The following is a 115,343-nucleotide window of genomic DNA, read 5'->3' as shown; positions in this document are numbered from 1 at the left end:
ATTGGCATAGGAATTCAATGCTTTGACACTAACGATCTTGGCAGGCACCTTTTTATGGTTCAAATAAGGTATTTCAACCGTTACGACAGCACCTTTTTGCAATTTTCCGATCTGATTTTCAGGCAGTGTAAATCTAAAATAAGTAGAACGATCAAGGTATCCATTAACAATTGGATAGCCAGCCATCGCCAGTTCACCAACTTTTAGATTTATTGTCTCAATGCTCATATCCTGCGGTGCAATCACGTATTTCTCCTGTGCAGCAACATTAACCTCAGACACAGCTCCAAGCGCTCTTTCCTTTTGCCCCAATGCCATCACTTGTTGTTCTTGTCGGGCACCAGCCCTAGCTTCGGCCATTTCTGCCTGTGCAGCAAGATATTGGTTTTTAGCACCTTGATACTTTGCATAAGTCTCATCATACTTTTGCTGAGGGATCAGACTATCCTGCAATAGTGCCTCAAGTCTTCCGATTGATTTCCTCGCAAACTCGTATTGCTCTTTCAGACCATCTACCTTTGCCTGCAGTTGAACCAGCTGCCCTTTGGTAGCACCTTTGACAGCCATATTATATTGCGCATCAGCAGACTGTAGTGCCCCTTTCGCCTGTTCTTCCTTTGCGTCCACTTCAGGAATGCTCAAAATAGCCAAAGTATCACCAGCATGTACAAAATCCCCCTCTGCAACAAAGATCTTCGCAATTTTACCAGGTACTTTTGTAACCACGGTCACTTGTTCGCGCTCCACTTTTCCCTCAATAGGCTTTTCTTTCACTTGATTTGTACAGGAAACAAAAATAGACACGGCTAATATCCCATATAAATTTTTCATGTTACTCATGTATAGTTTGTAATAATTTTCCAGATGTGTGTAATAATTCAACTGCAGCATTTCGTTGTTGCAAAACGTTGTTAAAATAGCCCAAATTGACCTTATACCAGTCGTTTTCGGCAGCCAACAATTCTGTCACATCAATCAATCCCGCCTGATATTGCTTTACGGCCATAGATAAGTTGTTTTCAGCAACCTTCAGTTGTTGTTCACCCACTTTCAGCTTTTGATTTCCCGTGCTATAGCTAACGCTATTTTTACGCAATAACAGATTTAGCTTTTCCTCCGTATCTTCCTTTTTTGTAGTATTAATGGTTTGATCAAGTTTGACCTGTTTGATCTTGTTATGATGCTCACCACCTGTATAAAGATCCCATTTTACTCCGAGTCCAACCAAGAGATTTGGGCTCCCCTTAATAGAATTTAGTGGAAGATTGACTGTTCCCAATAACGGTTGGTCTTTTACACTCAATTTTGAATTGAATACATTTAAGTAGTTTGCCGATCCAAAGGCAAAAACTGCTGGAAGGGCACCTCCTTTTTCCTTTTTGTATAGGTATTCATAAGCCTTTGATGAAGCCTCCAAGGCCTTAAGTTCTGATCGTTGTTCTACATCATTCGGGATCTCCGATAGAAATATCGGTTTTAAACCATAATGAATTCCACTGACTTCCTGAAAAGAGACACCAGATTCCTGTTGAATTTTTTGACAGAGGAGATCCCGATTTCCAGCTACCTCAACTTTCTTCTCCTCCAGTTCAAGCAGAGCCAGTTTGAGTTTATCACGATCATAAGGAATAGCCAATCCGTGTTGAATTGCTTTATTGACTTTTTCTTGTTCTTTTTTTAATCTTTTCTCCGAATCGACAATAAGTTTATCGACTTCGTCCAGAAGCATGAGCTGATCAAAAGAAGCGATAATATCTTTTGACAACGTCTCACGGCTTGCAGATTCTAAATATTGTTGTGCAACGGCCTTCTCTTTTAAGGCCTTTATTCCATTAGGTATTTGTAATCCTGAAAAGATAATTTGTTTCACCGAAACACCTGCATATGCCGCTTGTCCATGCATGCTAAATCCAGTCGCCCCCTCAAAAAGCCCCAAATTCAAGAGCGGAACATTCACGGTAGGAATATCCACACTACCGTTGCTATGCACATATCCGTATAGTCCCAAGGCCGATACATGTGGTAGTCTGTTCGCTTTTACACCCTCCGCCTCCAACCGTGCTTTGTCAACTTCATATGCCTTTAGTTTTAATTCCTTATTTGTTTGGAAGGCCTTTTGAATAATATCTTTTACCGATGGGTCGACCAGCGACTGCGCATGCAGCTTATTTAAACACACAACCGATACAAAGGCAAACAACCCTATGCATAGTTTCTTATTCATCATATGATTCATTTATTCTTTAAAAAATAGGGCAACAACCGTTCTTCTGTTTAACAGCAAATAATAAAGTATGTTTTACCACATGCTATTTTTTCCAAGATAAGAAAAAAAGTATAGCCCATATATGACTCAAATTCTCCTTTTTGATTTTTCCAGCTCAATTATCCGGCAATAAGAGAATCCGTTATTAATTTTCATTTTGTTAATTAATAAGTTATCTTTGGAGAACGAATTGAAATTTTGGTAATGAAGCCTACCTCTTTATTCGATAATAATAAAAAGAAGTTTTTACCCTAATCCGCTTTTGCCTCCACGCAGAAAACTATGTTGCTTACTGATACACATACACACATTTACTACCACGCCGGTACCAATAAACTGCAAGAACACCTACAACGTTGTTTAGACAACCATATAGAAAGACTATTTTTACCTAACGTAAATAGTGCTTCTATCAAACCTGTATTCGATACGGTTGCGGCTTACCCGGAACACTGTTTTCCTATGCTAGGACTACATCCCTGTGATGTTAAGGAAAACTATATAGACGAATTAAACAACATCCAAAAGAGCTTGGAGAACAACAAAGTCCATGCCATAGGTGAAATTGGATTAGATCTTTATTGGGATAAAAGCACCCTTGAAATTCAAAAAGATGCTTTTCGAACACAAGTGCAATGGGCTAAGGACCTTAATTTACCCATCGACATTCATTGCCGAGAAGCCTTCACTGAATTATTCGAGTTGCTGGAAGAACTTCATGACGAAAAGTTGTTTGGCATACTTCATTGCTTCACCGGGACATTGGAGCAAGCTCACCATGCCATTGACTTAGGTTTTGCGCTTGGTATAGGTGGTGTTGTCACCTTTAAAAAGGCAGGATTGGACAACGTCGTCAAAGAGATCGACTTAAAACATATCGTATTGGAGACAGACTCCCCTTACCTTGCCCCTGTCCCCTACCGTGGCAAAGAAAACGAAAGCAGCTATCTAGTCTATATTGCTCAAAAAGTAGCCGATCTACATGCGATGTCCATTGAGCAGGTGGCAGAAATTACAACAGCAAATTCAAAACGTATTTTTGGTATATAATCTATAGAATCCCATGCACAATATTTTTATTATCTACACTGGCGGAACCATTGGAATGGTCAAAGACGAAACAGGCACTTTTGTTCCCTTCGATTTTGAGCTGATCAAACGTAATCTTCCTGATTTAAGCCGTCTGGATTATAAATTGACCGTACACTCTTTCGAACCGATCATCGATTCTTCCAACATGAAGCCAGAGATCTGGATAGAAATGGCCCAGATCATCAAGGATAATTATGCCAACTATGATGGCTTTGTTATTCTACATGGTTCGGATACAATGGCATTCACAGCTTCTGTATTGAGTTTTATGTTAGAGGGGCTTCAAAAGCCAGTAATCCTTTCTGGTTCACAATTGCCTATTGGAGAAATCCGTACCGATGCGCGCGAGAATATGATGACGGCATTGGAAATTGCTTCCGCAAAACAAGATGGTGTTTCCATTATCCAAGAAGTATGTATCCTTTTTGATAACAAGTTATTCCGTGGAAATCGCTCTTTCAAATATAATTCAGCTAAATTTGAAGCATTTAGATCGCCAAATTACCCCGTACTCGTAGAGGCTGGCATCCACCTTAAATACAATACGGATGCATTATTGAATAACATTGATAAAGAATTTATCCTACATACCAAGTTAGACAACCGGGTTGCTGTATTGAAACTTTTTCCGGGAATATCTGCACAGACAATCAAGTCTGTTCTTGATTCGGATGTAAGATCTATTGTGATGGAGACTTTCGGATCTGGAAATACCACTACGGACAGCTGGTTTCTGGATTTATTAAAAGGAGCTATAGAACAAGGAAAGAATATCCTTAATATTTCACAATGCAAGGTTGGCTCGGTCGAATTGGGGAGATATGAAACCTCACAAGGCCTGAAAGCCATTGGTGTATTGAATGGATATGACCTTACATTTGAAGCTGCAGTCACCAAGTTAATGTATCTTCAGGGCGAACTCGAAGATCAAAAAGAAGTTGCCTACTGGGCCGAAAAAGATATTCGTGGAGAATTGACTGTTAATGATTAGAAAAAAGTAACAAAACCTTCATCCTTTCACAAGCATCAACTGCCATGAAAATTGACGGAAGGCTCTTTCTGGACAATAAGCCGAACGTAGCGAGTTCATTGATACCTTAAAGAAAAAATACGAATCAATAAAAACTGAAAATTCAGAAAAAAAGCTGCGTAAAAATCAAGAAAAAAGGATCATAGACTGTGTAGATTAGCTTAGGCTGACAAACCCAGTATCTCTGATCCTTATTCTTTACATTATAATCCTTTATCTACTGCAACCAAGACTTCAGCCACCACAAAATTACTACCCCCCACAAAAATCAGGTCGCCATTTTCATAAGCAGCTTTAGCAGCCACAAAAGCTTCTTGTACTGAGGAGTAGTCTCTACCATGCAAATCAAATACCACAGCCTCCTCACGGAGCAAATCCGAAGGCATTGCTCTTGGCATATCCGGTGCTGAGAAATAATAAATAGCGTCTTTGGGTAGATAGGGTAACATGTGCGATAGATCTTTATCCCGCATAGCACCAATGACAAAGTGTAATTTGTTATAGGTTGTGCTGTTCAGATTTTTTATAACCTCATGAATTCCATCTTCATTGTGTCCCGTATCACAGATTATAAAAGGATCTTTGGATAACTGTTGCCAACGCCCCTGAATACCTGTAGTAGATTGCACTTTTTTCAACGCTTCATGCACGTGAAGGCGACTGATTTGAAATCCTTGCTTACGTAATTCGTCGACCGCCAAAAGAACACCAGCAAGGTTCTTCACCTGATATGACCCTTTGAGGTCAAGTTGATAAAGTTCTTCAGCACCATTTCCATCATTAGCTTCAATACGCAGGTAATCCTGATCAACACTTAGCATCTTGGTCTGATAAACCTGGGAAGCAAATCGGATAGGTGCCTGTTCTACATGGGCTTTATCCAAGAATACAGATGCTGTTTCAGCAGCATATTCAGAAATCACCACCGGTGTGTTTCTTTTAATAATACCTGCTTTCTCACTAGCAATCTCAGCTAATGTATTTCCAAGCATATTCATGTGGTCAAAACCGATATTGGTGATTACAGACAGTAATGGCTGGATAATATTCGTGCTGTCCAATCGTCCACCGAGTCCTACTTCAATAACAGCAATATCGACTTTGCTTTTCTCAAAATAATCAAAAGCCATCGCTACTGTGATTTCAAAAAAAGAAGGATTTACCTCCTCTATCAAAGCCTTATGTGTTTGAACAAAATCCGTAACAAACTCCTGCTCACACATCACACCATTGACCCGGATACGTTCTCTGAAATCCAGTAAATGTGGTGAAGTATAGAGACCGGTCTTATAGCCTGCCTCGCTCAATATAGCCGCAAGCATATGGGAAGTAGATCCCTTTCCATTAGTACCGGCAATATGTAAGGTTTTGAATTTTTGCTGCGGGTTGTCCAGCGCGTTGCAAAGTTTGATGGTATTGTCAAGGTCTTTTTTGAAGGCCGAGGCGCCATCCCTTGTAAACATAGGTAATCGAGTATATAAATACTCGATTACCTCCTTATAAGCATTCATCTGAATGATTTTTATCTTAATCTAAAATTGAATACAATCCGCCCTGTTTGGGTATCAGGGGCATTAGGCAATTGATTTAGTCGCGCCCCTCTGACGGCACGTTCACATTTCTCCAACAAAGAAGGATCTGTGATCGTCGTACCTTTTACACCTGCACGAGCATACGTAATAACACCCTGCTTATTCACTCTGAATTCCACAGCAACCTTTCCAGCCTGTTGGCCATTATCGTCAATGCTTGGTCGTTGTGTAAAACTACGGTTCTCAATGGACAACATCATGTTGCCATTGCCGGATCCTCCTTCACCATAATTACTGGCCAAAGGATCCCCTAGTTTAGAACCCTGATTTCCGGGTGTTGTACCTGTACCATCACCAGCGCCCTTACCATTATTTTTATTCCCTTTGAAAAGCGCTTTTGCATTTGCCTGTGGCGCCACTGCTTTTGTTTCTTTGGTCGTTTCAGGCGCCTTTGACACCACCTTCTTTTCTGTTTTTGTTACAGCAGGTGCCTCTTCCATATCCTGCGTGACGACTGCCTTTTCAGCAACTTGTTGTGTTGGCGTTGGCGTTGGGGTCTCCACAGGATCTATACGATCTGGACGCTCATTATTTGCGTTAGGATCCACAGAAGGTTCCTCCACACTCATATAATCATCCCCCATTCCTTCAGGAGAGGTACCATAGTTGACGATCATACCGCCCATACCATACTCATCCGGTGCTTGCGCTTTAAAGACCACAAAGAAACCAATCAACAGCAGCGATGCCATGACCAATGTAGATATCCCCAAGGCCTTGGGGAAATTATTTTCTTCATGTTGAAGATGATATCTCATTGTATAAATCTCCTATATTAACATATGAGCAATAAACTTTGAAAAAGTTTAATTGTTCCTACTTATCTTTTTTTGGTTCCGTTGCCAAGACTACCTTCACTTTCAGACGATTGGCTACATCCATAACAGAAATGACATTTTGGATAGGAACAGTATTATCGACGTAAAGCATAATCGTCAATTCTTCTCCACTAGCCATTTGCGACTGGATAGCCGCCTCCAACCCTTCTACAGGAACCGGATTTTTATCAATGAAATAGCCCAATTCCTTTGTGATAGATACTGTAAGTGTCTTTTTCGCAACAGATTGTTCACCTGCACTCGACTTTGGCAACAATAGCTTGACCACTTGCGGATTCGAAACCGCCGATGCCAACAGGAAAAACAACATCAGGAAAAACATGATGTCGTTTAACGCTGAAGTATGGACTTCGGCAGATGGTTTATTTTTTCTACTTCGTAAGTTCATTATCTTCCTGGTTCATCCAATAAATCAATAAATTCTACTGCATCGGTTTCCATACGTAAAATCAATCGTTCAACCATCATATTTAAGATATGATAGCCTAAATAAGCCAAGATACCGACAGCAAGACCTGAAGCTGAAGACACCATTTTCACATATAGACCACCGGATACGGATGCGATGTCGATACCACCCGCCAATTCTACCTCATGGAAAATCCTGATTACCCCAAAGATAGTACCAACGAAACCAAGCATTGGTGCGATACCCGCGATAATACCAAGGATATTGATGTTTTTCTCCAATTTGGCAACTTCTAATTTACCAACGTTTTCAATCGCACCTTCAATATCTTTGATAGGTCTACCTACACGTAATAGGCCCTTCTGCAACATACGTCCTAAGGCCGAGTTACTGGAACGACATACAGCCAAAGCTGAGTCTAAATTTCCCGACAATACATTTGCTTTAACTTGAGACATCAAACTATTATCGTATTTGGCTGCTCTGCGAATAGTCAGATAGCGTTCAAAAAAGATAACCAATCCAATAAAGAACAGTAATAGGATTGGAACCATTATCCATCCCCCTTTGATCATCATATCGATCAAACTCATGTTTTCTGTACTAGCAGCAGCAGGTAATGGTTGTTGCGCAGCTTGATTAAACGTATCTACAGCAGCCCTTGCTGTATCTTGCACTAATGACATAATTATTAATAGTTTTATATAGTTTCTATAATGTTTCTACCCAAGCACCTTCAATTTTTTTCTCTACAGATTTTTGAGCGAGGTCGGCCTCCGCTTTTGTCATGTAGGTATTCAAGATGATTTTCTTTCTATTCTTTTTAAACTTCCCTTCCACAGCACGCGCAGTCTTATAACCTAGTGCCCGAAGACGTTTTGCCTCCTCCTCTGCCTGTGCCATTGTACGCGCAGAACCAATAACGAGTTGGTACTTTGGCTGTGCAACAGGAATAGATTCTTTGATAACTGGATCTGCCTGCAAAACCGGAGTTTTTTCAGTGGCCTTCTTTCCAGCAGTTAAAGCAGTACCTTTTAATGAATCAGGAGCCATTCTCGCTAGAGAATCCGCTTTCTTTAAACTGTCCGCCACGAATGTGTTGGACATTGTATCATTGATCGGTAAATTATTTTTCTGAACAATTGTATCACCAACAGGTTTTAAGGCCGGTTGTGTCCCACCAAACAGTGAATTTTTCAGTCCCGGATTTGTATATAAGACACCCACTGCAATCATAACCAATACAATGGCCGCTGTTATCCAATACCAGATTGCATTCGAATTGCGCGGTTCCTCCTCATAAATATTAGGAGCATAAGTAGAATTTGCAGCAGCAATAGCACCAACTTCTTTTTCCGCGATTTTTTCCTCTTCAGCAACTTCCTGATTATCGTTTTGGTCAATCGGTGTCGAAACAGCTACAGTATCTAAAAGTTCAGCTTCAACCCTGGCTTCCTCTTCCAAGGTATTTTCCGCTAGGGTATCCTCCTCCACGATCGGAGCGATAGGTTCGACCAATTCGGCGACGGATTCAGTCGGTGTAAAATTATCATCATTTTCTAAATCCAGTGGCTCGCGCTGTTCGTTTGCTGTTTCCTCTTCGCCTTTAACGTTGTTGCCAACGACAGCATTGGGCTCATTAACCAATTCTTCAGTAGGTTCTGACACTAGAGCTTCATCCGATTCAGCAAGTCCATGTTCATCCTCCCGTACTGGAATAACCGTTTCAATTTCAGGACCGACCAGATTAACAACAGGCTGAAAATTAAAGCCAGATAAATCTAAAGGCTTAAATACCAAACTTGAGCCATAGCTAATCAATAGACCAAGATCATCCAGCTTTACCTGACCAAATTGCCCTAAGTCATTCCTTAACGAGCCGACGGTATCGTCCAGAATTTGCTGCGCCTGCCCCAAACTTAAGTTTTCCTGTTGTTGAATATAATGCACGATATTGAATCCATGTTGTGCAGAATAGTCCAGTTCGACATAGGATATAGGTGGCAAAAACACATTATTCTGTTTATCAAATTGAGCTGGAGAATGAATTCTTTTGAACACACCTATTCCGGGCACGTATACTTCCGCATAGCGTCTTAATAAACTATTGATGTTTTTGCCTAGATTCATTGTTCTATGATTTAAAATGCAAATTTATAATCTTAATTCGTTAAAACGAATAATTAAGACCACCAATTACATTGAATCCCAATCTTGGGTAATACATGTAACGCTGATATTCCTTTCCAAAGATATTATTTGCTTTCACGAAAACACCAAATTGTTTTTTAATTCGGTATTCAGCACCAGCATTTAAATCCGCAAAGGAAGCAATGGTAACCTTATGACCACTATCTGCTACGCGGCTACCATCGGTATTATAATTGTAGACATACGCATAAGTATTGCCTTGGCTAGAAAGCTCTGCATCCACAAAGAATTTATCCGAGATATTGAAACGTGCATTGGCTTGCAACCTAAATTTAGGTAAGCCCCATGCCTCTTCTTCATCGCTCAGATTATAGTCGTCAATAAATACTTTACCGCCTAGATTAACCAATTGTGATAGGCGTACATTAATCTCCCCTTCTAATCCCATATGCTTAGCTTTATTGATCTGACCATCATAGACCACATCAAAAGCCCAAGGAATATAACCATCCTGGCCATTGCCGAATGCACTATTTTTAAACAAAGGCAGTCCTTCGATCTGCTTGTAAAATACCTTTACTTTATAACCAAATGTCGCACCAGCATTCCCTTTTAAACCACCATATACATTCAATTTTTCAATGGAGTTGGCAATTTTAACGTTTGGTGCCAAATAAGGGTTTTCCTTCGCAAAGTTACGGAATGAACCCTGTCTCACATTCCCGTTAACACCGGCAAATAAAGAGATATACTCTGGAGCCAAAGAAAAATCAGCTTCCACCGATGGGAAAACATTGAAACGGGATTCGTCACCAAATTCCGAAGTCAGGTTGGCTCCCAAAGTTACGTTATAGTTATCTCCTTTAAATCGAATGTATGGATTGATCAAAAACAAATTATTTTTCACATTCGCTGTGTCATTTTCGTTTTTGACATCGTTCATGGTCACGCTCACATTGGCTCCGACATTGAAAGCACTCATGCGTTTATTCAAATATCCCGATAGGGCAAAGGAATTTTCCTTCGCTTTATAAGCATCCTTGAATAGGTAACCATCTACTTTTGCAGAGTAGCTCACAGATTGCTCATTCTTCGGATCAACATTACTTGCCAGCTCACCATTTAAATAAATATCAGTAAATGTTTGTTTGTCTGGTGATGTATTCAATAATGTTGTCCCTGGTTGGTCGAAAGTTTGACCATAGAAATTCGTACCATATCGATTGTATCCGATTGTTCCTTTTACAGTCACGGCATCCAATACACGACGTCCAAAAATACCAACATCCTGGGTGCTGAATTTCTGTCCATCAATATTCCCTTTTTGGCTTAGGTGTTTTGCAAATAACCCAAAACGTGTATTTTCAAACTGCTCGGAAGCTAAATAAGCTTCACCTAAAATGGTATTATAGTTACCTACACCAAATTTGACATAGTTACTGCTGTGTTCAAAAGGTTGTGCAAATGGTATTTCCTGCACGTTCAATTGTTTCAGACCTGTATTGATATCTAATTTCTTATCAATAATATTACCATAGTTTAATTTTGGCTGATATTCCCGTTTGTTGGTCATATCAGGACTACGACGGATTTTTACAGCATCTGCAAGAATCGGTTTGTAATCACGAACAACATCAAAAGAATCAATAGTGACCGGTTTTTCAGGATCGTTCTTCTTGCCTGTTTCTTGTGCAAAAGAATTCAATCCCACGCCCATCAAAAGCGCTGCTAAGGTATATTTCTTCACATTTCTATTTTGCAACTTCTTCATTGTATCCTATTTCTTTTTGTTGTTCAATTTATTTAGACGCTCTTTTGCAGCAGGCAAAATATCATCTTTCGCATCGTAATTATCCACAATTGATTCAAGTGTTGCTTTCGCCTGGAATGCATCGCCTTTACCAGCGTAAGCATCTGCCATTGTGATAAAGCTTTTTGCCACCCAATATTCATAAGAAGAGAAATTGTCAGACAAGTCCATTGCCGTTTTGATACAAGCATCGTATTGTTTGTTCTCTAATTGAATGACAGCAACATTGTATTTCGCTTCAGCACCAAATACGGTACGGCTCTTCAAAGCGGCTAAGCTAAACTCTTTCATAGCCTCCGTTTTTTTGTTCTGCTTGACATAACATTTACCAGCATATAAAAACGCATTTGCAATCTCCTCTTCAGAAGATTTCTCGTAGTTTTTCACTGCGTTGGTATAGTTCAATGCTTCTTTATAATCACCGATTTCATAATAAGAAACCATCAGGTTATTGATCGCGAAACCGTAATTAGATTTATATTCAGAAGTCAGCTCAAGTTTTTTCAACAGCTGTGTAGCTTCATTATATTTCTTTTGTTTCAAATATAGATTAGAGACCGAAATCAATGTACGCTCCGTATATGGTGAGGTCCAGTCATTCAAGATAATATTATAATCATGCAACGCGTCTTCTGTATGACCTAAAGCCGCATTACTTTCTGCACGAACAAAACGTGCATATTTCTCTTGATTTGGTTTAGGGAATTTATCGAAATAAGCATTTACCGCCTCCACAGCGCCTTGGTAATTGCCACGGGAGAATAAGGTTGTTGCTGTCGAGAATGTGCGTGAATCTTGTTCCGATTTTGAAAGATCGCCCAAGTTGGTTCCTGTTGCGTATTTGATATATCCAGTCGCATCCCCTTTATCCAGATAGATATTCTCGATCGAGCGCATGGCCTGTCTTGCTTCGTCTGTAGATGCATATTGGTCAACGACACGTTGGAATGTCGCTAGAGCAGCATCATTATTATCCTGGTTATATTGAACCAAACCAATTGTTACCAAAGCACGTGGCACATAACTGCTTCGTGGGTATTTTTCCACCATCGATTGAAGTCCAGAAATTGCCTGATCGCTTTCACCCATCAAGAAACGAGTATAAGGAATTTCAAAAGCAATATCATCCGCATAATTCGAGTTCGGGAATTGTGCTATGACAGCATTCAACGTAGAAATCTTACCATTATTATCTCCCTGCAATCCCTGGATAACACCACGTTGGAACAAGGCATAATCTTGGCTTGGTGCTTTTGAAGAAATCAGCTTATTATATTCCGTCAAGGCTCTACCATAGTTTTTTGAAGAGAAATAAGAGTCACCCAAACGCGCGATCGCATCATTACGGGTATTGATCTCTAAACCTTTTGAACCACCTGAGGCCAAGAAACGTTCAAAATAATTCGCTGCTGTATTGTAGTTTCCATTACGGAAAGCGGCATAGGCTAAAGCATAATTTGCGTAACCGTACACATCCGTTTTATTCGCACCTGGCAAACGTAAGAACTTATTGAAGTTCGTTACTGCTTCACCATATTTACGCACCTCATACATCGCTTCGGCTTTCCAATAGGTAGCCAAAGCATAGATTTCTTCATCATAACGGTGCTGTTCAGAACGAATAAACAAAGAAATTGCATTTTCAAAAGCACGCTCGTTATAAAACTCCAAACCTCTATAGTACGTTACTTTTTGGTAAGCAGCATTCGCTTCTTTGCCGCGTTTTGGAATAGACTCCAGAATATCGACCGCCTCACGGTAATTTTTCGTACTTAACAAGACTTCTGCCAATAGGGTTTTTGCTTCCTCCTGACGTTTCGATTTTGGATAAGTTTTCAGATATTCCTGTGTAGAAGCCAGAGCAACTTGGTGGAACTCCAATTCGTAAGAAAGCTTTGCGTAGTTGAACAAACCTTCTTCTTTCATTGCTGGATCAAAGTCCAGTTTCGATGCTCTAAAGAAGGCATTACGTGCGGACTGTTTGTTCCCTTTTTTCAAGAAGCTATCCCCCAGGGTAATCATAGCCGATTGGTAATAAGCATCAGGCTCGGTCATTTTCTCCAGCTCCGTAATCGCCTTATCGTAATCCTTTAATTTATAAGCGATATAACCGATCTGATAACTATCCTGGTTATTCTGAGTCTTGCCTTGATCTTGCGCCTGGAATTTATCGTAATAATCTTTTGATGTTTTTAGATCACCTTTAATAAAGTAAGTTGCGGCGATAATACGAAACATCTCGGTCTCATTTTCCTGCTTGGTGCGCGATAAGATCGGCAATGCATAGTCCAATACATCATCGTAGCGTTTATCCAGGAAATATAGCGCAGTAATGTAGTAAGGATAACTGTTTTCAAATTGTTTGGAACCATTCAAACGCTCAAATTCATTTAAAGCAGTTTTGTACTCTGCATCTAAATAACATAAATACGCATAGTAGTAGATTGATGCTTCCTGAAATTCAGTTTTCTGATCTTTCAATCCCTCAAATAATGGTTTTGCTGTCTTATAATCTTTTGTCATAAAAGAAGCATAACCTAATTTAAAGCGATATTCTACATTCTCTTTACCAGCAAGGTTTTTACTATCGATCTTTGTAAACCATTCAATCGCTTTCACATAATCTTTTTTGGCATAATATGATTTACCGATCTGAAAATAAGCAGCTTTAGAATTGGCACTAACAGGAAAATCTTGAATATATTTTAGGAAACGATTTTCGGCATTTGACTCCCCCAATTCCAGGGCACAAACAGCTTGGTAATACCGTACATTTTCCTTTAATAAAGATAGCTCCTCCGTCTCATCCAATTGTAGATTGGATTTCGTCCGTAAGGCCTCAACACGATCAAATTGCGCTGACGCAGAACCAAATTTCCCGCGTTCATACAATTCCATTCCTGTCTTGTAAGCCTTGTTGATTTGTTGCCATTCTGTCTGTTGCGCTAATGCTGGCGTCGCCATAACGGTTAGTGCAACTCCCACCTGGTAAATCTTCTTATACATAATATGTGAAACCTTAATATGTTATTTATCTGCAAATGTAAATGAATCTCCTTTCAAACCCTGATAAATTTGCCCTGAAATATAAATTTATCGCCTCCTCCGCCGCTATTTAAAGCTTTAAGATCAGTCAAAATTTATTAAAAATCAGTTCAAATCTCTGCAATCCTGGGAGATAGTTTTATTCATTTTACTAAATTATACTTTAATTGAGCTATTTTACACAAAAGTTATTAACATCTGTGAATAATCCAGTATTATAACGGAAATTTTGCACAAAAAATATGCCCGACCAAAAATAAAGTCAGGCATAATATTGTTGATTGAAGAATCATTCGATTTGGTTATCCCACATCGATGACTCCGCCTTATCGGTTCCGCTATTGAAATACCAATTAACCGCGTTGTCCAGCCAACAGGTACAATACTGCCATGCGGACAGCAACTCCATTTTCCACCTGATCTAAGATAATGGAATGCTCACTATCGGCTACATCCGAAGTAATTTCCACCCCCCGGTTAATTGGCCCGGGGTGCATAATTGTAATGGGTTTTTCCAAGGAATCCAAAATTTCCTTGTTTAAGCCATATAACATGGAGTATTCTCTTAGTGAGGGAAAATAGGCAATATCTTGTCGCTCCAATTGGATACGTAGCATATTTGCAACATCGCACCAATTCAATGCTTTTCTCAAATCGTGCTCAACCTTTACACCCAAAGAATTGATATGCTTTGGAATAAGGGTGGTCGGTCCACAGACCATAACTTCTGCACCCTGCTTTTGAAGACACAGAATATTAGATAGCGCAACCCTTGAATGCGTAATATCACCAATAATAGCAACTTTACGTCCGGCAACATCTCCAAAGCGCTCGCGGATGGAAAAAGAGTCCAACAAAGCTTGTGTAGGGTGCTCATGTGCTCCATCGCCGGCATTCACAATTTGAGCATCGACATGTTTACTTAAAAACACACCAGCCCCAGCGTAAGGATGACGCATCACGATCATATCAACCTTCATGGCGAGGATATTATTGACTGTATCGATCAATGTCTCCCCTTTACTCACAGATGAAGATGAAGCTGCGAAATTAACAATATCTGCAGATAGTCTTTTTTCAGCAAGTTCGAAAGAAAGCCGCGTACGCGTTGAGTTTTCAAAAAACACATTGGCTATGGTGATATCGCGTAAAGAAGGCACCTTTTTGATTGGTCTATTTAATACTTCTTTGAAATTACTCGCGGTATCCAGAATCAATTGGATATCTTTCTCATTTAGATCTTTGATTCCCAATAAATGGCGAGTACTTAATTGTTCTACTGCAGATGACATTTTATAGTATATTCAAGTATTTACTAATCATTTTTTAATTGAACGGTTCGTTCTCAAAGGTCAATTAGAACCTTCAGCTGTTTTTACGGAACTGGCTCCTAATCATTACTCGAAGTTTTTTTCTCCGTGACCAGGATAATGCTATCCTGATCGTCAGATTCCTTCCAATTCACAATCACTTTCTGTGAATCTATAGAATCAACTTGTATTCCAATATAATCGGGTTGAATCGGAATCTGTCTAGAGAATCGACGATCCACTAAAACAAGCAGTTCAATTCTTCTTGCCCTTCCAAATGCCTGTACAGCATCCATCGCCGCCCGAATGGTACGTCCTGTCCACAAGACATCATCAATAAAAATGACATCTTTACCTTCTACAATAAAATTGATATTTGTGCTATTTGCTAACAACGGACCAGCATTACCTTTTGTACGGAAATCATCGCGGTAAAATGTAATATCCAGGTCACCGACCAAGATCGGTTTTTCGATCATGCGTTCAAGTTCTTTGACAATACGTTTAGCTAAGAAAGTTCCTCTTGGTTGAATACCTATGACGACAGCATTTGAAAAATCACCGTGATTCTCAATCAATTGACGACATAGTCTTTGAATGGTGATTTGAAATTTTGGTCCGTCTAATAAAATCGACTGTTTCATTATGGGAATGTTTGAGCAAAGCTACACTTTTTTTGATAAAAAACATGGCTTATACGCCAATTAATTTCAATATTTCAATTCTCCACAGGAGAATTAATAAGCACTAAAGCAACATGCCATTAGCGCGATTGAGCGACTCTACAGACATCCCTTCCAGAACAATCCCGCCTCTTTCCGCTATAGACTTATTTATTGATTTTCTTTAACTACCCTAAGAAAAAAAAGAACGTCCTCTCAGGCGTCACTAGCATATAGGTCCTATTAATAGCACCCTCTTTTAATCATTCTTTTTATTGCCTCGTGCAAAATAATATACAGGCAATCCAATCAATACCAATATAAAACCTGGCCAGGTATACTGTGGTTTATAGATAATGAGTAGTACACAAAATACGGTACCAATCAGGAGATAGATAATCGGTGTAAAGGGGAATAAAAATGTCTTATACGAACGTTCGATTTCAGGCTTTCGAACACGTTGAATAATAACTCCTAATACTGTAATCATATAGAATATCACAATAACGAAAGAGATCATATCCAACAGATTACCATATTGACCGCTTAAACAAAGTAAGGAAGCCCATATTCCCTGCAACCATAGCGATCGAGCTGGCACATCAAATTTGTTGTTGGGAATAGCCTGTTTTAGGAATAAGCCATCTTTGGCCATCGTCTGAAAAACCCGCGCTCCTGACAGCGCAAGACCATTGACACAGCCAAACGTTGATATCATCACCAAGATGGCCATTGCAATCGTACCGGTATGCCCCAGCATCTTTTCAGCTGCTGCAATAGCCACGCGGTCATTCGTCGCAAAAGCGATCTCTTCGCGGCTCAATGCAGAAAGATAAATGTAATTACAACAGATATACAAAATCATAACAAGACTGGTTCCAATGACAAGCGCACGAACCACATTGCGCTGCGGATTCACAATCTCGCCAGATACAAAAGTGACGTTCTCCCAGGCAACACTACTAAATACTGAACCGACCATAGCTGCGGCCAAGGCCCCCATTAAAGCACCGCCGGAAATCCCCGTCCAGCCCTCACCTTTCAAATTTTGAAAAGCATCCCAGCTATAAGCCATATTTTCCGAAAAATGATTCTCCTTAATGAGAAACAAGCCTCCTATGATCAATAAAACCAATGCAATAATCTTTGCTGATGTAAAGAAAGACTGTACCGACTTACCACTTTTTATTCCGCGGGTATTGATATACGTCAACAAGAGAATCACGCCCATAGCCAACACCTGTATCCAGGTAATCTTAAACTCTCCACGTTGAAATATTGGTGCAGCATCATTCAATTGGGGGATTAAGTAAGCCGTAAACTTCCCAAAGGCAACGGCAACCGCTGCGATTGTGCCAGTCTGTATAACAGTAAATAAACTCCAACCATATAAAAAACCTATCGGTTTCCCGAAAACTTCCGTGAGATATGTGTACTGTCCACCTGCTTTGGGATACATCGAAGAGAGCTCACCATAGCAAATCGCGGCCGCCACCGTAGCAACCGCCGTCAACAACCATACGATTGCCAACCAGTATCCTGAGCCCAGTTGCCGCATCATATCACTCGACACAATAAAGATCCCACTTCCGATCATCGAGCCCATGACCAGCATAATCGCATCCCACAATTTCAGTTGACGTTTCATCATAATATCAGGTTGGTTTTATGCCGTTAAGCTAAGAAAAAATAATCAAAAAAAGAGCTGTCCTTTTTATATGCTTTTCAAAATTAAATTTTGAGCAACATACAAAAAGGACAGCTCCTTATATAAATAGGGTTTGAACGATTATTCTACACCATATTGTTGTTTATACGATTTCTCCAGCTCCGTCACTTGTTGTAGCAGCTGCTTCTCCGAAGTCGATGCCAGAATGCTCTTATATGCACCCAAAGCACGCAGTGCTGTTCCGATATTTGAATATTCCAGTTCCGCTTTCGTTTGTGCAATATCCTGATACCAACGCATATTTTGTGTCATAAATTTCAGATTGCGATTGACAATCTCATTTGCACGTTTATTTTCACCGGTTTCATACAGGACGTTAATGATTGGAATATAGCCCAAAATATCACGCATCAAGTACACACGTTTTGGCATTTTCTCATATGTCTCAACAGCTATTTTACGCGCTTCATCTTTATGGCCTTCCATCATTAACTGTGTTGCCGTTCCACCCATCACTGTATTGGTGATCATGGTGATCATTCGATAGGATTCAGGGTCTAAATAAGAGGCATTCGCCATGTTACCCCATTGATATTTCGTAGTAATATCTTTAAATGCAGATTGTGTATCCACCAAGGTTCCCTCTGCTCCTGCAGGAGTTGCAATAGGCATCAAACGTAAGGCAAAACCTTCTTGTACCAAATATTTATCCAATCCAAGATAGTTGTCATTTGGAACAGTCGCAGCAAAATAAATCGGACGTTTCCAGTTATTGTTCAACAAAACGTTTAGGATTGACAATTCCGCTCTGGACACATAATTTCTGTTGTAAGTCCAGCTCATCGTATCCACAATAGATTCCTGCCATGCTTTTGGAACCACATTATTTTGCAACACAGCCTCTTTGTTTATGGGAAGGCTAAAGTTTTTGGTTGGCAAAAAGTTCTCAAATTTACCACCACGCAATTCTAATTTATTTTTCTGATCATCAGACAACAAGATCTGCATCACTAGATCAAGATCTACATGGCCTGGTACTTTCATATCTTGATAATATAGTACCTCACGAACACCTTTTTTGAACTTTTCGTTATCAATATTGATCGGTAAGCCATCTGCCTGATTTACCTTTTGTTTCATCTGACGCATATACCAATCAGAACTCAAAAGACTCAAGTTCACCACCCGTACATCTGGACGATAATTTTCAACTTCCTGTACGTACCACAGCGGATAAGTATCGTTATCACCATAGGTAAACAAGATCGCATTGGGTGCACATGAAGCCAAGTAGTTTTTCGCCAAATCACGTGCTGTTGTTTTCTCTGAACGATCATGATCATCCCAGTTTTGAAAACCCAGTAACACCGGAGCACCTAATAAACAAGCACCTGTGGCTATACCTGCTGCCATCTTACCATCAACTTTTTTGCTTAAATAATCCGCAATAGCGAATACTCCCAAACCGATCCATATTGCAAAGGCGTAGAATGAACCTGCATAGGCATAATCACGTTCACGTGGTTGAAGTGGACTTTGATTCAAGTACAATACAATCGCTAGACCGGTAAAGAAGAATAATAAGCCCACGATTCCGGCATCACGTTGTCTTTTACCAAAATGCCAGAATGCACCGATCAAACCAATGATCAAAGGCAAGAAATAGTATTTATTATTTGAAGGATCAGTTTTCAATGAGTCAGGAATAGCATTCTGTCCACCCACATGCATCTGGTCAACAGGTTTAGCCCCTGAGATCCAGTTCCCCTCTGTGAAGGAGCCCTGTCCTTGTTGGTCATTTTGACGACCGGCAAAGTTCCAAAGAAAATAACGACCGTACATGTGTCCGATCTGATAGCTAAAGAAGAACTTTAAGTTATCCCCAAATGTAGGAGACTGACCCTCTGGGATCTTTAGATAATCACGATAATAATCAATATGACCTTGGTCTCTTGAACTATAAACACGAGGGAAGAACATCGTCTTATCATATTTATAATCCATACCGTTCTCTACTTTCGTGTATTTATCCTTGTCTTTTCTATAGGTATAAGTCGGTGTAGCATCCACTACCTGTGCATCAAATGTAGGTCCGTTTAAAAGCGGTTCACTCGCATATTGTTCACGGCCCAAATAACTCACGAAAGAAAAAGCATTATCCGGATCACTATTATTTAAGGTAGGATTTGCTTTGGCACGTACCATGATCATTGCAAAGGAACTATAACCGAAGACAATAAATGCTGTACTGATCAAGATCAGGTTCAACATCGGTTTTACTTTTTTGATCGAGTACCAAACAGCATAAACAAAAAGAGCAATTACCAATATAAAAAACAGATTAAATCCGGATCCGAAACCCATGCCTAGACTATTTACAAAGAATAGGTCAAAATATGCGGCAGCTTTAACCGTATATTGGATGATACCCCATAAAATTAGGGCCAGCACAACCACACCGATCAAGAATGCTTTGGTTGCCCCTGAAGAAGTTACTGTTTTTGAGCGTTTAAAATAAATTACCAAAGCTATAGCAGGGATCACAAGTAAGTTCAATAAGTGAACCCCAATTGATAGTCCCATCACATAGGCTATAAAGATCAACCAACGGTCAGAACCAGCCTCATCTGCATGGTTTTCCCATTTTAATATCCCCCAAAATACAACAGCTGTACAAAGCGAAGACATCGCATATACCTCAGATTCAACCGCGGAAAACCAAAATGTATCCGTGAATGCATAAGCCAATGCACCGACAGCACCTGAACCGAATATTTTGATCAAGTCAGCTGAAGTATAGGACTCGCCGACTCCTTTTGCAACGACCTTCTTTGCTAGCGCTGTGATCGTCCAGAACAAAAACAAAATAGTCAGACCACTACATACAGCAGACCCCACATTCATCCAAAAAGCGATCCGTGTTACATCACCTCCAGCAAGATTCGAGAAGATGTTTTGAATCATTAAGAATAAAGGTGCCCCTGGCTGGTGCACAATTTGAAGTTTAAAGGCTGAGGCGATAAACTCACCGCAGTCCCACCAACTCGTCGATCGTTCGGCAGTCATGACATATGCTACTGTTGCAATGAGCGCACATATCCATCCTAAAAGATTGTTGATTTTAGTATAGTTCATAAAATGATAACTGTAAAAAGTATTATAATACGGCTCGAAAATAAGGATAAGTTAATAAGAAATGAACTTTATTCTGATTTTTTAACACATATTGATTGAAAAAATTTCATTATGCGATGCAATATTGGCTGTAAAGAAAGCATGGCAATAGGTATCCATGAGTATGATCAGACCAATAGCTGTACAAAAAAGCCGCAAGCATGAAGTAAATTTTAGGGCAAAACAAAAATTATTTATTTGAAAATCAAGCCCAATGCACTTTACAGTACATTTTTATTTGCAGAAATAAGAATAGTCCGTATATTTGCATCATCAAATGTGAACGACATCATCACGATAACGAACACTTTGAATTGTTTGTCCGATAGTATAAGGGTAGTACAACAGTTTTTGGTTCTGTTTGTCTTGGTTCGAATCCAGGTCGGACAACAAACAATAGAAAAGGCTTGCAATCGCAAGCCTTTTCTGCGTTATATGCAAGGCTTATTTTTTATAAAAGGTTTAGATTTTTTTTAAATTTGAATTTTGATTTTTAAAACAAATCTCTATCTTTGCGTCGTCAAAAAGAAAAAGACGGAAACGTTGATTTCTGAAAGACATTGTCCGATAGTATAAGGGTAGTACAACAGTTTTTGGTTCTGTTTGTCTTGGTTCGAATCCAGGTCGGACAACTTTTAAAGTTAAGAGTATATGGATTGTGCAAACAATCCATTTTTTTTAATGTTTAACTTTAAAAAATATTAGGGAATAAAAATATTGAATAAACGACAATACAATAACCCAACATAAATATACAAAACCATGCCTTTGCAATTCAACACGGTTAAATTATTTGCAGGTTCTGGCACTACAGAACTAGCCGAAAAAATCGCACAATCTTACGGGAAACCTCTAGGAGACAAAACATTATCGCGTTTTAGCGACGGTGAGATTCAACCATTCTACAATGAATCTGTTCGTGGAGCCGATGTATTTATCATCCAATCTACCAACCAACCTACCGACAATCTTTTTGAATTATTGTTGATGACTGATGCTGCAAAGAGAGCCTCAGCGCACTACATCACTGCAGTTGTCCCTTATTTCGGTTTCGCAAGACAAGATCGAAAAGACAAACCAAGAGTTGCTATTGGCGCGAAAATGATTGCCAATCTTTTGACTGCAGCCGGAATTCACCGTATCATGACGATGGATTTACACGCTGCACAGATCCAAGGATTTTTCGATATCCCTGTTGATCACCTAGATGGCTCCATTATTTTTGTTCCTTACATCAAATCCTTAAAACTTCCAAACTTGACAATTGCTTCACCTGATATGGGTGGATCGTACAGAGCGCGTACTTTTGCTAAATTCTTCAATGCAGAAGTTATCATCTGTGACAAACGTCGTAAACGTGCAAATGAAATCGAGTCGATGTCTATCATTGGGGATGTAACGGGTCAAGATGTTGTATTGATCGACGATATCTGCGATACTGCAGGTACACTTTCGAAAGCAGCTGCTTTGATCATGGAGAATGGTGCAAGATCTGTAAGAGCGGTTTGTACGCATGCGGTGTTATCAGGCAAAGCCTATGAAACAATTGAAAATTCAGTATTGTCAGAAATGATCGTGACAGACACCATTCAATTGGATCCGGAAAAAGCAAAACAATCAACAAAAATAAAAGTGTTGTCTACAGCTGATTTGTTCGCAAAAGCAATCACTAGCGTCAACCAACATACATCTATCTCAGATTTATTTGACGTTGAATAGTCTTTTTTAGTATAGCGTATTGAGATATTAGTATTTAGACTCTGATATGGTAAGCCTACGGCTGAAATACTGGAGTCTTTTTTAGTATAGCGTATTGAGATATGAGTATTTAGACTCTAGTATAGTAAGCCTACGGCTGAAATACTGGAGTCTTTTTTAGTATAGCGTATTGAGATATGAGTATTTAGACTCTAGTATGGTAAGCCTACGGCTAGACAGCTTGTTTTTTTATTCTTGTCCCGCACAATAGCTATCCCTCCTCAAAATAAATATAAGAACTGTTCATCGCGTTATCCCCAGATTTCTTTCAAGTCAGCAACTTACAAAATAGCATGAGGGATCTTAGTCCCTCAATATCAGCAGCTATTTTTTTGATAATACCAAAAATTAAACTATCTTTGCACCTCAAAATTTATAAAAAATTAAAAGATGAAATCAATTGCTATTAGCGGTTCTGTAAGACAGAACGTAGGGAAAAGAGATGCGAAAGAGTTACGTTACCAAGGTTTAGTACCAGCAGTACTTTACGGAGGTAAAGAACAAACTGCTCTTGCTGTATCCGCAGCTGATTTGAAACCAGTTCTTTACACTGCTGACGTTGTAATCGTAGAATTAAACGTTGACGGTCAAACAAAAAGAGCTATCGTTCAAGACGCACAATTCCACCCATTAACTGATGTAGTTACTCACGTTGACTTTTTAGAATTATTTGATGATAAAGAAGTATCATTAAATATTCCTATCAAATTAACAGGAACATCTCCAGGTGTTAAAATGGGGGGTAAATTAGTTCAAAAATTACGTAATTTACGCGTAAAAGCAGTACCTGCTAACTTACCACAAGAAATTGAAGTACCAATGGAATCATTAGAAGTTGGTAAATCATACCGTGTGGCTCAAGTTCAATTGGAAAATGCAAAAGTATTGAACAACTCTGACGATACAATCGTTTCAGTTATCATGTCTCGTGCATTGCGTCAAGCTGAACAAGAAGCAGCGAAAGCAGCTAAAGGTGGTAAAAAATAATCTGAACAAGATTTTCTATACTACAGAAAGCACCGAAATTCGGTGCTTTTTTGTTTATTAAATTTTTATTTTTGCAACATGAATTATCTTATCGTTGGATTGGGCAATATCGGCAGTGAATACGCCGACACACGACATAACATTGGCTTTATGGTTGCAGACGAATTGGTCAAACAGGCCGGTGCAAGCTTTTCTTTATTGAAATTGGCATACTACAGTGAATTTAAACAGAGAGGGCACAATGTAACCGTCATCAAACCGACAACCTACATGAACCTCAGTGGCAAAGCGGTCAATTATTATATGCAGCAATGTAAAGTGCCTATTCAAAATGTATTGGTGATTGTTGATGACCTCGCGATTCCATTTGGTTCTCTACGCATGAAGCCTAAAGGCAGCAGCGCTGGCCACAATGGGCTTAAATCCATCGAACAGCTTTGTGGTGGACAGGTATACCCGCGTCTACGCTTTGGCATCGGAGATAATTACCCCAAAGGTAGACAGGTTGACTATGTCCTTGGCCCTTTTGACAAAGAAGAACAAGCTGAACTACCTGCTTTAATCGATCATTCTGTCAAAATGATCCAAAGTTTTGTCAATATCGGCATCGAGCTGACCATGACAAATCTGAATACAAAATAAAAGGGACTAAGGTCCCTTTTATTTTATTACACCAAAATATTACGCTTATTAGCCCTTCCCCTTCGCAGCTTCAGCACGTTTTCTTTCGGCATCAAGCTCAGTCTTGATTACGCTATTAATCTTTCCTTCCAAACTTTCGGCCTTATCATCTGTTTCTTTTAATTGAGCCGCTTTCTTCGTGGTGATGATAATTACACCATTTCCTCCCGCTGCTCCATACAAAGCTGTTGCACTTTGATTTTTAAGCACCTCCACAGACGCAATATCCGAAGCTTTCAAATCATTTATATCTATCGAGTGGATCTGACCATCCACAACAAATAATGGCGTTCCCGATGATCCACGAATTCGAATTCCATTTTTACCTCCTACAGGGGCAAAATTCAGCCCGTCCGCCATTCCTTTTGCATCAAATGTAGTCGATTTGCTTTGACTCCCATCTGTTTTGGATTTCCCTTCGAAAGTTATGGTTTTAGCCTCCTGTCTATCATCATTTTTTTTGTAATAAAGAACCGGGAGAGTCTCGTCTACTTTATTTTCAGATTTGAGTCCCTTAGCAGCTTTGCTGATTTTATCCGGATTTTCCCTTGCCCAACTTTTTGTGGTAATTAATACAACACCATACTCAGCCTCCTGACCATATTTTTCAACCGCAGAGGCCCCCTTCAACACTGTTATATTCTCTATATCGTCCGATTTGAGATCGCTTAGTAGCTCCTGATCTGCCTTTTTGCCATCAATAAAATACACCGCATCGCTTGGCTTATTATTTCTAAACTTAATCCCAATCGTCTTACCTCTCAGTTCAGTCACTTTTTTACCAATATTCGCCCCTTCCTTTAATTTCAGCTCAATCACGCCATCTTTCCCAGCATCCCCATATTTATTCACAGCAGCTGGCCCTTCCAACACCGTCATTGACGCAATTGAGTTTGGGTCAAAATCATTTACATTAAAGCCTGGATTTTGAAGAACACCATCGACAAAATACCGCATTTTTGTCTGCGCGATATCTTGTTTTTGTTGCTTCTCAACTGAATTGGCTAAAATTGCGCCTCTAGAGATATCGATCGCTAGTTTGGTTTTATATTTAATTAGGGCATTATCATTAGAAAACCAATATTTTGATAGTTTTCTTTCAGGATAAGCCAAAAAGTCCGCTTTAGAAACGAGCTTATTGTCAATAAAGTACTTTAGATCTTTAGAAAAATCGATATCCGATCTGCTGATTTTTTTAAAATCGCTGGCTTGGTTAGCTTTTACGCTATGAAGGGTATCAATCTTAATCTCATTCGATCCAAAAGCTTCTTTCAATAACTTTCCCGCTTCGCCAACCATCTTCACTGACAAAGTGGAATCCCGCTGTTGATCGTCCAATTTAAGAAGCGTAGTTTCATTAGCCTTCTCAACAACTCCCTCTATGCTACCCTCCGCTTTGCTTACGGTAAATGCTGCACCCGTCAGTAAGAATACTGGCAAAAGGAAGGCATATTTACTCAGTTCTATGTTGGATGACCTTTTCTTATTCATCATCATAATGCGACGTTTTAATAGTTTAAAATTAAATTGATTGCTCAACCCTATTGAAGTGCCCTTTTTGGACACATTCAACAGGCTATACTGGTACGTCTGTTTGTCAATTCCTTTATTGAGCACCTGTTGATCAGTCAGAAACTCCAAATTTTGGCGAATGGCCCTGCGCATGAACCAGACGAAAGGATTGTACCAACAACACACCAATATCATTTCAAACAATAAAATATCCAAGCTGTGAAGGCCTTTCACATGAATATCCTCATGCTTAAAAATATCTTTCAGTTCAGCATCCATATGCTGCCCTTTATTGACATAAATCTTATTTAAAAACGAAAATGGAACAATAGGAATAAACACATTCCGAAAAAAATATGTTTTCCATTGATCCGCAGTGGAATGAAAATGAATCCTCAATAGGCTCAATAACTGAAATAGGAACTTCAACAATAACAACACTGCCCCCAAAATAAACACCATCTCCACCAATCCCGCCAATGTAAGCTTTTCTTGAACCTCCGGATCCTCAATATAAAATGAAATCTGCTCACCGACCAACCCCATGTCTAACCCGCGCTGTACAAACAATGATTTTAAATCCAAAAAAGGGTAAATAAAAGCAAATAATCCGCCTATTAAAAAATAGCCTCTATTTAATGAATAGAATGTCAAACCCTTCAATAGCCCTACATACCCCATGTAGATTATGCTCAACAACAGATTGACTTGTATGATATAGGTCAGTAGATTTTCCATCGTATTAAGATTTGTTGTTTTTGATCATATCCATGATCTCCTTAAGTTCGCCCTCAGTCAGCTTTTCCTCTTTCACGAAAAAAGAAACCATCTCTTTGTAAGAATTCTTGAAATAATCACCCACAAAAGAATTCATAAACTTGGCTTTATAATCCTGCTCACTGACCATAGGCTCATAACGTTTTGCATTAGCATAACGCACAGCTTTCACAAAGTCCTTACGCTCCAAATTCTTTACTGTCGAGGCCAGTGTCGTATAAGGCATTTTCTCCCCCTTGACATTATCTAAGATCTCTTTAATAAAACCTCCATTTAGGCTCCAGATAGATTGCATTGCCTGCTCTTCTTGTGCTGTTAACTTTTCCATGTCTTAATCTTTCTTTACTATTCTTTCACTAATCTACGAATAATTCGTAAATACCAAAAATATATTTTTATTTATCATGTAACCCATCTAAGCGGATCATAGGCCAAATATTCTTTGTAACATTACAATCGCTATCATTTCTCGACGTATTTAAAATCAGTCCCATCGAATATAAGTTGACTGGCCGAAAATTTGCTATTCCTTATTTTTTATTTATAACTTTCATCTGTAGATCATATTCTTCCAATACACAAATTCCATCTTGGTAGAAATGAAATTTTAAACAGCGGTAATTCAAAACAAATACAACAAGATAAATGGCCAAAAGCATCAAAGCGATCAAATGTCCTCATTGTGGCAGCATAAAAGTCAGCACAATACGCCCCGACTATTACAAATGTGACAGTTGTGGAACGGAGTTTTTCTTAGATAGCGATGATATCAATATCAATCACAATTACAACTATCCGCGCAATAACCCGGATCAGTATAAACCAATACGTATCGTATTATTTGCTGTTGTAGGCTTTATTGCCCTCATGTTTTTAATCGGAGCCTTAAGTGCCATTTTTTCTAAAAAACCTGAACCGAATTATTCGACCTATAGTTCGTCCAACACTGCCGACAAAAAAGAAGAAGCCATTACTCTGGAATGGAATTATGCCTCAAACGAATTATTTTTAGATAAAAACAATATTCCCCATATTGTCTTGGTGGGCAATGTCCGGAATTCAAAAGCAAGATTTGACGAAGGCAAAGACAATAAAGTCTATATCGGATTATTTGACCCTAAAACGGGTAAAAAGGAATGGATAAAACAATTGATGGATACTCCCGTCGAATTATCGAGTAGCGACGTTAAATTACAGGTCTTTGAAGACCAAAACCTGTACATCATCATCAAATCCAAGTATATCTATCAATTGGACAGAAATAACCTAACCTACAAAAGTGTTCTTGAAAATTATGTCAAAGATGCACCGTCACTCAGCACGGGCATTGCCAAAGTTGAATTTAAATACGAAGATTATGGATCTTCCTATCAAATTATAAACAATGAAGGGCAAAATCTTGCCTATTACCCTTTAATCAATAAATCTATACCGGATAAGCAACTTTACGATGAAAGAAGGAAGAAACTTCCCAATCCGACAACAAAAACTGAGTTCACTTTTTCAAGTAAATCCAGTTATTACCCCCAGGAAAAAATTCAGTTAATCCAATACAGTTACCAATATCAATATGGATTTCCCAAAGATAGTCCGCGCTTTTCCTGGGATAAAGATTATGGCGGATCAGGCATTTTTACCGACCGCGATCCTTACAAAAAGGTACTGATCAATCCTTGGCAATTTAAAGGAGCCCGTCTGATTAGCTTTAAAGATTTCACACCGGGAAGGCTCTATTTTCAGCCTGTCGTGCTTGCTCAGAATGACAAAACACTTTTGATTGCATACAAACCAACACCTGCGGAAGATGATCCTTTACAAATACAACTATTGGATATTTCTACTGGTGCTATACAGAAAACAATCAGCACAGAACTTAAATCCATTTATGGAAATGGCTCCCTGCTCAAAGATGGTTTTATTGTCAAAGGTTCAAGCGACTATTACTATTTTGATAATAGCGGAAAACAAATTAATAAATTCGAAGGGTATAATCCCAAATTCGACTCATTAAATTAAATATTATGGGACTATTCAATCTTTTTAACAACCAACTATCAGAGGTCATTGAGTGGAAAAATCAAGACCCCCGTGTATTATGGTATAAATTTCCTTCTGAAAGAAATGAAATTAAAAATTCCAGTAAACTTATTCTTGCCCCAGGGCAGGGCTGTATCCTTGTTTATGAGGGAAAAGGTGAAAGCCTACTCACAGAGGCAGGTACCTATAATTTAAAAACGGATAATCACCCTTTCTTTACAACCCTGGCAAGGTTGAGACAAAATTTTGAGTCTGAACACAAGCTGTATATTTACTTCTTTCGTACTGCAGCTATTGTCAATCAGTCTTGGGGAACAGGAAATCCAATAAAATACATTGACCCACAATATAATCTTCCGGTGGAAATAGGCTTGAATGGTACTTTTTCTTACATCATTAAAGAACCCGTACATTTCTATAAAAACATCGTTGCCAATCAAAACACAGTCAGCACAGCGGCGATTCAGGATGTTATCAACAATCGGATTCCGCAACAGATTGTCGCGCAGATTGCCCAGAAGAAATTGGGTTATAATGAAATTGATAGCCAACTCCCTGTTCTGTCTAATGACATAAAAGTGGCTGTCGAACAGGATTTTAAAGATCTCGGATTAGAAATTACAGATTTCAAAATATTAGGAACCCAGTTTGATGCGAACACACAACGTAGAATTGGTGAAATTGCTGATTTGACGACGCAAAATCAGGCCGCACAGCAGGCAGGTTTGAGCTATGTGGAATTGGAAAAATTACGTGCGCTCCGAGATGCCGCCAAAAATGAAGGTGGCCTGGCCGGCATTGGTGCACAACTGGGTGTTGGCATGGAGCTGGGCAAGCAATTTGATCTTCAAAAAGAAGAGATCAAAGGCAATATACAAGAAGAAGGTGATTTTGTCGAAAAACTGCAAAAACTACAATTACTGTTACGTGAAAACATCATTACACAGGACGAATTCGACACACTCAAAAAACAGATTCTTAACAAAATATAACCCATCATGAAATACATCTTTGGTATATTATTCACCTTGGTTATCCTATTTGTGGCCACCTATTTTCTATTAGGCCTCTGGGGTATCCATTTCCTGGATGCTGAAAATTTCAGCAAGATCCTATGGACAACAGGTATACTTACCCTTACATCTATTATTTTGGTATGCTTCGTTATTTTACCTTTTTTTGGTTCGGGCAAAAACGGCAAATATGAGGATAAAGGCAAAGTCGCCCAGCGAAAAATAGATTAACGTTTTAGGTATAATAAGATAGTGTTAAATTTGAATAAACTATTTGCTTATTTGAGTAAATAGTTATTCAATATTATCCAAAATGACGCAATGATGTCATTTAAATTCCAAAAGAACTTTCAGTTTTAAATATCAAATAGTTAAATTTGTGAGATTAGCATACAAAATCAGATATAAGATAACATATAAACATGTCAGATAAAGCATCTATAAATTTAGACGGCACTTCTTATGACCTTCCGGTCATTGTAGGTACTGAAAATGAAAAAGCAGTTGATATTTCAAAATTAAGAGATCTAAGCGGATTTATTACATTAGACCCAGGATACAAAAACACGGGTGCAACAAAAAGTGCGATTACTTTCCTTGACGGTGAAACAGGTATATTGAGATATAGAGGATATCCAATTGAGCAATTGGCGGAGAAATCTACGTTCTTAGAAGTTGCTTATTTGTTGATCTACGGAGAACTTCCGAAAAAAGAGGTATTGGAAAAATTCAGAGCTGACATCAAAAAGCAAATGATGATCCACGAAGATATGAAGAATTTCTTCGCTGGATTCCCATCCAAATCCCACCCAATGGGCCAACTTTCTTGTTTAGTGGGCGCATTATCTGCATTTTACCCTGAATCTTTAAATCCAAACTTAACTGACGAAGAAGAAGATCAAACGATCATCAATCTTTTGGCTAAAATGCCTACTATCGTTTCGTGGATTCAAAAGAAATCTTTAGGTCATCCAGTCGTTTACCCTAAAAACAATTTGGGTTATATTGACAACTTCTTGAATATGCTATTCGGCGAAGTTAACGACGAAAAAACATTCGATCCTGTTGTCATCGATGCTATGCACAAATTGCTTATTTTACATGCTGACCACGAACAAAACTGTTCGACATCAACAGTTCGTATCGTAGGCTCATCCAATGCGAACCTTTATGCTTCTGTTGCCTCTGGTATCAATGCATTATGGGGTCCTTTACATGGTGGTGCCAATCAAGCGGTAATCGAAATGTTGGAAGCGATCAAAAATGATGGTGGTGATGCAGAAAAATACCTTGCAAAAGCCAAAGATAAAAATGATCCATTCCGTTTAATGGGATTCGGTCACCGTGTATACAAAAACTTCGATCCACGTGCTAAAATCATCAAAAAAGCATGTGACGATATTTTAGAAAAATTAGGTGTTCAAGACCCAGTATTGGATATTGCTAAGAAACTAGAAGAAGCAGCATTGAATGATCAATACTTTATCGATAGAAAACTTTATCCAAACGTCGATTTCTATTCAGGTATCATCTATCGTGCGTTAGGATTTAAAGCAGATATGTTTACAGTATTATTTGCTTTGGGTCGTCTTCCAGGATGGATCGCGCAATGGAAAGAAATGCGTGAAAACAAAGAACCTATCGGCCGTCCAAGACAAGTATATGTTGGACATACCGAACGTAATTACGTTGAGTTCTCAAATCGTTAATTCGATTTATCACCATAAAAAAAGCATCCCTCGGGATGCTTTTTTTATGGTGATAAGGTTACAGATCCCATTCAAAAATACTATACTATAACACGTTATATAAACACAAAGCATATTATATTTATGAAAACATCATCAGCCAGAGGCTTACATAATCGATATCTTAATACTCAAATCTAAATACTAACATCTCTAATATGTCACGATAATCTACTTGTTAAGTATATTTTAATTTTTCCCTATCGAAATTCCCTGTTTTTCGTTAAGTTTGCGTATTCATTGGACGCTTATTAAAAATCATTATAAATAAGACTTGTTAGATACAATACTACATATCTTGGTTCCCATTGCTATTTTCACCTTTATAGCAGCATTTACCTTATTTGCAGTATATGCCGAACGTAAGATTGCGGGATTTGTCCAAGATCGTCTCGGACCAATGGAAACCGGGAAATATGGCAGTCTCCAGACTATAGCCGATATCCTTAAATTGCTTCAAAAAGAATTAATCACCCCTTCTTTAGCCGATAAAATTCTCTTTAGAATTGCCCCAGTTATTATTTTTGTGGCTGTCTTTACTGGATTTGCTGTTATTCCATGGGCTAAAGATTTTATTCCAGCCAATACACACACGGGATTATTCTTTATCATGGCTATTATCTCCATTGATGCCTTAGGGATTCTAATGGCTGGTTGGGGATCCAACAACAAATATTCACTGCTTGGATCCATGCGTGCAATTGCCCAAATGGTATCCTATGAAATACCGGTCGGGCTCTCATTGATCACCGTAGTGATGTTAACACAGACCCTAAACCTCAATGAAATTGCTATTGGTCAAGGCATTCTGACTAACGGAAGCATCAAGTTTTTAGGCTTTTGGGAAGTCAATGAGATTGGTGGTTTCTTCGCTTGGAATATTTTTCAAGCACCACATTTAATTGTAACCTACATCATATTTTTTATCGCAACACTTGCCGAATGTAACCGGGCTCCCTTTGATATTCCAGAAGCGGAATCCGAATTGGTGGGTGGTTTTCACACGGAATATGGCGGAATTCAATTTGCCTTTATTTTCCTCGCCGAGTATGCCATGATGTTTTTGGTATCGATGCTGGGTGTTGTCCTGTTCCTAGGTGGCTGGAATACACCACTCCCAAATATTGGCGCGATACGGTTGGCCGATTGGACAACAGGCCTGGCCTGGGGAATCTTTTGGACCTTGGCCAAGTCATTATTTATTGTAGGGATACAAATGTGGATTCGGTGGACTTTACCCCGATTACGTGCCGATCAATTGATGAGCTTATGTTGGAAGGTATTGACACCCTTAGCTTTTATTTGCATGGCTATTTCTGCCATTTGGAGAATTTTAATTATAGCATAAGATATGATATTTAAGACGGCTTCCCACGCATTTCGTACGGCAATCAAAGGATTATCTTTGACTGTCAAGCACTTGTTTGGCGCTCGACGTTCGCGTCAGGAATTAAATATCAAAAACGACAACTACTTCGACCGTCAGGAGGGTATTGTCACAGTACAATATCCTGCCGAAAAAATGCCTATCCCCGAAGTCGCTCGCTATCAATTGCAAGTCGATATTGATGATTGCATCGTCTGTGACCTTTGTGCCAAAGCATGTCCCGTAGACTGTATTGAAATTGAAGCGATCAAATCACCAGAAGCGATCGGAAAGACTTCAGACGGTAGCGTCAAGCGGTTATATCCAGCCAAGTTCAATATTGATATGGCCAAATGTATGTATTGTGGACTATGTACGGTTGTTTGCCCTACCGAATGCATTGTCATGACCAATGAATACGATCGTAGCTCGCAAAAGTTAACTGATCTGATCTACGGCTTTTCAGATATGACCGACGAACAAGTTGCACAACGAAAAGCAGAATGGACACAATTTCAAGCTGAAAAGGAGGCGGCAAAGCAAAAATAAAAGCATGGAAACTATTTTATTTTATGCCTTTGCCACACTGGCAATCGGATCTGCCCTTTTACTGGTAAATCTTAAAAATATAGCCCGCGCCCTATTTCTATTTTTCATTGTACTCTTTGCCATGGCTGGCCTATACCTATTTGCATTGGCAGATTTTGTAGCCATCACACAGATCATGGTTTATGTAGGCGGTGTGCTGATCCTTATGCTATTTGCCTTTATGCTTTCCAACAAAGAACTATTGAAAGATCTTCAAGACAGCAGTGGCTCATTTTTGAGCATGCCCAAATGGCAAGCAGTTGTATTGGCGGTAGGTTTTCTGGTACTCATGATCTTTGGTATTATAGAATGGCATCAATCCATTCCTACCTGGATCCAACAAGCCAAAGAAAATAATACTGAGATTGTTCCAACAGATAATAATATCCAACAAATTGGATTACGATTTATGACTTTTTATGTACTACCCTTTGAAGTCATATCGGTCTTTTTAATGATGGCGCTGATTGGAGCATCACATTTATCCAGAAAGGAGCGCAACAGATGATTACATTAACGCATTTTTTGGTTGTCAGTGCTTGCATCTTCTGTATCGGCCTTTATACGGTTCTTTCCAAGAAAAATGCCATTATGATTTTGGTAGGTATCGAATTGATGATTAATGCGGCCATTCTAAACTTTGTAGCTTTCGGCAAATACGATAAAGTCAGTTATGGTGGGCAGATTTTCGCCCTATTTGCTATTGTTCTTGCTGCTGCTGCGGTTGCGGTTGGATTAGCATTGGTATTAAATGTCTATAGGCATTATAAGACCATCAATCCGGATGAAATCAATGAATTAAAAGATAAGTAAGAATTGGATCAACTTGCTCACATATCACCTCTATACACAGCACTGTTTACAGTCGTTGCGCCATTTATTGCATTTCTATATCAGGCAATGGCAGGCAAGCGCGATCAGTCAGGGGTTATCTCCCTGATCGGCATTATCTTGAGTTTTATATTTGGCGGACTTACCTGGTTAACAATCTGGAATCATCCGATCGTGTCTGCCCAAATAAACTGGTTTACCATTGGTGCATCTACTTTTAAAGTCGGCATCCTATTGAATAACCTGAATGCACTCATGTTGTTTCTCGTTCCGACAGTTGCCCTTCCTGTACACATCTATTCGAGAGCGTATATGAAAGGGGATACGGGAATCCATCGTTATTGGATGTATCTTAGTCTCTTCTGTTTTGCTATGTTGGGATTGGTCGTTATGGATAGCCTGTTGCTCATGTATATCTTTTGGGAATTGGTAGGATTTGCCTCTTACCTACTCATTGGTTTCTGGTTCACACGAGAAACGGCTGTACAGGCCAACAAGAAAGCATTTATAGTAAACCGCATCGGAGACCTCGGTTTTCTGATCGGCCTAGCCATAATATTTACACAGTTCAAAACCCTCAATTTGGTCGACCTTTTTGGTGAAGGAGGTCTTATTTATCAATCTAGCATCACTGGCGGACTATGGGTCTCTCCGGTCAACAGCATGGATCAGATCTGGTTAACGATAGCCGGACTGGCATTTTTCCTTGCCGCTATGGCCAAATCAGCTCAATTTCCTCTACATGTCTGGTTGCCAGATGCCATGGAGGGACCAACATCAGTATCTTCACTCATCCATGCTGCCACCATGGTCGCGGCGGGTGTGTTTCTACTCGCCACAGTATTTCCGTTATTCAACGAAAGCGCATTGTTGTTTATTGCTATCATAGGTACGATTACAGCGGCGTCCGCTGCTTATTTTGCATTAGGTCAATACGATATTAAACGTATCCTAGCCTTTTCGACCATTTCACAATTGGGTTTTATGATGGTCGGAATTGGGATAGGAACTTGGGATGCCGCACTATTCCATTTGGTCACACACGCCTTCTTTAAATGTCTCTTGTTTCTTTCCGCCGGAGCTATTATCCATGAGATGGCACACCTCAAAGCACACAGCCACCTTGGCTTCGATCCACAGGACCTGAGGAACATGGGTGGACTGAAAAAATACATGCCGAAAACTTTTATCCTGATGAGTGTTGCCTCATTGGCACTAGCTGGGTTTCCACTCACATCAGGTTATCTTTCCAAAGATAGTATTATCATATCTTCCTTTGAATGGGCTCTGTCAAAAGGCGACTTATACCTTATTATCCCAATAAGTCTTATTACAGTCAGTATTCTGACCGCGTTTTATATTGGTCGCTTAATCTTTAAGGCTTTTTTCGGTGACTTCCGAATGCTGGAGCAAGTCAAGGATAAATTGCATGGTACGGCCTTGCATGAAGCACCCAAAACCATGTTGATCCCCATGTTATTATTGGGTATTTGTTGCCTATTCCCGCTATTTTCTCTCAACCCCGTATCCTATCATGACTCCTGGCTGATGCATGGTCTATTATTAGATGAATATACCTTTGCACCTAGCCATAGTGCTCACTTGATTATTCCATTAATCTTATTGATCGGTTCGGTCATCAGCTGGACAATCGGCTGGAAATGGTATGTACAAAACAAATATCCACTCAATGCATCTAGCTTTGCACTGAAAGCATCGTTCAATCAAGGTTATATCAATGAACTATACCAATGGATATTTGTTAGGGGCACACTAAAACTGGCTAAGTTCTGTTATTGGTTTGATCGCTTTGTTGTAGATGCCCTAGTCGCTTTTATTCAGTTTATCGTCTTATCCCTCTCCCAGTTGAGTGTGTGGATAGACAAATATATTGTAGACGGCTTTGTCAATGCTGTTGCTTCTGTAGCTTACTGGACTGGTAACCAAGTTCGCTTGGTACAGAACGGCAAATTACAGACGACATTGTATTCCGTTTTTCTATTCGTTTTACTTGGTTTAATTTATCTTATATTTTTTTAGGAAATGCCTATTTTATCCTTACTGATATTTTTACCGCTTCTGGCGACGGCGTTTATCCTCGCCCTACCAACACGATATAAATCGAGTTACAAATATATTGCTTTAGCATTTACCGCAGTGCAATTTGTACTTGCCGGTATTTGTTATGTAAAATTTGACGCGAGCCAAACAGGCGTCCAGGACCTTGCAGGATACCAATTTGTTGAACAGATTCCCTGGATTCGTCTGGATCTGGGCTCTATTGGAAAATTAGAGATAGATTATCTCATCGGAATAGATGGTATTTCCATGCCATTATTACTATTGAGCGCTTTTGTCATGCTGATGGCGATCGGTGCTTCTTGGAATATACAGAAAAGCCCCAAAGGATATTTCGCCTTACTTATGGTACTCAACATGGCTGTGATGGGTATTTTCTGTGCGTTGGATTTCTTCCTGTTTTATTTATTTTATGAGGTCATGCTCCTCCCACTCTATTTCCTGATTGGTATCTGGGGCGGGGCACGCCGTGAATATGCCGCCATAAAATTCTTTCTCTATACACTCTTTGGTTCGGTATTTATGCTATTGATCATTGTAGGCTTATATTTTTCAGTTATCAACCCCGTAACTGGGGCACATACCTTCAATATGATCTACATGATGAATCCCCAGAATTATTTAGGAGACTCAATCTTCGCGTGGGATGGTTATCAAGAAATATTGGGTATTTCGGCCAGATTGATTGGTTTTGTGGTGCTCTTTTTTGCTTTTGCGATCAAAGTACCGATAGTACCATTACACACCTGGCTACCTGACGCACACGTAGAGGCTCCAACACCAGTATCCATTATTTTAGCAGGTATCCTGTTGAAAATCGGTGGCTATGGTATTATCCGTATCTGCTATAGTATCTTCCCGGACATGGCGGCACTATCCAATTGGTGGCTTGGACTGATCGGCGTCATCTCCATTATCTATGGGGCGTTAAACGCCCTGACTCAAAAAGATTTAAAACGGATGATAGCCTATTCATCGGTCTCTCATATGGGTTTTGTATTGCTTGGCATAGCCTCATTGACCGCCGAAGGAGTTTCTGGTGCGATGTTCCAGATGATTTCCCATGGTTTTCTATCAGCGGCACTTTTCTTTCTTGTTGGCGTGGTTTATGACCGTGTGCATGATCGAAACATCTATAGCTTCAGAGGTTTAGCCCAGCTCATGCCCAAGTATACCGGCTATGTTGCTGTTGCTTTCTTTGCTTCATTGGGACTCCCTGGGTTCTCCGCATTTATCGGTGAAGCATTTGTTATCATCGGTTCGTTCAATGCGGCGAGTGTCGGCACAGGGCTCCCTCGCTGGATGGCCTTAGCAGGTTCAATTGGTATCCTCTTGAGTGCAGCCTATTTGCTATGGACACTTCAACGGATGTTTTTTGGAGAGATCAGACTCAAAGGTGGCGAATCTTGGGCCAATGAATTGACCGATGTCAACAGCCGTGAACAACTGATTCTATTTCCTACCTTGGCTCTTGCGCTTTTACTGGGTATTATGCCATCCTTGGTATTTAGCAATCTAAATGCAAGTGTATTGAATCTCGTCAGCTTTATCCAACAATTTATTTAATTCAGCATGCTCGCATTCAGTCCATATATCAGTTCATTTATTGATCAAATTATCGTTAGTATTCCTTATTTCAAACCGGAATTAACGCTGATCATTACTTTTATAGGCACTATTATCGCGAGTCTTTTCGTTGATAAATACTGGGACAAAGCATCTTTTACTTTTACAATAGCTGGATTATTGTTGAGTGGTTGTTACCTATTGGGACAAGGGTTAAGCCATGTGGAAATGGTCGGATTCTTTGACATGATCCACATTGATACATTCGCAACATCGGCACGCGTGATTATCCTGCTGTCGACCCTATTGATTGTAATCTTTATTCAACAACGTCATCAGCACGATCGTCCTTTGGGCGATTTGTATGCGGTTGTATTGACAGCAACTTTGGGATTAAACCTCTTGACCATGTCGAGCAACTGGCTGATGATCTTCATCGCAGTAGAAACAGTATCGATCAGCTCTTACATTATGGTCGGTTATTTTTCGTCCACTAAAGTACAATCCGAAGCAGCGATGAAATATGTCCTCTTCGGATCTATATGTGCTGCCGTAATGCTCTATGGCCTATCGCTGCTTTACGGTTTCACGGGAAACTTAAATTTTGATACGCCAAGTCATATTGCAGGTCTGATGGAAGCCCCTAAGCTAATGATCAGTATTGCCCTCCTGTTTTTATTGACCGGTATTGGTTTTAAACTGAGTTTTTTCCCGTTTCATGTTTGGAGTCCTGACGTTTATCAAGGGGCACCAACCGTGATTACCACGTACCTAGCGACCGTACCTAAAATTGCCGTTGTCGTCCTACTATCCAAGTTGCTTGCTGCCTGGCTTGCAGTATCCTTTTATTTCAGTGATTTCTTGGCTTATGTTATCATCATTATAGCCATTGCGACCATGTTGATCGGTAATCTGGCGGCCCTGCGTCAACAGGATGCCAAGCGTATGATGGCCTATTCTTCTATTGGCCACACGGGCATATTGTTGATGGCAGTACTGGTCTATCAAAACAATGAGTCAAACGTTTTGCTGTTCTATTTATCAATTTATGCATTGATGAATATCGCTGTTTTTATTTTTATCAACAACTTGGAGGTCAGTCTAGGTAGCACTTCAATAGACTCTTATAAAGGATTGGGCAAACAGTCTCCTATATTATTCACCTCATTTTCGATCGTCTTAATCGCATTGATAGGCTTGCCACCTACCGCAGGATTTGTCGGGAAGCTACTCATATTTTCAAAAGTATTCGAGCAGTATCAAAACTTCCAATCCTTTGGTTTACTTGCTTTATTAATCGTAGGGGCACTGACATCTGTAATTTCACTTTTCTATTACTTTAAGATTCCGTTGAATGCCTTCCTAAGAGACAATGTAGACCACTATTCGGTCAAGTCTAATCCTTTGCTCCTCGGCATTGGTCTATTTTGTACGATTGCAGTGATCTTGCTTGGATTATTCCCAGACATATTATTGTCTTTATTTTAAAAAAACATTTTAATTCTTTTCTCAATAGTTGGTTTTTCCCATTCATTTTACTGTTTTTATACTACACCTGAAGTTAAGGATAACTCCATAATATATTTTATATTTGTAACATGATTAGTGCAATAGCAAATCCCATTTTTCAACGTGCTATCCAGGATTACCACGTATACGATCAGATTGATCATCCAATCCAGAATCCGTATGACAAACAATCCCTAGAACATCTACTGTACCTAAAGTGCTGGATTGATACTGTTCAATGGCACATGGAAGATGTTGTACGTAATCCTGCCATTGATCCCAAGGACGGTTTATACTGGAAGCGACGCATCGATGAGTCCAATCAATACCGCACAGATACAGTAGAATATATCGACAGCTATTTTTTACAGAAATACCAAACTATCGAAACACTGCCTTCAGCGAAAATCAACACTGAAAGTCCAGCGTGGGCCATTGACAGACTATCCATTCTGGCGCTAAAGATTTATCATATGGAGCAGGAGACACTTCGCTCAGATGCTTCTGAAGCACATATTTCTGCTTGTCAGCAAAAATTGAACATCTTGCTGGAACAACGTACAGATCTTTCACAAAGTATCGACGAATTGTTGACAGCGATTGAATCAGGTGAAAAATACATGAAGGTCTATAAACAGATGAAAATGTATAACGATCCTGAACTGAACCCTGTACTTTATACATCCGGAAAATAAAGACATGTCTTTGCCGCAGCGAATCATAGTAACCCGGTTTTCGGCCATGGGCGATGTCGCCATGGTGGCTTCTGTATTGAACGAATTTTGTCAACAACACCCTACGATAGAGATTATCATGGTGAGCCGCCATTTCTTTGCACCATTCTTTGATGGCATAAAGAATATCAAATTTCATGCAATTGAACCCAAGACAACCCATAAAGGCCTTTTGGGATTAATCAGATTAAAAAATGAGCTGGCTCAATACCGTGCAGAAGCTGTAGCTGACCTACATTTTAATTTACGTTCGCGTGTATTAGATGTATTATTTTCTCTTTCAGGAATAAAGGTCAAACAACTGGACAAAGGTCGCGCAGAAAAGCAAGCCTTGACGCGCAAAGAAAATAAGGTTAAGCATCAATTGAAGCTAACTGTAGAGCGCTATGCAGATGTATTCCGTGCTTTAGGTTTTCACTTTGAACTAAGTCACAAATTGGCTTCTAATTTGCAGGATGTCCCCAAAGCAGCATTTAGCATGTTTGGCAATTTCGAACGAAAAAAAATTGGTATCGCGGCTTTTGCGCAACACCAATATAAAATTCTTTCACTCGTAAAGATGGGACAGATCATAGACCATCTGACACATCATGGATATGATGTATTGCTCTTTGGAGGAGGTAAGGAAGAGTTTCAAATCGCGCAAAACTGGACTGAAAGTTTTCCAAACACCTATAATACCATTGGAAAATTTACGTTGAGAGAAGAACTGGATATCATATCAAATCTGGATCTGATGATCAGCATGGATTCCTCCGGGTTACACATGGCTTCTTTGATGGGAATACGATGTCTATCACTATGGGGCGCAACTCACCCATACGCGGGATTTACGGGTTATGGGCAGCAATATGATGACTGTATCCAAGTCGAACATCCCAACCGCCCAAGTGCTGTGTACGGCAACAAACCTTGTGATTGCGATGGTACAGAGGCGATTGATTTAATTACACCGGAAATGGTGATCGAAAAAATATAAAGGGGATGTAGCACTTTGCTGTACCACTACCGTTGTACCAATGATGAACATGGAAAAATATGATTATTCTTTAAAGGTTTAAGATGGATAAAATTTGTTTTATTATACTTCGATATGGAGATGAAGTAGATGGAGGTGCAGAAAAACATTGTCGTATGCTGGCAGAAAGACTTGTTGGGAAATATGAAGTTGATATATTGACGACCAAATTTATTGACTACAATACTTTTACTCCTTTCTACACGAATGATATAGATTATTTAAATGGCGTACGTATTCTACGTTTTGATTCTATTGATTTTGATAGTCAAAAAAGAGATCGTCTATGGAAAAAAGCACTCCGATTTCAAAAGATCAGAAGAAATTTATTCCGTTTAAAGAGTTTAAAATTTGTATCAGCAATCTTTCCTTCTTGGAAAGGAATGGCAAATGCGGATATGAATTATTTCAAATCGCATGGTTCGTATTCCCCTTCCATGTTATCCTACATTAAAAACCATAATCAAGATTATAAAGCGATTATCGGAATTACCTATTCTCAACCTAATACATTTTTTGGGACTCTTGTTGCCCCGGAAAAATCCATTCTTATTCCGACATTACATGAGGAAAGAGAAGCATTTCGTCCAATATTGACTCAACTATTCAGTAAAGTAAAACATATTGCATTCAATACTGTCGAGGAAAGAAAACTGGCAATTAATATCTTTGGAAGCGGCATCGCTAATAATAGTATTGTCGCCGTAGGTGTTGAAGTAGCTCCCCCACTAAATAAAGAAGAACTTTACAGTAAATTCAATCTTCCAGACGATTACTTATTATACTTTGGTCGAGTTTGCAATACAAAGGTCAGAACGTTAATCCCCTGGTTTTTGCGTTACAAAGAAAAATATCCTTCGGATCTAAAGCTAGTACTAACTGGCCGTATTTTTATGGATATAGTAGATCACCCTGATATCATTTATACAGACTTCGTTACAGAAGAAGAGAAAACAGCCTTGATTGAAAATGCAAAAGCTGTTATAAACCCTTCTCAATATGAAAGTTTATCTTTATTATTGTTAGAAACGATGGTTTTGGGTAGACCTATCTTAGTAAATGGAAAATCTGAGGTAATGAAGGAGCATTGTATTAGAAGTAATTATGCTGCTCAATACTATTCTTCTGAATCCGATTTTCAGCAAAAACTCTACCAGATATTACAAGGAGATAGCTCATCGATGAAATCAATGTCTATGTCTTATGTCGAACAGAACTATTCTTGGCCGTTAATTATCAACAAATTAACGCTTATAATTGATACAATCTAATGACTACCTGAATGACTATAGCTTTACTAATTTCAACTTATAACTGGCCAGAAGCCTTACAACGTGTGCTTGAAAGTGTATTGTTACAAATACGGAAACCAGATGAGATTCTAATTGCAGATGATGGTTCGGGTGACAGTACCAAAGAGGTTATTGATGCATTCCGCCTTAAAACTAATATTCCAATAAAACATGCGTGGCAAGAAGACAATGGTTTTCAAAAGACAAAAATATTGAATAAAGCATTAGCATTATGTAAGAGTGAATATATTATCCAAATTGATGGAGATATCATAATGTCTCCTCAGTTTATTGCAGATCATATAAAAATTAGTAAACCACATCACGTCATTACGGGAAGTAGAGCATCGCTTACCAAAGAGTTCACAATAGAGTTTTTGAAAAGTAAAAGGCCTATTGACTACAATTTACTTCGAAAAAACTCTCCTTATAAAATGAATGCTGCAAGAATTCCCTTTCTAACACCTATCTTTGCTTCAAGATACAAAACCAAAGGAAAGCATAGGTTTTATTCAAAAGGATGCAATATGGCATTTTGGATGAGTTCATTGATCAAAGTGAATGGTTTTAACGAGGATATGTACGAGTGGGGACATGAAGATTCCGAGTTGGTTGTACGATTATTGAAAATTGGTGAAAAAAAACTCTTTATGAAATTTAGTGGAGTAACCTATCATTTATGGCATAAGGTATCTTCCATGGAAAGAAAGAGCATCAATCAGACTATTTTAGAAAATACTGTTGCATCAGAGGATTTCAGAATAAAAAACGGTCTTGATAAATACTTAAATAAATGAATATAGCATACGATGCTAAACGATATTTTCTAAACAAAACGGGCCTAGGTAACTATAGTCGTGATCTTATACGGATATTGGAGACCTATTATCCCGAAAACAACTATATAAAGTATACCACAAAAATAGAAGGTGCCAATTTCGATTCCGAAAATTTGCAAAAAAATACTAGGCTACCCCATGGTTTTATAAATAAAACTCTTCCTAGTTTATGGAGAAATAGTACAATAATCAAAGATCTATTGCACGATAAGATCGATATTTATCATGGTCTTTCTGGTGAAATCCCAATTAATCTCCATAAAACTAGTATTAAATCAGTTACGACAATTCATGATCTGATCTTTATTCGATTTCCAGAGCTATATAAGCCTATTGACCGATATATATATAATCAAAAAGCGAAACATGCTGTTTTTCATTCGGATAAGATTATTGCCATCAGCCAACAGACTAAATCTGACCTATTGAATACCTATCAAATATCTGAAGATAAAGTTGAGGTTATATATCAAACATGTCATCCGGCATTTAAAACGCAAAAAACGAAAGAACAGCAAGATACAATACGAGCGAAATACAATCTTCCCGATAACTTCATATTAAATGTAGGAACGATTGAACCTCGAAAGAACGCGTTTCAAATTGTTAAAGCAATTGAGCAATTGGATATTTCGTTAATAATAATTGGACGGAAAACCAATTATGCGAGAGAAATAATAGAGTTCATTGAAAAAAAAGGTATGACAAATCGGGTTCTATTTATGGAAGGACTTAGTATGGACGAATTAGCGACCATCTATACCATGGCCGATTTATTCATCTATCCTTCAAAATTTGAAGGATTTGGTATCCCTATAATTGAAGCATTATATTCTGGTTTACCAGTAATTACCTCCAACTCGGGAGTCTTCCCAGAAGCTGGTGGACCATCATCTTGTTATATTAATCCAGAAGATATTGGCGATATACAATTTACGATTGAATCAATACTTTCATCTGATTCAACTCGTAAAGAAATGATCAGTAAAGGGCTAGAATATGTAAGACGATTTGATGAAGACCATATAGCGAATCAGCTTATCCAATGCTACAAAAATTTGCTCTAGCTATTCTGGTTTCAATACTGTAATACGTTGCTGCAGTTTTTTCCAGTGATTTGCCCTGTCTTTATAAAGTAGTATTTTACCCAACTTATATTTAAATTGAAGAATTCCTTTGTAATCGAAATCCGCTAAACGATACCCCACCTCAGGATTTTCATTTATCTCATCTTCAATGGCCTTTGTGTATACAGTAGGTCCAGTCATTTTGTGCACATCATTTGGATATTTATTTCCTTCGATATTTTCGATAATATAAGCAATTGTTCGCTTTAGAAAAGGGTGGCCTTTTGCGTAAATCAATCCCCATTGTGCAAAAAGATCCGGATGATTCTTCTCTCTAGCAATAAATGCCATATCATCCTGTCGAATATGTTTATCCAATGACACTAAAATATCGCTATCCATATCCAAATAAACACCACCATGAATATAGAGCACCGCATAGCGAAAAAAATCAGCTTTAGCCGCGCCAATTTGCAAGCGAGTATATGCGTTATAGGTACGATTATCGAAGTTAGTCTTAAAAAAGGTATCAATTTGCTCATCGTCATAAAACACCCTCTTCCAGTCCTTATTTTTCTGCAGATACATCCAAATATAAAAGCGTGTTAAAAGAGGTACCTTCTTCGTTTTAAACGTTTGATAAATTACCTTAGGAATCGACATATTTATTGTTTTAAGAATTTATTGAGGCCATTTGAACAGTACTGTAGTTTATTATCCATAGCATTCCTGAGAATGCGATCATTTTCGGGGAGCGATTCCCGCGAGGATTCTACATGATAAAGATGGTATCCAAGTGCTGAAAATTTGATATTATATCTTTTTATCCCACTATTGAACAGACGTTCAACAAACTCACTATCTTCTCTTCCCCAACCTACCATATCATTATTAAACCCATTTACCGCCATGATATCTCGCAAAAAGAAAGACATATTACATCCTCTAATCGCCTTATGGCTATATATGATTTCCTTACGCAACAACTTTGTCAGCCAAGGAGCTCGAAATGCTGTTATACGTTTCTCAAATCGGCTTTCAACTCCTCTTTTCATATAACTGAAATTTGGATAGATTTGGGGACTTCTAAGTATTTTTTGTGTAAAATCAGCTGTCAACAAACATCTTCCCCCTTGAAGAAAGAAGCCTTCTGTTGCATTGACAACATGATCTTTTACAAAATATTCGTCCAAAATCATATCACCATCAATCATGATCACATACTCGGTATTAATCAATGCAAGACCTTTATTTCTACTTTCCGCCAATCTAAATCCATGATCTTCATGCCAGGAATGTAACAACGGAATTTGCCATTTTCGCTGGAATTTCTTAATAACCGACACGGTTCTATCATCTGATCCATCATCAGCCACAACTACCTGATCTGGTTTCCAAACCTGATATTCTATAGAATTCAAGACCATTTCTAACGCGTCCGGCCGATTATAGGTCGTTATCAGTAAAGATACTTTCAATATTGCCTTATTTTTTTATACAAATATACAACTACAAATAATTTATAACGATATTAGATCCTCCTAAAGCACAATAATTACTTCACGCCTTTCACCCATCTAAATACCTTTTTAAACCACTGATCGTAATATTTTTTTTTATACTTTAGATACTCCCTTCTAGAGGACAATAGATCAATGATATGCCACCCAGCTTCTCTGTATAATTGATAATGTTTGTTATAGATATACAGATGGGCATCGTCAATCGTATTGTTTACTTTATTTAGGTCGGAAATAGAGTCTTTGGTCACTCTTTTGCGATAAAAAAATAATTTCCTGTCTATTTTCTTTACATTAGGAAACTCTCGTGTATGTCTAATCCACATTTCCCAATCTTCAGCAATGCGAAGTTTCTCATCAAATTGACCATTGGCGAAGAAATCTTTACGACGAATCATCGCAGTTATAGGAAAACAATTCTGAATTAATATTGTTTTTGGATCGTACTCTGCCAAGAAAAACACGCCGCTTTCATTCTCGAACAATTCAGTAACTGAATATACTAAATCTAATGTTGCATCGCTTTCAAAGTGATCTATACAAGTGGAGATATATTCCTCATGAAGTCTATCATCGCCATCCAAAAAGATAATATAATGACCTTTCGCAATAGAAGCTCCATAATTCCTCGCAGCTGAGGGACCTCTATTGTCTTGATTTAAAAAAATTAATTCTGCATAGCTTTCTTGATATTCTCTTATTTTTTCCGCCGACTGATCTTGAGAGCCATCATTGACAACAATAACTTCAAATTCCTTATAGGTCTGATTATAAACTGAATCTAAAGCTTCTTGAATTGTATCCGCATTATTATAACAGGGTATTATAATACTTACTAAATGACTCATTGATTTTTTTTTTACTTTTATGGTAATACAGAATCACACATCAATATTTTTGATAAATATCTATACTTATTTATTCTGTAAATATAAAACTTTTAAACAAGAACTTGATTATTTCACTGTCGATGAATACAAAAATACCAACAGTCACCGTGCTCATGGCAGCCTATAATTCCGAGCGTTATATTTCCCAAGCGATTCAGAGTGTTCTGGATCAATCTTATACCGACTTTGAACTTTTGATTATTGATGATGGTTCAACGGATGGTACGTTGGAAAAAATCAAGATCTATAAAGATAATCGTATTAGGATTTTACAAAATGAAAGTAATAATGGTGTTGTATACACCAGAAATCGTGCATTACTAGAAGCTAACGGAGAATTTATAGCGATTATGGACAGCGATGATATGGCTACAACAGATCGTTTGGAAACCCTCCTCAACAAATTCTACGAAAATCCTGAATTGGCCCTCATAGGCTCTCATGCTAAAGTTATTGACGCAAATGGTGATCTTACTGGACATCTGATCAAAGTCGAAACTAACCCAGAATTGCTAAAATATCGCTTATTGTTTGGAAATAGTTTTGCTCATTCATCAGTAATGATGCGAACTGACGTATTCAGGGAATTCAATGGATACAGAGTTCCACTTGCAGAGGATTACGACCTATTTTTTCGAATTTCAACCAAATATCCTGTTTTGAATTTAGATCGGGCACTACTCTTGTATAGAGAACATCTACAAGGGATTTCAAAGAAATACGCTGCGGAATTAGAAAATCAGTTAATGCCTATTAAAGGTAATACTTTAGAATTATTAGGTTTTCCTACAGATACTAAGTATCAGAAAATGTTGACTTCTCCTTTCGATTGGCCTAACATCAAAACCAAGGACTACCGAGACTTCTATATCCAGCTTTTTAATCGTATTACTCCCACTGATCGCCAACGATCTCTCGATGTTCAAAAATTTATATTTGAACGGTGGTATGATGTGATTATGAGAAATGGGGGGAGAAATACGCTCAGCTTATTTTTCACCAAACCTTTTTTTGAATGGAAATATATTACAGCTAAACAACTGCGAAGAGCATTGAAGAATACAATCAAAAATCTTTTTAAATAAAAAAATGAAAATAGTCAAATTTTTGGGAGGTCTTGGTAATCAGCTATTTCAATATGCCTTCTTTTTAGCATTAGAGCAAAAATTCAAACATGCAAAAGCTGATTTAGTTGATTTCGAAGATTATAAATTACATAATGGTTTCGAATTAGAAACCGTGTTTAATATTCAGCTTCCACAGTTAAACTCTTTTGAAAAAAATATCTACACTAGGAACAACGAAAAATGGATATGGAGAAAATTGAGAAGACTATTTAACACCAAGCATATCTATCTCGAAGAAACTGATCCTTTTTCCTATTCAAGGCAGATTTTTGAAGACAATAAAAGCCGTTATTATTGGGGATATTGGCAACATATCGAGTACATCAATCAAGTAGCTCCCTCCCTTCGTAGGAATCTTATATTCCCATCATTTAAAGACAAGGAAAACATTCGTTTACAACATTTAATACAGGAACAAAACGCAATATCATTACATGTACGAAGAGGAGATTACCTTCAGGAACCGCTATTTAAAGATATCTGTAATGAAGAATACTATCAAAAGAGTATACAATATATACTTGAAACGCAAGAATCGCCAGTATTTATCATATTCTCTAATGATATTCCCTGGTGCAGGTCTCAGTTTCAAGATCTGAATGCCATTTTTGTTGAGCATAATATCGGTGTCAATAGTTTTAGAGACCTACAGTTGATGTCGCAATGTAATCATCATATCATTGCGAATAGTAGTTTCAGTTGGTGGGGCGCTTGGTTAAATGGAAATCCAAACAAGGTCGTAGTATCTCCTCAAAAATGGATTAACGACAACACATTAGACACTTCAGGACTTATTCTACCAACCTTCATCAAGTTTTAATAATAGATTCCAGCTAGTTCTTCAATATTATGAAAGGAGAATGTCCTATAATAGATATTTCAATCTATTATAGGACATATCTGAAAAATTATTTGATCTGATTCCACTGATTCGAAATTCTCCCTCCCCAAGTCCTGGTCTCAGCAATTGGTTGTACGGCATAAACCCTTTCCGCTGTCATCTGACTACTGATAATAAAATATAGAACAAAATTTCCATCATCCTGCAATACATAGAATGTATTAGAAGCAATAGCAGGACGATAAAAATCTGTATTTGGCACATATAGATTAGGAGTAGTAAAAACCGCATCATAAACATTACTACCCCAAGGCTTCCCGTATATAACTAAATTTCCATCTGTATGATAAGCCATCTTGTAAGCTGCTGATGTTCCATATTTTTTATAAGATCCCGCATCCCATAACACCTTCCCGTTACTATTATCCTTGATATATAGATTTCCATCAGCTTGTCCAATAAGAGAGAATCGTCCATTCGGGCTTGATTTCTCAAATGGAAAAGACACCTCACCAGAGAATATCGAATTCTTATAATATTCAAGATCAATGATTTCATATGGCTGCATCTTCTTTTCGACAAAATCGCTGTACCATTTTGCAGGATAACCACAATAGCCAGGAGATTGTGGAACATAAAAAGGTTTACATCCTACGGTAACGGAAAGAGATTGCTGGTAGACTGATGTCAACTCAGTCCTACTTTTTTTTAGATTGCGGCCCATAATGGAAAAATTATCACTTTTTTCATTATATAGCACACTATCTGTACTTACGTTCTTCAATTTTCCATAAAATGTTCTTAGAGTTGAAACATCGTATCCCTCAACATTCTTTTTTGACGTCTCTATCAATGATTCTTGTTCATTTTTCGCATCTTCCTTACTACAAGAAATAACCGTTACCACAATAAATAAAGCGTAGATCAATACATTTACCTTAAAAATACTTTTCATTTTTTTTATAATTATTAAAAACATTCAAATATAAATAAAATTAATAAAAAAATACTATACAGAAAAAAATAACACAAATTGGTCTGAAATTAATCAACATTTAGCATTTTATTACATTAAGACCTATATTTGTTAGCATGGATTTAAAAAAAGAAAAAAAACGATATGATCTTGTTGTCTGTGTGGGCCCACAACACCTCGAAATCGCAAAAGTCGCAATCAGTCAAATTAGTCGTTTTTTTCACTCGAAACGTATTTATGTAATCACACATAACTCTCATTTTGAAGAATTTAAGTCACTTAATCAAAGGACAGAATTTGTTCTTGTTAACGAAAATGAATTATTTGACCAATTCAATTTTCAATCCGTAGCTGACTTTCTAAAACAAAGAATAAATAACGGAGATCGAGCCGGATGGTACTTCCAGCAGTTCTTAAAAATGGAAATTTCCAAAATTATCCAAAGTGACTATTATCTGATATGGGATGCAGACACCATCCCATTAAAACCAATTGATTTCTTTGATAAAGAAGAAAGGGCACTTATCCACAAAAGTGAAGAAAATCACAATCCATATTTTGAAACATTGGAACATATTCTTGGCCTGAAAAAAACAGTCAACTACTCGTTTATATCTGAACATTTTATGGTTCAAACAAAGCTGATGCAAAACATGTTACTTGAGATCAGCAAAAAAGCAGGAGATCAGGTATGGCCGTATTATGTCCTTGAAAATATAGCCACAAAAGACATGGCACTTTCGGGATTCTCGGAATATGAAACATACGGTAATTTTCTTAATTCAACCTACCCCGACGATTTTCGCTTACGGACCTCGCCTTCGGAATTATTAAATACAACTAGAAATGGCAGCATGATTTTAGGTACTCTACCAAATACAAAAGACCTCGATTTTTTAGAGGTCTTAGGTTTACATTATGCGACATTCGAAATATGGCAAGATATTAATCCTAAACAGATTAAAGCCAACAAAAGACGTGTCGCCTTATTTTTTTTCTTGGAAAAAATTCCATTGATAAGATCCCTGAATAAATTAATCATAAAAAACTTTAGGAAAACTTATTCATTACCTCAACCACCCTATTAATATCCTCTTCTGTATGGCCATAGGAAATAGGAAGACTAAGTATTGTTCGATGAATTTCTTCAGAGACTGGATAACTTGCTCCGGATAAAATCCCGTTCATAGCTTTCTGTTGGTTTGGAGCTATTGGATAATGAATTTCTGTTCCAATGTTGTTATTTAGTAAATACTTTTTTAGCCGATCTCGCTCAGCATGGCGTATAGCGAAAATATGGTAAACATCCTCAAAACCAGATTGTACGCCTGGAAGAATAAAATCAGATTTTAGTTCTCGTCGATAAATTGCGGCTAATTTCTGTTTATGTGCCGTAATCTTATCCAAATACTTCAATTTTACAGATAAGAAAGCTGCTTGAAGCTCATCAAGCCGAGAGTTGTAGCCCACTTCATCAAATACATATTTAGCTGAAGAACCATAATTCCGTAATGTACGAATAGATTTATTTAGTTCATGATCTTTACAGGTGATAGCTCCCGCATCCCCCAAGGCCCCTAAATTCTTTGTTGGATAAAAGCTGAATGCACCAAAATCGCCAAATGAGCCGGCCTTTTGTCCTTTGTAAATAGCCCCATGCGCTTGCGCACAATCCTCAACAACTTTTAAATCATATTGTTCCGCAAGCAGTAAAATGGGATCCATGTCACACATCTTTCCATAAAGATGTACGACAAGAATCGCTCTCGTACGTACTGTAATAGCAGATTCAATTTTTTCTGGATCAATGTTGTAAGTCGTTACATCGGGTTCTACCAAAACTGGTTTTAGGCCAACCTGCATAATCGCGAGTATCGATGCGATATAGGTATTTGCCGGAACAATCACTTCGTCTCCCGGCTTAAAACCAAAATAACGTAACGACAAAACCAGCGCGTCCAACCCTGATGCTACTCCAATACAGTGTTCAACACCGCAATAGCTCGCAAATGATTGTTCGAACTGCGCAACCTCTTTTCCCAAAATATACCAGCCTCCATGTAATACCTCTTGGAACACCTCAGTATATTTATTCATAAATTCCTTATTGACTTGCTGTAAGCTCTCGTAAGCGATCATGTATAAAATAAGGTTCGTAAATATAATCTGTTAAATCAAAATATTCGGAGGCAAGCACCATCAGGATCGCATCTTCCGAAAAGTCAAACATCTGATGCCAGTCTTTGGGTTCCAAAATCAGGCATTGATCTGGTGAATTCAATTCAAAAACGCGCTCATTAATTCCGTCCTGGTTATAAATAGCACAACTTCCTTTCAAGCAAATTGCTGCTTGAACTGTTTGATGGTGCCGATGCCCTCCACGTGTAGAACTATCTACACCATAGATGTAGAATATTCGCCTTACATCAAAAGGAATTACTTTTTCGATCACCGTTAGATGTCCACGATCATCGGTGAATGTTTTTAAGTCAATTTGGTAAGCCATTATCTTAAGAAATAGGATTGATGATAGTATTCTCTAAATTTGCCAAGTATATATAAATTAAACATACGGCGTAATGATTTTCTAATGCGGGGAATTTCATGGGTTTCATGAAATTTAAGAGAACATGATATCGAACCAATTTCAAGCCCAGAATTTTTTAATGCTCCTATATATGGTTTATACAAAAATTCAATATCATTATCACTGATCAAATTGCCGCCAGCGAGAGTAAAAGAATTCTTTTCTGCATATTTAAGTGCATGAAAATGATAAAATATAACTGGAAATAATTGTTGACTAGCTAGTTCTTTACCCCAAATCTGACCTATTTTACGGTCGAAATCATATTGTTGAACATTCCAAGGGGCCACACCGCCGCCCAAATGCTCCAGGACATGTACTCCTGTAAACATTGTCGTCCATACATCCAGATATTTTTGATCGCCAAAACGGCCAGGCTCTCTGCGATTATAACACCATTCTATACAAGCTACACGCCACCATTCCAGGACTGCCATACCTTCAGGTGAATTTTTAAAGTAGACAAACTGAACACAGTAGGTTCCACCCGATTCACTATCCTCATACATTGGCGTATATCGGTGTGGTGTGATAATTACAGACGCACCTTTAGCCTCCTCTATTAAAACAGTAGGATCAGCATAGAAAAATAAATCGGCATCTAAATAAGTACAGTTGGATAAACCAAACTTTCGAATGCTATATAAAATAATTGAAGGCGTACAGGTCCAGCAATATTCGCCTGCTGTACGAGTAGGTTTTATAGCCAATAATTGCTCGTCTTCAAAATCTGATAAGGAAATAATAGTTGCTTTGGCGAGTTGCAATCTTCTCAGCGTATCATAACATTCATCATCAAATGCAAAAATATACAGATGAAAGTCCCGCGCGCACTTTTCAAGCGAACGGTACATGGCCAGTCCCCTTGACAGATACAAGGAATTAAATAAGGTGCAAAAATTATTCATATATTATGTACTTTTTCAAAACTTCATTTATTATTATTTGTATTCATATGCAACACATGCTGTCTCTTGTTACAAACACAATGAAATGCTGAACAAAAGCGTTAATAGTATAGAATCAAAAATTTTAATCATGGACAACATTAAAAAACTTTATATCATCCGACACGCCAAAGCCGAAACTATTCCCGGAATAAACGACTTTGATCGTGCATTGACATCCGAAGGCATACAACATGCAAAACAGGTCGCGGAGAAGCTGGCAGCTAAACTGACACTCAACGAAAATAGTGTCGTTATCAGTTCTCCTGCCAATAGAGCCTTACAGACTACCCGCGTTTTTTTGGATGTAATGGGATCTCCTTCTTTTGATATTCAAATTGAAGAATCCATTTATGAATGCACCTACAAACACTTACTTTCGGTCATCAATACCATCCCAGATCATATTGATCATGTCTTACTCTTTGGCCACAATCCCACATTGACCGACCTGGTTGAATTTCTAACCAGAAAGTCAGCCTACCTCCGTACTTCATCATTTGCGGAGATTAAACTCGATACTAGTTTTACCTTTCAAATGCTCAGTGGCAATTGCGCAGATCTTGTACAGATCATTGATTAAAATTCTATTCAAAGAACAAATTTGTCTACTGACAATTGATCGTCTTATCACTTCACGGCAGTTGATTTCATAGCCTTATCAATCACTAAAGGCACTGTTATCAAATCCAGATCATGTGAGTAAACCACAAACTTTTCCACCCAACAGGGATCGAATTTTTCCTTAAATTCCTTCAGGCCTTTGGGTTGACGGAAGTACGTATTATTCTCATAGAGGAAGTTGATAAGACGTTCTACAAGCCCTTTCTTCTTGTCGAATCCCGAAAAAGGAGCCAACCCCATATTCAAATAAGAATAGCCTTCTTCTTTACAATACTCCAAAAAACGGATAATTAACACATCCATATTCCCTCCGGGGGCATCTTGCAATTTGCGTATCAGATCATAAGTCGCTTCATCAGGAGCATAGTTGGGAATGATATTCAGAAATGCCAAAATCCGACCTTCGTTGTCTTCCAATGTAATTACGTGGCTATTTTTAATCTTTCCCAGATCAAACATCCCCTGTGAAAAAACGCGCTCCGAACGTTTCATATCCCTCAGCCAATGGTCTGAAACAATCTGCAATTTCTGAAGTAAGCCATTTGACAAAGGAGCGCGATATAAATTGGATACAAATCCCTTCTTTTCAATACTATTTACCGCATTCCGCAATGACTTTCGTTTCTTGCCTTCCAATGAAAAGCTGTCTACATTTACAATAGCTTCCTCGCCGATTAAAAATGATTTCTTCCCCAGCTGTTTGAAAATTCCTAAGTATTTCCCATCGACACGATAGTAGGCTGTTTTTAAACTCGATCGACGACAGTACCTCTCAAAGGAATTAATTAGTTCTTTTATCACAGACTCTCTATCCTCACAGACTGGTCCCTCCAGAACAATGGCAAAACCATAACATTTTTTGTAGGCTATAAACCCAGTTTCATCATCATTCAGAAAAATCTCTTTGTCACCATAGGTCTTAAAATAGTCTACGGGAGATTTACCATAACGTTCAAGCAACTTTTGAGCAAGTTCTATTTTTCCTTCCACCTCCACTACAGCTGCCTGACAGGGATTGACCAGCCAATAAAATAATGCGGAAAGACTAACCACACTGAAAAAGTTAATGGAATACAAAAAATATTGCCCAATAGCAGACTGCGGTTCAGCTACATCTCCATTCAATAGCACAAAACTGTGTAATGTACTAGCTACCGCATTTACGATCGTAAAATCCATATTGAAATGCCTAGCGTTAAGGAAGTAAAATCCGATGATCCCATAGAGCAACACAACGCCAATAGGCCATAAAACCAAACCTAGATTAAGTATCGTCAGCCTACGGTTGCTCTGTACAAAATAATGTCGCAATGAATAAAGCAACATCAGCAATACCAGAAAGGCAAACCAAGCTTCTTCAAAATCAAGTCCTTTGGATAGATTAGCAACAATGGAAAGTGAACACAATGCAACCGCAGCGTACCAGGCCGTACGTAGACCTTTCAGTAAAAATCCGGAACACATAACCAGCAAAATGCCAAAAAATAGCACTGCAGCATTGGAAAAGTTGAGCGCATCATAGGATATAAACTGTTTGAGCACAGCAATCCGGCTATGAATTGCGGGTGTCAACACTGAAATAATATTGATGATACCCATCGCGAAGATAAAAACCGAAGGAAGTATCCGTACGAAAATATTGTTTTTATTAACGAAGAAGCTCATTCCACCCAATGCCAATGGTCCCCAAAACTCAAATAAACGGTATAACAATGAGATTGAAATAGCCTGCTCTTCGGTGTAGCCAAAGCTACACAAAACTACGACCATGGAAACTTCAATTAGCCCTACACCCTTCATCAGTGGAGAAAAACAATAAACCAATGTTCCCACAGCATAGGTCACAGTACAAGCTAACAAGGAAATGTCAAAACCGAGCGCAAGCATAGCAATGTATATATGCAAGATACCCACAAATTCAATCGCTGTTGCCCAGAGTAAACTTTGAAACACAGCTTTAAAGTCTACACCATTTTCCTTGAGTTCTTCCCAGATTGTCGCTACCGAAGGAAAATAGTGCACCGTTAAATGATATGCTTTCCCCTGCTGATAAAATGAATGGCAATACCATCCAAAGGCAATCAACAAGACCGTAAAAGCGAGCATTATCCCAACCAATTGCAAGTTGAGCCCAGCGATTCCTATAAAAAGAAAAACTACGAGGCAAAGTATAAAGAGAGAAACCAAGCTAATAACTGCATAAATCACTGAGGCAAGATTGGAACTCGAATCAGAGATCCCTTCTTGATTAACCTCCCTCTTGAAAAATGCTAAGGAAGTAAATCCACCTGCAGGTAAGAATACACTAATAAAGTTTCTTTTCAGAAACAAGCGAGTAGCCCCACCAAGTGAAAGTTTTTGTCGCAAAGATTTGAAACTATAGACGTAAACCAACCCCTGCATAGCGATATAGGCTAAAGAAATCACAATACCTACTGCGATCCAAAATAGGGAACTCGATTGGATAAGCTGTAAAGAAGAGGCAAGTTCCTGCCGTTGATTGGCAAAAAAGTATAAGACTCCAAAGATCATTAATAGTCCCAGAAAGGATTTCCAGATCAACATTTTGTTCTTCATCATGCTACTGCTCTACTGTTGTTTCTTACTGCTATTTATGTAATGACACCATTTCTTGTAAATAGTCCCAATACTTTTTTTCTATTTAAAAATCGACACCAATTTTCGCCCGTACACCCCAGGGCGATACACCCGGATTGTCCAGATAGGTAAAACGACGAACCAGATCTACACGCAGGATCTTGAAGATATTACTCAGCCCCACGCTACCTTCCACATAAGCCCCACGATTGAGCGAAAACAACTGCGGTTCGCTGGGATGCTTAGGAGTTGTATCAAAGTTTTTGGTATAGCGATTGGATGCATCCACTCTGCCATAAAGCACTTTTACTGAAGCGATTTCACGAAGGTCCAACTTCTTAAGGAGTGGAATCTTATTCAGAAAAAAACCGTTGAAAGAATGCTGTAACAACAGCGATGTATATTTATCACTCATAAATTCCATGGAATTCATCAAATTATACGAGTTCAACTTATAGGAATAGGTCTGGTTTGCACGATGGATAATCATGAGCGGATAGGGAACCTTGCCAAACTGCACCCCAGACTCGAACACAGCATCTGTAAAACCAAATTGTGATGCATAGAATCGCTTATTCGCGTTAAAGATGAAACGCTGATAATTATAATCTCCGCCCAAAACGCCCTTCACCCCAATCTGTGCCGCCAATGTAAAAACAGGTTTTCCTGTATTAATAATACGTCTATAGCGTTTTCCCTGATAGAGTTTTTCCGCAGGAGCCCAACGTAGCTCCCCCGTAAAAGCTGAGGCCCACAACTCGTTGTCACGACTTGTTCTGAACGCCCTATGGTCAAATTCGAGAATCCCTGCAGGACTTAAAATCTGATTGAAGAAACCCAGTTTAAACGAAAGATGGTTTTCAAATTCCTGAGAGTATTCCACCTGTCTCCGTTGCAGATAAAACATCTTATCATTTTCGCCCCGTCTAAAAGAAAGTAGAAAATTATCATTGTCAATAAAATTAAGATCCTGTCCCGGTACCTGAACTTCTTTATTCACTTTTACACTGAGCAGTTTGACCGGAAACTTATATACGGATTGCTTATTAAAAGAATAGGTTGCTCCCAGATTATATTTCCATTGCCTATCTCTGGTACCGTATGCTGCATACCCTTCCAATAGCAAGGTTTTACTAAATGCATCAGTTGTATTGCCCCCAAACTTAAACCGGCTTCCCTCTATTGGATTAAAACTGTAAAATGATGGAACAGATCCAATCTCAATCACACCACGACCATAGTAGCCCGACATGATAAAAGATCCTAAAGCCATCAGATTTTTAAAAGACTTTGATTGTTTTAAACTGTCAATATTGGTAAAAGCCTGCTGTTCCAGTTTACTTAGCTTTTCAGGTCTTGTCTGTTCCCAATTGATCGCATTGGGGTTCTCAGCCCCCCGACCGGTTACGCCCTTTACATTCAATGCTAGTTGTAGAGAATCCAGCACAGAACGATTGGTTACTTTCTCACCAAACAATCCCATACCATCCTTAAAAATTCCCAAATCTATCCGAAGCACTCCTCTACTGAGAAAAAAACGGTGCGCTTTATCTTCAGAATAATTTAACTCAATATTCAAGCCCCGCACCCAATTGATATTTGTTGCTTCATTGATCGACAGTTCAGCCTGGTCCAAGGCATAGGTACCGTCCAACCGAATATAGATATATCCCGAAAACAACGCATCTTCCTTATTTCGTGGCTCCACCCTAATTTTAACGTGCCATGGTTTTTTCTCTTTTAAAGTATCCACCAGATAATATTTATAAAAGGACGGCCCCAGTGTGGCGATGGGGCTTAAAAAGCGTCTATTTCCTATCGACACATCCGTATCATAGATATTTGTTTCGCCGTAGATCTTATCCAGGTATTCATCAATACCATCTTCATCCAGATATTGGTCTACACGTGATTGGTTCTCCCCCAATAATACAAACGTATTTCCCTTGGCCTTATCCAATTGGCGCTGTCCGATTTTTTCGTCCATAAATATCGGCACCAATGATCTACCAGGATATTTCAAAGTATCCATACCCTGTTTTAAAAAACCAAAACGTTTCAATAAACGGGATTTATCTACTTTTTGATTCTGGATAGCTAGCGACATGGAAAGCTTCTCGTATTCTCGGTAGTTGCCAACAGTTGCATTCAAGGCATTATTTTCATCGCGCCTTTCGATCACTTTACGGATCAAATCCACCGTTGGATTATGTTTATTTGAGTATTTTTTTCTCTTGGGTGCAAGTACGACAACCTCATCCAAGCTTTGCTGCTCATCTTCCAATCGGATAATAAGTACTTTTTTTCCTTGTGCAACACTCATCGGGAATAGCTGCTTTTTGTAACCGACAGCACTGAATATCAACGTACAGTTATCAGGCATAGAAGGCAATGAAAACTGTCCCTCTTTGTTTGTACCAACAGATTTTGTGGTATTGGAAAGCTTTACTGTTACACCTTGGATTGGTTTTTCGGTTGTAGCGTCCAGGACAATACCTGTCAGTGAAGCTCCTTGTCCAAATATTCGAGAAGTAAAGAACACTAAAATCAATAAAAAACGATATCGCATAAAAAAACCTTGCATCTAAATTCAGTAAGATGACAAGGTTTATCTAAAAAAGTCCTAATAAGAATATTATCTTAATCGAATGGTATTGTATATTGTTTTAAAATCGCGATTGTAGTTATGTGGTCCGGCCAATACATCGACTTTTAGTCCCACGTTTCGATACATTTTCACAAGATCTTCCTCTCCTTCACGGCAAAACACATAAGTAGCCGGAAATTGCTTTAGTTTCATAATTTCAGCGAGCACATCATAGCCATTTGCTTTCTGCTTCCAGTTGAGCATGGTCGAAATTGTTACCTCAAAACTCGCATACTGATCCGGTGATAAAAAAGTCACATGTCTGATCGTTTTTTTTAAAGGATCTGAAAAATTACTGAGGACAAAAGGTAACACACCCGCTGAAAATGAATGACCGATAATGTAGATCTGATCGCAATTCCATTCCTTTTTGAAATGATCAATATACCGTTCAAAATCCCGCCCCGCTTCCTGTGGATCTTTCTTCTTCCAAAAATATTTTTTAGCATCAATCACCAGCCGGGGATATCCCTCCTGTGTAAAATAAGCAAGTAAACTCTTGCTAAAATCATTATAGCCACCATCTCCTGTGATAAATACCAGCATGGTTTTCTGTTTATTCGTGTTATCCTTAAGTGGTATTACATAGTTTGGAAGATTGCCTGCCTGGATAAATCCACTCAAACATAAGCAGAAAAACAAAAGCATAAGTAGCCTGACCGCTCTAAATTGTTCAGTTTTCATTGTTGTAAAATGATAAATTGGGTATATATAAAATTATTTGCTGTTTCTAATATCTTTTATCGGGATCGTCTTATAGACTCCGTCCATAACATAGAAAAAGCCAAGCGTATTACCCGAAACATTTCCTTCCACATTTGCAGGAACCGCAGACAATAGGCCCTTCCATTCCGTCTCCTGAAAGAGGTTGTAAAGGAATCGTGCATAGCGTGGTGACACAGAAAGCTTAAACACCATCAGACTATCCTTTTTTGACATCTCGTAATTATAGGTACGTCCAAGCAATGTATTGAGTACATTAGGGGCTCCTAAGCGATAGCTATAACTAAACGGTAACCGGAAGGTAGAGATATCTTCATTTGAAAAATCCTTCTGGGGTATAATCAACCATTTATTGGAAGTTTTCATACCAAATAGATGTTTGCTGACTTTAACATCCCAACTGTTATTTATGCCTCTCTTTTCAACTGGCAAAAACGCCTTTTCAATAGGGACAGTTGGCACCAATTGGTCCTGTGCTTCATACACTTTACCGTTCAATGTTATCCGTAACTGGAAGATATTTCCGACAGTATCCTTCAGATTAAATAGCTTACCCATATAGAGACCTTCTCCCAATTCTTCGAATTCGATCGTATTTGGTCCGTTAGCGATCTGGACAGTAGCACCAGTAACCCCGACAGTCATCCCATTTGAATGCAATCCATCTAATTTTTTCAATTGAATATACTGTTCTTTATACATCGTATTGATCCCACCTTCGACGATCATATCATAGGACTGTCCTGTATCCACCTCTGATTTCTTGCAAGAAAGTAGCAGGCAACAAGCGATAAAAATCAAAAATATTCTCATATTAAAACCTCATTGCGTAACTGATTGATGGTACCCGTCCAGAGAACGAGTTTTTTTTGATAGCTAAGTTTCCATTACTATCTTCCGAAAAACTATAATAAAGCGGATTCCGCTGATTAAGAACATTGTATAAGCCAAAATTCAATGTATGCCGTGTACCCCGTTGCCGCTGTTGACTAGTTTCCAGATCTACTGAGCAATTCAGATCCAATCGACTAAAAGTGGGCATACGCTGAGAATTACGGCTGGAATAAACTGGTACGTAGATCCCCTCGTATTCCATAAATCCAATTGGATAAGTTAAAGGTCTTCCTGTATGAATTGTATAGAAAGCACTAAAATGAACACTGCGTCCCAAGTCATAAGACAAATTACTCTTAAGCACGTGAGGGATATCAAAGTTAGCTACATATTCCTTCCCTTTGTTGATCCCATTTATCTTTCGAAAAGACCTAGACCAACTATAGAGCATACTAACCGACAGATCTCCAAAGCGCTGGTTGATGGACAATTCCAATCCATAAGCCCGACCATTTCCCTGTCGCAACTGCGTTTCGATAAAAGGATTAAGAATGAGTTGCGCATGGTCAATCAATTCGACCTGATTTCCCATTTTCTTCCAATAGCCCTCCAGCCCAATATTGCCTTTATACATTAATCTATTGACACGAAAAGAAAATACATCCGCATACTGCGGTTTTATATTTGGCCCCGCAGGTACCCATGCCTCCAAAGAGGAAAATGCGAGCTCATCATTTTGCAAGAGTTGCAAGTATTGATAGCTCCGACTATAACCCAATCGTAATGCATAATCTGCGCCCAATTTATATTGTAGCGAGAGGCGAGGCTCCAAACCATAATACGATTTCTTTTTTTCAGCATCATTTGCCAATGGTTTTGATTGCCCAGTACCAAGAAGGTAATAACGTCCAAAAGACGTATTAAAGAAAGCATTTACCCTGGTCCCAATGATAACCCGAAATGCAGAATCTACTTTCCAATTGAAAGAAATATAACCTGCATAATCATAGGCCTGTGCCCTAAAGATATTATCTTCGTTATTGCTATTTATAGGAGATATCTCCCCTGGTTTAAAACGATGCAGTGTCCCCTGAAGTCCAAAATCCAAGGTGCGATCTAAACCCATAAAATAGGTGAAATCCGATTTCAGACTGAGATCACGTATTCGTGTCAACCAGATTTGATTATCCGGAGATTCCGGTTTACTGATATCCAATTTATTATGGTAATCGCTGAATATCGCGGAGAGGTTTAGAAACAATCGCGAACTATGCACATGGTTCCAACGTAAGGTTGAGGTCCAATTGCCCCAGCGATTTGTATTTTTATTCGATGAGGTAACTTTGTCCTGGCCATAATACCCAGATAAATAGATACGATTTCTATTGTCAAGTGTATAGTTCAATTTGATATTATAGTCGCTATAGTTACCTTTTACATTGAACAAGCGGTAATCCGTATTCAACACATTGGATAGACTGGTCCGTGCAGTAGCAATAAAGGCACCTTTACCTTTTTTAATAAAGGGTCCCTCTGCTCCCAGTCGTGTAACAAGCAAACTGGCTCCACCAAAAACATGGAAATTATTGGCATCACCATCCCTCGTGCTCATATCCATAATGGAGGAAAGACGTCCACCTAAATTTGCAGGAAGTGCATCTTTATACACTTGCGTATTTTTTAAGATATCTGAATTAAAAACAGAGGTTAAACCAAATAAATGCGAAGGATTATAGACCACCGCCTCATCAAGAAGAATCAAATTCTGATCCTTACCACTCCCGCGAACAAATAAATTACTTCCTCCTTCCGTCAATCCGTTGATACCATTTTGCATTTGCAAAACCTTCATAATATCGGCCTCACCTTTATAAAATGCATTTCTGCGCGCTCGAGGCCAGTTAATTTTATCAGTAAAATGGCCGGTATATTGGACCATCAACGAAGAATCTATATCCACTACAACTTCATTTAGGCTCAAACCCGCAGGTGCAAGCTTAATAAGTACGTAGCCATCCTCCAGTTGGGAATTCAATCGAACAGCACGGGTCTTATAACCCAAATAGCTAACAAAACAACTGTAATCTCCTTGCGGAAGCGTAAGTGAATAAAATCCATATTTATTGCTCAGGCTGCTTTTATTCTTCTCAGGGATCATTAAGGTAGCACCGATCAAACTCTCCCCACTTAAACTATCAACAACACGTCCTTTAATGGTAAAATCCTTATCTTCCTTATAGAAAATCAATGCCCGATTGATCATTGTAAAACCGATTCTAGAGTCCCTCAGCAAATAATGTAGTACTTCTTCCATACTGGACTTATTGAAATTTCTGCCATAGATGATATTTTTATTGAAAATCTGCTCATCGTACGACATTGACAGACCATAGTTTCGATGAATCTCTGTCAAAATCTGAATAATCTCTTTATTTTGGGTGTCGATGGAGACCTGGATATCAGCTAGATTATTTTGACCAAGTGATTTCGAACCGGTCAAAATAAACAGCCCGAAAAAAAGGAGAAAACGATACAGAACAATACCCTTCATATCAATAATCCCTGGCCGCTATTCGTAGATACTATACCCTTTTTTGCTTGCTTTCCATTTCACATTTAAAGTCTTGGAAAGAATCTGCACAATTTCATTAAGCGATTGCCCATCGAAATACATGCTCAGCTTCCGTGCTTTCAGCTCCTCACCGACCACAATGATATTCGATTGAAAGCGCTTTTCAAGATCCAAACAGATATTATCTAAGCGTTCATTGGAATAGCTGAGTTTTTGCGCTACTTTATGATTATTGTCCGGAGGACCAAGGTCAATCTTTGACAGAGATGCTGTCTCACGTTTAAAAAATCCCTTTTCATTCTTTTGCAGAATCAGTTCTTTTGCTGCAGGTCCTTTTCCGCCACTCAAGGCCACAACCCCCTCTTTCACCAGGACTTCTACATCTTCGGCGATCAAATTGATTTCAAAGGCAGTCCCTATATCGCGTACATAATTATTGGCCAGGTCGACCACAAAGGGAGATGTCCTCCCATGCTTCACATCAAAAAATGCTTTTCCTTTTTTTAGTTCTACAAAACGTTTCTGGTCGAACGTACGCTTATTGAATACAGCTTCAGCACCAGCATGTAGTATCATGACCGAACTATCGGGCAATATAATACGCTCCTCTGCAGCTGACCCATATAATCTGACCTCATAGCCCATCCAGCGGTCGAAGTTTAGGTAGCTAGCAAACCCAATCAATAACAACACTGCCGCTGCAACGAGTTTCATCCAGGGTTTCCAGATCGTTTTTATAGGAGTAAGTTTCTGTTCCTCTTTATCTGAGGTCTTTTTATCCAACTGTTGTTTAAATCTTTCCCATTGATTATTGGCATCCACTTTTTTATACTGCTCCAACACTATAAGGTCACTGGATATCATGCTGACTTCATCGTATAGCTTACGATTCTCCAGATCCTCAGAAAGCCAACGTTCAAGCAACAGCCTTTCCTCTGCGGAAATAACCCCATCCAATTCTTTCTGGATCAGGTCATAAGGAATAAATCTTGAAGTATTGTTTTCTTCCATATCTATAAGATAATAAACTGAACAAAAAGTCCTAATGAAAAAAATAAAAAGCCAATTAAGAGCAACAGGTATGTTCTTTGTTTGGCCAATGCGACCCGAATTTTATCATAGGCAATGGTCAAATGATTTTTAACGGTTTTGATGGAAATCCCCAATTGATCGGCAATTTCCTGCTGCTTCATCTTATCATACTTACTCATCAGAACAATTTTTCGACACTGAGGAGGTAGACTCTCCAGTATACTTTCGATCATCAGCAGTTTAGATTCGTATAGCGCAGCGAAATCGGCTTGATCTTCATCGTCTGTCAGATCCAGATCCTTGATATAATCATTATTTCGATCCAGCAGACGTTGATTCTTTTTGAGGTGAGTAAGGGAGAGATTGATGACACTGCGTGATAGATAAGCTCCGAGTGATAGATTAATAGCTAGCTTGCCCGCATTTTCCCATAACATCATAAACACATCGTTTGTCAACTCTTCGGCGATCGCTTCATCTCTCACGTACCGAAAAGACAATGTATACAATTTACGGAAATGGGCTTTATAAATAGTTTCAAAAGCATCTCTGTCTTTATGAACTATCTTTTTGAGCAGGTCAACGTCGTTTGACATAGGACTTCGTTAAAGCTAATAATAATCGCATGTAAAAGTAATGAAATTCATCAAATTAACCTGTTCTTATTGAAATGAAAAAATAAAGTTCTTCTCTTGCGAAAACAAGGCATTCTCCAAGACAACACGCTAAATAACAATCAGATTTCTTTTTCTGAATATCTATTCTTAAACGAAGAAACAGAAAGCTATGCTACAACAATTATCTTTCCTCCATTTTCACTACCTTCGTCTTATGGCGAATCAACTGCAGTTTGAAAACTCCCCTTATCTTAAGCAGCATGCACACAATCCCGTGGATTGGATGCCATGGGGAGCCGAAGCCTTAAAAAAGGCGAAAGACGAAAATAAACTTATCATTGTTAGCATAGGTTATTCGGCCTGCCATTGGTGTCATGTGATGGAACGGGAAAGCTTTGAAAACTCGGCTATTGCTCAGACCATGAACAAATTTTTCGTGTCCATCAAAATCGACCGAGAAGAACGCCCAGATATTGATCAAGTCTATATGCTCGCCGTCCAACTGATGACCAATGCCGGTGGGTGGCCTTTGAACTGTATCTGTCTACCTGATGGCCGTCCGATTTATGGCGGCACCTATTTCAAACCGCACGATTGGCAGAATATCCTGTTACAAATTGCTCAAATGTGGGAAGAGAAACCTGAAGTCGCTTTGGATTATGCCAATAAGTTAACCAGTGGCATCCAACGAGCAGAGAAACTTCCCATCAACCCCATTCCCGAACAATACACAACCAAAGATCTCGAAGAAATCATCGGCCCTTGGAGCGAAACCTTCGATAAGAAAGAAGGCGGTTATACAAGAGCTCCTAAATTCCCACTCCCCAACAACTGGTCTTTCTTTTTAAAATATGCTGTACTCACTGGCGATCAAGCTACATTGGATCATGTACATTTTACGCTGAAAAAAATTGGTTCAGGTGGAATCTATGATCAGATTGGTGGTGGTTTTGCCCGCTATTCAGTAGACCACTATTGGCATATCCCTCATTTTGAAAAAATGCTGTATGACAACGGCCAGCTACTTTCGCTTTATGCCGAAGCTTATCAACAAAATAAGGATCCATTCTATAAAAGAATAATCGAAGAAACGGCTGTCTGGATTGAGCGTGAAATGCTTGCACCCAATCATGGTTTTCACAGTGCATTGGACGCCGATAGTGAAGGAATCGAGGGGAAATACTACTCTTTTTCAAAAGCTGAATTCGACGAAATTCTGGGTGAAGACGCTGCGTTGTTCAATCAATATTTTAATATCACCGAAGGTGGCAACTGGGAAGAAGAGCGTACAAATGTTCCCATTTGCGCCATTAATGCAGACCAGTTGGCGACAAAGGTCAATATGTCAGCTGACGAATGGGCAGATTTTTTAAAAATTACGAAGCAAAAACTTTTTGATTACCGGGAGCAACGTGTTCGACCGGGACTCGATCATAAACAATTGACTACCTGGAACGCCCTCTTATTGAAAGGACTAATAGACGCTTACCGCAGCCTTGGCACGAAGCATCTATTGGATCTCGCGCTAAATAATGCCGCGTTTATTTGTACGGAGCTGATTCGAGATGACAATTATTTATTGCATCAACCACAGGATGAAAATCGTGCAATAGCAGGTTTTTTAGATGACTATGCATTTACAATAGAGGCCTTTATAGCCCTCTATGAAGCTACATTTGACCTAAAATGGTTGACCATTGCCCGACAATTGGCAGACAGGGCTATTGCATTATTTTATGATATGGAGCAAAAAATATTTTACTATACTTCGGCCGAAGCCGAAGAACTGATCGCTCGAAAAAGTGAGATCATGGACAATGTGATCCCTTCCTCTTCCTCAACAATGGTTCGTCAATTGAAGCGCTTAGGTTTGCTTTTTGATAATGAAAATTATACCGCAATAGCTGATCAATTACTAGCCAATGTATTTCCGCAAATCAAGACTTATGGTTCCGCCTATTCAAATTGGGCAATATTATTGCTAGAAGAGATATATGGGATCAATGAAATCGCGTTGACGGGCGAGGATGCACTAGCTTTTCGCATGGAACTGGATCAACATTATATCCCCAACAAAATTGTGCTCGGCGGCATGGAAGAAAATCTTCCATTATTAGAGAACAGAATCAGAAAGGAAACAAAAGCATATCTTTGCAAAAATAAGACATGTAGTCTTCCGCAAGATTCCATAACAGCGTTAATAAATTATATTTAATAAACGGTAGCCTCAGGCTCCCAAAAATCAAAATCAGATGGCTATAAAAGCAAACGACGTCGTAGCATTGACGTACAGACTTCACACAGTAGAAAACGGTGAAAAAGTTTTCGTTGAAGAAACAACTGCAGAACAACCTTTAGACTTCTTATATGGTGTAGGTATGATGTTGCCTAAATTTGAAGAAAACATCGCTGACTTAAACGTGGGTGACAAAATTTCTTTCGAATTGGCACCAGAAGATGCTTACGGTGAAAAAGACGAAAGAGCATTCGCGCAATTGCCAGTAGATATGTTCAAAGAAACAGGTTTACCTCCAGTTGGTGAAGTATTGCCTTTGCAAGATAACCAAGGAAACCAATTTCGTGCTGTAGTTGCAGAAGTAACTCCAGAAATTGTTATTGCAGACTTAAACCACCCAATGGCTGGTAAAACGTTGAATTTCGATATCGAAATCTTAACTGTACGCCCTGCTACTGAAGAGGAATTGTCTCACGGACATTCTCATGGTGTAGATGGCACGCAAGGTCACTAAATAAAAATAATTATAAAAGAGAAAGGCGCTATCTGTGATAGCGCCTTTCTCTTTTATAATTATTTTTTCAGAATATAATCTTTTCTAAAAACGGCTATATGCTTTAAATGCCGGTCCATGTAATATAAACTGCGGTCCGTGCACTTGTGTTGCATTTTCACCATATGCATAAATATAATTACCTGGATTATACCATTGATAAATCGAAACTAGATTTGGATCACTATTGGAGGTACCATAAGCATAGAATGCGCGACCTTGATTAGAAAATTGTTTTCCATGCACTTGAGTGGTATTGGTACCATATGCATAAATTTTATTTCCAGAATTAAACCATTGATAAACTGGAACAGTTGTACTACTTGCATCCTTCGGCACCCAAAAAGCAATACCCTGGTTTACAAACTGTGAACCATGCACCTGAGTGACATTAGTACCATAAGCATAAATTTTATTTCCAGGATTGTACCATTGATATACAGGTTGCAACTCTAGAGGCACCAATTTATTTTTGTCAATATAGCGATAAACAGCATCTATAATCTGTTGTTTCTTATAAGAATGAGAAACAGGAATAAAATCATAGATAGGAAAGGTTTTCAACCAATTTATATCAACTAGCCCAGCATTCCCGGTATTTACAGACCTTTCCCAAGTAGCTTTGTTTATTTGAGGATAAGTGGCATCCTTATTTTCATTGAAAGAAACATCAACGCCTTCCCCTGCTTTATAACTAATAAATAATTCTTTATTAATATTTTGAGAAGTTAAAGTTTCATTTGTGATAACGGTGTTATCGACATCGGCTCCCAAACCAATTGAACCTAAAACAGCTTTAAACCCAGCTTTTACTACATTTGTTCGCTTTGTTGCATCAGTTTGATCTGTAGAAGTACTTTTATATAGAACTTTTAAAAAACCTCCCAAGGTAATATCTGTCAAAACATGTGTACCATAAGCCTCTACAAAAGCATCTGCACTTAAAGTTTCCAAATCAGTAATAAATTTGGCCGTAACATATCTAGACATAAATTGTGGTGTTTCTTCAATTCTTAATGTACTCACATATTTCAAAACATCCACTGAGGCAAATGCATATTTCGTGGAATACGAATACTTAGTCTCAAGTTCTCTATTATTGGAAATATTACCAGTAAAGGCATTTTTAGCCCCCGTTTCAAAGCCCGGCAATAGATTAAGGCCGACATTAGTTTTCTTAGTAACATCTTTTACGTAATCACTTGAATTATATCCATAATAATAATAGTTTCGTCCTCCCGTTTCTGGGTCAATTATAACAGAACTAGTGTTCTCTGCAGCCATTTTTTCCACGTCGAGAACCACTCTTCTATAGGAATTCCTATCCAAATATTCTTTAGTAATATCGTAACTGAATCCCAACATACGATGTTTTGCATCTCCAACAAAGGAGGCAACAGAAACATTCTCCAAGCCAACATTAAAAGCTTTACTATTTGCTGCTTCGGCAGCTAGCTCATGTTCATTGTCCTTTGAACAAGAAAATAGAACACTTGAAATTATCAAGCAGCCTAAAAAAAATACTTTATTCATAAATTTACATAATATACTTGCAAATATAAATCTTTAAAAATTATAATAAGCTTTTTTTTAATAAAAAACACAAAAACATATATAAAACAAAAAAAACAACTCATTAATCAATAAAAAAAATAATTAAAGAATTAAAATTAAATAAAAAATCATTTAGTCATACCAATGATTATAATTACTACATTTTAGTTAACTTAACATGTAAATCAAAAGCATCCATTATGGTCACATTTGCCCAAAAAATAATTACATTCAACAAACAGCTCGACTATCACGGGGATCTTCCTGCTGATTTCAACGTGATTAACCCTTACCTTGACAATCCCGAGACACTGGTTGTGATGGAACAATTCTATAATAAATACTATCACGACAACCTCCAACGCAAATTTATCATCGGGATCAATCCAAGCCGACATGGAGCGGGTGTAACCGGCGTACCTTTTACCGACACCAAACGATTGTACAGTGCATGTGGCATAAAAATGCAATCTGCCCATACGCATGAAATCTCCTCGGTCTTTATGTATGATATGATTGAAGCTTATGGCGGCCCTGAAACCTTTTATAACCAATTTTATATCAACTCCCCTTTCCCGCTAGCCATCGTTAGACATACGAAAGCTGACAATTGGATTAATGCGAACTATTATGACGATAAACAACTCTTCGAAATGGTCAGACCATTTATGGTTGAATCCCTAAAACAACATATCAACATGGGACTCCAAACGGAGGAAGTATTTGTTCTAGGAAAAAAAAATGCCACCTTTTTGGCCAAAATCAATCAGAAAGAGAAACTATTCGGGAAAATGACCATTTTGGATCACCCGCGTTATATCCAACAATATAAATCAAAAGACAAACAATTGTACATTGACAATTATATCCGACTATTAAGCGGCTTGTAAAATGTGAATAAGTATGTTAATTCACTAAACATCAATTATATTCATGTTGATAAGTCATGTCACTTATTAGAATCTATCTAGCCTATCCAACTATTCCTCAATTATAAATCAGGCAAGCAACTTCTATGATACGTCATCAGAATATCTTCCACAACGGAGTCCGTGTTCTGTACGTTATTTAACTCTCCTTCGAGGATCATTCGGGGCAACTTCGTGTATTATTCGTACCTACAAGCAGGTAAAAGCGTTTTCAGACAACCATGCTACCGCCTTATCTCCGAGTTTAACTCGGACTCACCACGGACGCATGACGCTCTCACCACGGATACACCCTAGCCCTGACACGGAGATGCATCAGAAGAGATACGGAACGATAGCGAAGCAGAGATGCCGCTTCCTTACCAAATTTCTCAAAAATCTGCATTTGAAAGGTTTATCAAAAAATCTACTGCAAATTTCATAATGGTAATGTACCAGCAATTATCATTTTGACAAGGTCATTTACCTACCAGTTTTCATTTTTTTAAAAATAAATAATTATTTGTTTTTCAGTACATTAATTACTTAAATTCAACCTATGGCTATATTAGAAAACGGTAGTTTGAAGGGCTTGGTTGGGAACCTTGTCTTTCGAAAATCAAATGAAAAAACAATTGTGCAAACGGGACCCGGCCGTAAAACTAAACAAACGAAGGCTACAAAAGCCGCCGCTATAGATTTTGGACACGTGAGTACTGCAGGATCCCGTATCAGAAATATAATGGGAGAAATACACCTGAATATGCACGACAGTATCATGCACAACCGACTGATCAATCATTTAAAGAGAGTGACCCGGGCAAACAGAGCTCCTGTGGGCGAAAAGACAATCCGTGGCGGAAAGATTGATCGTCTAATCAATTTCCAGTTCGTCGAAAAATGCCACATGCACGATTACGTGCATTTCGACCCAGAAATAAAATTGTTGGACACAAAGCAAGTCGCCATACAGTTCCCAAAGTTTGACATGCAGAATGACATTCATCGCCCAAAATACTGCAATCTCATGAAAATAAATTTGATGATCGCCGTATTCAATTTTGACAAGCAACAATATATCCGCTGGCATAAACACGAGATTCCTATAAACTTACAGGCACCTTCAAAAGATGTTGAATTGGAAGAATTACTATTTGATGTGAACTATCAAGACGCTGAAACAATACTTGTTGGAATGAATATCGAATACTATGAAAGATTTAGCGACAATTATACACTGCTAAATAATAAAGATTTTCATCCAGCAGCTATAGTCGGTGCATTTATTATTGATCCCTAAATGATCGATCATTCGTATACAATCACTTTAAATCTAAATGATGTTTCCTTTCTGGTATCGATAATACAGCAAAAGGCTGGAATTTAGTTCCAGCCTTTTATCATTACTGCGATGCCTAAGCGATCTAATTTACTGCTTTATTCTTGGTAATGTCATCGTAGATTACCTTAATTTTACCGCCCTCAATGAGCAGCCCCCGACTACGTCCTTTCAGTCGGTTGGATTCGTTATTGACATTCACACCGTACACTTTCCCTTCATAAAAACTACTTACTTCAGGGAAAATGGTATGCCCCACAAAAATCTGCTTAACACCATATATTTTCATCATGCCATTCAAATCCTCTTCCCCCAACGGATGATATTTTTCCTCCTTTACCACCATACCACGGTACCATAATGGGCCTTCGCTGCCAAAAAGAAATGATGCTGATTCCGACTGTTGCCGCTCTTCTTTCGTGTGGAACAGATAATGGCGAACAGAATCATTGACCGCAGGAATAGTCCATTTCGGATCCAACATTGCCGTACTCAGCCCCGCATGGACAAAAAGATAATCACCTATTTTCTCCATGGTATTCTTGCTCTGTAGCCATCGTCCCAATTCCGTCTCTGATGACCAAAAATCACGGTAGGGCCTGCCGATGGAATCCGCTAACACCTTATATTTATCCTGCGTATATTTATAATTTCCACGCATCAACATTTCCTCATGATTGCCCAGCAAAAAATGAACCTGCCCTCCAGCCTTAACTGCTTCATGTTCCAATTTATAGATCAGCCAAAAAATAGGCAGGACATCTTTTCCCCGGTCAAATACATCTCCTATAACGACTAGCTGATTCTTTCCAAAAGCCCATTCATAGTTCGCGTCAACTACCTTTTGTGCCTTTAAAATAGCATAAAAAGAGGCAAAGTCACCATGCGGATCGGAAAGCACCATGATCTTGTCACTAGGACGATAAGTCTCTTTGGGAACTGTTATAGGATGGCGCGAAACCTCAAAATGATACTGACCATCTTCTGTGGAAACCGAGAAAGGTTCTTTAAGTGAATTATCGACTTGTATCTTTCCATCAACTACGCGTACAGATTTGGTATTTCCTGCTTCGTAGAAGAAATAAGGGCCATCATGTTGCCCCAACAGTTGTTGGGTCTGTGCATGCAACTGCTGAAAACTAAACAATATAAAAAGTAAAAAGTACCATGTACTGATCCAGTTTGGATCAGTACATAGGTGTTTAAGATTATATTTCCGATTGTTTTGCATCGTGACGTATTTTAATAGCCGGTATTTTGAACAATATTGGGATTAACGTCGATCTCTCGTCTAGGCACAGCCATCTGCGTTTTGAAGTATGTTCGGTCAAATGACTTTGTCTCAGGTCGTAATAGGGGCGAAACGTGCGCCTTACCTTTGCGTTCTATCCTTAGGTTATTGCGCATTGCGTCAAATAAACGATGACCTTCACCAACGAGCTCACGACGACGTTCTTCCATCACACGGTTCAGCTCCACCGTTCCACTTACCGACTTGGCCGGATTGGCGCGCTTGACAATGGCATTTAAATAATTAAGCGCATTGCTATTATCGCCCAATTTCACCGCTGCCTCAGCTGCAATAAGGTATGCTTCCGATAACCGAAGAACGGGAATATCAGCAAATTCAGGATTTTCATTCTCTGCTGTATTACCTGGGTATTTATTCAAATAGTAATAATCAACCTGCTTACTGGTATATTTGGTAATCACTTTCTGACGCACATCATTCGGATCATCTTTAAGCAAATTCATATAATCATCTGAAAGAATAATATCATTGTAGCCCAAGCGCCATAACAGGTTTCCGATCCCTTCTTTTGAATCACTGGCCTCCACTTTGGTATTAGACAACTGAAACAATATTTCGCTTGTAAAGTCCTTCGACCACACCGTCGCATATTCCTCGTTTTTCCACAATTGGTATTGCCCTTTTTTTGAGCTTGCCGCGGCTTCGGCATTTTTGATCAATGCAGCTGCCATTGAAAAGGCCTTTGCATTTTCTCCTGTATACAGGTAAGCACGTGCCAATACTTGCTCTGCAGCAAATCTGTTCAACTTACCATCATTTCTTGCTGTACTCAACAAGCTGTCAGCACCTTCAAGATCGGTGATAATCTGTGCATAAACCTCCTTAACGGTATTTCGTGCAGGTTTGCTTGTAGACACATGCTTCTCCGTCTCAATAGGCACCCCTAAAGAAGCGCCTTGATTTACCGCGTATGGCGCTCCAAATACTTTAACCAAGTCAAAATGGGCCATCGCACGCATGGTTAATGCCTGTCCTTTGATGTCTTTGAGCACATCGATCATTTGATCGGCTGGCACACTATTTACATAGGCCAGTACTCCGTTGGCATTACGGATCACGCGATAAGGTTGATACCAAAGTGAAGATGGTGTATTATCCTTATTAAAGTCAAAAAGATAATAACCTGCAGCACGCTTTGTGTCACCATTGGCGAGCATATCTTCACCAGTGACATCTCCATAATAAGTCATGCGCGCACCATAATATTCATAGCCACGCATAATATCGTAAATACCATTTAATGCGTAACTCGCCTCATTTGCCGATTTAATGGCCTCCGAACTTTCGGTTGAGGTGCTTGGCTGTGCTGTCTCCAGCCATTTGTTGCCACAGCCTGTCAGTAATGTACAGGACAATAACGCTATTGATACTATATTCTTCATCTCTATTTTATTTTTTCCCATCATACTGATGGGCGATTACCATGATCATATTTTAAAATTCCCTTTATCTGAAAAATGAAATTATAATTATGAACGAATCAGTGCTTGCTCCTTAAAATTTAACATCCAAACCGAAGGTTACTGTCTTCAATTTAGGGGATTCAAAATATACCACTCCATCCACAGGCACCTCAGGGTCGTAGTTTTTATAAGCCGCAAAGGTCAGCAAGTTCATACCGGAACAGAAAGCCCGGATATTACTCACTTTTAGTCTACGGGAGATATGCTGCGGAATAGAAACCCCGAAAGTCAGGTTTTTCAAACGGATATGGTCAGTAGAATGCACACGGCGTGTATTGGCTACACTGCTCATGTCATATTTATTTCCAACCATAAACATCTCGATATCGGTTTCATCCCCCGGTTTTTGCCATCTCCGCTCGTAATATTTTGGAATATTGTCATAACCTGTTTTACCACCCAATTCTGTTTTCTGTGCACCACTGTCGTAGGAATTTCCACCCAGCGAATAAGTCCATGTGAAGTTTAGATCCAAGAATTTATAACGGAATGTATTGGTAAAACCACCCACAAGTTTTGGATCCGCGCTCTTATACAATATCCGCGTTGCAGCAGTATAATCTTCGGTGGTTTCTCTAGAACCTGGTTGAGCAGGATCATTGGTGTAATATTGTGGCACACCAGTTTCTTTGTTAATCCCTGCAAATTCAATTAAATAATAGCTATACCATGGTTGTCCAATGCGGTGAATCTGTGTTCCATCCCGCAGTTCCGAACTACCATCAGATAAGGCAATCGTTTTATTACGGTTCATTCCAAAGTTTAAACTCGATGTCCATTTAAACGCACCATTTCGTAGAATATCTGCATTCAGGTCGAGCTCAATACCCGAATTGCGAATCGTTCCAATATTGCTCAGATAAGATGAGAATCCCGTTGTATAAGATGTAGGAACATCATTCAACAAATCCGAAGACTGACGCTGGTACCATTCAAATGTCAGGCCCAGTCGTTCAAACAAACGTAAATCCAATCCTATATTGAGGTTATTCTGTTTTTCCCATTTCAGACCCGGATTTCCGATCTGGATTTCCCGTATACCAGGATTGTTCCTGTACGGAAAGCCAAAACCTGTCAAATCCATATAAGTATAGTAGCTGGATGGCAAAGTGCCATTGGTACCATAAGAAACACGGATTTTACCGTCGCTGATTACGTCATTTAGAGACTCCATAAAGTCCTCTTTAGTAAACTTCCAAGCTCCCGACAACGACCAGAATGTCCCCCAACGGTTGCTTCGGTGAATACGCGAGCTACCATCCATACGGATACTACCTCCTAAAAAGTACTTGTCATCATAATTATAATTCGCACGCGAAAGGTAAGACAGCAGACGCCATTCACTATTGGAGCCCGAAGCATCGGTCAAAACCGAACCGTTGGACAACACCGTTTTATCCACGGTCGGAAAATTGTCCTTGGCACCGCTCAATCCTTCTTTACGATAAGTATTCACTTCGTAGCCACCCAAAATATCCAAATGATGTTTCTGCGCCAATGTTTTAGTGTAGGTTAGGCTATTGCGCCATACCATTTGTTTATAGTCCGAAAAACTTGTGGTCAAGGAACCATTCGTCTTTTCGCCATCCGAGGTACGAGGATCCGACCAAGAGTTGTACCGCGTTGTTGTATGGTCCAGGCTAAAAGTTGTATTAAAAACTAGCCCATCAATAAATTTATAGTTGGCAAAAACCGTATTGAATGAACGGTCACCTTTTTCCCGCCGGAAATTGTACAAGGAAGAAGCCTTGGGATTACGTGGACCATTAGAAAAGAAATCCAGGAAGAAAGATCCATCTTCGTTATAAACCGGCTCTGATGCCGTAATCTTATGACGCGAAGAATAGATTGGCGAGGTATAACCTCCCCCTTCGGAGTTGACATCCTGAGTAATGTTGGAATACAAAATATTGGCTCCCAACTCCATCTTTTCACTTATTTTGTACTTGACGTTCAGTCTACCAGTGAGACGTTCGAAGCCCGACTGATAGGATAATCCCGTCTGGTTGGTATACCCCATGGATGTATAGTAGGAAAGCTTGCTATCTCCACCCGAAGCAGATATATCTGCATTTCTGAAAGGTGAGTTGCGACGAAACAGTTCTTTTTTCCAATCTGCCCAGCCACTTGTCGGAATAGGTGCATATTTATCAATATTCGCCAGTGCATAATCTTCAATCTGGGTCTCATCCGTTAGCTTATCTAAATAGCGAGCTCTATTGCGTAGCCCCTCCAAAAGCATCTCACGCCGTTGCGGCCCATCCATCACTTCGCGAAAATCTGTTGCCTGACTGGACAGCCCATAGTCTCCCTTCACTGAAAACACGGGTTTACCTGCTTTACCGGATTTGGTGGTAATTAAGATCACACCGCCCGCAGCACGTGAACCGTAAAGGGAAGCTGCCGCCGCATCTTTAATAACAGTAATTTGCTCGATATCGGCACTATTTATTGTTGACATCACATCCAGCCCCGCGTTGTTAGAACTGCTCGAAGCAATATTTTCGGACATTACAGGTACGCCATCAATGACAAACAAAGGTTTGTTTGAGGCGTTAATGGATCCCATACCACGAATACGGATATCGGTCGCTCCTCCGGGTTGTCCCGATAGGGAATTCACCTGAACACCAGGTGCATTGCCCTGCAGCATGGTTGAGAAGTTTACTGCCGGAACATCCGCCATGCGGTCGGTCCGAATCGTCGAAGCCGATCCCGTATAATCTGCCTTCTTAAAAGTTCCATAGCCCGTGACTACTACTTCCTCCAGATTGGATTGGCTAAACTGTAGGCTCACGTTGAGCGTTTCCCCACTCACTTCAACCTCCTTGCGATCGTAACCTAAAAAACTGAAAACTAGCGTCGCTCCGCGGTTGGCAGCAATCGAATAATTTCCGTTTTGATCTGTACCTACAGTCGTTTTTGTACCCTTTACGGTAACACTTACCCCCGACAGGGCCTTACCCTGCTGATCGGTGACCTGACCATGAATGTTCTTTTGCAGCTCAAGCGTGTTGTCTTTCGCCGTGCTATACGAGCGATCAATCGCCAAATCAGTCTTTCCAGCCTTAACAACGATTGATTTTCCCTCCTTAAAATAGGTTAAACCATGTGGAGTAAGGAGCTCTGTCAAAGCACGATCCAAAGGAACGTTATTGAAATCAACCGTAATAGCAGGTGTATTATTTACGATTTCTGATTTGCACAGAACAGTATATCCGGTCTGCTTTTTGATTTCACGAAATACGTTGACGATCGAACTATTCTTCTTTTTAATATTTACTGTCTGGGCAAAACTTCCAGCATGGAGCTGCCCCAGTGTAAATAAAAGAAGTATAATAATCATTTTCATAATAATGAGGTATTTATACTTTTTCATTACATTTGATTGGTTTGTTAGTTTAATAAACAGTTAAGCGCGTTTCATAAAATTTCGAACCAAAATGTGCTGGGGAAGTACCACCTTCCTCAGCTTTTTGATAGACGAAATAGGATATAGGTAATTTTTGGCTCTTATTTCATCAATCGGACCCTCCTTCCTTCGATTTGAACCTTAATTTTATCATCGGTCATCTTTATGATTTTTAACACTTTATCAAAGTTATCAAGTCGTGAAACCGATCCCCATAATTTCATCTTGGCTACACTTGGGTCAATATCAATATCAATGTCATACCAGCGTGCTACCTGAGCTAGCGCTGTCCCCAAAGGCTCGTTATTAAACATAAATTCGTCATTCTTCCAGGCAATACTTTCATCCACAGGCACCTGTTGTACAGAAAGTTCTTCCCCTTGTACCGAAGCTTGCTCCCCTGGCTGAAGTAGCCTTGTCTTTCCTGCCGGAACGGAGACTTTTACTTTACCCTCCAGCAGAGAAACTTTAGACTCCTTCTCTTTTGGAAAAGAATAGACATTGAAATGAGTTCCCAACACTTCGACTTTTTCCTTTGCTGTAACAACAATGAATGGCTTTCCAGCCACCTTGGCTACTTCAAAATAAGCTTCCCCATCCAGTTCGACAACGCGTTGTTCATCCGTAAATTTATTGGGGTAGCGTAGGCGTGTATCAGCATTGAGCCAAACCTTGGTCCCATCTGCAAGGGCGATCTGATATTGTCCACCACGGGGAGTTGACAAGATCATCATGCGTTTTTCATCTTTTGCAGTCGCCAGGGCTACTGAGCCGTCTGTATAGGTAATCTCATCGCCCATCACAATCCCCATCTGCTGTTGATCAAGTCCGATACCGGTACCATCCGCAAGCTGAAGGGTGGCTCTATTTCCACCGGGAAGAAGATTTTCCGCTAATTTAACAGCATCAATAGGAGTAGCTGGATCCGACGTATTTATCCCATCTCGTTTATTTATTTGCCATATTCCCAAGCCAACAACAGCAATAAAACAAGCCGCGGCAGCATACCAACCATACAGCTTCCATCGGTGTTTAGGCTGCTGATTGCCCTGGATCTCGATTTTATCCATAATATTCGATAGAATCCTTTGTTCTTGCGTCTGATCTGACGTCGAAAATTCTTCATAAGCCTGTAATTCCTCGCGCAAATTTGCCGGATCTTCCAATTTCTTAGCCAAGTCCTGTAATTCCGGATATTTTTCAAACAGCATGCTTAATTCGGCATGCTCATCAGGGAGAATCTCCCCTTTTAGGTAAGCTTGAAGTAATTGAATAATATGATCTATCGTATACATGATGTTCTTTTCATTTGCTTGTTGACGATAGAAACACGAAGCATAGGATTATCTTACAGAAAAAAATACAAAAAGAATTAAAAGGCTGTTTATCAGATAAATATTTTCAAAAAAACATTAAAACTCATATTGCATAAGCAATATATTCTGTTAAACATTGATTTCCTGTTTTCTACTTGTTGTCTGTTACTTACTGACAAAGGATAGGAATGCAAGGAGTGTTAAAGCATCCTTTGCCCCCAAAAGCCCTCTAATAGTACTCACTGCGCGGGAGCGGTTCGTGTATACAGCGGCTGGACTCATCTGCAGCTGGTCTGCAATTTCTTCTACAGTCTTGTCCTCCAGATAAGTTAGGTTAAAGACTTCTTTTTGCTTTTCAGGCAATTTTTCAACTTCATTAAAGATGGCATGTACCAGCTCCGCATGAATCATCTTTGAAAAAGCATCACGGTCATCCGTAAGTAGATCCTCATAATTGGATAAAGGTTCCTGAATACCTTTTGTGCGTTTGTCCCGAATAGCGTTGAGGCTGGCATGTTTTGCCGTAATATAAATAAAAGCCCTCAGACTTTCCATGGAATGAAAATCGGATCGACGGGACCATACCTTGACAAAAACATCCGCTACGATTTCTTCAGCGACATCGACCTCTTTCAGGTAACGCAAAACAAAGAAAAGCAACTGTTTATAATACTTATGATAAATAGCCACAAACCCTGTCTGGTTGTCTTCCTTCAAACTGTCTATCAACTGTGAATCTGTCATGAGGTAGTGGAAAGTGAACTATTAGGTTAGCCTTAATATCAAAGCTAAATTAGAAAACACTTTTTAGATTATCAAACAGTTAACAATAATTTAAAATGGAACAACAGGCTTTTTAAAGTTTTGTAGCACGCAGCATTTCTCTTTTTCCAGGTGCACCCGGAGCCTTCTCAATGGAAAAGCCCAAAGATTTCATACTGCGTTTGAGATTACCTGTAATGGCATAAGTAACAAAAACGCCTCCAGGTTTAACGAATTGCGCGATATGCGCCAATGCCACATCGCTCCACATTTCGGGCTGATGTATGGCTGCAAAAGCATCAAAATACACCACATCGAATCTTTTTTCGGATTGGAAATCCATCAATAAAGTATGGGCAATGGTGAGTTGTAAGCGTTCGTGAATTTGCACCGGCTGCTGCAATGCGGCTTCATAGTTATCCAGATAAGCCGACCAGATAGTTGCATCTACGTTCTCATCATAGCCTGTCTCAGCAATGGTCGCCAGTGGCAATGGAAAACCTTCGATTCCGACATAGTCTACCTGAAACGACTTGTCCCCAATATGTTCTGCTGTTTGCAGAAAGTTCAGTCCGGTACCAAATCCCACTTCCAAAATAGCAACCTCTGAAGCTCCCGTTTGTTGTACAAAATGATCCAAACCGGTTTTGATAAATACATGTTTACTTTCCTGAACGGCACCATGCTTAGAATGGTAACATTCACCTATCTCCGCATTGTACAATGTTTTGGAACCATCTGCGGTTGTTACAAAATCCATTTTTGTCATTATATTTTTGATAAAGTAAATATCCCATACGCATCACCCGATCCAACAGGCGGTACAGCAGATCGTCATAAAAGCAGTGAAGCCAGTGACGTAAGCTACGCTCACATTCCCCTGGGGTCTCCCTGCCACAGTGATGGTCTTCTGTAGATATATCTGCCCAAAGATAAAAAGCGGACCCAAATAAATCCCAAATAATCTTTATCCAGAGGTTGTGGAGTGAAACCATCACGATTTAACTCAAACCGAGGGAACCGAACGATTGAATTCACAGATACGTTAAAATACCAAATAAATGAGTACATGAGTTCATTTATGTCAACACGACCAACACGTATAATTAATTTAAATGGATAAAAATAATAGATAAAAAGATTATTTTAGCGTCATAAACGCTAAACAATCACAGAACCTAATGGAATACTCTGCAAAAACTTTTATACAGAACTATGGCAGCATCCTACTGCTGCTTCTTGGCATCGGTATCGGAAGTTTAATTGGGGTCTTTTTTCCACATTTTGTGAACAACCTGAAGCCAATTGGGGATATCTTCCTAAATCTGCTCTTTGTAAGCGTAATACCGCTGGTCTTTTTTGCCATAGCTTCGTCTGTAGCCAATATTGAAGGGGACAGCGTATTGGGTCGTATTATCGGCATGATGTCACTCGTATTTGTAATCGGCATTGTGGTTGCAGGTGTAACAAGCGTTATTTTCCTCTACCTATTTCCTGTTAGTTCCGACCTCCCTATCGAACAAGCGAAGGAAATCATTGACACCGCCACACAGGACTCTTGGGGTGAAAAGATGGTTCGATTCCTGACTGTTAGTGAATTTTCTAGTCTATTGTCCCGGCAGAATATGCTGGCCTTTGTTATATTTTCATTTTTAGTGGGGATTGCGACACGTAAATCTGGATCCGCAGCTGATATGTTCCGAAAATTTATCAACTCAGGCAATGCTGTCATGGGCAATTTACTGGTCATGGTCATGAAGCTCGCACCCATCGGACTGGGTGCCTATTTTGCCTATCAGGTTGGAACACTCGGCCCACAGCTCTTCGGCTTCTACGCCAAACCCATTGGTCTGTACTATATCTTTGGCCTATTCTATTTCTTTACAATATTTAGTTTATTCGCATTTCTTGCTTTTGGTATAAAAGGAGTCAAACGCTACTGGCAAAACAATATTCTCCCCTCACTGACAGCACTGAGTAGCTGCAGCAGCCTGGCCACCATGCCGGCCAACTTACTGGCTGCAAAACAAATCGGCATACCCGATACTGTTGCAAGCGTGGTCATCCCTTTGGGCACAACGCTACATAAACATGGCTCAGCCATTGCTTGTATTTTTAAAATTTATGTCGCGCTGCTCTTGAGTGGAAAGGAATTTTTTGATCCAACCAACCTGGTCATGGCCGTAGGGATCACCTTATTGGTCAGCATCGTGGCCGGCGGTATTCCTAATGGGGGATATATCGGTGAAATGCTGATCATATCGGTTTATCAGATGCCCACAGAAGTCATTCCCTCCATTATGATTATTGCGACATTGGTAGACCCACTAGCCACTATGCTCAATGCGACCGGCGATACCGTTGCTGCCATGTTGGCCACCAGGCTAATCGGACAGAAGCTCTCAGACCCGATCGCAGAAAAAACGGTTAGCAGTGGTTAAAACCGATATGCAAAGAATAACTGTCCGTATTGATGCCGGTGAAACACCGATTTAAGTTCCTTGGAATTAAAAATGTAATTAATACCATAATTGACCTTGTGATTGGACCAACTGAAACCTATGCGGTGACTTATCATCCAAGGCTCGATCTGATATAATCCGCCTATAGGATCATCTTTTCCCAGCCCCCCTTGTATCGTTGAATTATAAAATATCCGGGCCAAACTAGGTTGATAAACAAAGTACCATTCTTTGTCGTCATTACTTCTAGCCTGTGTCAAATGCCCATGTGTAAAGGTCGATGCATGGTAGGATTTAAGTTTACCTGCACGGATTGGAATTCCAACCTCCATATTTGTATTGTTCATCCCCAGAGCACCCCTCCCCATTATCCCGAGATCAAATGCTCCTGCTTGATCCCGATAAATTCCTTTCAAATATTTCGCCTGTAGATCTACACCAAAAGCATTGCGCAATGCGGTATCCCAGCCTGTTGCCTCATACATTCCAAACAGATGATGGATAAATTTCTGTGCACCTTCGCCATAAGATCGGGAACCAATCTGTCCCAATTCGACTTTAAGTTCAACCACTTGATCAGCTTTCAAAAAACGAGCCCCTGAGGCGCTCAAATAAAGATATCCGGCGAAAGGTCTGTCATATTTCTTATTCTGTCTACGATAATCTATAATACTAATACCATTGTAGATGCGCTGTCCGACTTCAAAGTCCAATACGGTATTCGAAATCTCTGAAGCCCCTCTTGGTGGTAGTGCAATACGGTAATTGACATTGATACCGTTGGTATAATATCGGTCCTGGCCAATCAATAGATAGACATCATTGTCATTTTGAAGAGAAACCTCTTGGTTGCGCAACCTCACCTGCCCAAAAACCAAAAAAAATGGAAATATAACTCCATATAAGAGCAGTAAAGACCGCAAAGCAACACTCATATTAACAGGCAATTGTAAAATTCATGCGATATAAACTGCAACAAAATATTAAATCTCAACTTAAATTATTCAAAAGCATCCAAATATACCTCATTTTTTCAGGGACAACAACCTATTTAGAACAAATATAAATAATGTCGAAAAGTTGCATTATTCCTTTCTTCGCAAATCTATTTGTAATTTTGCATTCGATTAAGTGTCAGCTTTTGTCAGAATCAATGATTATAAGGGATTCATTGCGATCGATACACAAGCTTTTACTGGGAACATGAAAATCTCCGAAGGTTGGCACAATAGCATAAACAAATCATACGAATGAAACCGTCATCAGTTTTAGTTAGTTCAGATCAGCGTTCGAACAACTGCTCATGATAGCTTCATTACCGATAAAAACAAATAATACTAATGAAAAAAAGTTCCATCATTCTAATCGCTATCATTGCAGTGGCTATTGCCATGATACTTGTCATCTATACGGATTCAAGTACCTACTCGACATTTACCGAGGCAAAAGAAAAGAAAACAGAACTATATGTGGTCGGCCAGCTCAACAAAGACAAGGTACTTCACTATGACCCGAAAACAGATGCCAACAAATTCAGCTTTTTCATGTACGACAATGAAGGTACAGAATGTGAGGTTGTATTCAGAGGCGCAAAACCTCAGGACATTGAGCGTTCAGAACAAATTGTATTGACGGGCAAAATGGACGGGAATGTGTTTAGAGCGAGTAAAATATTGATGAAGTGTCCATCGAAATACAACGATAAATCGGTCGTGACGGAAATCAATGCCACAGCTTTCAATAATTAATTTGTAAAATCAATTTTTCAATGGACGTTAATTACGTTGGTGAGCACCTGCTACCTGGGCAGATCGGACAATTCTTTATTGTTCTTTCCTTTGGTGCCGCACTTTTATCTTGTATCGCTTATTTTTTCGCGACTAAAAACCCTGAAGAGACTTCATGGAAAAAGATCGCACGTATTGGATTCTGGATCAATGCCGTTTCTGTTGTCGCTATCGGTGCAACCTTATTTTATATCATCTATAATCATTTATTTGAGTACAACTATGCTTGGGCGCACTCATCCAAGACATTGCCTACTTATTATATCATTTCCAGCTTTTGGGAAGGGCAGGAAGGTAGTTTCTGGCTCTGGATGTTCTGGCAAACAGTACTAGGAGCAATATTGCTCTTTAAAGCAAAGAGCTGGGAAAATTCCGTGATGACTTTTGTGATGTTATGTCAAGCTTTTTTGGCATCCATGATCGTCGGTGTGGAAATATTTGGATTACGTATCGGTAGTTCTCCATTTATCCTTTTGCGTGATGCAATGGATATTCCGATCTTAAAACAAGCCAATTACCTATCATTGATTACTGACGGTAATGGCTTAAATCCACTTTTACAAAATTATTGGATGGTGATTCACCCACCCACCTTATTCCTTGGTTTTGCTTCCATGATTGTTCCTTTTGCTTATGCGACTGGAGCCCTATGGACTAAACGCTACAAGGAATGGATCAGTGCCGCACTTCCATGGGCGCTATTTGCGGTTATGATTCTTGGAGCAGGGATTATTATGGGTTCATTCTGGGCATACGAAGCACTTAACTTTGGCGGCTTCTGGGCTTGGGATCCGGTGGAAAATGCTTCTATTATTCCTTGGTTCACCCTGATCGCCGCAGTTCACGTGATGATCGCCTATAAAAACTCGGGACATTCTTATTTCACAGCAACATTTCTGGCCATGATTAGCTTTGTGCTGGTGATCTATGCCTCCTACCTAACACGTAGCGGCGTCTTAGGCGAGACTTCGGTACACTCGTTCACCGATTTAGGTATGAGTGGGCAGTTGATTTTGTTCAATGTGGCATTTTTAGTAATTATGGTTGTCTTTCTTGTCATTAAGAAGAAAGAGATGCCCATTACCGAAAAAGACGAAGAGATTTATTCAAGAGAGTTCTGGATGTTTATCGGTGCTTTGGTCCTGACTGTTGCCTGTGCACAGATCATTGCTTCCACTTCCATTCCGGTATTTAACAAGATTTTTGGCACCAAGGTCGCACCTCCTTTAGAACCAATTCAACATTATAATAAATGGCAATCCGGATTTGCTGTTATTGTCATGATCATGACTGGCTTTACCCAGTTTTTAAAATACAAACGTAGCGATAGCCGTAAGTTCTTAGCTTCTACTGTAGCGTCTCTCGCTGTAGCCATTATCCTGACAGCAATTATTTCATATTTTACCAAAACATATACCAACCTGATCTATATCCTGATCACCTTTGCCAGTATCTTCTGTATTCTGGCGAATATCCGGGTATTGGGTGATGCAGTCAAAGGTAAATGGAAATTAGCGGGTTCTTCGGTCGCTCATATTGGTTTTGGACTGTTACTTATCGGAGCTATGGTTGCCGCAGCAACAAACGAGGTTATCTCTGTCAACAATACGGGCTATATCGCTGTATCTGGTTTTGACAAAGTCGAAAAGCCGGGAGAGAACCTATTCCTAACCGAAGGAGAACCTGTACAAATGGGGGAATATAAAATCACCTATATCGGTGATAGCATTGTTGCGCCAAATACCTATTACAAAATCAAATACGAACGTATTGATGAGGAAACAGGTAAAGTAAAAGAAGAATTTGTGCTACAACCTTTCGCACAAAACAATGCCAAAATGGGTGGTTTGATTGGTACTCCGGCAACCAAACATTACATTACACATGACGTATATACCTTGATTACAGCTGCGGCAGCGGAGAGCCAGGCACAGCATTCAAAAGTGGCTGCTGAGGAGAAAACAGGCTTTGAGGATTATGAAGAACCTGCGACCTATCAAGTCAATATCGGTGACACCTTACGTTACCGCAACGGGTACTATGTGATTGAAGGGCTCAATAAAGAGGCTCAACTGGAGAAAATCCCAAAAGGTCCTAACGACGTCATGGTCGGATTAAAAATAAAAGTGGTTGCGGCGGATAATAAACAATACGAAGTACAACCCATATACTTGATTAAGGATGGTGGAATCTATGATTTCAATAAAGATGTCGCTGATCAAGGCCTTAAGTTTAGGTTTACAGGTATCAAACCAGACAAAGATAAGTTGGAAATCATGGTCTATCAGAAGCCGTTACCTGAGAAAAAATGGGTAGTCTTTAAAGCAATCAAATTTCCATACATCAACTTCTTTTGGTGTGGAACGATTATTATGACCATCGGTTTTATCATGTCCATTGCCAGAAGAAATAAAGAAGAGAAACGAAAATTAGCGAAATAATGAACATTGTCATCTTAGGAAGCGGAAATGCCGCAACACATTTTGGACAAGCGTTTCAAGAGCTAGGACATCGGATCGTTCAGATCTATAGTAAAACAAAGGCCAATGCGGATGCATTGGCCTTTGCGCTTCATTGTCCCAGCACAGATCAGCTCAGCCAACTGCAGCGCGATGCTGATCTTTATCTTATCGCCGTGTCAGACCAGGCTATTCCTACCCTTGTAGAAACAATACCGCAGGACATCAATGGGATTGTAGTACATTGTTCCGGAGCAACCGATCTAGATGTCCTGAAGCGATTTAAAAATGCTGGTGTAATCTATCCACCACAATCGCTATCCAAAAGTAAAACTATCGATTTTTCAGCAATTCCATTTTGTGTTGAAGGCAACAATGAAGGCAATACAGCGATTTTACTCCAACTTGCAGGTACCTTTTCAACCCACAGTATCTATTGCAATTCAAAGCAACGGCTAGCAATCCATCTGTCTTCGGTCATGGTCAATAACTTCTCGAATATCCTTTATCAGTTTGCCTATGAGCTATTGGAAGAGCATAATCTTTCCTTTGACCTGGTCAGGCCGATCATTTTAGAAACGGCAGAAAAAGTTCAAAATCATGTTCCAATAACAGTTCAGACAGGTCCCGCGATCCGGGGCGATGAAGCGACACAGCAAAAACATTTGAAATTTATTAGTAATAAACCGGATTTACAGCAAATCTATCAACTTTTATCGCAACAGATTACTAAAAGAAAATAGTTTGTTAGAAACAGTTATAAACTTATCAAAACTTATTCTAGCATAGTAATTATATCCATTTACTTGGGGAACTTTAGTACATTTGCTCTGTCCAAAAGCGCATTTTGGAATGCTAATTGAGCAGTAATATATTCAATTGGACTAAACATTAAAATAGCGAATTAAAACTAAACAATCGTATTTTCTATGGAAGTTAGAAAACTCATTATTTCAATAATGGTTGTGATTAATTTAATCATTGTATCATTTGGCTTTATATTTACATCAAGCTGGTTTTGGTTATTGATCTTTCCATTCCCATTATTATTGATCGCCTTATACCATAGTTTCCAAACCAAACATGCGATTTTGCGAAACTACCCTCTTGTTGGCTACTTTCGTTATATCTTCGAATCGATCCGTCCTGAATTGAGACAGTACTTTTGGGAATCTGATATGGATGGTCGTCCATTCAACAGAAGACAGCGTTCTATTGTTTATCAGCGGGCAAAAAATCAACGTGAGACTGTCGCATTTGGTATGCAAACTGATCCACAAGCGGTCGGTAACGAATGGGCAGCACATTCTGTTTTCCCCTGTCATATCGAAAATCACGATTTACGAACGACTGTTGGAAATGAATCCTGTAAAAAGCCATATAGCTTAAGCGTTTTCAATATCTCAGCGATGAGTTATGGTGCTTTGAGTAAAACGGCTATCACTGCGTTAAACAAAGGTGCCGCCTTACAAAATTTCGCGCACAACACCGGAGAGGGTGGTATCAGTGACTATCACAATAACGGTGGTGATCTGATCTGGCAGGTTGGTACAGGTTATTTCGGTTGTCGTAATTCGGAAGGCAAGTTTGACGCTGAGCTATTCCGTGAAAAATCAAACCGCGAAAATGTTAAAATGATCGAGCTCAAGCTCTCACAGGGTGCGAAACCTGGTCATGGAGGTATCTTACCAGCGGCAAAAAATACACCTGAGGTCGCAGCAATACGCCACGTTATCCCTGGGACAGATGTGATGTCTCCTCCAGCACACAGTGCATTCTCTTCGCCAACAGAAATGATGCGTTTCATCCAGCACATGCGGGAACTATCTGGTGGAAAACCAATCGGATTTAAAATATGTATCGGTGACAAACACGAGTTTATGGATATCTGTCATGCCATGCAGAATACGCAGATCTTCCCAGATTTTATCTCAGTCGATGGTTCTGAAGGTGGTACAGGTGCTGCACCCTTGGAATTTACGGACAACCTAGGGATGCCACTTTATGATGCATTAGCTTTTGTAACCAAAACGTTGATCGCATTTGGCTTGAAGAAACACATCAAAGTAATTGTGTCAAGCCGTATTGTTACGGGCTTTGATATACTAAAAGTTATTGCTCTAGGTGCTGACGCCTGCTATAGCGCGCGTGGAATGATGTTCGCCTTAGGTTGTATTCAGGCACTAAAATGTAATGAAGACGTTTGTCCGGTAGGTGTTGCAACGCAACAACCGCACCTGTACAAAGGACTGGATGTTAATGACAAGTATGTACGCGTAGCACAATTCCATCGCAATACATTGCGCGCTACCGTTGAGATTATGGAGGCTTGTGGTTTCAAAACCTTATCTGAAGTATCCGCAGATAAATTCTACCGCAAAGTAGATGCGATACGGACCTTAAGTTTCCAAGAAATCTATTTTGGTACGGAAGGAAAACTGGTCAATAGTCATACTGATTTTGAAAGCAAACTTTTCGAAGACTAGCCTTTCGATACATATCCTATACAAGAAGCCCTCAGTCGTTGTTAACACTGAGGGCTTCCTATTTTTTCTTTCCCCTATTGGCCTTTCGGCTCAGATAATTTCATAATCAATGTGATCGGTAGTAATTTACTTGTCAATACTATTTCAGATTGAACAGCACACGATGTAAAGTTGTATGAGATAAAGCAATCTGATCATCGGTCAGTCCACCTAAAGCCTGTTCGATCGTATTCGTGGCCTGTTTCATCCCTTCGTCTTTCATCTTCCGGCCAATTTTGGTTAAATAGATCAAATTAGATCGTCTATCATTTTTGTCATTGACACGGATCACCAGATTAAGTCGTTCCAGATTATTGATCAGGCGCGTTACACTCGGTTTATCCCGGAATGTCCGGATAGCTAATTCCTGCTGGGTCAGTCCCTCCTCTACCCACAGATTGTACATAATACTCCATTGCTCCGAAGTAATACTTAATCCCGCTTCCCTGAGATTACGCTGTAATCTCCGCATAACCGCAATTGAGTATTTCCCGGTCAGGAAATTATAAAAGTACTCTTGCGATACTAAATCTTGGTCTAACATATAAATAATGGTTATGGTTGTTTACGCAACTTATGTTGCTAATAAATATTATGCTCAAATCAAAACAAAAAAAACTAAACTTATTTTGGCTAATATTTAGCCTAAATTACGTTTTTCTACAGTTGTGTCAAACAAATTTTATCAACATGTAATAAATAGATGTTAATAAATCATCATAAACGATTTACAGTAGACTGAATTTAGCAATAAAAAAGGAGACAAACAAAATAAATTGCTTGTCTTTATACCTAATTTAAGTAAGGCTTATCCGATTCTCAGAAAGAGTTATCCGATTGTAAATGAATCTGAATCTCTTAAAAACGGGAATTTTTCCCTGGCTTCCAAGAGGTCATTCGGATTTAATGTAAAGGTATATAGATCTTCATCTTCGGGCTTATAATAAACGACATCACCCAACGGCGATATGCACATTGACCCACCGGAGTAATAGATATCGTTACCATCGTGTCCCACTCGGTTCACACCAACGACATAAGATTGGTTTTCAATGGCACGTGCTGGGATCAATGCCCTCCAATGCGCTGAACGTTTATCTGGCCAACTTGCTGTATAAACCAAGATATCGTAGGCCGCATTTTGATTCTTGGACCAAACAGGGAAACGAAGGTCGTAACAGATCATAGGGCAAATTTTCCAACCCTTGATATCCACCAAAATACGTTCGTTGCCCGGTTCAAAATACTCGCTTTCCTTAGACATGCCAAAAAGATGGCGCTTATCGTATTTCACATATTTGCCATCAGGAAACATCCATAAAAAACGGTTGTAATATTTCCCATCCTCTTCAATGATTAATGAACCGGCAACAACACAGTTTAATGAACTTGCCATTTCAAACAGCCATCTTGTGGTAGGACCATTGGCGGGTTCGGCACATTTTCCAACGTTATTCGTGAATCCCGTATTAAACATCTCCGGTAAGATAATCAAATCTGTTTTCTCGCGTAATGATGAAAGTCGCAACGCCAGATTATTCAGATTTTTTTCAATATTTTCCCAGAATAAATATGCTTGAAATACCGTGATTTTTAAAGGATCCATGAACGTTATCTAAAATTTATTTAATTATTTAGTACAAAATAGCCATTTATTGGCAAAATACGAATTTTAATAGAATTTCTATCTACTGCTGTCTTACTAAAAGATTGTTTGCTAACAGTAATAACGCTTCTTTACGTTCATTTGGTACATCCAAAGCATCCATTTTTTCAAATGCGCGCTGCGTGTATATATCTTTTAATTCATCCGCTGCTTCCCGGACCTGATATTTATCATATAAGGTTAGCATATCTTCAACTTTTGTCGGAACAGCCTCGACAGTTGAACGTAATAAGCGCTGCATCGTAGGAACATCCTCCTCAGCAATAACTTCAATCAGTTTAACCAATAAAAAGGTTTTCTTATTGATCATAATATCACCGCCGACGATTTTCCCGAAAGTATCCGGATCACCATAGGCATCCAATATGTCATCCTGCAATTGGAAGGCCAAACCAACATTTTCCCCAAAATCGTAGATCAATTGTTGTTGTTGTTCGTTCGCTCCGGAAAGAATGGCACCCAATTGCAATGCTCCGCCCAATAGTACCGATGTTTTCAAACGAATCATTTCCAGATATTCGGGCATAGACAATGACGCACGACTTTCATAGTCCATATCCAATTGTTGACCCTCACAGACCTCCATAGCGACTTTACTTAAAATCCGCAGCGTTGCGGGCAGATAAACCGGATTACATTTGGAGATTTCCTCATAAGCCTTCACTAATAATCCATCTCCAGAGAGAATGGCAATATTTGCATCCCATTTTTCATGGACAGTAGTTTTTCCTCTCCGTAAAGGAGCTTTATCCATCAGATCGTCATGTATCAATGAAAAGTTGTGAAAAAACTCTACAGCCTTTGCTGCCGGAATAATTTCGTCCATCTCTTGCATACCGAATAACTCGGCCGCCATCAATGTTAGCACTGGCCTAACCCTCTTGCCGCCCAAAGTCAATATATACCGTATGGGATCATATAAATTTGTTGGAGTTTCAGGAAATTGACTTGTCTCTATCGCCTCTATCACGAGCTGTTGTAAGTGTTGCATATATCTTTACGATCGAATCATGCGAATATAGCAATAATCATATAGAAATGGCAATTTTGTACCGCCAAAGCATTCGGGGCAAAATCGTACATTTGTATAAGTCTTTTGTTATGCGCATACTAATTATCCATACATATTATCAAACAGCAGGTGGAGAAGATACTGTCTTTCAACAGGAATTGTCGCTCCTCTCGCAAGATCACCAAGTCCGCACCATGACCTTTCAAAATAAAAAAGGCTGGCAAGGTGCATTACAGACCTTGGGTTCCATCTGGAATATTTTCGCAGCAAATAGATTAAAAAAAACAATCCGGGAATTCAGACCTGATGTCGTCCATCTCCACAATACACATTATGCCGCTGGACCAATTCTAATCCGTGCGATAGCCAAACAAGGTATTCCGCAGGTGATGACCTTGCATAATTTTAGATTACTCTGCCCCTCGGCAACACTTTATCATCACAATCATCTGTTTCTGGATTCGCTAAAAGAAGAATTTCCGTGGACGGCAGTTAAGGAAAAAGCATTTAATGATTCCGTTATTAAAACATTCCTCCTTGCCTTGAACTATTGGTTTCACCGCAAAATAAGTACATGGCAAAAGGTCAATAGGTATATTAATTTAAGCAGCTTTGCAAAATCAATATTTATTGACTCAACTTTAAGCGTACCCGCAGAAAAGTTTGAAGTAAAAGCTAATTTTGTTTTCCCTTCAACTTTAGCGGCTGAAAGCCCGCAACCTTATTTTATTTATGTTGGCAGACTGTCCGACGAAAAGGGAATATTAAATCTGATTGAGTCTGTGAAAGGAAAGGATCTGGAGCTCCGCATTATCGGTGGTGGTCCTCTCGAGGAGGAGGTCAAAAAAAGGATAACAGATCAGCCCAACATCAGCTATCTCGGATTTAAACCCCGAGCCGAGATTTTACCATTGGTTGCTGCAGCACAAGCCCTAATTGTCCCCTCCATTTGTTTCGAAGGAATGCCAATCACAATCCTCGAGGCCTACTCTGTGGGAACTCCGGTACTCTGCTCAAACCTTGGGCCTTTACCTGAAATGATTATCCCGAATAAAACCGGACAGACATTTGATCCACACAATAGAAACGAAATCGTTGCTTGCCTGACGCAATGGCATGCCAAACCAACCGATGAAAAAGATGAGATAAGAAAGACCTGTATGGCCTATTATTTTAGTAATTTTACTCCTGATATAAATGAGAGTAAATTATTAGCGATCTATAAAAACGCTATTGAAGATAAAAAATTAAACAAATGAGTATTATTGTAATGGATAAACTGGGTTTGGCACCTCAAATCCAAGCGACACTGGAAACGATCTATGATCCCGAATTAAAACCAGCAAATATTGTCGATCTGGGGCTTGTTTATGAAATTATTACCAAGGAAGATGGCATAGCAAAAATTGTTATGACACTCACAGCTCCGGGCTGTCCAGTTGCAGGAGAAATCATGAATGAAGTGCAGGAAAAAGTTGCTGGAATAGAAGGTATTAAAGAAGCCTTGGTGGAATTAACTTTTGATCCACCTTGGACCAAAGATATGATGTCTGAAGAAGCAAAGCTTGAACTTGGCTTCCTGTAGAATTTGTTTTAGAAAATATGTAATGCCTCCAAAAGACTATTTAGGAGGCATCTTTATGATGATGCTATTTTAAGTATACCGTGCTTGCTAGAGATCAGTGCGAAAAAAATAGCATTAGAATTATCCAGTACTATTATTTTCAAGGTCGCTCAATTTCTTCAGCGGTTTGGCTGTATTGGCATCACTTCCAAAGAGTAATTTCCATAGATTGCGGGATTCTTTGGTCAAGAGTGGCGACACGATGGAAAGGATTAAAACGTAAACCACAACGAATGATTGGATAACAGGGAGCAAAGCCCCCGCTTTCCCGATATTGGCCATGATAATTGAAAATTCCCCACGTGCAGACAGCGTAAAGCCAATGTCAAAAGATGTTTTCGGTTTCATCCCAGAAAATTTCGCAGCAAAATAACCCGAGGCGAGATTACCCATCACAGTTACTAAGGCCGCTATTGAAGCCCAAAATACAGCTCCTCCCAGCGACATGATATCTATGGATAGTCCGAAGCTAAAGAAAAACATCGCCCCAAAGAAGTCTTTATAAGGTAGCACCATGGCTTCAATTTTTTTGATATACTGCGAATCCGCCAGTACCAATCCCGCCATTAATGCACCAATAGCCTCGGCAACATGTATGGTCTCCGAAAATCCGGCAACGATAAAAAGCAGTGCAAAGATGACCAGTATAAATAATTCAGAAGTTTTTTCCTTTAACAAACGGTCTATTGCAGGTACCAACTTACGTCCCAAAACCAAAAAGGCTAAGATAAAGCCCAATGCCAATAGGGAAGTCCCTGCAACCGTCCAAAATGAGCTACTACCTGTTAATATCAATCCCGAAAGAAAGGAAATATGCATGGCAATAAAGAGATCATCAAACATGATCATTCCCATAATAACCTCTGTCTCCGGATTTGCCGTCCGTTTAAGATCAGTGAGGACCTTCGCCACAATTGCTGTCGATGAGCTCGTCATGATCCCACAAAGGACCATCATCTCCTTAAAAGGCATATCCATCAGCCAACCAATCAACAATCCCGAGGTAAAGTTGAGCAGGACATAGATTGTACCACCAGTTACGATGGCTTTACCAGATTTGATAAGCCGATTGACTGAAAATTCCAGTCCCAAATAAAACAGGAGAAATAATACCCCTAGCCTGCCCATAAAATCTATAAAGGGTTTGCTTTCGGTAAATGTCAGATCCACCAACCCAATCTGCGGTGCGTGTTGCCCCAAAACCATTCCTATAATAATGAAAAAAGGAATAACGGAAAACTTAAGCTTGTTGGCAATCAATCCAACAATAGCAACAAGTCCGACAGCGATTCCAATTTCCAATATTAAGGTGTGTGATAGCATAGATTACAGTAAAATTTCCTTTAAAAGTTTGATATTGTTTTTCTTTCCGGCAATGACCAAAGTTGTGCCTGGAGTAATCAGATAAGATGGTCCGGGGTTGATGACCGTTTCGTCGTCTCTAATTCCAGCAATAATGGATGCTCCAGTACGTTGTCGTACCTCCAGTTCACCGATCGTTTTTCCTGCTCCTTCCCATTTGCCCTCTAGCTTGTACCATTCGATACGCAAGTCGTCCAAAGCTACTTCAATTGTTTCCAATGCCTTGGGCTTATAGGATAGACCACCTATAATACCCGCTATCTGACGTGATTCATCATCATTAAGTGTCATCACACAACGCGATTCATGTTCTTCGTCATCATAACGATACAGTTCCCGTCGACCATCATCGTGGATCACAACAACCATATTGTCACCCGCATCGGTTTCAATTTGAAATTTCTTTCCAATTCCTATCAGATCGGACTCTCTTACAATAGACATAATCTTCTATTTAAATAAATACCAATAACAACAGCAAAACGCTGTTTTACCAAAAACAAATTTAACCAAAAATTCAATCTTAAACGAATCCTCTTCGCGCGACGGCAGAGGATGTGAACATGCAGATTACCCCAAAATACTAAAAAAAGACCAGAAAAACGAGTTTTAGACGAATTACTTTACCTCTATTAGCTTGTAGCTTCCATCTGGACGTCGCTGACTGCGACCAATGGTAATGCTCTTGGAGTGATAGAATAAAAAGGTCCAACCTTCTGGAGCCCCTTCTCCCCAATAAGCTTGCCGTAGCTCCTTCGAGCGTCGACCATCAAAATCATATTTAGCTACATAATTATGAAAAATCTCTTCCGGTTCAGGTAATACATCGCCCCCGAAAAAATAATGCACTTCACCTGTACGGACATGAAAAGCCTGGTGATGTGGTGTATGTCCGCCATTATGAGCATAACTGATTTCAGCATTTACCTGCCCCGCTCCTTCTACCAATACCAAGTTTCCACTTCGTTGGACAACATCAAAAATTTCTGTACGATATGAGCTCGAAATCCCAGAATAAGCATCCTCCCATTCTCCTCTTTGCACAATATACTCAGCTTCGGGAAATGCAATACGCGGGGAACCACTTTCCATACTTACCATACCTCCGGCATGATCTTTATGCAGGTGCGACATTAACACGTATTTCACATCATCTGGCTCATAACCCAATTTGCGGATATTGCTGTGCAACTTCAGCACACCACTGTCATCGGTATGCCCCAAACCGGTATCACAGATCACAAGACCTGACTCTGTTTTGATCAAAAAAGGATGGACATGGATAAACATGGATCTCGGACGATCTTTCGGATCATCCACAGATGGATCAAAGGGAACGAATTTTCTACTTTTATCGACAGAAAAAGAACCTTCATATAGAGAATAAGCCTGCACCATATTTAAAACATTGGGAATATGCACGTTAAGCGACAGGCGGTCAATACCAGGTTTAGGAATTAGGTAAGTCCAGCCTTAAAACGTATATTTACACTTAAAATATTGTGCAAAGATATGCAAAAAAGGTGGGTACTAAAATCTAAAACTGATGTCAAAATAACCAACAAACTGCGCGAGGAATTAAATATCAACGCTGTGTTAGCGGAATTGCTCGTCAACAGGGGAATTGGAAGTTTTGACGAAGCGAAACAGTTTTTTAGGCCACAATTGTCGGATTTGCACGATCCTTTTTTGATGAAGGATATGGAAAAAGCCATATCTAGAATCATCCAGGCTATCGGCAACAAAGAAAAGATCCTGATCTATGGTGATTACGACGTCGATGGCACCACAGCAGTCGCTGTAGTCTACAGTTTCTTCAGAGAATTTCATAGTCAACTGGAGTTTTATATTCCGGACCGTTATGCGGAAGGCTATGGTATATCTACGCAGGGCATTGATTATGCCGCAGCCAATGGCTTTTCTCTTATTATTGCATTAGACTGTGGGATAAAAGCCATTGATAAAATTGACTATGCCAACACGAAGGGGATAGACTTTATCATTGGCGACCACCATCTCCCAGGTGAAGAACTTCCAAAGGCTTTCGCTGTTTTAGATCCAAAACGTGTAGATTGTGATTATCCCTACAAGGAACTTTCTGGTTGCGGTATCGGCTTCAAGATCATCCAGGCGTTCATACTGACCAACGGAATGGATATCAATGCCTGTTATCAATTTTTAGATCTGGTTGCAGTGAGTATAGCATCAGATATCGTCCCAATCACTGGTGAGAATAGAATCTTAAGCCATTTTGGGTTGATTAAGCTTAACACCAATCCCTGCGTGGGATTAAAAGCATTGATTGACCTATCCAACAATAGAACAAAGATTTTTACGGTCAATGACATCGTGTTCCAGATTGGTCCGCGCATCAATGCCGCCGGCCGCATTGACCACGCTAAAGATGCCGTCAAATTATTAATTTCAAAATCCCTACAGGAGGCGAAAGACTTTAGTTCGAGCATTGATGATCAAAACAATGTCCGCAAGGATTTTGACCTTAAAATAACAGAGGAGGCGCTGGCGCTCATCGAAGAAAATGTAGTTCTCAAGAGCCGAAAATCTACCGTATTATACAAATCAGACTGGCATAAAGGTGTTATCGGTATTGTCGCTTCGCGATTGACTGAGAAATATTACCGTCCCACTATTATATTAACGGAAACAAATGGCCATATCGCGGGCTCTTGTCGATCAGTAATCGGATTTGATCTATATGAAGCGTTAAACGAATGTGCTGATTTACTTGAGCAATTTGGAGGGCACAAATATGCTGCTGGACTGACCATGTCACTGGACAATGTAAGCTTGTTTCAAGATCGATTTGAAGAAGTCGTGGCTCGTAGGATCAGTCCTGAAATGCTGACACAAGAAATTCAGATCGATGCCAAACTTCATCTGAAGGATATAGACGCTAAATTTTTTCGCATACTCCAACAGTTTGAACCTTTTGGGCCACAAAATGAGTCACCAATTTTCTTGACTAAGAAAGTGAGTTCAGTAGGGCCGGCTTTCCCTGTAGGTACAAATCATTTAAAAATGACAGTTGTCCAGGAAGACTCGCCATCTTTTGATTGCATCGGTTTCGGATTAGCAGAACATATTGATCATATCAATTCAGGGCAGAGTTTTGATATCTGTTATAGCATTGAAGAGAATGTATGGCGCAATAAGAGAAACTTACAGCTTAACATCAAGGGAATTCGATATTAGCGTTTTAGCATCTAAATACTTAATACTAAGAAGATATTAAATATATTTACCATAGATTTGCAATCAAATGCTCCAACGGTAAATTCAGCATTATCTGGCATTTTGCGGAATAAGTAGAGCAGAAACTTATAGTGACAAGATAAATCAAGAAGATGATTTTAAAGGCAGAACATCTCATAAAAAAATATAAACAACGTACTGTTGTCAACAATGTATCCTTTCATGTAGAACAAGGAGAAATTGTCGGATTATTGGGGCCAAATGGTGCTGGTAAAACGACCTCTTTTTATATGATTGTAGGTCTGATCAAACCCAATGACGGAAAAGTATTTTTAGATGATCAAGAGATCACGCAAGATGCGATGTACCAACGCGCGCAGCGTGGAATAGGTTATTTGGCACAGGAAGCTTCTGTTTTCCGCAAGTTATCCGTAGAAAACAATATCCTCGCTGTATTAGAGATCCACTACCCCAATAAAGAAGAACGGATGGCCAAGTTGGAAGAATTGCTATCCGAATTCAGTCTACATCGTGTCCGTAAAAACAGGGGTGATCTTTTGTCGGGGGGCGAGCGCCGACGTACCGAAATCGCTCGAGCATTGGCAGCAAATCCATCGTTTATCCTATTGGATGAGCCATTTGCAGGGGTTGACCCTATTGCCGTAGAGGAAATCCAAACGATTGTTGCTAAACTCAAAACACGTAATATTGGCATCTTAATCACCGACCACAACGTACAGGAAACTTTATCAATTACGGATAGGGCCTACCTTTTGACCGAAGGAAAGATTATGCTTACAGGTACACCTGAAGAAATCGCGGATAATGAACTAGCCCGAAAATTCTATCTTGGTCGCCATTTTGAATTAAGAAGGAAAAAATTTTAAAGCATAACCAATACCCTCTATGGCCTTATTAAATTCCATTTTTACTTGGTTCATGAAAAAAAGGATTCACCAAATCGAGCTTTTCATGAAATATCCCCACGATGTACAAGAGGAATGGTTCCAAAGTTTAATTTCTACTGCCGAAGCGACGGAATGGGGAAAAAAATACGACTACACGAGCATACTCACCCCAGAAATCTTCAAAGAGCGTGTACCTATACAGGATTATGACGATATCAAAGGTTATGTAGATCGGATGATCAAAGGTGAGCAGAATATTCTGTGGCCTTCGGATATCAAATGGTTTGCAAAATCATCTGGAACAACCTCTGATCGCAGCAAATTTATACCGGTGAGCGAAGAGGCCTTAGAAGAATGTCACTTCCAGGGAGGAAAGGACATGTTGACGATATACTGTCACAATAGGCCTGAAAACCGTGTTTTTACCGGAAAGTCTGTTGTCATCGGTGGCTCATCCCAGATCAACAACTTCAGCCCAGATTCCTATTATGGAGATCTATCTTCCATCCTGATCCGCAATCTTCCATTTTGGGCGGAATTCAAACGAACCCCAAACATGGAGGTGACTTTAAACCCCAATTTTGAAGAGAAAATTGAGCAGATCGCGCAAATTACCATCAAAGAAAATGTCACTAGTCTGGCTGGTGTACCAACCTGGAATATTGTGATGGCCAAACGTGTATTGGAAATCACAGGCAAAAACAACCTATTGGAAGTATGGCCAAACCTTGAATTTTATGGTCATGGAGGTGTGAGCTTCAAGCCCTACCGCGAGCAGTTCCACAAACTGATTCCATCAGATAAGATGTACTATCTAGAAAACTACAATGCCTCAGAAGGGTATTTTGGGTTACAGGATGAATCGGACTCTGAAGATCTTTTGCTCATGCTGGATTATGGGATATATTACGAATTCCTTCCCACAGAACGTATGCATGAGGAAAACCCGACAACGCTACGTTTGGATCAGGTAGAAATCGGCAAGAACTATGCACTGATCATTTCCACCAATGCCGGATTATGGCGTTATAAAATAGGCGATACAATCAAGTTTACGTCTTTGTCTCCCTACCGTTTTCAGATATCGGGACGTACAAAACAATATATCAATACATTTGGTGAAGAAGTGATCGTTGACAATGCCGAGCAAGCACTTGCTGAAGCAAGCAAGCTGACAAATGCGCGTATAAAAGATTATACCGCAGGACCCGTATATTTTAGGGATGCCGAAGCGGGAGCACACGAATGGGTCATTGAATTTGACCAGCAACCCAACGATTTTAAACGTTTTTGTGAAATATTGGATGCCAAGTTGAGAGAAATCAATTCAGATTACGACGCAAAACGATTCAAGAACATGGCACTTCGACCGCCAATTGTTCATAATGCACCATCAGATACTTTTTATAAGTGGATGAAGTCGAGAGGTAAATTGGGTGGACAGAATAAAGTCCCTCGATTGAGCAATAATAGAGAATATCTTGACCCGCTTTTAAAGATTTTGCAAGATTGACCGTACGTCTATTCTTGTGGAGATTAGCCAAGATTTTATGATACAATCTTGGCTAATCCTGTTTTTTTAGGGTTTAATTGCAGTTTTATACAAAAACACAAAAAAACCAAGGATAAAATTCACAGAAATACCTTTCTTTTGAATTTCAACATCACGCTGTAACAATTCGCGAGTTTCACCCGATGTTACTTCATTGCTTTTGTTAAGACGGTGAGTCAATTCCATACTAAGTTTATTTTATGATAAGTGATTTTATAGCGTAAGCGACCCAATGCCCATCTATGGTCGCAGTCTTTATTTCCAAACTTTATGCCACAAATACAGGAATCGTATTAATTAACACAAAATTAATACAATTAATTAAAAACAGGTTACCCCTATAAATTTTATCGGTTTATTTTTCATTTTCATAGGTATAGTGTAGTAAATCGGAGAATGACTGTCCGAAATAAAAGCCATTTTTCCGAACGGGAAATTATCATAGCAAAGTGCAATTTATATTTCAATTTTTCCTAACTTAGCCTAAGTAATATAAAAAATAAGATGAACGCGACAGAGAACTATTCAATTCGCGTAGAGCCAACTCAAAATTCAAGACTCTCGCAAGTAGATTTCGACAATCTAAAATTCGGAAAGATATTATCCGACCACATGCTGGTCGCAGACTATGATGATGGTGAATGGAAAGATGTCAGCATCGTCCCTTACGGAGATATCAGTATCAGTCCTTCTATGTCAGCTTTACATTATGGTCAAGCAATCTTTGAAGGTATTAAAGCCTATAAATTCGCAGATGGTACAGTGAGTATCTTTCGTCCAGACAGAAACTGGGAAAGATTCAACAAATCTGCAGCACGCCTTCAGATGCCTGAGGTTCCTGAGGAAATTTTTATGGATGGTCTGAACAAACTATTGGATATTGACCGCAATTGGGTTCCTGCTAAAGAAGGTTCTTCTTTGTATATACGTCCATTTATGTTCGCTACTGAAGCCGCATTGGGCGTACATCCATCCAAATCATACAAGTTTATCATTATCACAGGCCCAGTTGGTGCTTACTATAGTAAACCGATTAGCTTAAAAGTTGAAACGTACTATACACGTGCTGCTGAAGGTGGTGTTGGATTCTCGAAAAATGCCGGTAATTATGCGTTGTCGCTTTATCCGACCCAATTGGCTAACGATGAAGGCTACGATCAAATTATGTGGACTGATGCTTCAGAACACAAATATATCGAAGAAGCAGGCACTGCAAACCTAATTTTCCGTATTGGTGACACCATTATCACCCCACATGGCGATACGATCTTACATGGTGTAACCCGTCGTACAATTATGGAATTGGCAGAGAAATGGGGGTATAAAACTGAACAACGGAAAGTATCCGTACAGGAACTTATCGATGGTATTAAAGCAGGTACAGTTACTGAGGCATTTGCTGCAGGAACAGCTGCAACGATCACCGACATTAGCCGGATCGGTTTTGAAGGTCAAGACTACAATTTACCTCCAGTTGAGGGCCGTGAGTTCTCCAATAGAGTTTTACATTATCTGAATGAATTGCGTTATGGTAAAGTAGCAGATCCATTTGGATGGAATTACTTGGTAAAATAAACGGGTAATTGCAATAGAAAAAGCAGTTGGTAATCGCCAACTGCTTTTTTTATTTGTATTGATCACAAAGAATCTTCAGTTAATTTTTATAGCTGTAGGTCCTCGTGAGAGCATGAAGCTTTTATTGCATCAGATGCTGCTTAACTCATTGCGTCCCCGTCAAGTAGCTTCGCGTTTATGAAATCAATAATCGTCCCTGTTTCATCAGGCTGAAACCACGAAGTATTGCCATATTTTTTAAACCAAGTAATCTGCCGCTTTGCGTAGCGTCTTGAATTTTGCTGGATTCTCTCCACAGCTTCTTCCAAAGAGATATTTCCATCGAGGTAATCAAACAATTCCGCGTAGCCTACCGTCAACAAGGCTGGTTTACTCCTAAAGGGAACCAATGACTTTACTTCTTCCAACAATCCCATTTCCATCATCCGTTCCACCCGAAGATTAATCCGTTCGTACAACCGCGAGCGTTCCATATTCAATCCGATCGTCAGGATATCAAATGGTCTTTTACTTAGGTCTTTTTTGTGATAAAAGGACATGGGTTTACCTGTTGCCTCAAATACTTCCAAGGCACGAACGACACGCTGTGGATTATCGATATCTGCGATTTGATAATAGGCTGGATCAATTGTTTTTAATCGCTCCTTCATCTGTTCAAGCCCCAATTGTGCCATTTCATTGTTGAGTCTCTCGCGTACTTCATCTCCTGCTTTAGGTAGATCATCCAAGCCTTCGCAGAGCGCACGGACAAATAGCCCAGACCCTCCGACCATAACAGCCACATCATGTTGACGGAATAGTTCATCCAACTTGTCTAAGGCTTCCCGTTCAAAATCGCCCGCGGAATAATCCTGGGTAATGGAATGTGAATTTATAAAATGGTGCGGGGCACTAGCCAGTTCTTCTGAATCCGGCTTTGCTGTTCCAATGGTCATCTCGCGATAGAACTGTCGGGAATCGGCAGAAATAATTTCGGTCTTAAAATATTGAGCTAATGAAATAGCCATTGCAGTTTTTCCAACAGCAGTCGGACCTACAATGGCTATCAGTGTTTTCTTTTTTGCCATAATATTTGCTTCAAATGCTCAAATATGCATTGAAAGCATGTTCAATTAATATTCGTCTTCGTAGCCGCTAGATCCCTCGCGCTCTTCCTCGCCTTCACCCTCTTCGTCTTCATCTTCGCTATCGAAGCCATCTAGTTCATCCTCGTCATCTACACCATATTGTGTATCATCCTCCTCAACATATTCATCCTCCTCAACAGCATCGGATACCGGGAAGTTAGCAGCAGTCATTGTTTTAGGTACTTGACCTACAGACTTGAATAAGGCCGGATAGTCTTTACCCGCTTCCTCTTTCAAAATCTTGATCAGCTCCACTTGAAAATCATACGGGCGGTCAAAATTATAGACGTAATAAAACTTTTGGTGAGGATCATCAATAAACTTGCTCAGGCGAATATTCTCCATCAACAAAACTTCAGCATCTTTTTTTCGCTGGGTCGGTTTAAACGCAATTTCCGTCCCTTTTTTCCATTGATCATTGCTCACGTAAAAAGAGGAAGAAGTATCCGTCGCATAACCTGTCGTTTTGTGGATTTCCTCGTGCATGTCTAAAAATGTACTTTTCGAAGGCATATCAATTTCACGATATACATCTTCATAATCTTCAAAAGTAACTCTAAATCTATAAATTGCCATCTTCTATGTATTCTTCTTTTTAGCAGTTTAAAATTAATACTATATTTTAAGAATTGGAAATTTCCAACTGGATTTCTTGTTTGACCTCCAAGCCCATGCCTACTGCTTTTTTCACTAAATATTGATAAGCTTCAATCCGGGAATTTGGGATCTCGCCTTCCAAAATAGCCTCGCGGATCAAGTTTTTTAACTGTCCAACAGCACGTCCGGGTGTTAATCCGAAAAGTATCATAATATCTTCACCACTGATCGGCGGTTGCCAATTTCGGATCTTGTCACGTTCCTCTACATCCTTTAGTTTCTGCTTGACAAGTTCAAAATTTTGGCGGTACTTTTTCTTTTTAAACTCATTCTTCGTTGTCACATCGGCGTGGCACAGCATCATTAGTGCATCAATGTCATCACCTGCTTCAAATAATAAGCGTCTGACAGCAGAATCTGTCACAATATCCTGAGCAAGGACAATCGGACGAAGATGCAATTGTACAAGTTTCTGTACAAATTTCATCTTTTCGTGTAACGGTAATTTTAGTTCAGCAAAAAGTTTCGGTACCATACGTGCACCGCGGTCTTCATGCCCATGAAATGTCCAGCCTAATTTTTTATCAAAACGTTTTGTCGCAGGTTTGGCGATATCGTGCATAATAGCAGCCCAGCGCAACCAGAGATCATCTGACAATTCACACACATTATCCAATACTTCCAATGTGTGGTAGAAATTATCTTTATGTCCTTTTCCATCAATAATATCAACTCCATGCAGGTTGTACATGGCCGGAAAAATCAATTCTAATAGACCTGTATCAAAAAGGTATTTAAAACCCACTGAAGGTTTAGGTGAAAGAATGATCTTATTGATCTCATCGATAATCCGTTCCTTTGAAATAATCTTAATACGTTCTTTTGTATCAGTAATTGCTGTAATGGCGTCAATGTCAATCTTGAAATTTAGCTGGGTTGCAAAACGGATCGCACGCATCATACGTAAGGGATCATCCGAGAAAGTTTCAATTGGATCGAGGGGTGTCCGGATAATACGGTGTTCGAGATCCTTTACACCATCGAAGGGGTCTACCAAAGTACCGTAATCGGCTTTATTCAACGAAAAGGCCATGGCATTGATGGTAAAATCACGACGGTTTTGATCATCGGTCAATGTGCCATCCTCTACGATCGGTTTCCGGGAGTTCGCTCGGTAAGATTCCCTCCGCGCACCCACAAACTCTACATTCAAACCCTCAAAAACGAGCATTGCAGTTCCAAAATTCTTATAGACCGCCACTTTCGTATGAAGCCTTTCACCTAGTAAAGTTGCAAATTCAATACCACTTCCCACTACAACAATATCCACATCGTTCTTGAATGGACGCTTCATAATGTAATCGCGCACATACCCCCCAATGACATAACACTCCGTATTTGTCTGCTCGGCGAGCTCTTTGATGATAGAAAATATTGGATGTTGTAAATTATCGCACATAGTTAGAACAGCAGGTAAAAAACCAAACAGTTTGCAAAAGTAATACTTTTTTTTAGTATTAAGTATGGAGATATAAGAATTGAGATTTTGATCTTACAAGCTGTAAGCCGATACGATTTCTGTTTTATCTTATCACTGGAGAATCATTATGATCCTTAATGAAGGATAGGATTCTCGTCATCTGCCTAACTTGATTTATATAACTTTATAGATCAAAAAATCATCAACTATTACAACCCTAATCTCGATCTTTGGACAATTTGCGGAATGCCAATGGATTTTTCAGCAATTCTGCCTGTTCCCTTCTGCGTTTTACAATATGGACTGCAGTGAAAATTGCTTCCACAAATGAGCTTGGTGAAGCCAGGTTTTTTCCAGCAATATCGTAACCTGTACCATGATCCGGTGAAGTACGTACTATAGATAGTCCTGCAGTGTAATTGACACCAGCACCTTTCGCAATATGCTTAAATGGAATTAACCCTTGATCGTGGTACATAGCCAAAACCGCATCAAACTTTTCATAAGCTCCTTTTGCAAAAAAACCATCCGCCGGATAAGGGCCAAAACAAAAGATCCCTTGTTCATTTGCTTTTTCTACGGTTGGTCGAATAATCTGGTCATCCTCCGTACCTATAATCCCGTGATCTCCAGCATGTGGGTTAAGTCCTAAAACAGCTATTTTGGGTTTTTCTACCCAGAAATCCTTTTTCAAAGACTCATTCATGAGGATCAACTTTTTCAGTATCGCTTCTTCGGTGATATTCGCAGCCACATCATGTAGTGGAATATGTCCTGTCACTACACCAATGCGTAGTTCATCACAGACCATAAACATCAACACATCATCAGCTTCAACTTTAGCCTGTAAATATTCGGTATGACCAGGAAATTGGAATCCCTCCTGTTGAATATTATGCTTATTGATCGGCGCAGTCACTAAAGCATCGATTTTACCAGCTTTCAAATCCTCAATCGCTCTTTCCAAAGACAAAAAAGCATATTTTCCGCCAATTTCGTTTTCCTCTCCCAAAGAGATCTTGACATCTTCCTGCCAGCAATTGATCATATTCGCCCTTTTAGGATGGGCCTGTTCAGCATCATTGATTACATTAAAACTAAAATCGTTTATTCCTACCGCTTTCCGATGAAAAGAGGCAACTTTTGTATTTCCATAAACAATTGGTGTAAAAAAATCGCACATACGTTGATCTACCAGTGACTTGATAATTACTTCAAGTCCAATACCATTAATATCCCCTACGGTAATTCCGATTTTTAGTTTATCACTCATCCTTTTTAAATGCTTTGAATCAAAAATAGGGATTTTTTTTTAGTATTGAGTAGTTAGATATGCGTATTGAGATTTTGGCCAGAGAAGCCAATGGCTTGCAAACTGTCTCTACTTTTTAATTTTGACTTTTTACTTTATAAAGCTTTTTAATTTCTAATTTTGCATCATGAGTACAGTTAGAGCAAAAAAACATCTAGGACAGCATTTCTTAAACGATAAGAATGCCGCACAACGTATTGTAGAGGCATTGGATCCTAAATTGGGTTTCAGCCAAGTACTCGAAGTTGGTCCGGGAATGGGTGTCCTCTCTGACTTTCTATTACAGAAAGAAGAATATGAGACCTATCTGATCGATGTTGATGAGGAATCGATTGCCTATTTGGATGATAAATACCCACAATTGGGGAAAAGATTAATCCATGGCGATTTTCTAAACCTTGATTTTTCGCAATATTTTGGCGAAAAGATGGCTGTCATCGGCAACTTTCCTTATAATATTTCCTCTCAGATTCTCTTCAAAATTCTGGACGAACGTCAACGTGTTGTTCAAATGACAGGGATGTTTCAAAAAGAAGTCGCTGAGCGCTGTACAGCGAAAGCAGGCAGTAAAGAATATGGAATTCTGAGTGTGTTTTTACAAGCTTACTATAAAGTAGAATACCTCTTTACCGTAAAGGCTGGCGCTTTTAATCCGCCGCCTAAGGTACTGTCGGGTGTCATCCGTATGACCCGCAATGACCGCGAACAACTGGCCTGTGATGAGAAGCTGTTTTGGCGTGTCGTCAAAGCAGGATTCAATCAACGTCGCAAAACTTTACGCAATTCCCTCTCAGGGGTTGTCCCGAAAGATAAAATGTCAGATAATCCGCTTTATGAGTTGCGGGCCGAACGGTTAACTGTAGACGATTTTGTCAGCTTGACTAACGAGATCGCGAATTGCCTTTGATATGAATTTTGCAGATAACACTTTTATTATTGTTGGCGGTGGGATCGCTGGATTATGTGCCGCGATAGGCCTTCAAAAATTGGGTCTTAAAGCCCATGTTTATGAAAGTGTAGCTGAACTTAAAGGTATAGGTGCAGGTTTTGGACTCGCTGCCAATGCCATGCAGGCTCTAGATCATCTGGGATTAAAAGATGAAATCAGTCAAATTGGACATTATCTGGGTTCCTATAATGTGTTGGATCAAAAAGGAAATCTTTTGGTCGAACCGAATACCAAATCCATCAGCAAAAAATACAATCAGGACAATTTTGCCATACATCGGGCGGACCTGCACCAGTTTCTTTTATCAAAAATTCCCGATAGTCAGGTTCACCTTGGCAAACGCGCGACTTCCTTTGAACGGTTAGGGGAACAAGTCTGTGTTCATTTTACCGACGGAAGCCAAGTTGTAGGAGCTGCATTACTTATTGCCGATGGTGTACATTCACTATTACGTCAACAATTGATACCGGCCTCAAGCCCCCGTTATTCAGGTTATACCTGCTGGCGGGCAACAATAGATAACAGCAGTATCCAACTCAAAAAAAGCACTGAAACCTGGGGTTCAAAAGGTAGATTTGGAATGACACCCCTTGTTGGCAATCGTGTATATTGGTATGCCTGCATCAACAGCATACAGCAAAATCCGACGCTAAAAAACTGGACCACAGCAGAATTATTGAACAACTTCAAGGAATACCACAATCCTATTCCAACGATTCTGTCCGAGACCAAGGATACCGAACTGATCTGGAACGACATTATAGATATCGCGCCATTACAACAGCTTGCTTTTGACAATATCCTTTTGCTCGGAGATGCTGGTCACGCCACTACCCCCAATTTAGGACAGGGCGCCTGTCAAGCAATAGAAGATGTTGCTGTGTTGCTGGATGAGCTGAAAACAGCCGCATCCATTCAACATGCCTTCTCGCGATTTGAAACGCGTCGATTGGATCGCGTCAACTATATCAGTAACACTTCCTGGCAGATTGGCAAAATCGCCCAATGGGAAAATCCCCTTTTGATTGGCATGCGCAATTTTTTTATGAAAATAATGCCCAACGGGCTCAAACAGCAACAATTAAACAAACTGTTGTCAGTAGATTTTATGCAAATTAACCGTAATCATGAAGACTAATATTTTGATTGTCGATGACATCCACGAAATTATGTTGGAGAAATTTGCGCAGGCGGGTATCGCTTATGATTACCGCCCCGATATCGACCGTGCTGAAACCGAAAAGATCATTGCGAACTACTCCGGAATGGTCATTCGTTCGAAATTTCAGGTAGATAAGCCGCTTTTTGACTTTGCATCCAACCTCCATTTTATCGCACGTGCTGGAGCAGGAATGGATAATATCGACGATGAAATTGCCATTCAAAAACAGGTTACCTTGATTCCCGCCAATGAGGGAAACCGAGATGCTGTGGGCGAACACATGATCGGAATGTTATTGAGTCTGATGAACAATCTCAACCGCAGTGATCAGCAAGTGAGAGCTGGTCAATGGTTGCGTGAAGCCAACCGTGGCTATGAGCTTAAAGATCGCACTGTTGGTTTGATCGGTTATGGCCATAATGGTATGGCGATGGCCAAAAAGCTTTCTGGTTTTGACGTGAAGGTACTGGCTTACGACAAATACCGGACGAATTATACTGACGAGTATGCAGAAGAAGCAAGCATGGAAAATATTTACGAACAAGCCGATATTATTAGTTTCCATATCCCATTGACTGCCGAGACAAAGGGAATGATTGATGATGCGTATTTATCGAAGTTTAACAAACCTATCTTTTTCCTGTTGGGTGCCAGAGGTGAGATTGTACAAGTTCCGGCCGTACTAAACGGTCTTGATAAGGGCCGTATCCTGGGAGCAGCTTTTGATGTACTCCCTGTTGAAAAATTCCCCAAACTTGGGGAACAGACCTGGTATCCCGACCTTATCACTAGGGATAACGTCATTTTATCTCCCCATGTAGCGGGCTGGACTTTTGAAAGCTATTACAAATTATCAGAAGTTGCTGCAGATAAGATTATCGCATTTTTAAAGCAACAGGGCAAATATTAAAAAATAAAAACTTTAATCCATCATCGGATGATGAAAGCAATATTACCTAGTAAATACTAAATAAGACTACGATCAAAAATTGGAGCACCAGACTACCATCCAATAAGTAGGCATAGTGGTAGTGATCTTTCGTTTTGAAGACAGCCAGCTTTAGGAGTGCATAAATCAGTATATTGGTTAAGATCAGCCCCAATTTGATCCATAACAGATAAGGAGCGATAAGGATTAAGAGACTATGTAACAGCAATAAAGTATAGGTAAGTCTTTTTGCCTTTTGCTCCCCTAACATATTGGGCAATGTCCTCAAATGATAGTAGGAATCCTGTTGAATATCGCGTATATCAAAAGGTAGCGTGCAAATAATCAAAAATATAAATTTTAGCACACAAAGTGCAACAAGTACCCAAGAGTCTATCCTGTCCCCGATATTAAGCAATTCGACATAAGGAAGCACGACACTACTGCATACCCAAACCAAGGCGATATGGAAGATTTTCGCCCCAGGAACTTGCCGAAGCCCAACTTTGCGATCATGAAAAGTAAACAGCGGCATCCCATACAACAAGCTCAATATTCCAATAAAACCTAGGAATAAGAACGAATAAATATGGATGTGCAGCAAACAGTAACCAAGAATAATTAATGCGATCACGTTATTTAGCCACATCACCCACTCGTGGTTAAATATCCAGCGCGTGCGGGCAAATTTTGATTCTTTTGGGTTTTGGGGTTTAGACCACCATAAGCTAAAGTTGTAAAGCAATAATGTTGCTGTTCCCTCAACCAAGACAATAGACCAATTGATCGGACGTTCAAATATAATATAGGTCAGCGCACATTGGGCCATGGCGGCCAATGCAATCAAAATATTCGTATAAATGCTGATATAGAATATCTTTCTTAGAAACAACATCTGTGTTTAATCTTGCTGCAATATAACAATCTTGATAGATAAAAGTAGTTTAACATTATATTAAACATCAAATTGTTGATAAAATGGGCAAAAACCGCTAAATTGTACACCGAAATTGAGCTATTAAAAACAATTTCGCAACGATAACTTTATAAATTAAAATAATTCATAATAATCCTATAACAATGAGCCTACAAATAAAATCATTTGAAGAATATCAAAGTGAATATAAGCGAAGTGTAGAACAACCTGAGGAGTTTTGGGCGAGCATAGCGGATCATTTTTTCTGGAAGAGAAAATGGAACAAAGTGCTAAACTGGAACTTTGAGGAACCTAATATCAAATGGTTTGATGGTGCAAAATTAAATATTACCGAAAACTGCCTGGACCGTCATATTTATGCGAATGGCGATAAACCAGCGATTATCTGGGAGCCAAATGACCCAAATGAAGCACATCGTATCCTTTCCTATAAACAATTGTTGCAGAAGGTTGAACAATTTGCTAATGTATTAAAGAATAACAATATCAAAAAGGGTGACCGTGTCTGTATTTATTTACCGATGGTTCCCGAATTGGTGATTGCGGTATTGGCCTGTGCCCGTATAGGCGCTATCCACTCGGTTGTCTTTGGTGGATTCTCGGCACGTTCCATCGCCGATCGTATCGTGGATGCGGAATGCAAATTGATCGTTACTTCCGATGGTAGCTACCGTGGTAATAAAACCATTGGACTTAAAAATATTGTTGATGATGCTTTGATGCAATGTGATACTGTAGAGAAAGTCATTGTATTAACACGTACGCGTACACCGGTATCCATGATCAAAGGCCGTGATGTATGGTGGGAAGATGAGATCAAGAAAGTGGAAACCCAAGGAAATCCAGCCTGCCCAGCGGAAGAAATGGATGCTGAGGATACCCTGTTTATCCTTTACACGTCTGGATCTACAGGTAAACCTAAAGGAGTTGTACATACCTGTGGTGGCTATATGGTTTACACGGGATACACCTTTATGAATACCTTCCAGTATCAACCAAATGATGTATTTTTCTGTACAGCTGACATTGGTTGGATTACTGGCCATAGCTATATTGTTTACGGGCCACTATCCCAAGGTGCCACTTCATTGATGTTTGAAGGTATCCCAACATTCCCAGATGCCAGCCGTTATTGGGATATTGTTGACAAATTTAAAGTCAATATCATTTACACGTCCCCTACAGCGCTACGTTCATTAATGGCTTTTGGCGATCAATTTGTAGATAAAAACGACCTTTCCTCACTACGTGTACTAGGTTCAGTAGGCGAACCTATCAATGAAGAAGCCTGGAACTGGTTTAATGAAAAGGTCGGTAAAAAGAACTGTCCTGTCGTTGATACTTATTGGCAAACGGAGAATGGTGGTCACCTGATCACTTCTTTAGCTGGTGTTACACCAGAAAAAGCAAGTTATGCGATGTTCCCAATGCCTGGTGTACAACCGGCGTTGATGGACGAAAATGGAAAAGAAATCGAGGGCAATGATGTCACCGGAAATCTATGTATCAAATTCCCTTGGCCAGGTATGCTACGTACGACCTGGGGCGACCATGATCGCTGTAGACAAACGTACTTCTCCACTTACAAAGACATGTATTTTACGGGCGATGGCTGTTACCGTAGCCCAGAAGGATATTACAAAATCACAGGTCGCGTGGATGATGTCTTGAATGTATCTGGTCACCGCATCGGTACTGCGGAGGTAGAGAATGCCATCAATATGCATGCTGACGTTGTGGAATCCGCTATTGTCGGTTATCCACATCCGGTAAAAGGCCAGGGTATCTATGCTTACGTTATTGCTAATCACCACACGGATGCAGAAGCAACTAAAAAAGATATCATGGAGACTGTTTCGCGCATTATTGGTCCTATTGCCAAACCAGATATTATCCAGTTTGTCAATGACCTTCCAAAGACACGTTCCGGAAAGATCATGCGCCGTATTCTACGCAAGATTGCTGAGGGAGATATCAGTAATTTAGGTGATACTTCTACTTTGCAGGATCCTACAGTAGTCGAAGGCATCATCCAGGGTGCTGAAGGCCTGAAAAAATAGTTCCGCTAGAACCTTTAACAAAGGAAGCCCTGCAATATATTTTTGACAGGGCTTTTTGTTACAATTCCATCAGTTTTTAAACCTCAAATTTTTTGTCAGATTGTTCCAGATACGTCTAAAAATAGATTTATCTTCGGTAATGATCTCACCATCTCCAAATAACCCAGGTTTAAGTTGGATCAATGGATTGCTACCCGTCGTATCAAGACCAACAGTCGTAAAGAACACACTGTCCCGAATCGGAATATCTGAAATATATTCCACCTTCCCTCTTAAATAACCGTATTCTTCAAAGGGATATCCGTTCACTTTAATCAAAACTTTTTGACCTTTCTTCACTTTCGCTGAAGCAGTTTGGGGCAATAATACCTCGCCATAATATTTTTCGCTTTTGGGATTGATATAGAATAATTTTTGTCCGACGGCAACCTGTTGATTTATCTGTAAGAATTCTCCATAAATTAGCTTTCCACTGACGGGGCTCGTCATGACATATTGTTTTTTCCAGTTCTCCGCTTCACTGATAAAGCTATTTAATGCTTGTATAAATTTTTTCTGTTCTTCTCCGATCTGATTTTCAATTTCCGCCAGTTCCTTATTTTTAGACAGGATATTTCCTTCATAACTGATCAAACTATTTTCCATTTGGGGAATAATCTGGCGTTTTGCCAACAACAGCGCTTCCTTTTCCTGAAGTTCGGCAGGACTGATCACCTTCTTTTCAGCCAGTAATTTGTACTTTTCGTATTCTTTCTCTGCCAGATCAAGTTGCTGCTTCTGCAATTCAAAAGACTGACTATTCTTTTTATATTGTTCATTCACATTCGTAACTTCTTGATTGATCACCGACCGACGCTTTTGGTATATTCCTTGATCCCGGGCGGAGACATAACTCAGATAGGAAAGATAGAAGTTTTGATAAGCACCTTGTAGTTCTCCTAAATTGAGATTCTTTGGCTCGATCAATGCCTCCAGATTATAAGTGGCATTCGGTTGTTGACGTATTTGTTGAAGCTTATCCAAAAGCACCACAATCTGGTCATGATCTGCTGTGCTCTCTAAATAAGCTAATGGTCCACCTGCTTCTACCCAGTCACCGTCTTTCTTTAAAAGTTTCACCAGACTTCCATTGACCTTAGCAGAAAGGACTTTGGGGGCATCTGTTGTATTAAATCTAATCTTACTATCCACAGTTTCAGGATAACGTATAAATACAGACATCCCCAGAATAAGCAATACTGTCAACAGGATAAATGTTATCCCTCTTCTTAAAAGCCAAGATGGCGGTTTGGCGATAATATCCTGTAAATCTTCTGAATGGATATCTGATTCTATAATCGATGATTCTTTCATAGCTATTTAATTCCCCAATTCCAATTGGTTTCTTACTAATTCGAAATATTTCCCTTTTGACGCCGTAAGTTCAACGTGTGTTCCCTGTTCAACAACATTTCCCTTTTCCAATACGATAATATTATCGGCATTTTTGACGGTGCTAAGTCTGTGGGCAACAACAATTACTGTTCTTTTTTGAAAGAAACGGTCAAGGTTTTCAATAATTACCTTTTCATTATTGGCATCGAGCGAATTGGTCGCTTCATCCAAAAATATAAATTCAGGTTCCTTGTACACTGCACGGGCAATCATCAGACGTTGTCGTTGTCCCTGACTCACTCCTTTACCTGCTGTACCAATTTTGGTCGCCAAACCAAAGGGTTGCTCCGCGATAAATTCATTTAGATTAGCAATTTCAATCGCAGTATCCAACCGCTGCTGGTCTGGAAACTCTTCGTTGACAGTAATATTACGTTCTATTGTATCTGCATATACATAGTTATCCTGTAACACTGCTCCGCATTTATCTCGCCAAAGAGAGAAATCAAACCGCTCTAATCGTTTTCCACCGATGAGAATTTCCCCCTCTTCGTATTCATAAAACCGTAATAGTAATTTTAGAATAGTCGTTTTCCCACTTCCACTGGTTCCTACAATGGCTGTGGTTTTACCGGCGGGAAAATTCAAGTTCAGACGATTGAAAATCGGTTCGTTTCCAGCACCGTAGTAGCGAAAAGTCAGATTACGGATCTCGATATCCTTTTTCTCCGGCAAATTGTCCAGATAATCCTTTTTCACATCTTCCTCGTCTTCCGTTTCATAAATTTCATTAAGCCGTTCCATACTGATCTTAGCGTCCTGAAAAGATTGCATAAAACCGAGTAACGATTCCACAGGGCTACTGACCATTCCTACGATATATTGAACAGCCATCATCCCCCCAAGTGTCATATCACCATCAATAACTGCCTTAGCACTGATAAAGGTGATAATTATACCTTTTGTCTGATTGATGGCCATAGAACCAATAGATTGGTATTGGGACAGCGCCAAGCTTTTTACCTTAAATTTGAAAAGCCTTGCCTGCAAGGCCTCCCAGCCCCAACGTTTTTGTTTCTGCGCATTATTTAATTTTATGTCTTTGATACTCTGGATCATCTCGACCATATAAGTCTGATTTTCAGATGATATCTTAAACCGCTTATTGTCCAATTCGCGTCTATACTTCATAAAAAACAGGATCCATAGCGTATAAAGTATAGTTGCCGCAAAGAATACCAAAAATATGATTTTGTTATAAACAATAAGCAGAGCCCCAAAGATCAGCATATTCACTATGGAAAACAGTGTATTCAATGTACTTCCGGTCAGGAAAGATTCGATTCGTTGTTGATCGGCCATGCGCTGCATCAGATCTCCATGTGTTTTTATATCAAAGAAGTTCATCGGTAACTTCATGATTTTTATAAG

Annotated in this window: 95 protein-coding genes (2 of these 95 cut by a window edge); 44 read left to right on the top strand and 51 right to left on the bottom strand. The window is 39.4% G+C overall.

What is annotated here, in order from left to right:
• Both LC454_RS10470 and LC454_RS10465 read right to left on the bottom strand, forming a co-directional pair.
• Positions 1 to 831 carry the 5' portion of an HlyD family secretion protein gene (locus LC454_RS10470; RefSeq protein WP_223582112.1) on the bottom strand. Its footprint begins 126 nt before the window's first position, so the window shows 831 of its 957 coding nt (coding positions 1-831); it begins with the start codon at positions 829 to 831; its stop codon lies beyond the left edge, outside the window.
• 1 nt (position 832) lies between these two features.
• Positions 833 to 2,227: a TolC family protein gene (locus tag LC454_RS10465; protein ID WP_223582110.1), complete on the bottom strand. Its 1,395-nt coding sequence runs from the start codon at positions 2,225 to 2,227 to the stop codon at positions 833 to 835.
• A gap of 321 nt (positions 2,228 to 2,548) precedes the next feature.
• Between LC454_RS10465 and LC454_RS10460 the strand changes: the two genes are divergently transcribed.
• Together LC454_RS10460 and LC454_RS10455 are read left to right on the top strand one after the other, a co-directional pair.
• Entirely contained in the window at positions 2,549 to 3,316 is a 768-nt protein-coding gene (locus LC454_RS10460) for a TatD family hydrolase (RefSeq protein ID WP_223582109.1), read from the top strand.
• A gap of 13 nt (positions 3,317 to 3,329) precedes the next feature.
• Entirely contained in the window at positions 3,330 to 4,349 is a 1,020-nt protein-coding gene (locus LC454_RS10455) for an asparaginase (RefSeq protein WP_120260058.1), read from the top strand.
• 242 nt (positions 4,350 to 4,591) lie between these two features.
• On the opposite strand, the gene LC454_RS10450 is transcribed toward LC454_RS10455, so the two are convergent.
• From LC454_RS10450 to LC454_RS10400, 11 genes are all read right to left on the bottom strand, one after another.
• Positions 4,592 to 5,899 (bottom strand): bifunctional folylpolyglutamate synthase/dihydrofolate synthase, encoded by a 1,308-nt coding sequence (locus LC454_RS10450; protein WP_223582108.1) that lies wholly within the window; start codon positions 5,897 to 5,899, stop codon positions 4,592 to 4,594.
• 11 nt (positions 5,900 to 5,910) lie between these two features.
• On the bottom strand, positions 5,911 to 6,738 hold the full coding sequence (locus LC454_RS10445) for an energy transducer TonB (protein WP_223582107.1): 828 nt from the start codon (positions 6,736 to 6,738) through the stop codon (positions 5,911 to 5,913).
• Between the two features lie 58 nt (positions 6,739 to 6,796).
• A complete protein-coding gene (locus LC454_RS10440) occupies positions 6,797 to 7,207 on the bottom strand; it encodes an ExbD/TolR family protein (RefSeq protein ID WP_223582106.1) in 411 nt (136 codons plus the stop codon).
• On the bottom strand, positions 7,207 to 7,914 hold the full coding sequence (locus tag LC454_RS10435) for a MotA/TolQ/ExbB proton channel family protein (protein WP_120260062.1): 708 nt from the start codon (positions 7,912 to 7,914) through the stop codon (positions 7,207 to 7,209). Before LC454_RS10435 ends, LC454_RS10440 begins: the two co-directional genes overlap by 1 nt.
• A 25-nt stretch (positions 7,915 to 7,939) precedes the next feature.
• Positions 7,940 to 9,358, bottom strand: a complete 1,419-nt coding sequence (locus LC454_RS10430) for an SPOR domain-containing protein (RefSeq protein WP_223582105.1) — start codon at positions 9,356 to 9,358, stop codon at positions 7,940 to 7,942.
• Between the two features lie 40 nt (positions 9,359 to 9,398).
• Positions 9,399 to 11,150, bottom strand: coding sequence for a TonB-dependent receptor (locus LC454_RS10425; protein ID WP_223582104.1), 1,752 nt, complete (start codon positions 11,148 to 11,150; stop codon positions 9,399 to 9,401).
• A 6-nt stretch (positions 11,151 to 11,156) separates the two neighbouring features.
• The gene (locus LC454_RS10420; protein ID WP_223582102.1) at positions 11,157 to 14,195 is read right to left on the bottom strand and encodes a tetratricopeptide repeat protein; all 3,039 of its coding nucleotides are present in this window, start codon (positions 14,193 to 14,195) and stop codon (positions 11,157 to 11,159) included.
• 392 nt (positions 14,196 to 14,587) lie between these two features.
• A complete protein-coding gene (locus LC454_RS10415; RefSeq protein WP_223582100.1) occupies positions 14,588 to 15,526 on the bottom strand; it encodes an aspartate carbamoyltransferase catalytic subunit in 939 nt (312 codons plus the stop codon).
• A gap of 98 nt (positions 15,527 to 15,624) precedes the next feature.
• On the bottom strand, positions 15,625 to 16,188 hold the full coding sequence (gene pyrR / locus LC454_RS10410; protein WP_223582098.1) for a bifunctional pyr operon transcriptional regulator/uracil phosphoribosyltransferase PyrR: 564 nt from the start codon (positions 16,186 to 16,188) through the stop codon (positions 15,625 to 15,627).
• A gap of 277 nt (positions 16,189 to 16,465) precedes the next feature.
• Complete coding sequence (locus LC454_RS10405) at positions 16,466 to 17,857, bottom strand: APC family permease (RefSeq protein ID WP_223582096.1); 1,392 nt, start codon at positions 17,855 to 17,857, stop codon at positions 16,466 to 16,468.
• 138 nt (positions 17,858 to 17,995) lie between these two features.
• Positions 17,996 to 21,010, bottom strand: coding sequence for a DUF2723 domain-containing protein (locus tag LC454_RS10400; RefSeq protein WP_223582094.1), 3,015 nt, complete (start codon positions 21,008 to 21,010; stop codon positions 17,996 to 17,998).
• An 801-nt stretch (positions 21,011 to 21,811) separates the two neighbouring features.
• Here LC454_RS10400 and LC454_RS10395 point away from each other — a divergent pair.
• The 3 genes from LC454_RS10395 to pth all read left to right on the top strand — a co-directional run bounded on the left by LC454_RS10395 (position 21,812) and on the right by pth (position 24,436).
• Entirely contained in the window at positions 21,812 to 22,768 is a 957-nt protein-coding gene (locus LC454_RS10395; RefSeq protein ID WP_104383969.1) for a ribose-phosphate pyrophosphokinase, read from the top strand.
• 429 nt (positions 22,769 to 23,197) lie between these two features.
• Entirely contained in the window at positions 23,198 to 23,794 is a 597-nt protein-coding gene (locus LC454_RS10390) for a 50S ribosomal protein L25 (protein ID WP_223582092.1), read from the top strand.
• 78 nt (positions 23,795 to 23,872) lie between these two features.
• Positions 23,873 to 24,436, top strand: coding sequence for an aminoacyl-tRNA hydrolase (pth, locus tag LC454_RS10385; RefSeq protein ID WP_075994222.1), 564 nt, complete (start codon positions 23,873 to 23,875; stop codon positions 24,434 to 24,436).
• Between the two features lie 48 nt (positions 24,437 to 24,484).
• Here the strand turns inward: pth and LC454_RS10380 are convergent, their stop codons facing one another.
• Together LC454_RS10380 and LC454_RS10375 are read right to left on the bottom strand one after the other, a co-directional pair.
• The gene (locus tag LC454_RS10380; RefSeq protein ID WP_223582090.1) at positions 24,485 to 26,725 is read right to left on the bottom strand and encodes a TonB-dependent receptor plug domain-containing protein; all 2,241 of its coding nucleotides are present in this window, start codon (positions 26,723 to 26,725) and stop codon (positions 24,485 to 24,487) included.
• A 4-nt stretch (positions 26,726 to 26,729) separates the two neighbouring features.
• Complete coding sequence (locus LC454_RS10375) at positions 26,730 to 27,092, bottom strand: BlaI/MecI/CopY family transcriptional regulator (protein WP_120260072.1); 363 nt, start codon at positions 27,090 to 27,092, stop codon at positions 26,730 to 26,732.
• A 317-nt stretch (positions 27,093 to 27,409) separates the two neighbouring features.
• On the opposite strand from LC454_RS10375, the gene LC454_RS10370 reads away from it, so the two are divergent.
• From LC454_RS10370 to LC454_RS10295, 16 genes are all read left to right on the top strand, one after another.
• Positions 27,410 to 28,780 carry a transposase gene (locus tag LC454_RS10370; protein WP_223582088.1) on the top strand — a complete coding sequence of 457 codons (1,371 nt, stop codon included), beginning with the start codon at positions 27,410 to 27,412 and terminating at the stop codon, positions 28,778 to 28,780.
• 5 nt (positions 28,781 to 28,785) lie between these two features.
• Positions 28,786 to 29,793 (top strand): SPFH domain-containing protein, encoded by a 1,008-nt coding sequence (locus tag LC454_RS10365; protein ID WP_223582086.1) that lies wholly within the window; start codon positions 28,786 to 28,788, stop codon positions 29,791 to 29,793.
• 6 nt (positions 29,794 to 29,799) lie between these two features.
• Positions 29,800 to 30,045, top strand: a complete 246-nt coding sequence (locus LC454_RS10360) for a hypothetical protein (RefSeq protein ID WP_104383962.1) — start codon at positions 29,800 to 29,802, stop codon at positions 30,043 to 30,045.
• Between the two features lie 191 nt (positions 30,046 to 30,236).
• A complete protein-coding gene (locus LC454_RS10355; protein ID WP_108635060.1) occupies positions 30,237 to 31,523 on the top strand; it encodes a citrate synthase in 1,287 nt (428 codons plus the stop codon).
• Positions 31,524 to 31,836: 313 nt separating this feature from the next.
• A complete protein-coding gene (nuoH, locus tag LC454_RS10350; RefSeq protein WP_223582084.1) occupies positions 31,837 to 32,910 on the top strand; it encodes an NADH-quinone oxidoreductase subunit NuoH in 1,074 nt (357 codons plus the stop codon).
• A 3-nt stretch (positions 32,911 to 32,913) separates the two neighbouring features.
• Positions 32,914 to 33,477, top strand: a complete 564-nt coding sequence (locus LC454_RS10345) for a NuoI/complex I 23 kDa subunit family protein (RefSeq protein ID WP_120260076.1) — start codon at positions 32,914 to 32,916, stop codon at positions 33,475 to 33,477.
• Positions 33,478 to 33,481: 4 nt separating this feature from the next.
• A complete protein-coding gene (locus tag LC454_RS10340; protein ID WP_223582082.1) occupies positions 33,482 to 34,024 on the top strand; it encodes an NADH-quinone oxidoreductase subunit J in 543 nt (180 codons plus the stop codon).
• On the top strand, positions 34,021 to 34,329 hold the full coding sequence (gene nuoK / locus LC454_RS10335; protein ID WP_104383957.1) for an NADH-quinone oxidoreductase subunit NuoK: 309 nt from the start codon (positions 34,021 to 34,023) through the stop codon (positions 34,327 to 34,329). The genes LC454_RS10340 and nuoK overlap by 4 nt, the downstream gene beginning before the upstream one ends.
• A gap of 3 nt (positions 34,330 to 34,332) precedes the next feature.
• Positions 34,333 to 36,387 carry an NADH-quinone oxidoreductase subunit L gene (locus LC454_RS10330; protein WP_223582080.1) on the top strand — a complete coding sequence of 685 codons (2,055 nt, stop codon included), beginning with the start codon at positions 34,333 to 34,335 and terminating at the stop codon, positions 36,385 to 36,387.
• Between the two features lie 3 nt (positions 36,388 to 36,390).
• Positions 36,391 to 37,992, top strand: coding sequence for a NuoM family protein (locus tag LC454_RS10325; RefSeq protein ID WP_223582078.1), 1,602 nt, complete (start codon positions 36,391 to 36,393; stop codon positions 37,990 to 37,992).
• A 6-nt stretch (positions 37,993 to 37,998) separates the two neighbouring features.
• Positions 37,999 to 39,480 (top strand): NADH-quinone oxidoreductase subunit N, encoded by a 1,482-nt coding sequence (locus tag LC454_RS10320; protein WP_223582076.1) that lies wholly within the window; start codon positions 37,999 to 38,001, stop codon positions 39,478 to 39,480.
• Positions 39,481 to 39,590: 110 nt separating this feature from the next.
• Positions 39,591 to 40,196, top strand: coding sequence for a DUF4254 domain-containing protein (locus LC454_RS10315; protein ID WP_120260081.1), 606 nt, complete (start codon positions 39,591 to 39,593; stop codon positions 40,194 to 40,196).
• A 4-nt stretch (positions 40,197 to 40,200) separates the two neighbouring features.
• The gene (locus tag LC454_RS10310) at positions 40,201 to 41,214 is read left to right on the top strand and encodes a glycosyltransferase family 9 protein (protein ID WP_223582074.1); all 1,014 of its coding nucleotides are present in this window, start codon (positions 40,201 to 40,203) and stop codon (positions 41,212 to 41,214) included.
• An 83-nt stretch (positions 41,215 to 41,297) separates the two neighbouring features.
• The gene (locus tag LC454_RS10305; RefSeq protein ID WP_223582072.1) at positions 41,298 to 42,524 is read left to right on the top strand and encodes a glycosyltransferase; all 1,227 of its coding nucleotides are present in this window, start codon (positions 41,298 to 41,300) and stop codon (positions 42,522 to 42,524) included.
• Positions 42,525 to 42,535: 11 nt separating this feature from the next.
• Positions 42,536 to 43,342 (top strand): glycosyltransferase family 2 protein, encoded by an 807-nt coding sequence (locus LC454_RS10300; RefSeq protein ID WP_223582070.1) that lies wholly within the window; start codon positions 42,536 to 42,538, stop codon positions 43,340 to 43,342.
• Positions 43,339 to 44,451: a glycosyltransferase family 4 protein gene (locus LC454_RS10295; protein ID WP_223582069.1), complete on the top strand. Its 1,113-nt coding sequence runs from the start codon at positions 43,339 to 43,341 to the stop codon at positions 44,449 to 44,451. Before LC454_RS10300 ends, LC454_RS10295 begins: the two co-directional genes overlap by 4 nt.
• Here LC454_RS10295 and LC454_RS10290 read toward each other — a convergent pair whose 3' ends face one another.
• The 3 genes from LC454_RS10290 to LC454_RS10280 all read right to left on the bottom strand — a co-directional run bounded on the left by LC454_RS10290 (position 44,452) and on the right by LC454_RS10280 (position 46,819).
• Positions 44,452 to 45,114: a glycosyltransferase family 32 protein gene (locus LC454_RS10290; protein WP_223582067.1), complete on the bottom strand. Its 663-nt coding sequence runs from the start codon at positions 45,112 to 45,114 to the stop codon at positions 44,452 to 44,454.
• A gap of 2 nt (positions 45,115 to 45,116) precedes the next feature.
• Positions 45,117 to 45,929 carry a glycosyltransferase family 2 protein gene (locus LC454_RS10285; protein ID WP_223582065.1) on the bottom strand — a complete coding sequence of 271 codons (813 nt, stop codon included), beginning with the start codon at positions 45,927 to 45,929 and terminating at the stop codon, positions 45,117 to 45,119.
• A gap of 77 nt (positions 45,930 to 46,006) precedes the next feature.
• Positions 46,007 to 46,819, bottom strand: a complete 813-nt coding sequence (locus LC454_RS10280; RefSeq protein WP_223582063.1) for a glycosyltransferase family 2 protein — start codon at positions 46,817 to 46,819, stop codon at positions 46,007 to 46,009.
• Between the two features lie 122 nt (positions 46,820 to 46,941).
• Here LC454_RS10280 and LC454_RS10275 point away from each other — a divergent pair, with 122 nt between their 5' ends.
• Together LC454_RS10275 and LC454_RS10270 are read left to right on the top strand one after the other, a co-directional pair.
• Entirely contained in the window at positions 46,942 to 47,946 is a 1,005-nt protein-coding gene (locus LC454_RS10275; protein WP_223582061.1) for a glycosyltransferase family 2 protein, read from the top strand.
• 4 nt (positions 47,947 to 47,950) lie between these two features.
• Positions 47,951 to 48,808, top strand: a complete 858-nt coding sequence (locus LC454_RS10270) for an alpha-1,2-fucosyltransferase (protein WP_223582060.1) — start codon at positions 47,951 to 47,953, stop codon at positions 48,806 to 48,808.
• 88 nt (positions 48,809 to 48,896) lie between these two features.
• Here LC454_RS10270 and LC454_RS10265 read toward each other — a convergent pair whose 3' ends face one another.
• Positions 48,897 to 49,784, bottom strand: a complete 888-nt coding sequence (locus LC454_RS10265) for a hypothetical protein (protein ID WP_223582059.1) — start codon at positions 49,782 to 49,784, stop codon at positions 48,897 to 48,899.
• Positions 49,785 to 49,921: 137 nt separating this feature from the next.
• On the opposite strand from LC454_RS10265, the gene LC454_RS10260 reads away from it, so the two are divergent.
• Positions 49,922 to 50,893 (top strand): DUF6492 family protein, encoded by a 972-nt coding sequence (locus LC454_RS10260; RefSeq protein WP_223582058.1) that lies wholly within the window; start codon positions 49,922 to 49,924, stop codon positions 50,891 to 50,893.
• On the opposite strand, the gene LC454_RS10255 is transcribed toward LC454_RS10260, so the two are convergent.
• Genes LC454_RS10255 through LC454_RS10245 form a run of 3 tightly spaced genes read right to left on the bottom strand, consistent with a single transcriptional unit; the run spans position 50,856 to position 53,300 of the window.
• Entirely contained in the window at positions 50,856 to 51,902 is a 1,047-nt protein-coding gene (locus LC454_RS10255; RefSeq protein WP_262903058.1) for a DegT/DnrJ/EryC1/StrS family aminotransferase, read from the bottom strand. The two genes, LC454_RS10260 and LC454_RS10255, sit on opposite strands and share 38 nt — an antisense overlap.
• 7 nt (positions 51,903 to 51,909) lie before the next feature.
• Complete coding sequence (locus LC454_RS10250) at positions 51,910 to 52,311, bottom strand: sugar 3,4-ketoisomerase (RefSeq protein WP_223582056.1); 402 nt, start codon at positions 52,309 to 52,311, stop codon at positions 51,910 to 51,912.
• Entirely contained in the window at positions 52,311 to 53,300 is a 990-nt protein-coding gene (locus LC454_RS10245; protein WP_223582055.1) for a glycosyl transferase, read from the bottom strand. The genes LC454_RS10250 and LC454_RS10245 overlap by 1 nt, the downstream gene beginning before the upstream one ends.
• Positions 53,301 to 53,430: 130 nt before the next feature.
• Here LC454_RS10245 and LC454_RS10240 point away from each other — a divergent pair, with 130 nt between their 5' ends.
• On the top strand, positions 53,431 to 53,922 hold the full coding sequence (locus LC454_RS10240) for a SixA phosphatase family protein (protein ID WP_223582054.1): 492 nt from the start codon (positions 53,431 to 53,433) through the stop codon (positions 53,920 to 53,922).
• A gap of 47 nt (positions 53,923 to 53,969) precedes the next feature.
• Here LC454_RS10240 and LC454_RS10235 read toward each other — a convergent pair whose 3' ends face one another.
• From LC454_RS10235 to LC454_RS10205, 7 genes are all read right to left on the bottom strand, one after another.
• The gene (locus tag LC454_RS10235) at positions 53,970 to 56,543 is read right to left on the bottom strand and encodes a phosphatidylglycerol lysyltransferase domain-containing protein (protein WP_223582052.1); all 2,574 of its coding nucleotides are present in this window, start codon (positions 56,541 to 56,543) and stop codon (positions 53,970 to 53,972) included.
• 82 nt (positions 56,544 to 56,625) lie between these two features.
• Entirely contained in the window at positions 56,626 to 59,145 is a 2,520-nt protein-coding gene (locus LC454_RS10230) for a DUF5686 and carboxypeptidase-like regulatory domain-containing protein (protein WP_223582049.1), read from the bottom strand.
• A 51-nt stretch (positions 59,146 to 59,196) separates the two neighbouring features.
• Positions 59,197 to 59,892, bottom strand: a complete 696-nt coding sequence (locus LC454_RS10225; protein ID WP_223582047.1) for a virulence factor — start codon at positions 59,890 to 59,892, stop codon at positions 59,197 to 59,199.
• Between the two features lie 33 nt (positions 59,893 to 59,925).
• A complete protein-coding gene (locus LC454_RS10220; protein WP_223582045.1) occupies positions 59,926 to 60,744 on the bottom strand; it encodes a hypothetical protein in 819 nt (272 codons plus the stop codon).
• A 1-nt stretch (position 60,745) separates the two neighbouring features.
• Positions 60,746 to 63,316, bottom strand: coding sequence for a TonB-dependent receptor (locus LC454_RS10215; protein ID WP_223582043.1), 2,571 nt, complete (start codon positions 63,314 to 63,316; stop codon positions 60,746 to 60,748).
• 18 nt (positions 63,317 to 63,334) lie between these two features.
• The gene (locus tag LC454_RS10210; protein ID WP_223582041.1) at positions 63,335 to 64,348 is read right to left on the bottom strand and encodes a FecR family protein; all 1,014 of its coding nucleotides are present in this window, start codon (positions 64,346 to 64,348) and stop codon (positions 63,335 to 63,337) included.
• A gap of 2 nt (positions 64,349 to 64,350) precedes the next feature.
• Positions 64,351 to 64,965 carry an RNA polymerase sigma factor gene (locus tag LC454_RS10205; protein WP_223582039.1) on the bottom strand — a complete coding sequence of 205 codons (615 nt, stop codon included), beginning with the start codon at positions 64,963 to 64,965 and terminating at the stop codon, positions 64,351 to 64,353.
• Positions 64,966 to 65,200: 235 nt separating this feature from the next.
• On the opposite strand from LC454_RS10205, the gene LC454_RS10200 reads away from it, so the two are divergent.
• On the top strand, positions 65,201 to 67,201 hold the full coding sequence (locus tag LC454_RS10200; RefSeq protein WP_223582146.1) for a thioredoxin domain-containing protein: 2,001 nt from the start codon (positions 65,201 to 65,203) through the stop codon (positions 67,199 to 67,201).
• 37 nt (positions 67,202 to 67,238) lie between these two features.
• Entirely contained in the window at positions 67,239 to 67,736 is a 498-nt protein-coding gene (locus tag LC454_RS10195; RefSeq protein ID WP_077438840.1) for a peptidylprolyl isomerase, read from the top strand.
• Between the two features lie 84 nt (positions 67,737 to 67,820).
• On the opposite strand, the gene LC454_RS10190 is transcribed toward LC454_RS10195, so the two are convergent.
• A complete protein-coding gene (locus LC454_RS10190; RefSeq protein WP_223582037.1) occupies positions 67,821 to 69,308 on the bottom strand; it encodes an MAC/perforin domain-containing protein in 1,488 nt (495 codons plus the stop codon).
• A gap of 221 nt (positions 69,309 to 69,529) precedes the next feature.
• Between LC454_RS10190 and LC454_RS10185 the strand changes: the two genes are divergently transcribed.
• On the top strand, positions 69,530 to 70,219 hold the full coding sequence (locus LC454_RS10185) for an SMUG2 DNA glycosylase family protein (RefSeq protein ID WP_223582035.1): 690 nt from the start codon (positions 69,530 to 69,532) through the stop codon (positions 70,217 to 70,219).
• A 577-nt stretch (positions 70,220 to 70,796) separates the two neighbouring features.
• Positions 70,797 to 71,537 carry a hypothetical protein gene (locus tag LC454_RS10180; RefSeq protein ID WP_223582033.1) on the top strand — a complete coding sequence of 247 codons (741 nt, stop codon included), beginning with the start codon at positions 70,797 to 70,799 and terminating at the stop codon, positions 71,535 to 71,537.
• Between the two features lie 124 nt (positions 71,538 to 71,661).
• On the opposite strand, the gene LC454_RS10175 is transcribed toward LC454_RS10180, so the two are convergent.
• The 6 genes from LC454_RS10175 to mnmD form a co-directional block, all read right to left on the bottom strand.
• Positions 71,662 to 72,807 carry a metallophosphoesterase gene (locus LC454_RS10175; protein ID WP_223582031.1) on the bottom strand — a complete coding sequence of 382 codons (1,146 nt, stop codon included), beginning with the start codon at positions 72,805 to 72,807 and terminating at the stop codon, positions 71,662 to 71,664.
• 11 nt (positions 72,808 to 72,818) lie between these two features.
• A complete protein-coding gene (locus LC454_RS10170) occupies positions 72,819 to 74,270 on the bottom strand; it encodes a RagB/SusD family nutrient uptake outer membrane protein (protein ID WP_223582029.1) in 1,452 nt (483 codons plus the stop codon).
• A 112-nt stretch (positions 74,271 to 74,382) separates the two neighbouring features.
• Complete coding sequence (locus tag LC454_RS10165; RefSeq protein ID WP_223582027.1) at positions 74,383 to 77,730, bottom strand: TonB-dependent receptor; 3,348 nt, start codon at positions 77,728 to 77,730, stop codon at positions 74,383 to 74,385.
• A 134-nt stretch (positions 77,731 to 77,864) separates the two neighbouring features.
• A complete protein-coding gene (locus LC454_RS10160) occupies positions 77,865 to 79,058 on the bottom strand; it encodes a FecR family protein (protein ID WP_223582025.1) in 1,194 nt (397 codons plus the stop codon).
• 186 nt (positions 79,059 to 79,244) lie between these two features.
• Positions 79,245 to 79,823, bottom strand: a complete 579-nt coding sequence (locus LC454_RS10155) for an RNA polymerase sigma factor (protein ID WP_223582023.1) — start codon at positions 79,821 to 79,823, stop codon at positions 79,245 to 79,247.
• 112 nt (positions 79,824 to 79,935) lie between these two features.
• Entirely contained in the window at positions 79,936 to 80,601 is a 666-nt protein-coding gene (gene mnmD, locus LC454_RS10150; protein ID WP_223582021.1) for a tRNA (5-methylaminomethyl-2-thiouridine)(34)-methyltransferase MnmD, read from the bottom strand.
• Positions 80,602 to 81,022: 421 nt separating this feature from the next.
• Here mnmD and LC454_RS10145 point away from each other — a divergent pair, with 421 nt between their 5' ends.
• Positions 81,023 to 82,282, top strand: a complete 1,260-nt coding sequence (locus LC454_RS10145; protein ID WP_223582020.1) for a dicarboxylate/amino acid:cation symporter — start codon at positions 81,023 to 81,025, stop codon at positions 82,280 to 82,282.
• Here the strand turns inward: LC454_RS10145 and LC454_RS10140 are convergent.
• Positions 82,279 to 83,238 (bottom strand): lipid A deacylase LpxR family protein, encoded by a 960-nt coding sequence (locus tag LC454_RS10140; RefSeq protein WP_223582018.1) that lies wholly within the window; start codon positions 83,236 to 83,238, stop codon positions 82,279 to 82,281. The genes LC454_RS10145 and LC454_RS10140 overlap by 4 nt on opposite strands.
• Positions 83,239 to 83,643: 405 nt before the next feature.
• Between LC454_RS10140 and LC454_RS10135 the strand changes: the two genes are divergently transcribed.
• From LC454_RS10135 to LC454_RS10120, 4 genes are all read left to right on the top strand, one after another.
• Positions 83,644 to 84,051: a cytochrome c maturation protein CcmE gene (locus tag LC454_RS10135; protein ID WP_120260530.1), complete on the top strand. Its 408-nt coding sequence runs from the start codon at positions 83,644 to 83,646 to the stop codon at positions 84,049 to 84,051.
• Positions 84,052 to 84,071: 20 nt separating this feature from the next.
• A complete protein-coding gene (locus LC454_RS10130; RefSeq protein WP_223582016.1) occupies positions 84,072 to 86,531 on the top strand; it encodes a heme lyase CcmF/NrfE family subunit in 2,460 nt (819 codons plus the stop codon).
• Positions 86,531 to 87,292: a Rossmann-like and DUF2520 domain-containing protein gene (locus LC454_RS10125; protein ID WP_223582007.1), complete on the top strand. Its 762-nt coding sequence runs from the start codon at positions 86,531 to 86,533 to the stop codon at positions 87,290 to 87,292. The genes LC454_RS10130 and LC454_RS10125 overlap by 1 nt, the downstream gene beginning before the upstream one ends.
• 186 nt (positions 87,293 to 87,478) lie before the next feature.
• Positions 87,479 to 89,035, top strand: a complete 1,557-nt coding sequence (locus tag LC454_RS10120) for an FMN-binding glutamate synthase family protein (RefSeq protein WP_223582005.1) — start codon at positions 87,479 to 87,481, stop codon at positions 89,033 to 89,035.
• 139 nt (positions 89,036 to 89,174) lie between these two features.
• On the opposite strand, the gene LC454_RS10115 is transcribed toward LC454_RS10120, so the two are convergent.
• From LC454_RS10115 to LC454_RS10105, 3 genes are all read right to left on the bottom strand, one after another.
• Positions 89,175 to 89,618, bottom strand: coding sequence for a MarR family winged helix-turn-helix transcriptional regulator (locus LC454_RS10115; protein WP_223582003.1), 444 nt, complete (start codon positions 89,616 to 89,618; stop codon positions 89,175 to 89,177).
• 285 nt (positions 89,619 to 89,903) lie between these two features.
• Entirely contained in the window at positions 89,904 to 90,680 is a 777-nt protein-coding gene (locus LC454_RS10110) for an amidohydrolase (protein WP_223582001.1), read from the bottom strand.
• Between the two features lie 82 nt (positions 90,681 to 90,762).
• Positions 90,763 to 91,731 carry a polyprenyl synthetase family protein gene (locus tag LC454_RS10105; RefSeq protein WP_223581994.1) on the bottom strand — a complete coding sequence of 323 codons (969 nt, stop codon included), beginning with the start codon at positions 91,729 to 91,731 and terminating at the stop codon, positions 90,763 to 90,765.
• A 110-nt stretch (positions 91,732 to 91,841) separates the two neighbouring features.
• Here LC454_RS10105 and LC454_RS10100 point away from each other — a divergent pair, with 110 nt between their 5' ends.
• Both LC454_RS10100 and LC454_RS10095 read left to right on the top strand, forming a co-directional pair.
• Positions 91,842 to 93,011 carry a glycosyltransferase gene (locus LC454_RS10100; protein WP_223581992.1) on the top strand — a complete coding sequence of 390 codons (1,170 nt, stop codon included), beginning with the start codon at positions 91,842 to 91,844 and terminating at the stop codon, positions 93,009 to 93,011.
• Positions 93,012 to 93,022: 11 nt separating this feature from the next.
• On the top strand, positions 93,023 to 93,337 hold the full coding sequence (locus tag LC454_RS10095; protein WP_373564841.1) for an iron-sulfur cluster assembly protein: 315 nt from the start codon (positions 93,023 to 93,025) through the stop codon (positions 93,335 to 93,337).
• A 120-nt stretch (positions 93,338 to 93,457) separates the two neighbouring features.
• Here the strand turns inward: LC454_RS10095 and LC454_RS10090 are convergent, their stop codons facing one another.
• The 3 genes from LC454_RS10090 to LC454_RS10080 form a co-directional block, all read right to left on the bottom strand.
• Positions 93,458 to 94,699 (bottom strand): cation:proton antiporter, encoded by a 1,242-nt coding sequence (locus LC454_RS10090; protein WP_223581990.1) that lies wholly within the window; start codon positions 94,697 to 94,699, stop codon positions 93,458 to 93,460.
• 3 nt (positions 94,700 to 94,702) lie between these two features.
• Complete coding sequence (locus LC454_RS10085; RefSeq protein WP_077438826.1) at positions 94,703 to 95,182, bottom strand: cation:proton antiporter regulatory subunit; 480 nt, start codon at positions 95,180 to 95,182, stop codon at positions 94,703 to 94,705.
• 174 nt (positions 95,183 to 95,356) lie between these two features.
• Entirely contained in the window at positions 95,357 to 96,136 is a 780-nt protein-coding gene (locus LC454_RS10080; protein WP_223581988.1) for an MBL fold metallo-hydrolase, read from the bottom strand.
• A gap of 114 nt (positions 96,137 to 96,250) precedes the next feature.
• On the opposite strand from LC454_RS10080, the gene recJ reads away from it, so the two are divergent.
• The 3 genes from recJ to LC454_RS10065 all read left to right on the top strand — a co-directional run bounded on the left by recJ (position 96,251) and on the right by LC454_RS10065 (position 100,372).
• Positions 96,251 to 97,951 (top strand): single-stranded-DNA-specific exonuclease RecJ, encoded by a 1,701-nt coding sequence (gene recJ / locus LC454_RS10075; RefSeq protein ID WP_223581986.1) that lies wholly within the window; start codon positions 96,251 to 96,253, stop codon positions 97,949 to 97,951.
• A gap of 152 nt (positions 97,952 to 98,103) precedes the next feature.
• A complete protein-coding gene (gene lptB, locus LC454_RS10070) occupies positions 98,104 to 98,838 on the top strand; it encodes an LPS export ABC transporter ATP-binding protein (protein ID WP_120260132.1) in 735 nt (244 codons plus the stop codon).
• Between the two features lie 19 nt (positions 98,839 to 98,857).
• Positions 98,858 to 100,372, top strand: a complete 1,515-nt coding sequence (locus LC454_RS10065) for a GH3 auxin-responsive promoter family protein (protein WP_120260133.1) — start codon at positions 98,858 to 98,860, stop codon at positions 100,370 to 100,372.
• Between the two features lie 66 nt (positions 100,373 to 100,438).
• Here the strand turns inward: LC454_RS10065 and LC454_RS10060 are convergent, their stop codons facing one another.
• The gene (locus LC454_RS10060) at positions 100,439 to 100,597 is read right to left on the bottom strand and encodes a hypothetical protein (RefSeq protein WP_167457296.1); all 159 of its coding nucleotides are present in this window, start codon (positions 100,595 to 100,597) and stop codon (positions 100,439 to 100,441) included.
• 318 nt (positions 100,598 to 100,915) lie between these two features.
• Between LC454_RS10060 and LC454_RS10055 the strand changes: the two genes are divergently transcribed.
• On the top strand, positions 100,916 to 101,986 hold the full coding sequence (locus tag LC454_RS10055; RefSeq protein WP_120260134.1) for a branched-chain amino acid aminotransferase: 1,071 nt from the start codon (positions 100,916 to 100,918) through the stop codon (positions 101,984 to 101,986).
• 140 nt (positions 101,987 to 102,126) lie between these two features.
• On the opposite strand, the gene miaA is transcribed toward LC454_RS10055, so the two are convergent.
• The 4 genes from miaA to pdxA form a co-directional block, all read right to left on the bottom strand.
• On the bottom strand, positions 102,127 to 103,053 hold the full coding sequence (miaA, locus tag LC454_RS10050; protein WP_223581984.1) for a tRNA (adenosine(37)-N6)-dimethylallyltransferase MiaA: 927 nt from the start codon (positions 103,051 to 103,053) through the stop codon (positions 102,127 to 102,129).
• A 45-nt stretch (positions 103,054 to 103,098) separates the two neighbouring features.
• Positions 103,099 to 103,689 (bottom strand): IS1096 element passenger TnpR family protein, encoded by a 591-nt coding sequence (locus LC454_RS10045; protein WP_120260136.1) that lies wholly within the window; start codon positions 103,687 to 103,689, stop codon positions 103,099 to 103,101.
• A gap of 46 nt (positions 103,690 to 103,735) precedes the next feature.
• Positions 103,736 to 105,169, bottom strand: a complete 1,434-nt coding sequence (locus LC454_RS10040) for a CCA tRNA nucleotidyltransferase (RefSeq protein WP_223581982.1) — start codon at positions 105,167 to 105,169, stop codon at positions 103,736 to 103,738.
• A 238-nt stretch (positions 105,170 to 105,407) separates the two neighbouring features.
• Complete coding sequence (gene pdxA / locus LC454_RS10035) at positions 105,408 to 106,463, bottom strand: 4-hydroxythreonine-4-phosphate dehydrogenase PdxA (RefSeq protein ID WP_223581981.1); 1,056 nt, start codon at positions 106,461 to 106,463, stop codon at positions 105,408 to 105,410.
• Between the two features lie 166 nt (positions 106,464 to 106,629).
• Between pdxA and rsmA the strand changes: the two genes are divergently transcribed.
• The 3 genes from rsmA to LC454_RS10020 are packed head-to-tail and all read left to right on the top strand — an operon-like array spanning position 106,630 to position 109,523.
• Positions 106,630 to 107,409: a 16S rRNA (adenine(1518)-N(6)/adenine(1519)-N(6))-dimethyltransferase RsmA gene (rsmA, locus tag LC454_RS10030; protein WP_120260139.1), complete on the top strand. Its 780-nt coding sequence runs from the start codon at positions 106,630 to 106,632 to the stop codon at positions 107,407 to 107,409.
• 1 nt (position 107,410) lies between these two features.
• Positions 107,411 to 108,589, top strand: a complete 1,179-nt coding sequence (locus tag LC454_RS10025; RefSeq protein WP_223581979.1) for an FAD-dependent monooxygenase — start codon at positions 107,411 to 107,413, stop codon at positions 108,587 to 108,589.
• Positions 108,579 to 109,523, top strand: coding sequence for an NAD(P)-dependent oxidoreductase (locus tag LC454_RS10020; RefSeq protein WP_223581977.1), 945 nt, complete (start codon positions 108,579 to 108,581; stop codon positions 109,521 to 109,523). The genes LC454_RS10025 and LC454_RS10020 overlap by 11 nt, the downstream gene beginning before the upstream one ends.
• A 46-nt stretch (positions 109,524 to 109,569) precedes the next feature.
• Here LC454_RS10020 and LC454_RS10015 read toward each other — a convergent pair whose 3' ends face one another.
• Positions 109,570 to 110,436, bottom strand: a complete 867-nt coding sequence (locus LC454_RS10015) for a hypothetical protein (RefSeq protein WP_223581975.1) — start codon at positions 110,434 to 110,436, stop codon at positions 109,570 to 109,572.
• Positions 110,437 to 110,621: 185 nt separating this feature from the next.
• Here LC454_RS10015 and acs point away from each other — a divergent pair, with 185 nt between their 5' ends.
• Positions 110,622 to 112,538: an acetate--CoA ligase gene (gene acs / locus LC454_RS10010; protein ID WP_223581973.1), complete on the top strand. Its 1,917-nt coding sequence runs from the start codon at positions 110,622 to 110,624 to the stop codon at positions 112,536 to 112,538.
• 69 nt (positions 112,539 to 112,607) lie between these two features.
• Here acs and LC454_RS10005 read toward each other — a convergent pair whose 3' ends face one another.
• Together LC454_RS10005 and LC454_RS10000 are read right to left on the bottom strand one after the other, a co-directional pair.
• Complete coding sequence (locus LC454_RS10005; protein ID WP_223581971.1) at positions 112,608 to 113,891, bottom strand: HlyD family secretion protein; 1,284 nt, start codon at positions 113,889 to 113,891, stop codon at positions 112,608 to 112,610.
• Positions 113,892 to 113,897: 6 nt separating this feature from the next.
• Positions 113,898 to 115,343: the 3' portion of a peptidase domain-containing ABC transporter gene (locus LC454_RS10000; RefSeq protein ID WP_223581969.1), read on the bottom strand. 741 nt of this gene lie beyond the right edge of the window; the window shows 1,446 of its 2,187 coding nt (coding positions 742-2,187); its start codon lies off the right edge, out of view; it ends in the stop codon at positions 113,898 to 113,900.

Source organism: Sphingobacterium sp. GVS05A (assembly GCF_019969845.1).
In the GTDB taxonomy this organism is placed as follows: domain Bacteria; phylum Bacteroidota; class Bacteroidia; order Sphingobacteriales; family Sphingobacteriaceae; genus Sphingobacterium.
This window is presented reverse-complemented; position numbering and strand designations above follow the sequence as displayed.

Coding starts and splice junctions, on each gene's coding strand:
- LC454_RS10465 (WP_223582110.1), bottom strand. CDS start 2,227: ATGATGAATAAGAAACTATGCATAGGGTTGTTTGCCTTTGTATCGGTT.
- LC454_RS10460 (WP_223582109.1), top strand. CDS start 2,549: ATGTTGCTTACTGATACACATACACACATTTACTACCACGCCGGTACC.
- LC454_RS10455 (WP_120260058.1), top strand. CDS start 3,330: ATGCACAATATTTTTATTATCTACACTGGCGGAACCATTGGAATGGTC.
- LC454_RS10450 (WP_223582108.1), bottom strand. CDS start 5,899: ATGAATGCTTATAAGGAGGTAATCGAGTATTTATATACTCGATTACCT.
- LC454_RS10445 (WP_223582107.1), bottom strand. CDS start 6,738: ATGAGATATCATCTTCAACATGAAGAAAATAATTTCCCCAAGGCCTTG.
- LC454_RS10440 (WP_223582106.1), bottom strand. CDS start 7,207: ATGAACTTACGAAGTAGAAAAAATAAACCATCTGCCGAAGTCCATACT.
- LC454_RS10435 (WP_120260062.1), bottom strand. CDS start 7,914: ATGTCATTAGTGCAAGATACAGCAAGGGCTGCTGTAGATACGTTTAAT.
- LC454_RS10430 (WP_223582105.1), bottom strand. CDS start 9,358: ATGAATCTAGGCAAAAACATCAATAGTTTATTAAGACGCTATGCGGAA.
- LC454_RS10425 (WP_223582104.1), bottom strand. CDS start 11,150: ATGAAGAAGTTGCAAAATAGAAATGTGAAGAAATATACCTTAGCAGCG.
- LC454_RS10420 (WP_223582102.1), bottom strand. CDS start 14,195: ATGTATAAGAAGATTTACCAGGTGGGAGTTGCACTAACCGTTATGGCG.
- LC454_RS10415 (WP_223582100.1), bottom strand. CDS start 15,526: ATGTCATCTGCAGTAGAACAATTAAGTACTCGCCATTTATTGGGAATC.
- pyrR (WP_223582098.1), bottom strand. CDS start 16,188: ATGAAACAGTCGATTTTATTAGACGGACCAAAATTTCAAATCACCATT.
- LC454_RS10405 (WP_223582096.1), bottom strand. CDS start 17,857: ATGATGAAACGTCAACTGAAATTGTGGGATGCGATTATGCTGGTCATG.
- LC454_RS10400 (WP_223582094.1), bottom strand. CDS start 21,010: ATGAACTATACTAAAATCAACAATCTTTTAGGATGGATATGTGCGCTC.
- LC454_RS10395 (WP_104383969.1), top strand. CDS start 21,812: ATGCCTTTGCAATTCAACACGGTTAAATTATTTGCAGGTTCTGGCACT.
- LC454_RS10390 (WP_223582092.1), top strand. CDS start 23,198: ATGAAATCAATTGCTATTAGCGGTTCTGTAAGACAGAACGTAGGGAAA.
- pth (WP_075994222.1), top strand. CDS start 23,873: ATGAATTATCTTATCGTTGGATTGGGCAATATCGGCAGTGAATACGCC.
- LC454_RS10380 (WP_223582090.1), bottom strand. CDS start 26,725: ATGGAAAATCTACTGACCTATATCATACAAGTCAATCTGTTGTTGAGC.
- LC454_RS10375 (WP_120260072.1), bottom strand. CDS start 27,092: ATGGAAAAGTTAACAGCACAAGAAGAGCAGGCAATGCAATCTATCTGG.
- LC454_RS10370 (WP_223582088.1), top strand. CDS start 27,410: ATGGCCAAAAGCATCAAAGCGATCAAATGTCCTCATTGTGGCAGCATA.
- LC454_RS10365 (WP_223582086.1), top strand. CDS start 28,786: ATGGGACTATTCAATCTTTTTAACAACCAACTATCAGAGGTCATTGAG.
- LC454_RS10360 (WP_104383962.1), top strand. CDS start 29,800: ATGAAATACATCTTTGGTATATTATTCACCTTGGTTATCCTATTTGTG.
- LC454_RS10355 (WP_108635060.1), top strand. CDS start 30,237: ATGTCAGATAAAGCATCTATAAATTTAGACGGCACTTCTTATGACCTT.
- LC454_RS10345 (WP_120260076.1), top strand. CDS start 32,914: ATGATATTTAAGACGGCTTCCCACGCATTTCGTACGGCAATCAAAGGA.
- LC454_RS10340 (WP_223582082.1), top strand. CDS start 33,482: ATGGAAACTATTTTATTTTATGCCTTTGCCACACTGGCAATCGGATCT.
- nuoK (WP_104383957.1), top strand. CDS start 34,021: ATGATTACATTAACGCATTTTTTGGTTGTCAGTGCTTGCATCTTCTGT.
- LC454_RS10325 (WP_223582078.1), top strand. CDS start 36,391: ATGCCTATTTTATCCTTACTGATATTTTTACCGCTTCTGGCGACGGCG.
- LC454_RS10320 (WP_223582076.1), top strand. CDS start 37,999: ATGCTCGCATTCAGTCCATATATCAGTTCATTTATTGATCAAATTATC.
- LC454_RS10315 (WP_120260081.1), top strand. CDS start 39,591: ATGATTAGTGCAATAGCAAATCCCATTTTTCAACGTGCTATCCAGGAT.
- LC454_RS10310 (WP_223582074.1), top strand. CDS start 40,201: ATGTCTTTGCCGCAGCGAATCATAGTAACCCGGTTTTCGGCCATGGGC.
- LC454_RS10305 (WP_223582072.1), top strand. CDS start 41,298: ATGGATAAAATTTGTTTTATTATACTTCGATATGGAGATGAAGTAGAT.
- LC454_RS10300 (WP_223582070.1), top strand. CDS start 42,536: ATGACTATAGCTTTACTAATTTCAACTTATAACTGGCCAGAAGCCTTA.
- LC454_RS10295 (WP_223582069.1), top strand. CDS start 43,339: ATGAATATAGCATACGATGCTAAACGATATTTTCTAAACAAAACGGGC.
- LC454_RS10290 (WP_223582067.1), bottom strand. CDS start 45,114: ATGTCGATTCCTAAGGTAATTTATCAAACGTTTAAAACGAAGAAGGTA.
- LC454_RS10280 (WP_223582063.1), bottom strand. CDS start 46,819: ATGAGTCATTTAGTAAGTATTATAATACCCTGTTATAATAATGCGGAT.
- LC454_RS10275 (WP_223582061.1), top strand. CDS start 46,942: ATGAATACAAAAATACCAACAGTCACCGTGCTCATGGCAGCCTATAAT.
- LC454_RS10270 (WP_223582060.1), top strand. CDS start 47,951: ATGAAAATAGTCAAATTTTTGGGAGGTCTTGGTAATCAGCTATTTCAA.
- LC454_RS10265 (WP_223582059.1), bottom strand. CDS start 49,784: ATGAAAAGTATTTTTAAGGTAAATGTATTGATCTACGCTTTATTTATT.
- LC454_RS10260 (WP_223582058.1), top strand. CDS start 49,922: ATGGATTTAAAAAAAGAAAAAAAACGATATGATCTTGTTGTCTGTGTG.
- LC454_RS10255 (WP_262903058.1), bottom strand. CDS start 51,902: ATGAATAAATATACTGAGGTGTTCCAAGAGGTATTACATGGAGGCTGG.
- LC454_RS10250 (WP_223582056.1), bottom strand. CDS start 52,311: ATGGCTTACCAAATTGACTTAAAAACATTCACCGATGATCGTGGACAT.
- LC454_RS10245 (WP_223582055.1), bottom strand. CDS start 53,300: ATGAATAATTTTTGCACCTTATTTAATTCCTTGTATCTGTCAAGGGGA.
- LC454_RS10240 (WP_223582054.1), top strand. CDS start 53,431: ATGGACAACATTAAAAAACTTTATATCATCCGACACGCCAAAGCCGAA.
- LC454_RS10235 (WP_223582052.1), bottom strand. CDS start 56,543: ATGATGAAGAACAAAATGTTGATCTGGAAATCCTTTCTGGGACTATTA.
- LC454_RS10230 (WP_223582049.1), bottom strand. CDS start 59,145: ATGCAAGGTTTTTTTATGCGATATCGTTTTTTATTGATTTTAGTGTTC.
- LC454_RS10225 (WP_223582047.1), bottom strand. CDS start 59,892: ATGAAAACTGAACAATTTAGAGCGGTCAGGCTACTTATGCTTTTGTTT.
- LC454_RS10220 (WP_223582045.1), bottom strand. CDS start 60,744: ATGAGAATATTTTTGATTTTTATCGCTTGTTGCCTGCTACTTTCTTGC.
- LC454_RS10215 (WP_223582043.1), bottom strand. CDS start 63,316: ATGAAGGGTATTGTTCTGTATCGTTTTCTCCTTTTTTTCGGGCTGTTT.
- LC454_RS10210 (WP_223582041.1), bottom strand. CDS start 64,348: ATGGAAGAAAACAATACTTCAAGATTTATTCCTTATGACCTGATCCAG.
- LC454_RS10205 (WP_223582039.1), bottom strand. CDS start 64,965: ATGTCAAACGACGTTGACCTGCTCAAAAAGATAGTTCATAAAGACAGA.
- LC454_RS10200 (WP_223582146.1), top strand. CDS start 65,201: ATGGCGAATCAACTGCAGTTTGAAAACTCCCCTTATCTTAAGCAGCAT.
- LC454_RS10195 (WP_077438840.1), top strand. CDS start 67,239: ATGGCTATAAAAGCAAACGACGTCGTAGCATTGACGTACAGACTTCAC.
- LC454_RS10190 (WP_223582037.1), bottom strand. CDS start 69,308: ATGAATAAAGTATTTTTTTTAGGCTGCTTGATAATTTCAAGTGTTCTA.
- LC454_RS10185 (WP_223582035.1), top strand. CDS start 69,530: ATGGTCACATTTGCCCAAAAAATAATTACATTCAACAAACAGCTCGAC.
- LC454_RS10180 (WP_223582033.1), top strand. CDS start 70,797: ATGGCTATATTAGAAAACGGTAGTTTGAAGGGCTTGGTTGGGAACCTT.
- LC454_RS10175 (WP_223582031.1), bottom strand. CDS start 72,807: ATGCAAAACAATCGGAAATATAATCTTAAACACCTATGTACTGATCCA.
- LC454_RS10170 (WP_223582029.1), bottom strand. CDS start 74,270: ATGAAGAATATAGTATCAATAGCGTTATTGTCCTGTACATTACTGACA.
- LC454_RS10165 (WP_223582027.1), bottom strand. CDS start 77,730: ATGAAAAAGTATAAATACCTCATTATTATGAAAATGATTATTATACTT.
- LC454_RS10160 (WP_223582025.1), bottom strand. CDS start 79,058: ATGTATACGATAGATCATATTATTCAATTACTTCAAGCTTACCTAAAA.
- LC454_RS10155 (WP_223582023.1), bottom strand. CDS start 79,823: ATGACAGATTCACAGTTGATAGACAGTTTGAAGGAAGACAACCAGACA.
- mnmD (WP_223582021.1), bottom strand. CDS start 80,601: ATGGATTTTGTAACAACCGCAGATGGTTCCAAAACATTGTACAATGCG.
- LC454_RS10145 (WP_223582020.1), top strand. CDS start 81,023: ATGGAATACTCTGCAAAAACTTTTATACAGAACTATGGCAGCATCCTA.
- LC454_RS10140 (WP_223582018.1), bottom strand. CDS start 83,238: ATGAGTGTTGCTTTGCGGTCTTTACTGCTCTTATATGGAGTTATATTT.
- LC454_RS10135 (WP_120260530.1), top strand. CDS start 83,644: ATGAAAAAAAGTTCCATCATTCTAATCGCTATCATTGCAGTGGCTATT.
- LC454_RS10130 (WP_223582016.1), top strand. CDS start 84,072: ATGGACGTTAATTACGTTGGTGAGCACCTGCTACCTGGGCAGATCGGA.
- LC454_RS10125 (WP_223582007.1), top strand. CDS start 86,531: ATGAACATTGTCATCTTAGGAAGCGGAAATGCCGCAACACATTTTGGA.
- LC454_RS10120 (WP_223582005.1), top strand. CDS start 87,479: ATGGAAGTTAGAAAACTCATTATTTCAATAATGGTTGTGATTAATTTA.
- LC454_RS10115 (WP_223582003.1), bottom strand. CDS start 89,618: ATGTTAGACCAAGATTTAGTATCGCAAGAGTACTTTTATAATTTCCTG.
- LC454_RS10110 (WP_223582001.1), bottom strand. CDS start 90,680: ATGGATCCTTTAAAAATCACGGTATTTCAAGCATATTTATTCTGGGAA.
- LC454_RS10105 (WP_223581994.1), bottom strand. CDS start 91,731: ATGCAACACTTACAACAGCTCGTGATAGAGGCGATAGAGACAAGTCAA.
- LC454_RS10100 (WP_223581992.1), top strand. CDS start 91,842: ATGCGCATACTAATTATCCATACATATTATCAAACAGCAGGTGGAGAA.
- LC454_RS10095 (WP_373564841.1), top strand. CDS start 93,023: ATGGATAAACTGGGTTTGGCACCTCAAATCCAAGCGACACTGGAAACG.
- LC454_RS10090 (WP_223581990.1), bottom strand. CDS start 94,699: ATGCTATCACACACCTTAATATTGGAAATTGGAATCGCTGTCGGACTT.
- LC454_RS10085 (WP_077438826.1), bottom strand. CDS start 95,182: ATGTCTATTGTAAGAGAGTCCGATCTGATAGGAATTGGAAAGAAATTT.
- LC454_RS10080 (WP_223581988.1), bottom strand. CDS start 96,136: ATGGTGCAGGCTTATTCTCTATATGAAGGTTCTTTTTCTGTCGATAAA.
- recJ (WP_223581986.1), top strand. CDS start 96,251: ATGCAAAAAAGGTGGGTACTAAAATCTAAAACTGATGTCAAAATAACC.
- lptB (WP_120260132.1), top strand. CDS start 98,104: ATGATTTTAAAGGCAGAACATCTCATAAAAAAATATAAACAACGTACT.
- LC454_RS10065 (WP_120260133.1), top strand. CDS start 98,858: ATGGCCTTATTAAATTCCATTTTTACTTGGTTCATGAAAAAAAGGATT.
- LC454_RS10060 (WP_167457296.1), bottom strand. CDS start 100,597: ATGGAATTGACTCACCGTCTTAACAAAAGCAATGAAGTAACATCGGGT.
- LC454_RS10055 (WP_120260134.1), top strand. CDS start 100,916: ATGAACGCGACAGAGAACTATTCAATTCGCGTAGAGCCAACTCAAAAT.
- miaA (WP_223581984.1), bottom strand. CDS start 103,053: ATGGCAAAAAAGAAAACACTGATAGCCATTGTAGGTCCGACTGCTGTT.
- LC454_RS10045 (WP_120260136.1), bottom strand. CDS start 103,689: ATGGCAATTTATAGATTTAGAGTTACTTTTGAAGATTATGAAGATGTA.
- LC454_RS10040 (WP_223581982.1), bottom strand. CDS start 105,169: ATGTGCGATAATTTACAACATCCAATATTTTCTATCATCAAAGAGCTC.
- pdxA (WP_223581981.1), bottom strand. CDS start 106,463: ATGAGTGATAAACTAAAAATCGGAATTACCGTAGGGGATATTAATGGT.
- rsmA (WP_120260139.1), top strand. CDS start 106,630: ATGAGTACAGTTAGAGCAAAAAAACATCTAGGACAGCATTTCTTAAAC.
- LC454_RS10025 (WP_223581979.1), top strand. CDS start 107,411: ATGAATTTTGCAGATAACACTTTTATTATTGTTGGCGGTGGGATCGCT.
- LC454_RS10020 (WP_223581977.1), top strand. CDS start 108,579: ATGAAGACTAATATTTTGATTGTCGATGACATCCACGAAATTATGTTG.
- LC454_RS10015 (WP_223581975.1), bottom strand. CDS start 110,436: ATGTTGTTTCTAAGAAAGATATTCTATATCAGCATTTATACGAATATT.
- acs (WP_223581973.1), top strand. CDS start 110,622: ATGAGCCTACAAATAAAATCATTTGAAGAATATCAAAGTGAATATAAG.
- LC454_RS10005 (WP_223581971.1), bottom strand. CDS start 113,891: ATGAAAGAATCATCGATTATAGAATCAGATATCCATTCAGAAGATTTA.